The organism is Lentzea sp. NPDC051208, assembly GCF_040682435.1.
Classification (GTDB): Bacteria; Actinomycetota; Actinomycetes; order Mycobacteriales; family Pseudonocardiaceae; genus Lentzea; species Lentzea kristufekii.
In genome coordinates this window covers 228,319-342,245 of the sequence record NZ_JBFBAW010000011.1, presented here as the reverse complement: position 1 = coordinate 342,245, position 113,927 = coordinate 228,319, and the positions used below count along the sequence as shown (strand labels likewise).

The following is a 113,927-nucleotide window of genomic DNA, read 5'->3' as shown; positions in this document are numbered from 1 at the left end:
GCTTGGTTCGTGATCTGTGTCGCGCTCCGTTCCGGTGTTCCCGGCCCGTTCCTCGCTGACATGGAGAAAGTTACACGCACGCCAACGCAGGGTCAAATCGGGGACATCACGGCCGCCCACGATCAGAAACCGCAGGTCAGCAGCCCCGTACAGGACCCATGAACACGCTATCCCAGGCTCGATCCCGGCACACTGTGACCGCGATCACAGTCAGAAACATCGGAGGCCGCCGGTCCCGAGTGGGACCGGCGGCCTCCTACGACCAGAACATGCAGGTCAGAGCTCTACCTCGACGCCAGCGTTGTTCCGCTTGCCGCGGCGGAGCACCAGCCACTTGCCGTGGAGCAGGTCCGACGACGCCGGCTTCCACTCCTCGTCGGTCACCTTCGCGTTGTTCACGTAGGCACCGCCCTCGTTGACCGTCCGCCGCGCGGCACCCCGGCTCTCGGCCAGGCCCGACGCGATCAGCAGGTCGACGATCGTGGGCTCGTCCGCCAGCCGCACCTTGCCCTTGGGCGCCTCGGCCAGCGCCGCTTCCAGCACGGACGCGTCGAGGTCACGCAGCTCGCCCCGGCCGAAGAGCGCCGACGACGCGAGGATGACCTGCTGCGTCGCGCGCTCTCCGTGCACCAGGTCGGTGAACTCCTGCGCGAGACGCTTCTGAGCGGCCCGCTGGTGCGGCGCCTCCGCGGTCTGCTTCTCCAGCTCGTCGAGTTCCTCACGCGTGAGGAACGTGAACAGGCGGAGGTAGTTCAGCACCGTGACGTCGTCGACGTTCACGAAGTACTGGTACCAGGCGAACGGCGACGTCAGCTCCGGGTCGAGCCACACGCTGCCGCCACCGGTGGACTTGCCGAACTTGCGGCCCTCGGCATCGGTGACCAGCGGCGCGGTCAGGGCGTGCACGTGCTTGCCCTCGACCCGGCGGATGAGGTCGACACCGCCGACGATGTTGCCCCACTGGTCCGAGCCGCCGACCTGCAGCGCGGTGCCGTACTTGCGGTGCAGCTCCAGGTAGTCGTTCGACTGCAGCAGCAGGTAGCTGAACTCGGTGTACGACATGCCGTCGCCCTCGAGGCGCCGCTTCACGGTCTCCCGGGACAGCATGACGTTGACCGAGAAGTGCTTGCCGACGTCGCGCAGGAACTCCAGCGCGCTGACCTGGCCGGTCCAGTTGAGGTTGTTCTCGACGATCGCGCCCGTGGGCGAGTCGTCGAAGTCGACGAACCGCTCCAGCTGACCGCGGATGCGATCGGCCCACTCGGCGACGGTGTCCAGCGAGTTCAGCGTGCGCTCACCGGTGTCGCGCGGGTCGCCGATCATGCCCGTGGCGCCACCCGCCATCACGATCGGCCGGTGCCCCGCCCGCTGGAAGCGCCTGAGCATGAGCAGCGGGACCATGTTGCCGGCGTGCAGCGACGGCGCCGTCGGGTCGAAACCGCAATAGAGCGTGAGCGGGCCGGCGTCCAGGTCCTTCCGGAGTGCGTCGAGGTCGGTGGACGTCGCGATCAGGCCGCGCCAGGACAGTTCGTCAAGGATGTGCTCGCTCACGGCTGTCATTGTCGCCTACCTGGTCCAACGGGTTTCGACCTGGTAGGCGGACGGGTATGCGGAGGCCATGACGGACCCACGTGATTCGGAGTTACGCCGGCCTACCGAGCGCATGCCGCGCGTGAACGAACCGGTGGTCGAAGAGGTCGTCGAGCGCGACGACGACTACCGAAGGGTGCGGACGGTGCGAACCGTCTGCGCGGTCATCGACATCGTGTGCTGGACGTTCGCCATCGTGCTGTTGGTGCACATCTTCCTGGTGATCACGGGTGCGAACGCCACCAACGGGTTCTTCCAGTTCGTCGCGGGCTGGGCGGACGGGATCACGCTCGGCCTCGACGGTCTCTTCACACCGGAGAACGCCTCCGCGGCGACGCTCCTCAACGAGGGCCTGGCCGCTCTCTTGTGGCTGATCATCGGTGCGTTGCTGACCAACCTGATCACTCGCGTCGCGCTGCCCTCCGGACACCGGCGCGCCTGGTACCGCAGGACTACGGCCGGCCGCTGACGACGCGGCGCGGCAACTCCACGCCAAGGCTCCCGGCCCAGTCGAGAGCCTTGGCGAGCGAGCGTTCGCCGGTGAGTGTGGCGGCGGCGGGGCGCACGGTGCACCGCCGCCACTGCTCGGTGTTCAGCGTCAGGTGATCGACCTGCGGCAACGACTCGACGTCCACGTCCGCGCGGGACACGTCGAGGACGCGCAGCATCGGCAACTCGGTGCAGTTCGACAGGCGCACCTTCGATCTTGAGGCGGGTCAGCCGCTGGAACGCGGGCACGGTGACGTCTGTCGCGGTGATTTCGAGATGTTCCAGCGGCAGATGGGCCAGGGCTTCGAGCTGCAGACTCCCTCCGCTCAGTTTCAGGTCCTGCAGGTCCGCCATGCTCGCAAGCGGCGCCAGATCAACGTCGCGCAGCTCGTGCAGGCCGAGCTCACGCACCGTCGGGAACTCGTTCACCAGGTAAGCGACCACGTCGACCTCGTAGTCCGTGACGTCGAAGTGACCCTTCATGCCGGACGACTCGGGGCGTTCGGGCGAACGGTGCCACTCGGTCACCGAGTCCGCGAGGAGTTCGAGCGGGTAGCAGCCCAGGGAAGGCTGGATGACCTGGCCGACGCGACCACGCGGGCCGGGAGCGAGGTCGACGCACAGGGTCTCGCCGGACGGATACCGCACGATCGGCACCCAGAGCGGATGGTGGCCGACGAGCCGCACGGCGTCTCGGGGCGCGGTGCACGGGATCGGCTCAGCCCAGTTGCCCGGGTCGTGCGCCAAGAGAGCCTCGTTGTCCAGAAGTTGTTGTCGTACAGTCAGGATCTCGTCCGCGGGCAGCAGCACGTGGTCGCCGAAATCAGTGACACCGCTGCGGTACAGCTCGTGCACCTCGGCCGGCAGCGGCACGCCGAGCTCGGCCTCGACGGCCGCCAACGGGCCGGTCGCCGGCACCTCGGTCCGCTCGTACGGCGGAATGACGTGACGTGGCCGTGGTTCCAACACGACGGTGTAGCTCGGCGGCAGGTAGCCGGTGCCCTGGTCGATGCCGTCGGTCAGGAGCGCTGTGAACGCACCGTCCGGCTCCACTCGCATCTCGACGACCACGTTTCCGTCATCGCCGAGCGCGGCCAACGACTTGAGGTGGTGTACGCGTGTCTGATCGTCTGACGGACCGGCTGAGACACGTGAGTTCGTGTACCCGCTTTCGCACATGGCGCGCAGCGTCAGATAGTCCCACCCCGCCTTGACCTCGGCGACGAGTTCGGCCGCTACTGCGGCCAGCTTCTTCTCCACGTTGTCCCCCCAGGACGTCGAACGGGCCCGTACCTTAGCCCGGTGGCCGAGTACGAGTTCGACGTCGCCCCATCGTTCGCCGAGCAGGACCGCGCCCAGGTCGAGCCGGTCGTCCGGCGCTTGGAGGAGCTCGGCGTCAAGGTCTACTACGACGAGGACCAGGTCGTCGCGCGGTGGGGCCTCGACCTGGTCGAGCACATCGCGGAGACGTTGACGCACAAGGTCCGCTACGTGCTGATGTTCGCTTCACGGCACTACGTCGAACACAACTGGGCACGGCACGAACGCAAGACCGCGCAGGCACGAGCTCTTGGGCAGCAGAACGAGTACCTGCTGCCCATCAAGCTCGACGACACCGAGGTGCCCGGCCTGCTGTCCAGCATCGGTTACCTGGACCTCCGCGTGCACGACACCGAAGTGATCGCGCAGTCCGTCGTGCAGAAGCTCGCCCAGCACCGCGCCGAGTTCACCTCGTCGACCCCGATCACCCCCAAGTCGGTGGCCGCGCTGGTCAGGGAGAAGCCACGCGGCTGGGAATACCTCCTCTACGCAACCGTTGTGGCGCAAGGGCTTGCCGATCTCCAGCAGAAGTACCGCGAGCACTTCCTCCGCTACTCGCCGCGCAACGGCATCGTCGAGCACGGCAACGGCATCGACCTGATCCGCGACCGCAACGTGCTGCTGGGCGAGATCATCAAGGTCGCCGTGGAGTCCGTCTTCACCGCCGGCACCCAGGAGGCCGCGTTCGGCAGGGCCGGCGAGGCGGGCGACGCGGACCGGATCGTGCACCTCGGCGAGTTGTTCGTGCGCACGTTCGACGAGATCCTCGACTGGGCGCGGGGCATCCACGGGACCAGCTACGCGCACGAGCCCGCCCGTGCCGCCGCTCGGGTGCAGGCGCGGTTCGCGGACCGGCAGCTGGAAGCCATGCACGCGGTGGCGCGGGATCTGCGCGAGGTGGCGGACACCCTGGTCGAGCGGTTGACCGCCGGGGAGCGGATCGACATGACGGTGCCGCTGGTGTTCGAGGTGGAGCCGTCGTTGGAGCAGGAGTTCAAGGCGGCGCTGGAGAGGCTGTCACGCTGACGAGCGGCGCTTGCCGCCTCTCTTGTACGTCGACACGGCCGGTGAGTCGATCCAGAACCGCCAAGGCACGTCCATCGCCACGGCCACACCGACGCGCGGACCCGCGTGCACCTTCGTCGCCGGCTCACCCGCATACAACCGCACGGGCGAGTCAGGAGAGGTCAGGTCCACGCCGTTCTGAGAACGATCCAGCCCGAGGACCTTGCACAGCCGTGCGGGTCCTTTGCCCAGTTCGGCCGCGGAACGCGAAGCAGGGCGGCGAGAGAAGGCGATGTCCTCGCCCGAAACGACCTCGGCCGCGCGCAACAGCACCGCGCCCGGTACGCCGTCGGTCAGGGTCACGACGTTGGCGCAGAAGTGCATGCCGTAGACGAAGTAGACGTACAGGAAGCCGGCCGGGCCGAACATGACCTCGTTGCGAGGGGTCTTGCCGCGGTAGCAGTGGGACGCCGGGTCGTCGCCTCCCCGGTACGCCTCCACCTCGACGATGCGCACGCGCACGCCGCCGGCTTCGAGAAAGGACCCGAGGAGGAGCCGGGACGCATCGACCGGGTCGATGGCCAGCTCCTCCCTGGTCAGGAGCCTAGAACTCACGTGCGGAAGCAGCCTTTGCCACGAGTGCGTCGAGCTGTTCGCGGACGCGTACGGGTGCCGTGCCGCCGTGGGCGTCGCGCGACGCGATCGAGCCCTCGACGGTGAGCACCGAGCGGACCTCGGGGGTCAGGGCGGGTGAGATGGCGCGGAACTCGTCGTCGGTCAGGTCTTCCAGGCCTACGCCGCGGGTCTCGGCCGCGCGGACGCACGCGCCGGCTGCCTCGTGGGCCACTCGGAACGGGACGCCTTGGCGCACAAGCCATTCCGCGATGTCCGTGGCCAGCGTGAAGCCGGCCGGAGCCAAGGACGCCATGCGGTCGACGTCGAACTTCAACGTCGCCACCATGCCCGCGAAGGCCGGGAGGAGGAGTTCGAGCTGCTCGACCGAGTCGAACAGGGGCTCCTTGTCCTCCTGCAGGTCGCGGTTGTAGGCCAGGGGCTGGGCCTTCAGCGTGGCCAGGAGGCCCGCCAGGTTGCCGATCAGGCGGCCCGACTTGCCGCGCGCGAGTTCGGCGACGTCCGGGTTCTTCTTCTGCGGCATGATCGAGCTGCCGGTGGACCAGGCGTCGTCGAGCACCGCGAAGCGGAACTCGGCGGTGGTCCAGATGATGATCTCCTCGGCCACGCGGGAGAGGTTCACGCTGATCATGGCCAGCACGAAGGCGATCTCGGCGGCGAAGTCGCGGGAGGCGGTGCCGTCGATCGAGTTCTCGACCGGGGCGTAGAAGCCCAGGTCGGCGGCCACCTTCGCCGGGTCCAGGCCGAGCGAGGAACCGGCCAGCGCGCCCGAGCCGTACGGGGAGAACCCGGCGCGCTTGTCCCAGTCGTGCAGGCGGTCGACGTCGCGCAGCAACGCGTGGGCGTGCGCCAGCAGGTGGTGCGAGAGCAGCACGGGCTGGGCGGACTGCAGGTGCGTGCGGCCCGGCATGACGGCGCCGAAGTGCGTCTCGGACTGCGCGGCCAGGGCGTCGACGACGTCCAGCACACCGGCGGCGACACGGCGGGCGGCGTCACGCAGCCACATGCGGAACAACGTGGCGACCTGGTCGTTGCGGGAACGGCCGGCGCGCAGCTTGCCGCCGAGCTCGGTGCCGGCGCGGTCGATCAGGCCCCGCTCCAGCGCCGTGTGGACGTCCTCGTCCTCCAGCACCGGGGTGAACGCGCCGGACTCGACGTCGGCGAGCAGCTCGTCCAGCGCCTTCTGCATGCCGGCGAGCTCCTCGTCCGACAGCAGACCCGCGGCGTGCAGCACACGGGCGTGCGCGCGCGAGCCCGCGATGTCGTACGGCGCGAGCCGCCAGTCGAAGTGCGTCGACAGCGACAGCCGTGCCATCGCCTCGGCCGGTCCCGACTCGAACCGGCCACCCCACAAAGAACTCATTGCACGCAACTTTCAGCTAGCGAAGTCGTAGAGCGATTCTTCCGAACGGGCCACCAGCCCGACGACGCGCCCCTGGTACAGCGCGACGTCGACCTCGCCGGAACCCGACGGCAAGGCCATCCGCGCGACCCGCACGGCGACCGAGCCCAGGCTGGACCTGACGACGCCGGCGCGGAAGTTGAGCTCGCGGACGGCCTCGGCGACGGAGACGGTCTCGCCGTCCACCGCCACCGGGACACCCGCGTCGAACGTCAGAACGGCGTGGACGGGCTCATTCATCGACGGAACCCGAGGCCAGCGCGGTGATCCGGTCGGCGAGCTCGGATCCGGTCATCGGCTCGCGGGCCACGACCAGGATCGTGTCGTCACCCGCGATCGTGCCGACGACCTCGTGCAACGCCGCGCGGTCCAGCGCGGAGGCAAGGAACTGCGCGGCACCGGGCGGAGTCCGCAGCACCGCGAGGTTGCCGGAGTAGTCCGTCGACACCAGCAGCTCGCCCAGCACGCGGACCAGGCGCGTCGTGCCGCCCTGGACGCCGCGCACGGGACTGCCGTCCTCGGGGATCACGTAGACCGGCGCACCGCCGTCAGGGCCGCGCAGCTTGACCGCGCCGAGCTCGTCGAGGTCGCGCGACAACGTGGCCTGCGTGACGTCGATGCCTTCCGCCGCAAGCAGTTTCGCGAGCTCGGACTGGCTGCGCACGGCACGCTGCGACACCACCTCGACGATGCGGCCCTGACGGGCGGTGCGGGTCATGACGACTGCTCCAGCAACCACACGAGCAACGCCTTCTGCGCGTGCAGCCGGTTCTCCGCTTCCTGCCACACCAGCGACTGCGGGCCGTCGAGCACCTCGTCGGTGATCTCCCAGCCGCGGTGCGCGGGCAGGCAGTGCAGCACCGTCGAGTCGGGCTTGCCCGTCGCCTCCAGCAACGAGGCGTTCACCTGGTACGGGCGGAACGGGCCGACGCGGTCCTTGCCGTCGTTCTCCTGCCCCATCGACGTCCAGGTGTCGGTGACCAGCACGTCCGACCCGTCGACCGACTCGCGCGGGTCGCTGATCAACGCCACCGAACCGCCGGTCTCGGCGGCCCGCTTCTTGGCGTCCTCCAGGAACTGCGGGTTCGGCACGAAGCCGGCGGGTGCGCCGATCCGGACGTGCATACCGGCCGTGGCACCGCCGAGCAGCAGCGAGTGCGCCATGTTGTTGGCGCCGTCGCCCAGGTACGTCAGCGTCAGACCGGCCAGCTTGCCGTAACGGCGGCGGATCGTCTGCAGGTCCGCGAGCACCTGGCACGGGTGGAACTCGTCGGTAAGCGCGTTCACCACGGGAATGCGCGACACGGAGGCCATCGCCTCCATGCGGGCCTGGGCGAACGTCCGCCACACCACGGCGTCCACGTACCCGGACAGGATCCGCGAGGTGTCCTCGATCGTCTCCTCGCGGCCCAGCTGCATCGACCGGCCGTCGATGATCACCGGGTTGCCGCCGAGCTGCGCGATGCCGACCTCGAACGACAGCCGGGTGCGCGTGGAGTTCTTCTCGAAGATCACGGCAACGGACTTGGGGCCAGCCAGCGGCTTCGCGGTGAACCGGTCCGCCTTGTAGGTGTCGGCCAGGTCGAGAACGGCCGCCTGCTCCTCGGTGGAGAGGTCGTCGTCGCGCAGGAAGTGCCTCGGGCTCACGGCGTCTCCTCGAAGAAAGTGGGAAGCGCGGCGACGAAGGCCTGCGCGTCGGACTCTTCCAGCACCAGGGGCGGAGCCAGCCGCAGCACGTCGGGCTGGATCGGGTTGATCAGGTAACCGGCCTTCTGCGCGGCCGCCGCGGCCTTCGCCGAGACCGCCTCGCGCAGCGTGATGCCGAGCAGCAGACCCGCTCCCCGGACTCCGGAGATCGCGGGGTGGTGCAACGCCTCCACACCCGCGGCGATCTCCTTGCCCACGGACGAGGCGTGCTCCAGCAGGCCTTCCGAGGCGATCGTGTCGAGCACCGCGAGCCCGGCGGCGCAGCACACCGGGTTGCCGCCGTACGTCGTGCCGTGGTGACCGGGCTTGAACAGCTCCGCCGCCGCGCCGAAGCCGATCGTGGCGCCCAGCGGCAGGCCGCCGCCGATGCCCTTGGCGAGCGTCATGACGTCGGGCACGATTCCGGCCTGCTGGAACGCGAACCACGTGCCGAGGCGGCCGATGCCGGTCTGCACCTCGTCGAGGATGAACAGCGCGCCGTGCTCGGCGGTGATCCGGCGGGCCTCCTGCAGGTAGCCGGCGGGCGGCACCATGACGCCCTGCTCGCCCTGGATCGGCTCGACGATGAACGCCGCGGTGTCGTCGCCGATCGCGGCCTCGAGCGCTGCCACGTCACCGAACGGGATGTGCGAGACACCGGGCACGAGCGGTGCGAACGGCGCGCGCTTCGCCTCCTGGCCGGTGAGCGTCAGCGCGCCCATCGTGCGGCCGTGGAACCCACCGATCGTGGAGACGATCTTCGTGCGGCCGGTCAGGCGGGCCATTTTGAGCGCGGCCTCGTTGGCCTCGGCGCCGGAGTTGCAGAAGAAGACCTTGCCGGGCTCCCCCGCGAGGTCCAGCAGGCGTTCGGCGAGCTTCAGCGCGGGCTCGTTGACGTACAGGTTGCCGGTGTGGCCGAGCTTCGCGATCTGCGTGGACACCGCCTCGACGATCGCCGGGTGGGCGTGGCCCAGGGCGTTGACGGCGAGGCCGGTCAGCAGGTCGACGTAACGGTTTCCGTCCGCGTCCCAGACGTGCGCGCCCTCACCGCGTTCCAGCTGCAGTGAAGGTGTGCCGTAGTTGTCCATCATGGACTGTTGCCACCGCGAGGTCACTTGCTGTCCCCCAAGACCATCGTTCCGACACCTTCAGTGGTGAAGACTTCCAGCAGCACCGAGTGGGCCAGCCTGCCGTCGATCACGTGCGCCTGCGGGACCCCGCCGCGCACCGCGCGCAGGCAGGCCTCCATCTTCGGCACCATGCCGCTTTCCAGGTCCGGCAAGATCTTCTCCAGCTCGGAGGCCCGGATCTGGTTCAGCAGCGACGACCTGTCCGGCCAGTTCGCGTACAGGCCCTCGACATCGGTCAGCACGACGAGCTTCTCGGCGCCGAGAGCGACCGCGAGAGCGCCGGCTGCCGTGTCCGCGTTGACGTTGTGCGGCACGCCGTGGACGTCCGGGGCGACCGACGACACGACCGGGATGCGGCCCGCGCGCACGATGTCGAGCACCGCGTCCGGGTTGACCTCGGTGATGTCGCCGACGAGGCCGATGTCGACCTCTTCGCCGTCCACGATCGCACCGCGGCGCGTGGCCGTGAACAGGTGCGCGTCCTCACCGGAGATGCCGACGGCGTAAGGGCCGTGCTGGTTGATCAGGCCGACGAGCTCACGCCCCACCTGCCCGACCAGGACCATCCGCACGACGTCCATGGCCTCCGGCGTCGTCACGCGCAGGCCGCCGCGGAACTCGCTGTGGATGCCGAGCCTGTCCAGCATGGACTTGATCTGCGGGCCGCCGCCGTGCACGACGACCGGACGCAGGCCGCACAGTCGCAGGAACACCATGTCCTCGGCGAACGCCTTCTTCAGCTCGTCGTCGACCATGGCGTTGCCGCCGTACTTGACGACCACGAGCGCGCCGCGGAAACGCTCCAGCCACGGCAGCGCCTCGACGAGGACTGCCGCCTTCTCTTGTGCGTTCATGAGGAGTAAGCGCTGTTCTCTTCGACGTAGTCGTGGGACAGGTCGGTGGTGAGCACCGTGGCTTCGGCCTCGCCGACGTTGAGGTCGATGACGATCTCGATGTCGCGGCCGGACAGGTCGGCCTCGCCGCGGTCGCGGTCGCGGGTCCCGTTGCGGTACAACGACACGCCGTTGATCAGGATCTGCAGCACGTCCGGGTCGATCTCGGCGTCCGCGCGGCCGAGCGCCATCGCGATGCGGCCCCAGTTCGGGTCGCTGCCGAACAGTGCGGTCTTCACCAGGTTGTCCTCGGCGACGGTCCGTCCGATGTGGACGGCCTCGGCCTCGGTGGCGGCCTGCTTGACGGTGATGCTGATTTCCTTCGTCACGCCCTCGGCGTCGCCCTGGAGCTGCTTGACCAGGTCCCCCGCGACCTCGGTCAGCAACGCGGTGAAGTCCTCGAACGAGGGCTCGACACCCGAGGCGCCCGAGGCCAGCACCAGCACCGTGTCGTTGGTGGACGTGCCGCCGTCGACGTCGAGCCGGTCGAACGTGCGGCCCGTGGCCAGGCGCAACGCCTTGTCCAGCGAGTCGCCGGAGATCTTGGCGTCGGTGGTGATGACCGACAGCATCGTGGCCATGTTCGGGGCGAGCATGCCCGCGCCCTTCACGAACCCGCCGACCGACCAGCCCTGCTCGGAGGCCTTCCACGACTGCTTGGGGCGGCTGTCCGTGGTCATGACGCCGGTGGCGGCGTTGAGCCCGGCCTCCACCGTGGAGTCCAGTTCCTTCGCGACGTTCTCGACGCCGGTCAGGATCTTGTCCATCGGGAGGCGCTCACCGATCAGGCCGGTGGAGCAGACCGCGACGTCGACGGCCCCCGTGCCGAGCACCTCGGCGACCTTCTCCGCGGTGGCGTGGGTGTCCTGGAAACCTTCGGGGCCGGTGCACGCGTTGGCGCCGCCGGAGTTGAGCACGACCGCGGTGAGGCGCCGGGACTGGATCACCTGCTGCGACCACAGCACCGGTGCGGCCTTCACCTTGTTCGTGGTGAACACACCCGCGGCGGCGTCGGAGGGCCCGTCGTTCACGACGAGCGTCAGGTCGAGAGCGCCGGATTCCTTGATTCCGGCGGCGATCCCGGCGGCCCGGAAGCCCTGGGGTCCGGTGACGCCCTTGTTGCGGTTCACGGAGCGACTCCAACAGTCGAGAGGCCGGTCGTTTCCGGCAGTCCGAGAGCGAGGTTCATGCACTGGACAGCGGCACCGGCGGTGCCCTTGGCCAGGTTGTCGACAGCGGCCACGACCACGAGCCGGTTCAGGTCCTCGTCGACGGTGACTTGCAGCTGGACGGCGTTCGAACCGAGAACGGCGTTCGTCGTCGGCCAGAGACCTTCGGGCAGCAAGTGCACGAACGGCTCGTCCGCGTACGCCTTCTCGTAGGCCTCGCGAACGTTTGCGGTGTCTTTCAGGGAAGCAGTGCAGGTCGCGAGGATGCCGCGGGACATCGGCGCGAGCACCGGCGTGAAGCTGACCTTGATCGGCCGGCCCGCCGCGGCGCTCAGGTTCTGGGTGATCTCGGGCGTGTGCCGGTGGGCGCCGCCGACGCCGTACGCGCTGGCCGACCCCATGACCTCGGAACCGAGCAGGTTCGTCTTCAACGACTTGCCGGCGCCACTGGTGCCCGACACGGCGACGATGACGACCTCGTCCTCGATGAGGTCGACGGCCGGAGCCAGGGCCAGCGAGGACACCGTCGGGTAGCAGCCGGGAACGGCGACGCGGCGTGCGCCGACGAGCGCGTCCCGCCCGTTGGGAAGTTCGGGGAGCCCGTACGGCCAGGTGCCCGCGTGCTCACCGCCGTACCACCGCTTCCAGTCGTCGGCGCTGGTCAGCCGGTGGTCGGCGCCGCAGTCGATCACGAGCGCGTCGTCGCCGAGTTGCTCGGCCAGCGCGGCTGAGTGACCGTGGGGAAGTGCGAGGAACACCACGTCGTGGCCCTTGAGGGTCTCGACTGTGGTGTCTTGTAGTTCCCGGTCGGCGAGCGGCAGGAGGTGCGGCTGGTGCTTGAGCAGCTTGTCGCCGGCGCTGCTGTTGGCCGTCAGCGCGCCGATCTCGATGTCCGGATGGCCGAGTAGCAGGCGGAGCAGCTCGCCACCCGCGTACCCGCTGGCGCCCGCGACCGCGATCCTCACTGTCATACGCATGATTATGCACGGACATGCAAACTCACTCAACAGGAGCATGGCCACCTGGCCACCCGATCGGAGCCACCTGGCGCTGGGGGGCGCTGAACGCGGTCGACGATGATGATCCGCGTGAACGTGAAGGTGCGCGACGGGTTGTGGGCGGCAGGTGCCCTCCTGCTGGCGTTGGTGACGCTGTTCGCGCCGCTCGGCAGGCCCGTGCACTGGTGGCTGGTCGTGGCGTCCGCGGTGTGGGCGGCGGCGCTCGTGCCGATCAGCGCTCGCTGGCCGCGGTGGGCCATCGTGCTCACCGCTCCCCTCAACGGCGTCAACAACCTGCTCGCCATCGCCCCGACGTCGCTGGTGGTCTTCCGCGCGGCGCGGTCGATCCGTTCGCAGGGCCAGCTGTGGGCACTGGTGGGCGTCACGGTGGTGCTGCAGGCGGCGTTCGGCGGCCTGCACGCGTGGCGAGCGGGCGACAGCCTCTTCGAGTACCTGCTCGGCACGATGTTCTCGGTCGTGTTCCTGCTGATCTTCCCCGCCGTGTCCGGTGCGCTGGTCGGGCGGCGCAAGCCGTTGACGCAGGTGCTGATGGAGCGCAACGACTACCTGGAACACGCGCGCGCGTTGACGGCGAGCACCGCTCGTTCGGCCACTCGCGCCCACATCGCCAGCGAGATGCACGACATGCTCAGCCATCGGCTCCGGCAGCTGACCACACACGCGGACGCGCTGGAGCAGTCCGCCGCCGAACACGCGCCCGAGCTGCGCGAGCAGGTCGAACTGATCCGCAAGACGTCCGCGGTCGCGATGGAGGAACTGCGCGAGATCCTCGGCGTGCTGGGCACCTCCTCCGAGCACGACGAGGACGCCGGCACGCGCGCGGACGTCGAACGGCTCGTGGCGGCGTCTTCCGCGGCGGGCCTTTCCGTGTACCTCGACTGGTCAGGCGCTGATCTGGCCGATGCCGACGCACGCCTGCGCAGGGCGGTGCATCGGGTCGTGCGTGAAGCACTCACGAACGTGCACAAGCACGCCCCGTCAGCCCGGACTCGGGTGGCTGTGACCGTCGCCGACCGGGTGCGGGTCGAGGTCGCCAACGGTCCCAGCGCGGCACCCCGGGGGGCCGGCACCCGGCGCGGGCTCATCGGCCTGGAGGAACGCGTCGAGCTGATCGGCGGGTCGTTCCTCGCCGGGGTACCGGCGGGCGGCGGGTTCCGGGTGCTGGCCGACCTGCCGTCGCACCCCGTCGTGCAGGAGGAGACCGGTACGACGGGTGCGGTGGCGGAGGCGCCACCGCCGATCACCGCCGAGGTCCTGACGATGCCGCGCGTGGTCGGCAGCGGCTGCCTGGCCACGCTCTCGCTGGTTCCGGCGCTCGGCACGGCGTTCGTGCTGCTCCTGGTCGCCGTCTTCAGCCGCAGCGAGATCAGCCCGGAGGAGTTCGAGAAGTTCGAGAAGTCGGTCACGCACGAGGAGGACGTCACCGAGAAGTTCGGGTTCGGCGTCCCCTCGGACCACACCGGGTGCTACCGCTACCACGTCGAGGGCTCCGACGACCGCGACTTCGAGGTCTGCTTCGACCGGAACAGTGCGCTCATGACCGCGAAGAGGGAGCTCGCCCGATGAGGTACGTCTGGACGCTGCTCGCGTTCCTGGTCGGCCTGGTGCCGCTGATCGCCCCGCTGGCACCGGTCCCCCATCCCGCGCTGACGGTCGCGACCGCGGTGTGGATCGCCGCGCTGGTGTGGATCGCGCCGGACAGGCCCGAGTGGGCGCTGCTGCTCACCGCGCCGCTCTTCGCGGTGAACAACCTGTGGGCGCAGGCCATCACGACGTTCGTGGTCTTCGCCGCGTGCCGCCGCCTCCCGCCCCTGGGCCGGTTGTGGGCGGTGCTCGGGATCATGACGCTGCTGCAGACCGCCTTCAGCCAGCTGCAGGAGAGCTACCGGAGCATGCCGCTCTGGGAGGCCGTGACCGGCGCGATCGTCGGTTCGGTGTTCTTCGTGCTGTTCCCGGCCGTCTCGGGCATGCTGCTCGGCCGCCGCAGGCCGATGGTCCGGCTGCTGCAGGAACGCAACGAGTACCTCGAACGCGCCCGCGCCCTGACCGCCGCGTCCGCCCGCGCCGAGGAACGCGCGCACATCGCCGGCGAGATGCACGACATGCTCGGCCACCGGCTCAGCCTGATCTCCATCCACGCCGGGGCGCTCGAGCTCACGACCGCCCGCAAGGCCCCCCAGCTGCACGAGCAGGCCGAACTGATCCGCACCACGTCGTCGCTCGCGATGGCCGAACTGCGCGAGATCCTCGGCGTGCTGCGGACGAACCCCGAGCCCGAGTCGCTCGACGAGGACACCGGCACCCGCTCCGACATCGCCGCGCTGGTCGAGGGATCCGGGCTCAGCGCGACGCTCGACTGGTCCGGTGACGACCTGCACGGTGCCGACCAGCGCACCCGCCGCGCGGTGCACCGGGTGGTCCGCGAGGCCCTGACCAACGTCGCCAAGCACGCGCCGTCCGCCCGCACACGGGTGCAGGTCGCGGTCCAGGGAGGCCGGGCCCGCATCCAGGTGGTGAACGGCCCGTCGCCGGCGACGCCCGGCAAGGGCACCCGGCGCGGCCTGATCGGGCTGGAGGAACGCGTCGGGCTGCTCGGCGGGTCGTTCAGCGCGGGTCCGCCGGTCGAGGGCGGTTTCCGGGTGGCGGCGGACGTGCCGCTGAACCCGCCGGCCCAGGCGGACCTGACCGCCGCCGAGGTCGAGGAGGTGCCTCCGCCGCTCGCCGCCGAGGTGCTGACCGTGCCGCGCGTGCTGGGTGGTGGCTGCCTCGGGCTGCTGACGCTGCTGCCGGTCGCGGGCGCACTGATCATGTTGCTGCTCTTCGCGTTGCTCAACCCGACGCAGATGAACGCGCCGTACTTCGACTCGTTGCGGGTGGGTGTCACGTCCGAAGCGGACGTGTTCGAGGAGTTCGGCATCGGGCAGCTCGGCGTGGACGGGTGCTCGCGGTTCCGGACGTCGCACAACCCCGAGCTCTCCTACAAGCTGTGCTTCCGCGACGGCAAGTTGTCCTCGAAGGAGCAGGAGCGCACGTAGGCTGCTGGTCGTGATCCGAGTTCTCATCGCCGACGACGAAACGCTCATGCGGGCCGGCATCCGGCTGATCCTGGAGAACGACCCCGAGATCACCGTGGTCGCCGAGGCCGGTGACGGCAGGCAGGCCGTCGAGCTGACGCTGAAGCACACGATCGACGTCGCGTTGCTCGACATCCGCATGCCGGGCGGGGACGGGCTCAAGGCCGCCGAGCAGATCGCGGCGAGGGCCCACGTCGTCATGCTCACGACGTTCGGCGAGGACTCCTACGTGGCGCAGGCGCTGAAGGTCGGCGCGACCGGGTTCCTGCTCAAGGACACCCCGCCGCAGGAGCTGATCAACGCCGTCCGCAAGGCCGCGCGGGGCGAACCGATCCTGGCCCCGCAGATCACCAAACGCCTGATCGAGAAGCACCTCATCGCACCGGACGACGGCCCGGAGGCGCGCCGCAAGATCGACGCGCTCACCGAGACCGAACGGGGCGTGCTGAAGCTCGTGGGCGAAGGGCTGTCCAACACCGAGATCGGCGAGCAGCTCTTCATGGCGACCGGCACGGTGAAGGCGCACATCAGCCGGATCCTGCCCAAGCTGGAGTGCTCCAACCGCGTGCAGGCCGCCATCGTGGCCCACGAGGCCGGTCTCACCCGGTCGTGATCACCGGGTCGTGAAGCGGTCCAGCGCGCGGATCTTGTTCGTGGCGTCCAGTGCCGCGACCTTGTAGGCCTCGGACAGCGTCGGGTAGTTGAAGACCGTGTCGACCAGGTAGTCGACCGTGCCGCCGCAGCCCATCACGGCCTGACCGATGTGCACGAGGTCCGTGGCGCCGGTGCCGAAGACGTGCACACCGAGGATCTTGCGGTCCACAGTGGACACCAACAGCTTCAGCATGCCGTACGCGTCGCCGACGATCTGGCCGCGCGCGAGCTCGCGGTACCGGGAGATGCCGACCTCGTACGGCACCGCGGACGAGGTCAGCTCGGCCTCGGTGGCGCCGCAGTAGGAGATCTCGGGGATCGTGTAGATGCCGATCGGCTGCAGCGAGGTCAGTTCGTGCACCGGCTCGCCGAACGCGTGGTACGCGGCCAGCCGGCCCTGGTCCATCGACGTCGCGGCCAGCGCCGGGAAGCCGATCACGTCGCCGACGGCGTAGATGTGCTCGACCGGCGTGCGGTAGTGCTCGTCGACGGACAGGCGGCCGCGGTTGTCGGCCTCGATGCCGGCGGCGGCGAGGTTCAGCTTCTCGGTGGTGCCCTGACGGCCCGCCGAGTACATGACGGCGGCGGCCGGGATGCGCTTGCCCGACGCCAGCGTCGTGATGGTGCCGCCCTGCGACACCTCGACGTTGACGACCTTCTCGCCGAAGCGGAAGGTGACGGCCTGGTCGCGCAGGTGGAACTTCAGCGACTCGACGATCTCGGGGTCGCAGAAGTCCAGCATCCGCTCGCGCTGCTCCACGACCGTCACCCGCGTGCCGAGGGCGGCGAACATCGAGGCGTACTCGATGCCGATCACGCCCGCGCCGACGACCACGAGCGACGCCGGGATCTCCTGCAGCGCGAAGACCTCGTCGGAGTCGAGGATCCGCTCCTCGTCGAAGTCCACCACGGAGGGACGGGCCGGTGTCGTGCCGGTCGCGATGACGATGTACTCGCCGGTGATCGTGGTGTGGTCGCCGCGGTGGCTCCCGTCGACGGCGATGGTGTGCTCGTCGAGGAAGCGGCCCCAGCCGTTGAGGAGGTCGATGCCGTTGCGGTGCAGCTGCGCGCGCACGACCTGGACCTCGCGGCCGATCACGTGCTGCGTGCGGGCCATCAGGTCGGTGATCGTGATGTCCTGCTTGACGCGGTAGCTGGCGCCGTACAGCTCGCGCTGGCTCATGCCCGTCAGGAACATGACGGCTTCGCGCAGCGTCTTCGACGGGATGGTGCCCGTGTTCGCGCAGACACCGCCGACCATCTCCTGCTTGTCGATGATCGCAACGCGCTTGCCCAGTTTCGCACCCGCGATCGCCGCCTTCTGGCCACCAGGGCCAGAGCCGATGACGATCAGGTCGTAGTCGTACGGCGTCATGGCCGTCACCCTACTAAGACGGATTCGATTCCACCCCCGAACGAAATATGAACCTTGCGATGAATGGTGACGTGCGTACGTCCATGACAGGACTGCACACCTTCCGTCTTCCCGCGACCGTCACCGGTTCGGGCGACGACATCGAGCTCGGCCGCCGTTACGGCACGCACTTCACCTCGATGTTCATGCGCTGCCACCCCGACCGCGTCACCACGCGGCGGATCGTCGGGGAGGACCGGCTGACCGTGCTCAGCGAACTCCGGTCCGGGACTCTCCACTCCTGAACGGCAGCAGATCCAGCAGGCGGCCGGTGGCCCGGTAGTCCGCGACCCGCTCGGCGAACGGCCGCTGCACGATCCGGTGCACGGCGTCCTTGCCGAGCCGCTCGTAGGCGGGCACCGTGTCGTTGCTCAGGAAGTCCCAGCGCGCCACCCGGTCCGCGTAGTTGAACGCGGGCAGCGGACCGCCGAACAACGGCCGGTACTGCGCGGGCGTCTTCCCGCCGGGAACGGGCATCGGCCCGGCGACCGTGATCGCGTACGTGACCATCTCGCCGGGCGGCAGCAGCCGGGACCGCATCCGGTCGAACTGGTCGGCGATCACCAGGTTCTGCTCGCGCGAGGAGAACTCCATGACGGCCTGCGCCGGATCCGCCCACGCCGCGGTGGTGTCCGCGTCGATGATGCCCGCGTCGCGCAGCTCCTCCACGGCCTTGATGCCACCGTGCAGGTAAGCGGCGTGCATCGCGCCCAAGTCCATGAAGATGTGCTTCTGCATCGACATCAGCATCGACGAGAACCAGCGCAGTTCCGGGATCGTGCCGAGGTCGAGCATGCCGGCGGCGAACGCGGGCGCGCCGATGTTCGCGAAACCCATCCACCGCAACGTGTCCGGGTGCGTCAGGTAGAGCTTCGCGTAGAAGTCGTAGACGGCGAAGATCACGGCGCGGTTCGAGGCCGCGGAGCGCTGCGGGTCCCACTCGGACAGGTTGACGCCCGCCTCCTCGGCGGCGCGCACGATCCAGTACTGCCACAGCAACGCCCTGAACCTCGCCGGCGCGATGCCCTTGGCCCGGTACGCGGTCAGCGCCTGCTCGATCGCGGCACGGTCGGACGGCAGATCGGGGTGCACTCCACCCCGCTGTTCGCCGTTTCCGTTCACCAGCGGCAGATCGAGGTAATCCACCGTGTCCGCTTTGGTAGCACCCATGCTGCCGAGCACGAGCGCCGCCACGACCATGAGCACGCGCATGAACGCGAACTGTATCCGGATCAAGCATCCTTTCCGTTCACTTGAGCACCCGGTCAAGTGATGTTTTGCGCGTTCGTTAGCACTTCCGGTACCGATGGGGCCATAAATCTCAACAGGGCTACTCCTTATGCCTATAACGTTTGGGCGTGACTCTTGAGGTTTCCTTGATCGAGGCGGTTCGAGCAGGACTCGAGGAGCGCGCGGATCCGGTGAAGGCACTGGAGATGCAGGCGTACATGAAGTCGGACATGCCGTTCCTGGGCGTGCGGAAACCGGGACGGGTCGCGCTGCTGAAGTCGCTGCCCCAGTTGCACGACCGGGACGAGTGGCTCGACGCGATCCGGACGTTGTGGCGCGAGGCGACCTGTCGCGAGGAGCGCTACATCGCGTTGTCGCTGAGCGGTGATCGCCGATTCCAGTCCGTTGATCTGCTGCCGTGGTTCGACGAGATGATCGTGACCGGGGCGTGGTGGGACTACGTCGACGAGATCGCGTCGAAACGGATCGGGCCGTTGTTGCGCTCGACGCCCGACGTCGTGCGGCCGTTGATGCTGAAGTGGTCGGTGGACGCCGACCGGTGGCGCCGCCGGACGTCGGTGATCTGCCAGCTCGGGTTCAAGGGCGCGACCGACGCGGAACTGCTGGCGGCGTGCGTCGACGCCAACGTGGACGATCCCGACTTCTTCCTGCGCAAGGGGATCGGCTGGGCGCTGCGGGAGTTCGCGAAGACCGAGCCGGGGTGGGTGCGCTCGTTCGTCGAGGCGCGGCCGGGGCTGTCGCCGCTGTCACGGCGCGAGGCGTTGAAGCACCTCTAGCGCGCGGACGTGGTCGCAGAGCACCCTAGCCGTGCTTCGCACGACCCGAGTAGGTGAGCGGGAAGACGAGCTCGGCGCACGCCGCCGGGACGTCGGAGGCGACCTCGACCTTCATGGCGACCTCGACCGCACCTCCCGCGGGGATCTCCACGATGTCGGTGAGCGGCACGACCGACAACACACCGGACGGGCACCCCGCGACGCGCTGCTGGGTGCCGTCGAGCGGCTGGCCGGGCACCGCAGACAGGCTCTCGACGATGATGACGACGGGGTTGGGGTTGGACAGCCGCACCTTGCGCTCGCCCACGGCACCCGGCGTGAGCTCCACGGGAGCACCGGAGATGTCGTTGATCTCGAACGGCTTGAGCTGCTGCATGCCCGACTCACCGCTGCTCACGGAATACGCCATCGCAGGCGATTGCGGCTCAGGCCACGTGAGGTGCATGGCCGCCACGACCGCCGCGCCGACCATGAGGATCGTCAAGGACACGGCGATCTCAAGGCGCGGACCCAGACTACGCATGGCGCAACTCTCCAGAGTCGTTGCTCCCAGGCGGTGGGTTCGCCTCTAGCTCCCCACCGGACCGGCGACCATACTCGCCCGGTGGTTCATCGCTTCGCCCCTCGGCCCTAGCGGGCCGCGCCGCCAATCTTGGAGAAGCTTCACGTACTGCGCAAGCGTCTGACGGGCGCCGATTTCCCCTTGTAATGAGGGACTTTTGGCACCTTGACAGCTACGCAGGGCTACCACCTGCTGATTTGATCCCAAATCCCGACTTGCGGGACTCAACCGATCGAGCGAACTTTCATGGGCAATTTATCTGCGTGTGACTCGTGGACCAGCTGCCGACCGCGGCTTGGACTCGTACGCGGTCGATCGCGAGAGGCACGTTGTAGGTCAAAGCGGTGGTGGAGAACTCCTTGTTGAAGGATCCGCCACCGCCCTGTTGCCACATTACTGTGTACAAACCGGCGCCCGGCACCGCCTCCCACTTCACGGTGGTCGAGTTGCCGGCCTTCGCGCAGGACGTGATCACCAACGGCTCCACGGTGCCCGCCTTGGCCTGCGCCGTCCCCGTCTTCGACGTCTGCCAGGCCGCCGAGGCGGGCTGCGCCGCGAGCAGGCACAGCACCGCCGCCGCGATCACCGGGCGCTTCATGCCCCGGTCCCGCTCGCGATCGTCACGACGACGGGCACGTCGATCGAGGCGCCCTGGCAGGAGTTCGGCGCGGTCGAAGCCATCGACACGCTGAACGTGATGGCCACCGGGGCGCTGTTCGCGGCCAGCTGCGTGCCGGGGAACCGCTCGGCGAACGAGACGCCGCACGTGCCGGCACCGTTCGGCGCGATCGAGGTGACCGTCACCGGGTACGGGTTGGGGTTCGCCACCGTGACGACCGCGTTGCCCGAGGTGCCGGGGTAGAGCACTCCGGTGGTGACCGCGCCGCCGGTCACCACCGGAGCCAGTGCGGTGCCCGCCTTGGTGGTGGCGCTGCCGGTACCGGAGCTCGTCCAGGCCGCGTAGGCGACGCCGGAACCGAGTGCGGCCGTCGCGACCGCCAGGACGATGACGCCCCGGCGGACGTACCGCCGCCGGACGAGTTCCCTGAAGCTGATCATGGCTTGATCGCCGTTCCCGAGTAGGTGAGGGGGAAGGTGAGGTTCTTGCAGGCATCCGGTGCCGACAAGGCCATCCGGACGGTCAGCGGCACGTCGGCGTAGCCGTTCTTGGCGACGAGGACCGGCGCTTTGAGGGCGTCGACGGTCACGGTCTTCGCCGGGCAGTGCGGGGAGGGCCGCCCGACCGAGGTGTCGAGCCGGGTGACCTTGATGTCCTGGTTGTTGGGGTTGGTGACCCGCACCGGGCGGGTCACCGTCCCACCGGGGACCAACCCCGTCGCCGCGCCGGCGTCCGCGATCGTGAACGCCTTGGCGGGGTTGTCCGCCGCACTGCTGACCGGTGAGAGGACCAGCAGCACGGCGAGCACGATCAGGGCGCGGCGCATGGCTCAGGCAGCCGAGACGAGCGTTGCGGTCAGCGGCAACGAGAAGGTCTGGGACTTGCAGTTGTCGGCGGCGTCGGCGTTCATCGTCGCCTCGAGCGTGAAGGTCGCGGAGCCGTCGGCGCCGATCGTGCCGGGGCTGCTCACGGCCGGGCTGGTGACGGTGCCCGCGGCGCAACCGCCGGCGGTCAGGGCCGAGGTGCCCGCGCTGATCGAGGTGACCGCGACCGCGTAGTCGTTCGGGTTGTCGATCGTCACCTGGAAGCTGACGGTCTTGCCGGGGTACAGGCCACCCGCGCCGTCGACCGGGGTGATCGTGGAGTTGACGCTCGTGGTGGAGCCAACGGAACCGGAGCCGGAACCGGTGCTCGACCACGCGGCGTAGGCGACGCCGCCGCCGACTGCGAGGACTGTGACTGCTGCGATGACCGCGGTGCGCTTGCGCATGTTGTTCTCCTGAGGCGTGGTGCCCGGTGGGACGACACCAAGTTTGGAGAACCTTCAATCACTACACAGCGTGCACAAGACACAAGAACGAGGACCCGGGAGGCACTGTTGGCAACCGGCATGGATCGGTTACGTGCGCACGCGGACTGGAGGTCAGGACCGTCCTTACGCGAAAAGGCCCGGGATTCGCGCAGAATCCCGGGCCTCACGCGGTGTGACTGATCAGGCGCGGAGAGCCGCACCCAGGCGCTCGCCGGCGGCGGCGACGGCGGCGTCGCGGGCCGAAGTCGCCTCCTCCACCGTGAGCGTGCGGTCCGGCGCGCGGAACCGCAGGGAGTACGCGAGCGACTTCTTGCCCTCGCCCACCTGCTCACCCGTGTAGACGTCGAACAGGCGGATGTCCTCGAGCAGGTCGCCCGCGGACGCGCCCAGCACCTCGGACACCGACTGCACCGGCACGGAGGCGTCCACGACCAGGGCCACGTCCAGCAGCACCGGCGGGTAGGCCGACACCACCGGGGCCGGGCGGTGGTCGTCCAGCGGCAGCGCGTCGAGGTCGAGCTCGAACGCCACGGTGCGCTTGGGCAGGCCGAGCGCCTCGATCACCTTCGGGTGCAGCTCGCCGGCGTGGCCGACGGGCCAGTCGCCGACCCGCAGCTCGGCACAACGGCCGGGGTGCCACGGCAGCAGGTCCGACGCCACGACGCGCAGCTGCACGCCGTAGGCCTGAGCGGCGCGACGGGCGGCCTCGACGGCGTCCGACCAGTCGGCGATGCGGCCCTTGCCCCACCAGCCGGCCAGTTCGCGGTGGCCCGTGAGGACACCGGCGACGTGCAGCGGCTGGTTCGGCAGCGCGGCCAGCAGCGAGGCCAGCTCGGCCTCGGTCGGCCGGCGGTCCACGCCCAGCGACGGCACGGGAACCTGCTGGGCGCGCGGCAGCGTCACCTGGGCGATGTTGTAGAGCGCGACGTCCTTCGCACCACGGGCGAGGTTGCGCTGGAGGGTCTCCAGGAGGCCCGGCAGCAGCGTCGTCGCCAGGACGTTCTTGTCCGCCTCCAACGGGTTCAGCACGCCGACCGTGTTGCGCCGGATGTCGTCCGCCGGCAGGCCGAAGGCGTCGAACACCGACGGGTCGATGAACGGGAACGGCTTGACCTCGACGAACCCGTCCTCGGCCAGCGTGCGCCACACCGTGCGGCGACGGCGCTGCTGCTCGGTCAGGCCGCGACCGGCGGGAGCGGGCGGCAGCACCGACGGAATCGTGTCGTAGCCCTCCAGGCGCAGCACCTCCTCCACCAGGTCGGCGGGCTGCACGAGGTCGGACCGCCACGTCGGCGGCACGGCCGTGACGATCGTCTGGCCCTCCTCCGAGGTCGTCACCGAGACCTGGCAGCCGATCTGGCCGAGACGGCGGGCCGTGACGCCCCGCGCGTAGCGGACGCCGGCGATGCGGTCGGGCAGGTCGATGGGCATCGACACCGGCGCGGGCACGGCGGGCGCGCCCACGTCCGTGCGGCCCGGCTTGATCTGGCCCTCGGCGTAGTGGTTGAGCAGCTTCGCGGCCCGCTCCAGCGCGACGGGCGCGAGAGCCGGGTCGACGGTGCGCTCGAAGCGCTTCGCGGCCTCGGACGGCAGCTTGTGCCGGCGGACCGTGCGCGCGATGGACGCCGGGTCCCAGTTCGCGGCCTCGAGCAGGATGTCCGAGGAGGTGTCGCCGACCTCGGTCGACGCACCGCCCATGACACCGGCCAGCGAGATCACGCCGGAGTCGTCGGCGATCACGATGTCGTCGGCGTCGAGCGCGCGGACCTGGTCGTCCAGCGTCGTGAGCTTCTCCCCCGCCAGCGCCCGGCGCACCGTCAGCGCGCCGGACAGGGAGGACGCGTCGAACGCGTGCAGCGGCTGGCCCAGCTCGAGCATCACGTAGTTCGTGACGTCGACCGGCAGCGAGATCGAGCGCATGCCCGCGAGCATCAGGCGGCGGCGCATCCACCACGGCGTCGGCGCCGTCGGGTCGACACCGGTGACGCGGCGCGCGACGAACCGGGAGCAGCCCTGACGGTCCTCGACGTGGACCGGCCACGCCTCGCCCTCGGGCTCGGGGATCTCGACGACGCCGGGGTCGCCGAACGGCACGTCCAGCGCGCACGCGATCTCGCGGGCGAGGCCGCGGACCGAGAACGCGTAGCCGCGGTCCGGGGTCGGCGCGAGCTCGATGACGCTGTCGTTCAGGCCGAGCAGCTCCAGGGCGTCGTCGCCGGGCTGCGCCGTGCCGGTGGGCAGCACGAGGATGCCGGAGTGGTCGTCGCCGATGCCGAGCTCGTCGGAGGCGCAGATCATGCCCTGCGACACGCGGCCGTACGTCTTGCGCTCGGAGATCGCGAAGCCACCGGGCAGCACGGCGCCGGGCAGCGCGACGACGACCGAGTCGCCCTCGACGAAGTTGGTGGCACCGCAGATGATCTGGTTGACCTGCTCAAGGCCGACCTCGACCTTGCAGTAGCGGATGGGCTTCTTGAACTCGGTGAGCTCCTCGATCTCGACGACGCGACCGGCGACGATCGGGCCGGTCACGGGACCGAGCGGGCTCACCTCCTCGACCTCGATGCCGATGCGGGTGAACGCCTCGGCGAGTTCGTCGGGCGTGGGGACTTCGTCGAAACCGAGGTGTTCGACCAGCCAGCTGACCGGGACGCGCATCCGGATCAGGCCTCCGTTCCGAAAGGCTGGGTGAAGCGGACGTCGCCCTCGACCATGTCGCGCATGTCGGGAAGGCCGTTGCGGAACTGCAGGGTGCGTTCCAGGCCCATGCCGAACGCGAAGCCGGAGTAGACATCCGGGTCGACGCCGGTGGCGCGCAGCACGTTGGGGTTGACCATGCCGCAGCCGCCCCACTCGACCCAGCCGGCGCCGCCCTTCTTCTCCGGGAACCAGACGTCGACCTCGGCCGACGGCTCGGTGAACGGGAAGAAGCTCGGGCGCAGGCGGGTCTTCGAGTCCTCGCCGAACATGGCGCGGGCGAACGCGTCGAGCGTGCCCTTGAGGTGGCCCATCGTCAGGCCCTTGTCGATCGCGAGGCCCTCGACCTGGTGGAACACCGGGGTGTGCGTCGCGTCGAGCTCGTCGGTGCGGAACGTGCGGCCGGGGCACACGACGTACACCGGCAGCTCGCGCTCCAGCAGCGTGCGGGCCTGCACGGGAGAGGTGTGCGTGCGCAGGACCAGCTGCGAGTCACCCGGCGCGATGTAGAACGTGTCCTGCATCGAGCGGGCCGGGTGGTCCTTGCCGAAGTTCAGCGCGTCGAAGTTGAACCACTCGGTCTCGAGCTCGGGGCCTTCGGCGATCTCGTAGCCCATGGCCACGAAGACGTCACCGATGCGCTCGGCGAGCGTGGTGATCGGGTGGCGCGCGCCGCGCGGGAAGCGGTCCCAGGGCAGCGTGACGTCGACGGACTCCTCGCGCAGCACCCGCTCGTCGCGCTCGACCTGGAGCACGGCGAAGCGCTCGTCGAACGCGGTCTTGATCGCGGACTGCGCCTCGTTCACCCGCTTGCCGGCCTCGGCCTTGGCCTTGGGGGGCAGGGCGCCGATCTCGCGGCGGGCCAGCAGCACGGGCGACCGGTCACCGAGGTGGCCGGGCTTGACCGCGGCGAGTGCCTCGAGGTCGGCTGCTCCGGCGAACGCCTCGCGCGCCTTCTGCACGGCCGCGTCGAGGTGCTCGGCCGACAGCGCCGCGACCTGCTTCGGGTCGTACGGGTCGTTGGCTCCGGACATGGTTTGTGGACAGCTCCCAGTTTTGATCCACACAGCGGACCTCGGTAATGAACAGGCCGATCCTAGTCGGTGCCGTCTTGACCGCTCGGGCCGCTTCCTCTATCGGCCTGATACCGCGCTCGCCACCGCTGAACGACGGGCGTACCCACCAACAACGCGACCGAGACCGGCACGATCGCGTTCCAGGGCTCCCCCAGCCAGTTGCCCAGCAGCACCACCGCCAGTGCGCAGCACAGGAACAGCGCCGACCTCCACGCCCAGAACCACATCGCGTTCCCCCAGGTGCTCAAAAAAACGGCATGAACCACACGGTCGTCCCTAGGATGGGCGGCATCATGTCGCACACCTTCCGCGTCGACCTGCGCGGCATCATCGACCTGCTCAGCCACCACCTGTACAGCAGCCCGCGCGTCTACGTGCGGGAACTGCTGCAGAACGCCGTCGACGCGATCACGGCACGGCGCGAGCTCGACCCGTCGTGCCCCGCCGACGTCACGATCACCTGCGGTCCGGCGCTGACGATCACCGACACCGGCGTGGGGCTCACCGAGGACGAGGTCCACGAGCTGCTGTCCACGCTCGGCCGCACGTCCAAGAGGGACGACCTGGGGTTCGCCCGCGAGGGGTTCCTCGGCCAGTTCGGCGTCGGCATGCTGTCGTGCTTCCTGGTCGCCTCTTCGGTGACGGTCGTCACGCGGTCCGCCCGCGGCGGTCCGGCCGTGCAGTGGGAGGCGGATTCGTCCGGCAACTACACGGTGTCCGAAGTAGACACCGCGGACGGTGTGCCGGTCGGTACGACGGTGAAGCTCGTTGCCTCGCGAGGCAACGAGCACTGGCTCGAAGCCGACGTCGTGCGGCCGTTGGTGAGCGACTACGGCGATCTGCTGCCGGCCGTCGTGACGCTGGACGGTGCGGTGGTGACCCGTGGCGAACGGCCCTGGGACGACGAGGACGCCGACCTTTCCGAGTACTGCGAGCAGGTCTTCGGGTTCAAACCCTTCGAGGCGATCCCGATCGAGGTCGAGGCGGCGGGACTGACCGGTGTCGCGTTCGTGCTGCCGTCCGGGGTGCACCCCGGCACGCGCCAGACGCACCGGGTGTACCTGAAGCGGATGCTGGTCGGCGACAACGTCGAGGGCCTGCTGCCGGACTGGGCGTACTTCGTGCGGTGCGTGGTCGACGCGTCCGCGATCCGGCCCACGGCGTCGCGCGAGTCGCTCTACCAGGACGAGATGCTGCTGGCGGTGCGCGAGGAGCTGGGCGAGCAGATCCGCGACTGGCTGATCCGGCTGGACGCGATCGAACCGCGCCGGGCCGGTGAGCTGCTGGCCGCGCACCACCTGGGCATCAAGTCGCTGGCGCGTTCGGACGACGAGATGCTGCGGCTGGTCGAGCGGTGGCTGCCGTTCGAGACGACCGAGGGCGCGATCCCGTTGCGGCAGTTCAAGCGCAAGCACGGCGCGATCCTCTACATCCCGGACGTCGACGAGTTCCACCAGCTCGCACCGGTCGCGGCCGCGCAGGGGCTGGGCCTCGTGAACGCCGGCTACGCCTACGACATGGAGCTGCTGAACCGGCTGAGCGCGCTGGACGGCCCCGCCGTCGCACGCCGGGTCGCGCCGTCGGAACTGCTGGCGGCGCTGGCCGATCCGGAGCCGGACATCGAGACGGCACTGCGGCTGCGGCTCTCCGAGGGCGCGGCGGCGCTGGACCGGCACGACTGCGACGCGGTGATCCGCGACTTCGACCCGGTCTCGTTGCCCGCCCTGCTGATCACCAACGCGGAGCAGCAGCGCAAGCTCGACACCGAGCAGACCGCCGAGGAGGTGACGGACCCGTTGTGGGCGGAGCTGCTCGGGCAGCTGACCGCGGGCTCCGGTTCGTCGCGCCCCGAGCAGCTGGTCCTCAACTGCCGCAACCCGCTGGTGCAGCGGCTGGCGCGGCTGACCGACCCCGCGCTGGTGGAACTGACGCTCGAATCTCTGTACGTGCACGCCGTTCTGCAGGCTCGGCGAGCGATGCGACCGAAGGACACGGCGGCGCTGAACCGCTCGTTCCTGGAACTGCTGGACCGCGCCGTTGGGGGCAAGTGAACATGGCCGACTTCACCGCCGAGGACGCGGAGCGCGCGTTCCTGGAGGCGTACAACATGCCCACGGGCATGCCGAAGCACGAGGCGCTGGAACGGGCCGCGCGCATGTCCGACGCGCTCGGGCACCTGCCGCTCGGCGTCTCGTGCCGCACCGCGCTGATCGACTCGGCGTACTACCTGGCGCGCTACGACCTGATGCTCGCGCCGTTCGCGTGGGTGCGGGCCGCCGAGGAGAAGGACCCCGAGGCGTTCAACGAGTACGAGGTGCACTCGCTCAACTGGGCGCACAAGTGGATCGCGACGGGGCTGCGCCGCGACCCGAAGTTCTCGCTCGAACAGCTGCAGGCCGTGATCGGCCAGCTCGCGGACCGCTACGGCAAGCTCGGTTTCTCGGTGCAGCCGGTGCACGGCGCCCGCGCCGAGTACGCCTACCACGTCGGTGACATGGCGGGCCTCGCCGAACACCTCGGGCGCTACCTCGCCACGGAACGCGGGCCGATGGCGGACTGCGAGGCGTGCGTGATCGAGGAGCAGGTCTGGATGCTGGCGCGCCTCGGCCGTCACCAGGAGGCCGCCGCGCACGGCTGGGAGGGCCTGTCGGGCGACTCCGGCTGCGCCACGCAGCCGCAGGGCATCCTGTCCGCGCTGCTGTGGCCGTTGCTGGAGATCGGCGAGCTGGAGAAGGCCGCGCACGCGCACACCACGGCGTACCGGTTGATCAAGGACGACGAGATCACCTCGTACGTGCACGAGCACATCCGGTTCTGCGCGCTGACGGGCAACCTCTCGCGCGGCGAGGACATCCTGCGCCGCTCGCTGCACAAGGTGACGGCCGTGCAGCTGCCGGCCGACGAGATGTCGTTCGCGGAGTGCGCTTCCGTGCTGCTGCAGCGTCTTCCGGCCGACACGGTGTTCGAGGTGCCCGCGGTCGGGTCGCGGACGGCCGCCGAGCTCCTCGACCGGCTGTCGAAGCGGGCTCTGCAGCTCGCGAGGCAGTTCGACGAGCGCAACGGCACGCCGGCGTGGCTCGACCGGATCACGAAGTCGCTGGAGCAGAAGGACTACCCGGCGGTGGAGCTCGCGGTGCCGGCCGCGCCCGTCACCGCCACCGCCGAGGAGTCCGTCGTGTTCGGCGACCCGGTGGAGATCGCCGAGTCGATGGTGACGCTGTACGAGCAGGGCGACTTCGTGAGGGCGCGGCGGATGCTCGACTCGCTGCCCGCGGACATGGACTCGTTGCTGCCGCCCGATCTCGCCGCGCACGCGGGCATCCGCCGGATGACGACCGGGCTCGTGCCGTTCGACCCCGCCGTGTTCGACGAGCTGCTGACGGCGCTGCCCGCCGACCTCGCGCTGCGCTACCAGGCGCGGCTCGCGATGGGCCTTCCGGACGGCAGGGAGCTCGCCGAGCGGTGCCTGGCCGAGGCGACGACGGACTACACGCGGACGGTCGCGGCACTGTCGCTGGCCGAGCTGTACGACGACGCGCACGAGCACGAGCGGGCGAACGAGATGATCGCGCTGGCGTCCTCTTTGGACGTTCCGGAGCTGCGCGGCCGCGTCGCGGTCGAGACGGCCGAGCACAAGGCGCGGCAGCAGGACCTCGAAGGCGCGTACGCGGACGTCCTGGCGGTCATGGCGGGCGACATCCCGCTGAACGCCCGGTTCGAGGGCTACCGGCTGCGGTTGCGGCTGGAGACGTTGCTGCGCAAGGTTCCCGAGGCGGTGGCGACGGCGCGGGAGTTCGTGTCGGCGTTCCCGCTGCCGGAGTCCGCGGAGGCCCGCTGGTACCAGGTCGCGACGATCCAGGAGCTGGACCAGGAGGGGGCCTGCCTGGGTGATCTGCGCGAGGCCGTGGCGATCTCCCGAGTGCACCTCTCCCCCGGTCACACCGCGCACTTCTGCTTCGCGCTGAGCGGCGGCTACGTGCAGACGGACCGGTTCGTCGAGGCCGCCGAGGTCCTGGAGGAGTCGTTGCGGCTGCTGCAGGAAGGTCAGGAGGACCTGCGGCTGCAGGTGGTGTTCCGGCTCGGCCAGGTGTGCCGCAAGCTGGGCGAGCTCCCGGCGGCCGAGCGCTACCTGCGCGAGGCGGCCGACCTGCTGCCGCCCGAGGAGACGGGCCGCCGGGCGTTCCTGCTCGACGCGCTCGCCTCGGTGCAGGGCAGGCTGGACAAGCACGACGAGGCCATCGCGTCCTGGCGCGCCGGTGCCGCGTTGTGGCAGCAGGAGGGCAACCTCTCGGAGGCGATCGGCTCGCTGGTCGAGCTGGCGTCGAACCTGCCCGACGACGAGGTCACCGAGACCCGTGCGGCCGTGAACGACGCCGAGGCGTTGCTGCCGTTGCTGGACGAGCCGGCCGAGGTCACCCGGCGCCAGGCCGAGATCGCCGCGATCCGCGCGTGGGTGCACGGTCAGACCGGTGAGTTCGCGCTGGCGATGAAGCAGTACCGCGACGCCGAGGCGCTGGTGGTGTCGCTGGGCGACGAGGGCTGGCGGGTGTTCGTCGTGCTGAAGGCGGCGCACGTGCTGCTCATCGCCGACGACGCCGCGGGAGCGGAGGCCGAGGCACGCCGGGCGGCATCGCTGCTGCCCGACGACAACCAGGTCTCCACCGTGCTCTCGATGTTGTCGGAAGCATTGCGGCGCCAGAACAAGCCGTCTGGCACCGATCCGCTGGTGCGCGAGCTGACCGCCCGGCTGGACTAGCCGTCGTTCGCTGGGTGTCAGCTCGACATGCTTTTCGTCGAGCTGACACCCAGCGCGGGCGTGGATCGTTCAGAAGTGTGCGCGGTCGCCTTCTCGTAGGCGACCTCGAACGCTTCCTCCGCGGGCACCTGGATGTGCGGCACGACTCCGACGCCCTCCCAGTTGGTGCCGGAGATCGGGTTGATGGCGCGGCCGTTGGGCACCGCGGACTTGAGGTGCGGGCCGACCCGGTAGCGGTCGCCGGGGTGGGCACCGCCCCTGGTGGTCTCGCCGATGAGCGTGGCGCGCTCGTTCTGCTGGAGGTTGTAGCTCAGTTCCTCGCCACCGGAGAACGTGCGGCTGCTCGTGAGGACGTAGACCGGCTTCTTGCCGCCGAACTTCGGGCCCGGCACGTGCGGGAGCGTCCAGAACTGCTGGGTGGAGTCTTCCGGGCGGTTGTAGATGTCGTTGAGGTGCACGGGTTCGTCGAACAGGTAGCTGCAGACGAGGGCGACCGTGTGCGGGTCGCCGCCGACGTTGCCGCGCAGGTCGATGATCAACGCGTCGGTGTGGGCGATGAGGTTCATCGCGGCGGTGACGGCCGGGGTGGCGATCTCGGCGTCGTGCAGCCGGCGGATCTCGAGCAGGCCGACGTTGCCTTCGAGCCGCTCGACCCTGCGGATGCCGAACGCGTCGAGCTCGGCTTCCTTCTTGTACGCCACCGGGTCCCAGGCCGACTCCTGGCCGGTTTCGGGGATTTCCTCGGCGCTGTAGAGCAGGCGGAGGTGCTTGTCGCCGTTGACGCTTTGCAGGTCCGCGGTCACTCTCGCCGCGAACTCCTCATCGTCCACATCGGAGTAGGCACCCTCGGCGAGGCGGGCGCGAATGACCTTCGCGATCTCTTCGGCCGTGTCCGGGAAGACGTAGTAGGAGGCGAGCTGGGAGCACAGGATTTCGATCTCGGGTTCGCGCACCGGGCGCACAGTAGCCGCGCGCCCGTCGCCCGTCAGCTCAATTCCGGCGCTGGTCCCGTGCGGAGGCGTAGAGGCACACCGCGGCGGCCGTGGCGAGGTTGAGGCTCTCGGCGGCGCCGTACAGCGGCACCTTCAGCGAGGTGTCCAGCTTCGCGATGACGGCGTCGGGCAGGCCGTGCGCCTCGCTGCCGAAGACCCACGCCGTGGGCTGCTCCAGCTCGCCGTTCGCCGACGCCTCGACCAGGTCCTGCTTCGCGTAGCCGTCGGCGGCCACGAGCCTCAGACCGGCCTGGCGGCACGCGGCGAAGACCTCGTCCGCGTCCCGGGAACGAGCGATCGGCAGGTGGAAGAGCGAGCCGGTGGAGGCGCGCACGCACTTGCCGTTGTGCGGGTCGACCGTGTCGCCCGCGAAGATCACCGCGTCCGCTCCGGCCGCGTCGGCCACCCGCGTGACGGTGCCCGCGTTGCCGGGGTCGGAGACGCCGTGCAGCACGGCGACGAGCCGTGGGGTGCCCTGCAGGGCGGCTTCGAGCGGCTGCGGGACCGCGTCGCACACGGCGACGATGCCTTGGGGCGTCACGGTTTCCGACAGCGACTCGGCGGCCTTGTCGGTGACCTCGCTGATCCGGATGCCTCGCTCGGAGGCGCTCTGGAGCAGTTCGGTGTTGCGTTCCGCGGCCGTCGCCGTGACGAAGAGTTCGTGCACCTCGCCGCCCTGCCAGGCGAGTGCCTCGCGCACGGCCTGGGCGCCCTCGACGAGGAAACGGCCTGCCTTGTCACGGCCCTGGCGGCGGGTCAGGTGGCGAGCAGCAACGACCCGAGGAGTCCGTTCGGTGAACGGACCTGCCTCGGGTCGGTTGTGTCCGTGCGGGTGCTGGCTCAGGCCTGGTCCCCGGCAGGAGCGTTCACGTCGGCCGGGAGCGCCTTGCGGGCGATCTCGACGAGCGCCGTGAAGGCGGTGGCGTCGTGGACGGCGAGGTCCGCGAGGATCTTGCGGTCGACCTCGACACCGCCCAGGCGCAGGCCCTGGATGAGGCGGTTGTAGGTCATGCCGTTCGCACGGGAGGCAGCGTTGATGCGCTGGATCCACAGCTTGCGGAAGTCGCCCTTGCGCGCACGGCGGTCGCGGTACGCGTAGTTGAGCGAGTGGAGCACCTGCTCCTTGGCCTTGCGGTACAGCCGCGAGCGCTGGCCGCGGTAACCGCTGGCCAGCTCGAGAACGGTACGACGCTTCTTCTGGGCGTTTACAGCCCGCTTGACGCGTGCCACGGGTACATCCTGTCGATCTCATGGGGAACCGGCGTCGGGGGCCGGTTCCCGAATTAGCTGGGGGTGTCGAAGCGGGTCAGAGACCGAGCAGCTTCTTGATGCGCGGGGCGTCGTGGTCCGACACGACCGCGGTGCCGCTCATGCGACGCGTCACCTTGCTGGACTTCTTCTCCAGGATGTGGCGCTTGCCGGCCTTCTCCCGGAGGATCTTGCCGCTGCCCGTGACCTTGAAGCGCTTCGAGGTCCCGCTGTGAGTCTTGTTCTTCGGCATTTCCGTCCTCGTCTCGTGCTACCCACCGGGTCGGGGGCGGGCGTGCGTCCTACGCCTCTTCCGAAGCGGTGTCGTCCGCCTCGGGCGCGTCGTCGTCGTGCTTGACCACGCGCGGCTTGATGTTCTTGTGCGGCGCCAACACCATGATCATGTTGCGGCCGTCCTGCTTGGGGTTCGACTCGACGAAGCCCAGCTCCGCGACGTCCTCCGCCAGCTTCTGCAGAAGCCTGTAACCCAGTTCGGGGCGCGACTGCTCGCGACCGCGGAACATGATGGTCACCTTGACCTTGTTCCCGTGCGACAGGAAGCGGGCCACGTGGCCCTTCTTCGTCAGGTAGTCGTGCGGGTCGATCTTCGGGCGGAGCTTCTGCTCCTTGATGACCGTCAGCTGCTGGTTCCGACGCGACTCGCGAGCCTTCTGCGCGGTCTCGTACTTGAACTTGCCGTAGTCCATGAGCTTGCAGACCGGCGGGCGAGCCTGAGCGGCGACCTCGACGAGGTCGAGATCCGCTTCTTGCGCGAGTCGGAGCGCGTCCTCGATGCGAACGATCCCGACCTGCTCACCATTAGGCCCGACCAGACGAACTTCCGGCACCCGGATGCGGTCGTTGATGCGCGGCTCGGTGCTGACGGGTGCACCGCGGTTCGAGGGACTTGTCATTCACGTCCTTTGAGACTCGGTTGCGCCAAAAACAAGAGCCCCGTCACCGTCTCCCGGTGAAGGGGCCCGCTTCCGACCGATCGCACCTCAGGACTACGAGCACTCGTGTGCCAGTAACCTGGAGGACCGGACCCGGCCACCTCAAGAAGCGGTGAACGCGGGTGGGAGCGGGGCTCCACTTGCCGCTCTCGCACTAACGAGAGCTGGTCGCGTCCGAAATACTAGCAGACGCTCTTGTCAACCCCCGAATCGCGGGCCTGTGACGTAGGCCCCGCACGGCGGCTTGCTTGAATGGGGCGTGACCGATCCGCTTGAAGACAGCATCCGTGACCTGGGCGATGTCCCCAGCATCGAGGTGATCAGCCGGGCCGCGGTGATGCTGCTGTCCGCCGCCGCGGAGCGCCTGGGCCTCGCCGACCCGGACCCCGACAACTCCCCGCGCCGCGACCTCGACGAGGCCCGTCGCCTGATCACCGGCCTGGCCGGCCTGGTGACGGCGACCTCCGAGTACCTCGGCCCGCACGCCGCTCCGCTGAAGGACGGCCTGCAGTCGGTGCAGCGCGCGTTCCGCGAGGCCTCGGCCGTGCCGGACGAGCCCGGCCAGGGCCCCGGCGAGAAGTTCACCGGTCCCGTCTACTGATCAGCCCGCACCACGACCGGCTCCCACGGCTCCGCCCTGACCTGGAAGACCGCACTGGACCGTTGTCCGGTGGCGGCCCGGAAGGTGATGGCGGAGCCGTTGTGGAGCGGCCCGAGTTCGAGGTGCTCGGCGGGCGGTTCGTCGTACTGCGAAAGCCCGAGCACCCGTGACCCCGGCACGACCGACACGGTGAGCTGCTGGATGACGGCGGGCCCGCCGAAGTAGCTGAGCCGGAACTCGTCCGGCGCGCCGGGCGTGATCGCGAACGTGGGCATGCCCCGCTTGCTGCGCTCGACCGCGATGAGTTCGGTGATCTCGTTGATCTGCGCCGTCGCCTGCTGCGCGGTGAACTGGGCCTCGTCCGCCAGCATCCGGGACGCCGCGGCCTCCTCGGCGGCCTTCCCCACAGCCTCCTCGGCCTTCACCGCAGCCTTCTTGGCCTCCTCGGCGGCGTTCTTGGCCTGAAACGCACTGGCCGTGGCCTGCTCGACGGCCTTGCGCGCGGCCTGCGCCTCCTCCTGAGCCCTGCTCGCGGCGTTCTGCGCCTCTTGCGCGGCCGTCTGCGCGTGCTTGGCCTCACGCGCCTGCCACAGGGCGACGGCCATGGCGCACATCGCCACCACAGCGGCGATCACTGAGATCGCGATCATGCCTTCACCCCCACCGAGGCCAGCTGACGTCGCGCCAACTCGTCGATCACGTCCGTGTCCCCCGTCCGCCACGCCACGGCGGGGTCACCGTCGAACTTGCTCAACTGCCTGGGGCTGAGGCTTGTGAGCGCTCTCAGGGCCAGCAGGTCAGGCTTGTCGCGCAGCCGCGCGGTGTCGGCCGCCTTGCGCGCGTACCTCAGGCGGACCGGCAGCCAGGTGATGAGCAGGAACAGGACCGGAATGACCACGATGGCGGTGGCGAGCCAGAAAGCGCTGTCCTGCACCACGCTGATCTGCGCGTTGCCCGCGTTCGTCAGGGTTTCACCGGCCTTGGTGCCGTTGCCCAGCGCGCCGGCCAGGTCCTGGCCCACGAAGGGCACGCCCCTGGCTTTGGCTGCCGCGTTGGTGAAGACGTCGCGGATGTCGCCGCCCGCGTTGACCAGGCCGTCCCCTGGGGCCCTGAGTTCCAGGACCCAGTCGTGGACGGTGTTGGCCACCCAGATCCAGAGCCCGACCCAGCCGACAGCGAGGAGGTCGGCCACCAACTGACGCGTGAACCTCGCCGGTCTGTCCGCGTACCACTTCATGGTGCGGATCGTGCCATGAAGTGGTACGCGGGCGAGTAAACGTGGTGATGATCCGCTCACTCGTCAGCGGAGTTGCTCGAGCAACTCCTCAGAGGAAACGCCCGGCTGCAACTGGTGCTCGAAGCTGTACTCGTCGTCACAGAACACCATGTCGAGAGCGGCGGGCACGAACGCGCGAAACCACGCCGCGTACTCCGCGACAAGTTCCGGAGCTCCGTCCAGGTAGAGACATTGCCCGGCCACGTCGACGTTGGCGTCGAGCACGGCACCATCGCGCAGGTACTCCCAGACCAGGCCGCGAGTGGGGTGCGGGGCGTCCGCGGGGTCACCGGAGAAGGTGACCACCGCGTCGGACCAGTCCTGTCGCAATCGTCCGAGCACCTCGGCCAGATCAGCGTGGTACTCCTCGTCCGCAACGATCGCCAGGTATGACATCGCGCGATCTTAATCCCTTCTCACCACACGGCCTGGAACGTTGTGCTTGCTCATCATCCCTTGGAAGTAGGGCACAGCGTCTGCGTGGTTGGTGATCACCATGAGTGAGGTGAGCGGGTTGTCCGGGTCGTTGATCACCGCGCTGTACCGCCGGAACTCGTCGTCCGTCTTGGCATCGATCTTGTTCCTGATGAAGTCAGGCATCTTGGATCCGGGAATGAACGGACTCCGGTCGGGCTTGGCGACGTGCTTGGCGTCGAGCGCGGTTCCGCTCGCCTGGTCAAGACCGTCGGCCCACACCTTCTCGCCACCTCCGTGGATGTGGTATTCGGTGCTTCCGGTGTGCTTGATCTGGTAGGCCTGAGCAGCGCCGCTACCCGCAGGGCCACGGGTGGCCAGGTTGTCGTAGTACTCCTCGGCGCCATTGTCGTCGCCTCCGGTACCGCAAGTCAGATCTTGGTTATGAACGAGGACATCAGCAGCGGCAGCCTTTCCAGCACCGCCCGCACCCACGTAGTACGTGTGCAGCCCGTCAACCGTGAGGTTGTAGACCAACCGCCCACTCGAGAGCGGCCGAGTTCCGGTGACCGTCGCAGACCGGTTGTCCGCGGTGAGGAACTGGTACCCAGGCAGGATGTCCTGGGCCTCGCGCCACCCGAGCCCCTGCACCCAGAACGGGTGCTCAGCGCTCACCGAGATCTTGCCGGTCCCGGTCTCCGAAGCGATGTCGAACTGGTGCACCAACGCGTCCGTCAGGTACTCACGGACATCGGTGACCTCCTTGGCGGCGGTCTCACCAGTGGTCGGATCCGTGGCCAGCACGACATCGCCGACCTTCAGGTCACGGATCAGCTTGCGCGTCCCGTCCGCCATCAACACCGGGGTGTCGCCGGTGAAGCTGTTCTTGGCCGTCGGGATGGGACATGCCGCGCCTGCCGAGTTGCGCCCTTGAGCGCCCGAGTCCTTGGCCTTGTCGTTGCCCCGCTTCTTGTTGGCCCCGAACAGCCCGATCACATCGCCAAGACCGGGCACCTGGCTGTTGGCGAAGTCCGAGACCACCTGCTCGCCCACGGACTGCACCACGGACACGCCGGGTTTGATGATCGTGGCCTTGATCGTGTCCCAGACCTTGTTGACGTCCTGGACGTTCTCGGCCACCGCCGACACGAGCCGGGCCGGCATGTTCGCCGAGGAGGACACGAGGTCCTTCATGGCGATCTTCGGCTTCAGAGCGGCCTGGAGGATCGGCATCGCGTTGTTCTTGACGGCGTGGGCGATCGCGGCCTTGGCGCGGGCCGTCACCGCCCTCATCGCCGCTAGTCGGGCCGCTGCGGCTGCCGCGGCCGCCGCGGCCTTTCTGGCCGCTGTCTGTGCTGCCTCGCGAGCCGCTGTCTTGGCCATGTCGCCCGCGTTGCGGCGGGCGGCGCCTGCCAGGTCGTCGCCGTACTTGCGGCCCGCGCCCACCACGTCGTCGCCGTACTTCCGGCCCGCGCCGACGACGTCGTCGCCGTACTTGCGGCCGGCGCCGATGATGTCGTCGCCGTACTTCACCAGGTATTTGGCGCCCTTGGCGAGTTTGCCGAACGGGACGAAGTTCGAGGCTGCCCACAGGAAGTTGCCCAGGCTCGGCTCGCGGATGAAGTTCGCGATGTCGTTGTAGCCGGAGACTTCCTTGACGACCTCGAGGCCGACCTTGGCGACGGACTTGACGCCGTTCCAGACCGCGCCCCAGTTCGGCCAGTGGCCGTCGGGGTCGATCATGTCCAGCGGGCGGCCCGCGCCGTAGGTGTAGCGGTTGAACAGCACGGACGCGCCGGACGAGGCGGAGACCGTGTCGCGTGAGGCGAAGGCACCGGTGTTCGGCTGGTACCAGCGGGCACCCATGTTGACCTGACCGGAGTCAGGGTCGGTCCAGTCGCCCTGGTAGCCGACGGAGCGCTTCGCGCCCGCCGAGGCGACCTGCTTGCCGAACGGGTCGTAGGCGGTCGAGTCCTGCATGCCCGCCTGGGCCGGGTCGAAGCCGCCCACGAGGTCGCCGTGCTTGTCCGTCACGGCGACGCGCTTGTCCGTGCCCTGCTGCAGCGACAGCAGCTCGCCCGACGCGCCGCGGCCGAAGGTCGAGTCGCCGTCGGACACCGGGTCGATGTCGGTGCCGGCGTACTTGAACTGCTTGGTGTTGCGGGAGACCACGCGGTCGAAGCCGTCGTAGGCGTACTGCGTCTGGCCCACGGCGATCATCCGGTCGAAGGCGTCGAAGGAGAACTTCTCCTCGAAGCCGGACGACGTGCGCGACAGCATCGCACCGGACGGCGAGTACTTGTAGGTGTAGTCGCTGTCGGACTTCAGCCTGTTGCGCTCGTCGAAGGCGGCGGTCTTGGCGCCGGCCTTCGTGCGGTTGCCGGAGGCGTCCCACGCGTAGTCGGTCGTGACGCCGCCGACGGTCCACGACTTCAGGCGGTTCGCGTGGTCGTAGGTGTAGGTGTTGTCGCCCGCACCTGCGAGACCCGACGTCACCTTCCGCGTCAGGCGGTCGTTGTTGTCGTACTCGTAGGCCAGCGACGAGACGGTGGCGCCGGAAGTGCCGTCCTTCACCACGTCGGACTTCATCCTGCCGAGCGCGTCGTAGTCGACGTCCCGGCTGCGGCTGGTCCCGTACTGGATCTTCGAGACCTGGCCGGCCGCGTTGTAGCTGAACACCTGGCCGGTGCCGGTGATGCTGTCGGTCGCGGTGTGCAGGCGGCCCTTGTCGTAGGTGAAGCGGGCGGTGCCGGAGACGTCCGTCCTGGTCTTCATCCTGCCGAGCTCGTCGTACTCGAACGACGAGTCACCCGACGGGCCGTTCGCGGTGAGCAGTCCGCTGCGGTCGTTGTAGGTGAAGACGTTCTTGCCACCGGGGGCGTTGGACTCGGTCAGCCTGCCGACCGGGTCGTAGGCCTGGACCCGCTCGGCCGAGGCCACCCCGGTGCCGGAACCGGTCTCGCGCGTGACGCGGTTGAGGAAGTCGTACTGCCGTTCCCTCGTGACTCCGCCGGGCGCCACCATCTTCGCGACGTTGCCCGCCGCGTCGTAGGTGCTCGTCCACGTCCGGTCGGCCGTGTTCGGATGAGCCTCGGTCGACGGTTCGACGACCGACTCCGGCAGCGACCACGAGTTGTAGGTGGTGACGAACTTGTTCCCGCGGCCGTCGGTGTAGCGGGTCCGCTGGCCGGCGGCGTCGTACCCGAACGAGGTCGTGATGCTCTCGGTGTCCGAGATCGGTTCGACCTGCTGGGTCATCCTGCCGAGCGCGTCGTAGGTGTAGCGCGCGGTCTTGCCCATCGCGTCGGTCGCGGTCTCGACGTTGCCCGCCGCGTCGTGCGTGAAGGACGTGCGGCGCTGGATCGCTCCGGCGCCGTCGAGGCTGAACTGGTTCTTCATCCGGCCGGCCGAGTCGTAGCTCACGAAGCTGGTGCGCCCCATGGCGTCCCGCTGCCAGACCTGACGGCCGGAGCCGTCGTACCCGAACCTCGTCGTCACGTTCGCCGGGTCGGTGGACGTGATCCGCTGACCGAGCGCGTCGTAGGTGAAGCTGGTGACGTCGTTGTTCGGCGCGGTGGCCTTCACCAGCTCACCGGCGTCGTTGTACTCGAACGACGTGGTGAACGCGGCGGCGACGGGCTTGCGCTCCAGCACCGACGACGTCACCTGACGGCCCAGGTCGTCGTAGGTCGACTCGGTGCGCGCACCCGTCGGGTCCGTCGCCGAGAGCTGCTCGCCCTTGTGCGTGTAGGTGTACTTCCACACACCGCCGACCTCGGCCGGCGCATCCGCCTTCGGGTCCTGCCGCTCGACCATGCGGCCGAGCTGGTCGTAGCGGAACCGGGTGACGGCGCCACGGGGGCTGGTCGTCTCGACGGCGTTGCCCGCGGCGTCGTACCTGGTCGACGTGGCGGCCTTGATCGGCGTGGTCGTGCCCGGTGCCACGTAGTCCGGCAGCTCCACCCGCAGCGGGCGGCCGTTCTTGTCGTAGAACCGCTTGGTGATCTGGCCGTTCTCGTTCTTCGAATGGACCTCGTTGCCGAAGGTGTTGAACCCGACCACGTTCTCCGGCCTGGCGTCGACCGGTGCCGCGCCGCCGGTCTCCACGGCCACGGTGGGCTGCTTGACCCGGACCTGGCGTTCCTGCTCGTCGTAGGAGAACTCGGTGGTGAAGCCGCGCGGGTCGGTCTCCGACACCATCAGGCCCCGGCGGTCGTAGGCGCGCGTCGTGCTCAGCGACTGCTGGCCGAACTTGATCCCCTCGGTGATCAGGTTGCCGACGCTGTCGTAGGTGTAGTCGACGACCTCGCTCGTGGCCGCGTTCACGCCGGTGTTGGAGGACTGGCCCGACTTGACGATCTGCTTGACGAGACCGTTCGCGTCGTAGGTGTAGAGAGTCGTGCGCCCCAGCCCGTTCGGATCGGCGACGATCTGCTCGACCTGGTTGTTGGTGTTGTACTTGTACGTCGTGACGCGGTCGCCCGCGCCCTTGCGGGTCAGGACGTTGCCCGCGGCGTCGTAGGTGTTCTCCTCCAGCAACTTCGCCGACTTCGTGCCGTCGGCGTTGCGCACCTCGGCACGCGACCGGAACAGCAGGCCGTTCTGGTAGTAGTCGTACATCGTCTTGCGGCCCATGGCATCCGTCTGCCACACGAGCCGTCCACCCAGGTCGTAGGTGTACGCCTCCATCACGAGCATCTGCCCGTTGTCCGCGGTCTCGCCGGTGCCGATGCCACCGCTGATCGGCTTGCCGTGGAAGCCGCGCATGCGGACCTCGGCGAGCTTGTTGCGGGCCGTGTAGGCGTATTCGACCTTGGTGCCCAGCGGGTCCACAACGGACGTTCGGTTGCCGAAGACGTCGTAGGCGTACGAGGTCGTCGCGCCTTCGGCGTCGGTGACCGAGCTCTGCCGGCCGCGGTCGTCGTAGCCGTAGGCGATCGTCCTGGTCTCGTCACCACCGGTCAGGTCGGCGATGTCGATCCGCTCGGGCAGGCCGTCGGCGTTGAACGTCGTCCTGGTGTGCCTGGTGTGCTTGGCCCCGGTCACCGCGTTCGTGACGGCGGCGTCGGTCACCTCGACGGGCTTGTTCCGCCCGTCGTAGACGAACTTCGTCTCCAGACCGGCCGGGTACTCGTCCGAGATCTGCTTCTCGCTGATCTTGCGGCCGATCAGGTCGTACCTGTACTCGGTGGTGATGCCGTTGGCACCTTCCGCACGCGGCGGTTCGGTGACGGAGAGCAGGTCGCCGTTCGGGTAGTACCGGTAGCAGGTGGTCTTGCCCCGGCCGTCCGTCGTGGTCTTCAGAAGTCCGAGCGGTGCGTTGTTGCTGATGCAGTCAGTGCCTTGGCTCAGCTCGGTGTAGGTGTGCGTGACGGCCGAGCCGTCGGGCATCGTCTGCTTGAGCAGGTCGCCGCGCGCGTTGTACTCCGACGCCGTCCGGTACGTGTTGTCGGTCGCGCTCGCCGAACGCGCGTCACGGGCGGTGAGCTGCTTGTCGATGCGCGGGTCGGTGTCGTTCACCTTGCCGGCGGCCGGCGGGTGGTAGGTGAAGTACTCCGTGTCGCACTGCAACGACGTCCGGCAGGTCTTGCGCGACACCACGTTGCCGCGTTCGTCGTGCTTGAGCTCGACCTGGTGGCCGTTCTCGTCGGTGATGACGTGCTGGAAGCCGCTCTCGTCGTAGTCGTAGGAGCGGACACCGAGGCCCTGGACGGGACCGCCGACCCAGTTGGGGTTGTTGCCCGTCTTGCCACCGCAGTAGGTCGGGCTGCCGTCGGGGTTCGGCGTCGTGGCGGCGGTGCACGGCGCCGCCGCCGTCGGTGTGGTCGGCACGACGGACGGATCAGGTCTGTCCTCGTGCCGCACGCCGATGCCCAGCGGGGCGACGAACCTGATGATCCGGCCCTTGACCGGGTCGTAGTCGAAGAAGTGCGACCTCTTGCCGGGGTCGTTCACCTCGATCGAGCGGACCAGGTTCTTGATCGAACGGCCCGCCGCGTCCTTCTCCTCGGTCCCGGAGACCTGCGGCAGACCCAGCTTCCAGGTGCCGCCGTTCTCGTCGGTGTACTCCGAGATGCGGTCGTTGGTCGTGTCGTAGGTGAGTTCCGCGGCAACGCGGCCGCTCGGCATGACGACCTTGGTCAACTGGTCCGAGTGCTCACGCGCGGCGTAGTGCTGCTTGATCGCGGCCTCGCCCAGCGGGTGCTGGTAGAGCGCGACCTCGTCGATCTGGCCGTTGAAGAACTTCTTGCCCTCGTTCGGCCACCAGCCGTGCGGCGCCCAGTCGGCGGGACCGACGGCGTGCGCGGCACCGATCTGGCCGAAGTTCAGCCTGCTGTCGTCGATCTCGGCACCGGTGATCTCGCCGACCTTGTTGCCGTCGAGGTACATCGTGGTGACCGCGAGCGAACCGGTGAGCACGACGTGGTGCCACTGGTCGTTGTTGACCGCGGCGGCGCTGGTGATCGGCGAGACCCTGCCGTGCCAGAACTGGCCGCGCAGCTTGCCGTCCTTGTCCACGTACAGAACCGGGACGGCGCCTTCGGGGTTCTCGTCGAACGGCTTGTGCTGGAAGCCCATCAACGGGCCACCGGTCGTGGTCTTGAACCACAGCTCGATGGACAGGTCGCGGCTCTTCTTGATCGCGCCGTCGGGGAGCTTGACCAGCGAACTGGTGCCGTTGAACCCGGTCGCCCTGTCGGGGCTGCCGGCGAGCGGGCCGGCGTGGTCGCGCGTGGTGTTCCTGTGCTCGCCCCAGTCCTTCGTCAGGTTGGTCGCGACCTGGCTGACCGCCGCGTTGCCGGCCGGCTCACCGAGCCGCCAGTAGGAGTCCGGCTTCGAGTCCACCACCGCGGACCGGTAGTGCGAACCCTGGGAGTACTCGTACTGCGTGCACGCGCCGGTCGGGTCGCAGACCTTCTTCAGCTGGTCGCCGAAGTACTCGTAGGTCCACTTGATCGGCACGCCACCGGTGGTCGGCGCGTCGGTCCGGACCTCCTTGACGTGGTTGCCCGAGAAGGTGAACCACAGCGTCCGGTTGCTGGTGCGGTTGATCGCGCGCTTGAGCAGCCCGGTGGTGCCGTAGTCGAACTCGACGAGCCTGGCGGCGTTGTCGTAGATCGACGCGATCTTGCCGTCGGAGCGGAACGTGTAGGTGGTGTTGGACTTGTCCACCAGCACGTAGTTCAACGTGGCGGCGTCCTGGTAGAAGGTCGCGAACCGGCCGGGCGGCGGGTCGAAGCTGCCGTCCTCGTTGTTCTTGCCGAACCGCACCGCCTGGCCGTCGGGGTAGGTCACCACGACGTTGCCGGTGCCGTCGCCGTCCGGCACGACGCGCATGTCGTAGCGCGTCGACCACCCGGCGCCGAACGCCAGGTCCTTGCGCGGGTCGAGGCTGTTGTAGGTGCGGGAGACCGTGAGCTCGGGGCCCGTGACACCGATGGCCGAGTCGACCGCGGCGGTGCTGTAGTTGCCGATCTGCGGGTCGAAGTCGAGGTCGCCGGCACTGTAGGGCGCGCCGCCCAGGTGCGAGGTGATGTCGGGCTGCGGCACCGCGGTCAGCAGCGCGCTGAATTCCAGCTTCTCGCTGCGCGTGCCCGCCGGGTCGATCGCGAAGGCCCGCCAGTAATAGGTTTCACTCCACTGCAACCATCCCTTCGGGACGGTCCAGGTGCGCGACTTCGACCTCGGCGACATTCGGCAGCCGACGTTGATCTCGCCGGTGACGTCGTTCTTCTGGCAGACCTCGAACTCGTAGTCGATCGTCGTGTTCGGCGGGGCGTCCACGTCCACCGCGTCGGCCCACAGCTGCGGTGTGAGCACCGGCGAGGAGTGGCCGGCCGGCGGGTACTGCGCCTTGACGATCGGCGGCAGTTCGAACACCGTCAACGACAGGCGGGCAGGGGGGATCTGCTCGTCGGTGAAGAAGGTGTTGTTGTGCACCATGCTGAAGTCGAGCAGGTAGTCGCCCGGCTCCAGCTGGAACACCCTGGCGTCCAGCGTGACGCTCTGACCCGGCCGGACGACGACGTCAGGCGCCAGTTCGGCCGCCACTCGGGCGTCCTTCGGCTGCCCCGTCGCGCTGAACGCGCGGTAGGAGAGCTTGTAACCCCCACCCGCGGTCCAGTCCTGGCCGCTCTTGTTCGTCACCGTGATCTTGACGGCGGGCTTCGGGTCCGCCCCGCTGTCACTGGTGCGGTGCACCGGCGGCTCCGGCACGCCGCGATCGATGCGGTAGCCCGCGTCGTACTGCGTGCTCGTGACGAACAGACGCGGCGAATTGGCCGTGCCCGCACCGGCGAACAGCTTCCAGCCGGCGAGGGCCTTGACTGCCAGACCGTTGTTGGCCTGTCCCTTCGCCCAGCCCTGCACCAGGTTCCGGCCGCCCTCACCGAGGTCGATGGCCTCCGGCCTCGGCGGACAGGCCGAGTGCGACTGGCCGAGACCGACGTGGCCGTAGGCGAACGAGGCGCCGCCCAGCGCGCCGCCGGTGGCCAGCACCGCCTTCGTACCGCTGCCCCACGTCTGGTTCACCGGGTGCACGCTGATGGGCTGCGGCCGGCACGACGGCGCGTCGTAGTTCGACAGGTAGAGCTGGGCACCGAACACGCGGTGGTTGGTGATGTTGCTGGTGTTGAACTGCAGGTAGGTGGTGTAGCCGTCGCCGGACTTCAGCGTGGAGCCGGTCAGCGAGTCGTTTGAACCGTTGGTCGAGATCGCGGGGGCGGCGTTCAGACCGCTCACCGTCGGGTCGACGGCGATCGGGAACCGCCGGGCGCCGTCGCGCACCCAGCCCGCGTCCGCCGTCATCTTCAGCGCCTGGCCGCCGTTGTGCGGGACCAGCTCGTAGGTGACGGCCGTCGACACCGCACCGGCGGCGTCGGTCATGTCGCCGACGGGGACTCTGGCCTTGACGTTGCCGGCGTTGTCGCTCAGCACGACGGCGCCGTCTACGACCTTGGCCTGCAAACCTCTGAGCTGCAACGGGAACAGCCAGGTGGTCGCCGCGTCGCGGGACGTCAGCACGAGCGTTTCCTTGACACCGCCCGAAGCGACGTCGAGTCGCAGGTCGGTGTGGGCCGCGACACCGGGGTAGGTGATCCTGCTGCCCTCGACGCGTGCCTTCGCCGCGCTCGTGCCCGCGAAGCCGAAGGACATCTCGTGGTCGCCGGACAGGCGCATGCGCACGAACGGCGATTCCGAGGCGGTGGCGTTGAAGCGGGTGTCCACGGAGTCCGCCGCGTTCCGGAAACCGTCGCCGTCGGGAACGATCGTGGTGTCGATCGGCGCCCACGAACCGTCGGGGCGCTGGAAGTTCAGCGGCGACTGCGAGTACTCGGTGGTCTGGGTGCCGTCGGAGTTGCGGTAGGTGCGGGAGTTCGCGTCTCGTTTGCCCGCGTCCTCCTTGCTGGTCTGGGTGTTGAAGCCCTTGAACCCGTTCGGCGCGTCGACCTGCTCCGCCTTGTTCGGCGGAGGCGTGGGTGCCGCCGGGAAGTTCGGCTGCGGGTGCTTGGCGAGCTCGGACTTCGGCATCGCGCGGTTCGCCGCACCGGTGCCCTCTGTCTCATGAGGCTGATCCGCCGCGGAGCCCCACTTCTGGTCAGGTGCGAGCTCGCTCGGATCGAGCGCGCCCCCTGCGGCCCACTGCGGGATCAGCTGCAACGCCGAAGGGCCCACGGTGCCCACCATCAGCACCATGATCAGGCCTGCGACGGCCGCGATCCTGCCTTTTCTAGAGCGCGGAAAAAGCATGCGCGCACGCCAAAAACGGCCGCTGGCCATGGACCTACCCCCAGGAAACCTCTACGACAACAGCGCGTGTGAAATCGCTGTCAACCCCAGATGCCGACAGCTGAGCATCGTCAGGTCGCCGAGCCGGTGTCAAGGGCCAGAAGGCTTTCCGACACGTCAGGACGAGGCAGGGAGAGCTGTGACGAGTTGGGGCTGGTGATCTGCCGACCTGCTGGGCTACGGTCCGAACCGCAGACTGTGGCGCAGGAACGACGCCTACCAGCCGTCGACTGTCCACATTGACTCGGCTCTGGGGGAGTTAATGTCAACGCGTTCTACTCGCGCGCGCAGATCCGGCCTGGGTGCGGCTCTGGCCGGCGCGGTGGGCCTGTCCCTGATCGTGGTGCCAGGCGTCGACGTCGCGTCCGCCGCCTCGACGCTCAACTGCAACTCCGCGGTCAACGTCGTCGGTGTCACCCAGCAGGGCACCGTCTTCCGCTACCCCCACCAGGAGCCTGAGAACGGCAACTTCGTCTGGGGCGCGAAGCAGGACATCCCCAGCAGCGGCTGGCAGATCGGCCGCGCGCTCGCCGGCCCCGACGGCATCGTCTACCACCTCGTCGGCGACAACCAGGGTGCCGCCTCCGGTGACCTGCGCCGGCTCCGGATCATCGACACGCCGACGGGCCCCGGCTGGGCGACGATGCCCGGCGGCGGGCAGTACCGCTCCGTGGGCAACGGCTGGGCCCGCTACAGCCAGCCCGAGCACCGCAACAAGGTGACGGTCGACGAGAAGGGCCGGCTGTTCGAGATCAACGCGGACGGCAAGCTGAAGATGTTCGTCTGGGAGGGCGGTGACGACGGCGGCTGGACCGCGGAGACGGGCGGCGGCAAGGTCCTCGACACCGGCTGGGACCAGTACAACCTGATCGTCGCGGCCGGAGACGGCGTGCTGTACGCCCGCAAGCCGGACGGCCAGCTGTTCCGCTACCGCTACGACGCCGTGGCCGACCGGTTCCTGCAGTACGGGCTGTACGTCGGGGCCGGCTGGAACATGTTCAACCGCGTCTTCTCCCCCGGTGGCGACGTCCTCTACGGCACGTGGCCCGGCCAGAACGGCCAGGGCCAGCTGCTCTGGTACCGCTACCTCGAGGACAGCAACACCTGGGCCCCCGGTGACCCGAACACGAACCTCGGCAAGATCGTCGGCACCGGCTGGTTCAACGAACTCGACGTCGTCGCCTACCCCAGCGACTGCAGGCTCCTCGGCTACCCGGCCACGCCACGGCCTGCGATCCAGGCGAACTTCACCGCTCCGCTCACGCTGGTCGAGGGCACGACCGCGGAGAAGCTGGCGAACTACTTCTTCGTCAACGGACAGGGCACCCTCTACCACGGCAAGCAGCGCCACTCGGGCGACCTGCTGCTGGTCGACCACCAGCCGTTGAACGGCTACACCAAGTACACCGGTCAGCCCGCGGCGGCTCTGAACACGGCCACCGCGGTGGGTGCGACCCTCGCCAACACGCTCGAGGTCCAGGCGCACAGCCACGAGGACGCCGAGACGCGCGGCAAGACCCAGGTGACCCCGAACGGCTACTTCCCCGCGGACGGCCCGGTGCTGAGGCACCGGGGTCACCTCGCGGGAGACTCCGTGCTGGCCAAGGGAAGCGACGGCCTGCAGTCGTCGTTCGGCGTCGGCGCCGAAGGACAGCTCTGGTACCGCAAGCAGATCGCCGCGGACGGCCGCTTCACGGCGTGGCGCTCGCTCGGTGGCTCGGGTCTCACCCCCGACTTCACCGTGGTGCCCAACGGCAACTCGTTCGACGTGGTCGCACGGCACACCGACAACTCCGTCCGCGTCGCCCGCGTGACCGGCACGACGCTCGGCACGTGGACGAACCTCGGCGGTACCGACGTCAAGGGCAAGCCCGCCGCCGTGCTGCACCACGACGGCACGGTCCGGGTGCTGGTGCGCAAGAACGACAACAAGATCTACACGCAGAAGCAGAACTCGGCGGGCTTCCCCGGCACGTGGACGGTCGTCGGCGGCCTGGTCGCCGCCGGCTCTCCCACAGCCGTCGTCACCGTGAACAACACCGTCGAGGTGGCGGCACGCGGCAACGACAACCTCATCTACACCACGGGCACGAGCCAGGACACCACCGGCTTCCGCGCCTGGGAGGTCCGCGACTTCCAGGAGGCCGCGACCGACCCGGCCATGGTCCTCTGGAGCGACAACAGCCTGATGGTCGCGTGGCGCGACCCGATGGGCGAGGTCTACGCCTACCGCGGCACGTTCGGCCCGGCTCTCGCGCAGCGTTCGGCGACGGCGAGCACGGCCGGCACGGCGCCGGCCTACACCGGCGGCAAGACGAAGTCCTGACCTCCTCCCAGACCGTCCTCGGTGGAGTCGCCTCCACTGAGGACGGTCCTTTCCATGCCCAACCACAGATCCGGGGAAATGCTGTGAGAGCAAGAGGAATCGCGGTGACGGCAGTCATCGCCGCAAGTCTTGTCACGCCCGCGCTCGCCACGTCGGCGATCGCGGCGGGCACGCTGTCCTGCCAGACGGCCGCGCCGGTCTTCGTGCGGCACGCCGACACCGGCCTGGAGCTCAGGGCGCACCAGGAACCCGAGAACGGCAATCCCGTCTGGAACGCCAACCGCGGCATCGGGTTCTCGTGGGACGGGCAGATGCGCACCGGTCCCGGCGGGCGCACCTACGAGTTCACGCCGGATGGCATCGTCAACAAGTTCGTCTGGAACGGCAACGGCTGGGAGAAGAACGGGACCGCGGACCCGATCGCCACCGGCTGGCTCGGCTGGGGTGACGCCGCCTCCAAGACGCGGCTCGCGATCGACGCCCGCGGTGACTTCTACGGATTCCCGTCCGACAACGCCCTGCACTGGTGGCGTTTCGACGAGAACACCCGCATCTGGACCGAACGGATCATCGACACCGGCTGGGGCGACAAGTACGACATGATCTTCGCCGACGGCGTGGGCGGCCTGTTCGCCCGTTCGACCGCCGGCGCGCTCTACCGCTACCAGTACGACGCCGACAGCCAGCGCTGGCTCGAGTACGAGCGCAAGGTCGGCGACGCCGGCTGGGGCCAGTTCTCCGACGTGGCCTCCGTCGGTGGCGGCGTCTTCTACGCGTTGAAGGCCGACACCGGCCACCTGCGCTGGTACCGCTACCTCGGCGACGGCGCCTGGGCCACAGACGCCGGCAAGTTCATCTCCGACGGCTGGTCCTCCGCCTGGCAGATCGAGGGCGCGCCGGACGCGTGCCAGATCCTCGGCGGCAGCCCCACGCCCCCTGCCACGCCGACGCTGACCCCGAACTTCACGGCGCCCCTCGCGGCGTACCAGGGTGACGACAACCTGGCGAACTACTTCCTCGTCGACGGGGGCAAGTTGCTGCACGGCAGGCAGCGGCACACCGGCGACATCCTGCTGGTGGACCACACGCCCCTTTTCGGCCACGAACAGTTCACCGGCGAGGTGGGCTTCGGCGTCTACGGGGACGGCAGGCTGGAGGTCCAGGCCAACAGCACCGCCGACGCCGGAATTCGCGGTCGCACGCAGACGGGCAAGAACCTGAACCAGTGGTCGGCCTCCTTCTCCAGCCTCTCGGGCAAGTTCGTCAGCAGCCCCGTGATGGTGAAGGACAAGGACGGCCTGCTCGTCTCGTTCGGGGTCGACGCCTCCGGTGGCCTCTGGTACAGCAAGCAGCTCGTGCTGTGGGGCGCGCCGGCGAAGGGCACGTTCGGCGCGTGGCGTTCGCTCGGCGGCTCCGGCCTGACCGCGGACTTCTCCGCACTGCGCAACGGAAACGCGATCGAGATCGTCGGCCGGTACGCGGACGGTTCCGTGCGGGCGAGCAAGTTCGACGGCACGGCACTCGCGGCCGCGCGCAGCACCGGCGTGACCGACGTGGTCGGCAAGCCCGCCGCCGTCGTGCACGCGGACGGCAAGGTGCAGGTGGTGGTCCGGCGGACCGACAACAGGATCCACACCCAGCGGGAAGGCACCTCCGGCTTCCCCGGCACGTGGCAGCAGGTGGGTTCCCTGGTCGCCGCCGGCGCGCCCGCGGCGGTGCTGGCAGGCACCGGCAGCCTGGAGCTGAGCGCCCGCGACGCCAACGGGTTCGTGCACACCACCGGGCAGTCGACCGCCTCACTGCCGTTCCGCGCCTGGGAGATCCGCGACACCCACGAGGCGGGCACCGACCCCACGATGATCAAGACGAACAACGGGGACGTCCTGCTCACGTGGCGCGACCCGAAGGGTGAGATCTACACCTACCTCGGCTCGTTCGGCACGACGCCCTCGGCGCGGACCGCTGTCAGCGACTCCGCGGTGCTCTACTCGGGCGGCAAGACCCGGCGCTGAACGACCGGCAGCACGACGACGGCCCCGCGGATCGCTCCGCGGGGCCGTTGTCGTTCTGCGAGACGGTCAGTCGACGACGGCCAGCGCGTCGATCTCCACCAGCAGCCCGGCGGGCAGCCCGACGTAGACGGTGGTGCGGGCGGGCGCCGGGTCGGTGACGAACTCGCCGTAGACCTCGTTCAGCTCGGCGAAGTGCGCGGTGTCGGTGAGGTAGACGCGGATCATCACGACGTCGTCGATCGACGCGCCACCGGCGGCGAGGACGGCGTGCAGGTTCGCGAACGTCTGGCGCGTCTGCTCGGCGACGGTGGTGCCGACGATCTCGCCCGACTTCGGGTCGAACGCGACCTGTCCGGCCACCTGCAGGATGTTGCCCTTGCGCACTCCCTGCGAGAAGCGGGCCACCGGCTGCGGAGCGTCAGCGGTCTTGATCTCTACCTTGGACAACGGAATTCCCCTTTACCTTGGAACATAACCGCATTCGACTGATGCAGCTTCGGCGGTGGCGAGCAGGTCTGGCAGGTGTGACAGCAGGCCCTCGTAGTCGAGGAGCACCTTCGGCACCGACATCGACACGGCCGCGAGCACCTCGCCCCGCGCTCCCTTGATCGGGGCCGCGATGCAGTGGATGAAGTCCTCGTGCTCGGAGTTGTCGACGGCGTAACCGCGGGCGCGCACGCGGTCCAGCTCGGCCAGGTACGCGGCCGGGCTGAGGATGGTGTTCTCGGTCAGGCGCGGGAACTCCATGCCGGACACCACCTTCTGCAGCGCCGGCGCGGGCAGGTCGGCCAGCAGGATCTTCGCCACGGCCGTGCAGTGCAACGGCGCGCGGCGGCCGATGCGCGAGTACATGCGCATCTGGTGCCTGGACTCGTACTTGTCGATGTAGATCACCTCACCGTCCTCGTAGGACGCGAGGTGGACGGTGTGGCCGAGACGGGAGTTGAGGTCCCGCAACGCGGGTTCGGCGGCGCGGCGGACGTCGCGTTCCTCCAGTGCCCGGTTGGCGAGGTCGAACAGCGCCGTGCCCAGGCGGTAGTGGTGCACGCCGTCGCGCTGCACGAAGCGGTGCGACTCGAGCGTGCGCAGCAAGCGCAGCGTCGTGGATTTGTGGACGCCGATCACGCCGGACAGCTCGTCCAGCGTCTTCGGGCCCGTGGCGAGCTGGCTCACCAGGGTGAGCGCTCTGTCGAGACTCTGGCTCATCACACCTCCAAGCGGGCGGACGCCCAGGTCTGCGGGTCGGCGTGCAGCAGCGGTACCGTCACGTCGTCCGGCAAAGGATCTCCGACGTCCTCGGCGGTGAGCAAAGCGGACGCCGCCTGCAGGTGCCCGGCGCGCAACCGCACCGACGGGGACTCGCCCGCTAGGGTGGCCGCGAGGAAGCCCGCCGCGAACGCGTCACCCGCGCCGACCGGTTCCACGACGTCGACCTCCAGCGCGGGCTCGAAGTACGACGAACCGCCTTCCAGCAGTGTCGCGCCGTCGGCGCCCTGCTTGACCACGAGCGACGCCGGGCCGGGCAGCAGCCGCCGCAACCGGGCGGGATCCCCCGTGCCCCACACCAGTTCCGCCTCGTCGGAGCCCGCCAGCACGACGTCCGCCATGTCGGCGAGCTCGCGCAGCACGCGCGGGTCGCGGCCGGTCCACAGCGCGGGCCGCCAGTTCAGGTCGAACGAGATCAGGAACCCGTGCCGCGGCCGGCGCAGCAGCTCGCGCATCATCGCGAGGCACGAGTCGGACAGGGCGGCCGTGATGCCGCTGAGGTGCACCAGCTTCACCTCGCCGAGGCCGAGCCGGTCGATCATCTCCAGCCCCATGCCCGAGGCCGCCGAACCGCGCCGGTAGTAGCGCACCGGGCTGCCGTGCGGCGAGGCCTCCTTGACGTAGAGGCCGGTCGGGCGCGCCGGATCGACCCGGACGCGCGAGACGTCGACGCCGAAGCCGCCCACCGCGTCGAGCACCGCCAGCCCGAACGAGTCGTCGCCGACCGCGCTGACCCACGACGACCGGACGCCGAGGCGCGTCAGGTGCACGGCGACGTTGGACTCGGCGCCACCGACGGCCCTGTGCCAGGTTCGGACCAGGTGCACGGGACCGGGTTCAGCCGGAACCATCATCACCATGGTCTCGCCGAGACACACGACACCGCCGACGTGATCGAACCGCATGCGCGCTCCAGAGGGTGTTCGTTGACGGCGGCGAGACCGAATGCTACACAACTCAGCATCACATCGCGCAATGGGAGTTGCAAAATATGCAACATCTGATGGAGATGGACCTCGCGGCCGTCGCGGACATCAGGTCGGAACAGGTCAGCTGGCGCTTCAAGGGCCTGCCGTCGAGCACGTTCGGCTCGACCATCGGCGAGGTCGCCGACCAGCGCCTCGACCTGTTCGGCGACGAGTTCGTCGGGCCGCTCGTCGTGCTTGACGCCGACGCGCTGGCGCACAACCTGACCACGATGGCGAAGTGGTGCGACAGCCACGGCGTCAAGCTGGCGCCGCACGGCAAGACGACGATGGCTCCACAGCTGTTCCAGCGGCAGATGGAGCACGGCGTGTGGGCCCTGACCGCGGCCAACGCGTCGCAGCTGCGGGTCTACCGGGCGTTCGGGGTGAACCGGATCCTGCTGGCCAACCAGCTCCTCGACCCGGCCGCGCTGCGCTGGCTGGTCCGCGAACTCGACCGGGATCCCGGCTTCGAGTTCAGCTGCTGGGCCGACTCCGAGGCCGGGGTCGCGCTGATGAGCGAGACGCTGCAGGAGCTCCAGCCGTCCCGGCCGGTCGACGTGCTGGTCGAGCTCGGCGCCCCCGGCGGCCGGACGGGTGCGCGTGACCTGGAGACGGCACTGGCCGTGGCGCGGGCGGTGGACCAGAGCCCGGTGCTGCGACTGGTGGGCGCCGGCGGCTACGAGGGCGCGCTCGCGCACGACGCGTCCGAGTCGTCGCAGGCCGTCGTGGACCGCTACCTGACCGACCTGCGCACGCTCGTGCTGCGCCTGGCCGACGGCGGGCTGCTCGACGAGCTTGACTCGGTGATCGTCACCGCGGGTGGCAGCGCGTACTTCGACCAGGTGGCGGCGACGCTGTCGCAGCCGTGGCCGATGCCGGTGACCCCGGTGCTGCGCAGCGGTGCGTACATCACGCACGACGACGGCTTCTACCGCGGGATCTCGCCGTTCGCGCGGATCGACGGCGTGGAGCCGTTCCGTTCCGCGCTGCGGGCCTGGGCCCAGGTGACGTCACGGCCGCAGCGCGACCTGGCGCTGCTGACGATCGGCAAGCGCGACGCGTCGTTCGACGAGGGCCTGCCGGAACCGCAGCTCATCCGCCGCGGCGACGGCGCGATCGCCCCGCTGGCGGGGGCGATGGTCACCGCGCTGAACGACCAGCACGCGTTCCTGCGGCTCGGCCCCGAGGCCACCGTCCGCGTCGGCGACTGGATCGGCCTCGGTCTGTCGCACCCCTGCACGGTGTTCGACAAGTGGCAGCTGATCCCGGTCGTGCAGGGCACGACCGTGGTCGACCTGATCCGCACCTACTTCTAGAAGGAGTGCACCGATGGACGACGTCGTCCTGCGCGGCCCGCTGATCGCCGACGGCACGGGCGCACCCGCCTACCAGGCGGATGTGGGGATCAAGGACGGCGTCATCTCGTCCATCGGGACAGGGGTGAGCGCCACGCGGTCGATCGACGCGGACGGGCTGGTGCTCGCGCCGGGGTTCATCGACATGCACTCGCACTCGGACCTGCGGGTCCTCGCCGAACCCGGCCACCTGGCGAAGGTCTCGCAGGGCGTCACGACCGAGGTGCTCGGCCAGGACGGCCTGTCCTACGCGCCGGTGGACGACGAGGTGCTCGCGACGCTGCGCGGCCAGCTCGCCGGGTGGAACGACGACCCGCCGGGCTTCGACTGGAACTGGCGCTCGGTCGGCGAGTACCTCGACCGGCTCGACCGGGGCATCGCGGTGAACGCCGCGTACCTGGTGCCGCAGGGAACCCTGCGGATGCTCGTCGTCGGCTGGGACGACCGGCGGCCGACCGAGTCCGAAATGGACGCCATGAAATCCGTTCTCGCGCGGTCGCTCGCCGAGGGCGCGATGGGCATGTCGTCCGGGCTCACCTACACGCCGGGCATGTACGCGGACACGTCCGAGCTCGTGCAGCTCTGCGAGGTCGTCGGGCAGCACAACGGCTTCTACAGCCCGCACCACCGCAGCTACGGCGCCGGCGCGCTGGAGGCCTACGCCGAGATGGTGGACGTCTCGAAGCGGTCGGGCTGCGCGCTGCACCTCGCGCACGCGACGATGAACTTCCCGGTCAACAAGGGCAAGGCACCGGAACTGCTGGCGTTGCTCGACGACGCCATGGCGGACGGCGCCGACATCTCGCTCGACACCTACCCGTACCTGCCAGGGGCGACGTACCTGAGTGCGCTGCTGCCCTCGTGGGCCACGGAAGGCGGGCCGGAGAGGGCGCTGGCGAGGTTGTCCGATGTGGACATCCGCGAACGCATCCGGTCCGAGATCGAGGAGATCGGTTCGGACGGCTGCCACGGCGTGCCGGTCGACTGGGACTCCATCGAGATCAACGGCGTCCGCAACGACCGCAACGCGCACCTCGTCGGCGCCAGCGTCCACGCCTCCGCGCTGCGACTCGGGCGCGCACCGGCCGACCTGTACTTCGACGTGTTGATCGACGAGCGGATGGGTACGTCCTGCCTCATGCACGTGGGCCACGAGGAGAACGTGCAGGCGATCATGAAGCATCCGGCGCACACCGGCGGCAGCGACGGGCTGCTGGTCGGCGACCGGCCACATCCGCGCGCGTGGGGCACGTTCCCCCGGTACTTCGCGCGCTACGTCCGCGAACTGGGCGTGCTGAGCCTGGAGGAGTGCGTCGAGCACCTCACCGGCCGCGCGGCCAAGCGTTTGCGGCTCACCGACCGAGGTCTGGTCCGCGAGGGCTACGCGGCCGACCTGGTGCTGTTCGACCCTTCGACGATCGCCGACACGGCGACGTTCGACGAGCCGCGACAGCAGGCTGCCGGCATCCCGTACGTGTTCTGCAACGGGGTGACGGTGATCGACGACGGAACCGCCACCGGCTCATTGCCAGGCCATTCACTCAGGAGCCGCCCGTGATCGACTGGTTGCAACACTCAACAGGGGGCTTGCTCACCCTCGCCGTGGTCAGCATCGCGGTGCTGCTGCTACTGATCATCAAGTTCAAGGTCGAGCCGTTCATCGCGCTGATCGTCGTCGCGCTGCTGGTCGCCCTCTTGGCGGGCGTGCCGGTGGAGCAACTGGTCGGGTCGGCGCAGAAGGCCTCGGACTCGTTGCTGGAGAAGGGCTTCGGCTCGATCCTCGGGCACATCGCCGCGATCATCGGGCTCGGCACGCTGCTGGGCGCGATCCTCGAGGCGTCCGGCGGCGCGCAGGTCCTGATGGACAAGCTGATGAACGCGTTCGGCGAGAAGAGGGCACCGGTCGCGATCGGCCTCGCCGGTCTGATCTTCGGTGTGCCGGTCTTCTTCGACATCGGCATCTTCGTGCTCGCGCCGCTCGTCTACGTGGCGGCCAAGCGCAGCGGCAAGTCGATCGTGTTGTTCAGCATGCCTTTGCTGGCAGGCCTTTCGGTCATGCACGCGTTCATGCCACCGCACCCGGGACCAGTGGCGGCGGCCGGTCTCCTGGGCGTGTCGCTCGGCTGGATCATCATCATGGGTCTCGCGGTGGCGCTCCCGTCGTGGTTCGTCGGTGGTGTCCTGTACTCGTACTGGATCGGCAAGCGCATCAACGTGCCGGTGCCGGAGGAGATGCTGGCAGCGGCCGAGTTGGCCCGCGAGGACAACGGTGATCGCGAACCGCCGTCGCTCGGCCTGGTGCTCTCGATCATCGGCCTGCCGCTGGTGCTGATCCTCGCCGGCACGTTCGGCTCGATCCTGCTGACCAAGGGCACGCGGCTGTACTCGGTGGCGACGTTCTTCGGCACGCCTGCGGTGGCGCTGACGATCTCGGTGCTGCTCGCGTTCTGGCTGCTGGGTTTCCGGCGCGGCATGACGCGGGAGAAGGTCGCGGAACTGTCCGCCGCCTCGCTGAAGCCGGTCGCGATGATCCTGCTCGTGGTCGGTGCCGGTGGCTTCTTCGGCGCCGTGCTGGCCGCGACGGGCATCGGCAAGACGCTGGCGACCGAGCTGTCCGGCATCGGCCTGCCGGTGATCGCGCTGGCGTACGTGATCAGCTGCGTCATCCGCATCGCGCAGGGGTCGGCGACGGTCGCGATCGTGACGACCGCGGGCATCGTGGCACCGGTGCTGGCGGACCTGAACTACTCGCAGCCGCAGCTCGCGCTGGTCGTGATGGCCATCGCGTCCGGTTCGATCATCGCCTCGCACGTCAACGACGGCGGGTTCTGGATCGTGTCGCGGTACTTCGGGCTGTCGGTGAAGGAGACGCTGCAGTCGTGGACGGTCCTCGAGACCATCCTCTCGGTGGTCGGTTTCGTGGTCGCCGCGGTGCTCAGCCTGGTCGTCTGATCGGACACAACTCAACATTCCCCAACGCTTGACAACACCCCGCCCGCGTCTGAGGATCGGCGCAATGTTCATTTGTGTTTGATGTGGACGGGGCCCGCATGAGCAACACGGAGGTCGTGCACCTGCACGACGACACCTCCAGCGTCGTCATCACCCTCGCGGGCGCGAGCCTGCCGGTCGTGACGCACTGGGGGCGAACGCTCGGAGACGTCGACCAGGCCGCGCTGCGCGGCCTGGTCGACGTCGTTTCGTGGACCAACCCGAACAACGCGCCGGACGTGCCGGTCCCGCTCGCACTGCTGCCCGACGCCGGCGCCGGGTACGTCGGCCGTCCCGGACTGCGCGGCCACCGCGGCGGCGAGCACTTCGCGCCCGCGCTGGCGGTGACGTCGTTCTCCGGCGAGGACGGCTCGATCTTCCGCTACGTCGCGTCGGACGAGGCGGCGGGACTGACCGTGACCGGCACCCTGGAGCTGCTGCCGTCCGGCATGCTCCGGTTGCGGCACGTCGTCCGCAACGACGGTGAGACGCCGTATTCGCTGGAGGGCCTGGAAACCGCGCTTCCCATCCCCGCGCACGCCACCGAACTGCTCGACTTCACCGGACGCTGGAGCCGCGAGCGCTCGCCGCAGCGACAGGCGTTGCAGTACGGGTCGTGGGTGCGCGAGAGCCGGCGGGGCCGCACCGGGCACGACGCGACCATCGGGTTGCTGGCCGGCACGCCGGGGTTCTCGTTCCGCGACGGCGAGGTGTGGGCGCTGCACGTGGCGTGGAGCGGCAACCACGTGACGTACGCGGAGAACCTGGTCGACGGCTCACCCGTCCTGGGCGGTGGCGAACTGCTGCTGCCGGGCGAGATCACGCTCGCGCCGGGCGAGGAGTACGAGTCGCCGTGGCTCTACGCGGCCTACTCGTCCACCGGCATCGACGGCATCAGCGCCGCGTTCCACGAGCAGCTGCGGGAGCGTGCACTGCGGCCCCGCCCGGTCGTGCTCAACACGTGGGAGGCCGTCTACTTCGACCACGACCTCGCGCGGCTGACCTCGCTCGCGGACACCGCCGCCGCGATGGGCGTCGAGCGGTTCGTGCTGGACGACGGCTGGTTCCGGCACCGCCGCGACGACTCCGCCGGCCTCGGTGACTGGTACGTCGACGAGACGGTGTGGCCGGACGGGCTGACGCCGTTGATCAAGCACGTCCGCGCGCTCGGCATGGAGTTCGGGCTGTGGTTCGAGCCCGAGATGATCAACACCGACTCCGACCTCTACCGCGCTCACCCGGACTGGGTGCTCGGACCGCGTCCCGGCGTGCTGCCGCCGCCGTCGCGCAACCAGCAGGTGCTGAACATCGCGCACCCCGAGGCGTACGCGCACATCCTCGACCGCGTCTCGTCGGTGTTGTCGGACAACGACATCGCGTTCGTGAAGTGGGACCACAACCGCGACCTGATCGGTTCGCGCGTGCACGACCAGACGGCCGCGTTCTACCGGCTCCTCGACGAACTGCGGCTCCGGCACCCGCAAGTGGAGATCGAGAGCTGCTCGTCCGGCGGCGGGCGGATCGACCTCGGCGTGCTCTCGCGCACCGACCGGGTGTGGACGTCGGACTGCAACGACGCCCTGGAGCGCCAGCTGATCCAGCGCTGGACCGGCGTGTTCCTGCCGCCGGAGCTGATGGGCGCGCACGTCGGCCCCACGAAGTCGCACACGACCGGACGCGTGCACGACCTGTCGTTCCGCGTGGCCACGGCGATGTTCGGGCACTTCGGGATCGAGTGGGACATCAACTCGGCCACGGCCGAGGAACGCGACGGGCTGCGGGCCGCGATCGAGTACTACAAGGACGTGCGGTCGTTGGTGCACACCGGTGTCACCGTGCACTCCGACCACCCGGACCCCTCGGCGTGGGTGCACGGAGTCGTCGCCCCCGACCGGTCCGAGGCCCTGTTCGGGTACGTGCAGCTCGCGACCTCGGTGCAGAACAAGCCGCGGCGGGTGCGGCTGCCCGGACTCGACCCGTCGCGGACGTACCGGCTGTCGTTCGACGCCCCTGCCGGGCGGCCCAGGCTGACCCAGCGGCTGACCCCGGACTGGGAGCCGGTGGAGCTGCCCGGTTCCGTGCTGGCGGAGGTCGGCGTCCAGCTGCCGGTGCTCGAACCGGAACAGGCACTTCTGTTGCGCCTCAAGTAGGAAGAAGGTCCCGGCGGAGTGCCTCCCGCCGGGACCTTCCTCTCCCCTCTTACCGGCCGGCGCGACTTCCGTCGGCCTTGGTGGCCCACCACTTCCCGCCAACGCCCTGCCCGTTGGCCTCACCGCAGACCTGGTCCCCTGCGAACAGGTACTGCGGCCACCCCGCGATGGTGAGCTGTTTCTTCCCGTCCCGCTCGATCGTCCCCACGAGCGAGGCGTCCACGCCCTGCACCTGGAAGCCCTCGCTGACGAAGGCGGGCGGCCACTGCACCGCGCAGTCGCCGGAGCAGTTGCTCGCCGGCGGTTCCGCGGTGTCGTCGTCGAACCGGTAGAGCGTCATGCCGTCGGAGTCGGTGGCGACGACGCCGAGGTCCCCGACGGTCGCGCTGGTGAGCGCGATCGCCTTGTTCTGCTGGGCTTTCTTGCCGTCGGTGGCGGTGGCGGACCACTTCGGCACCGTGACGCCCTTGGCCTCACCGGGCTTGCCGTCGTTCTTGAACGTGTACTGCGGCCAGTTCGCGACGGTCAGCTGCTTCTTCCCGTCCGTGCGGGTCACCGTGCCGAGCAGCTTCGGGTCGACGCCCTTCACCCGCGGTGTGTCGCCCTCGACGATGACCGGCGGCCAGTTCTCCGCGCAGCCACCGTCGCAAGTGGACACGGGTGGCTGGGCCGTGTCGTCGTCGAACCGGTAGAGCGTGAGGCCCGCGTTGTTGGTCAGCACCGCGCCGAGCCCCGCGACGACACCCGTCCGGGCCGCGAGCTGGGTGCGGGCGCCGTCCGTGCCGGTGGCGAACCACTTGCCCTGCAGACCCTGGCCCTTGGTCTCACCGGGCTTGGTGTCCTTGGCGAACCGGTACTGCGGCATGCCGCCGACGGTGATCTGGCGGCTGCCGTCCTTGCGGACGAGGGAACCGACCAGGCCCTGCTCGACGCCGTCCACCGAGAAGTTCTCGCCGGGCACCGTGGCAGGAGGCCAGGCCGCCGCGCACTCACCGTCGCAAGTGGACTCACCCGGCTTGTCGCCGTCGAACCGGTACAGGGTGAAGCCCTTGTCGTCGGTGACGACCGGGCCGAGGTCCACGATCTCCGCGGTCTTCAACGCCACCGCGCCCTCTTGCTGCTGCTGTGCCACCGGCTTGCTCTCCGGCGTACCCGCGCAGGCGGTCAGCGAGATCAACCCCAGCGCGACGACCGCAACGCTCTTGCGGATCATCCTGAACCTCCTGGCTAGTGCTCCGACGCCCATCACACGCAGAGCGGGCCAGAACGGTTCAAAGTGATTTTCAGAACATCGCGCGCTTCAGCGCGGGCACGGCGCTCGCGGTCCTGAGCACGGTCTTGAAGATCGTCCGCGCGACCGGGCCACCGTCGGCGAACTGGCGTGCGGCCCGGAGCGAGTCGCGCACGGCCGCGAAGCCGTAGTCGTACATCGCCTTCTCGTACCTGGCGATGGCGTCGCCACCTTCGGCGATGCACCGCGCGAGCAGTTGCGCGTCCCTGAGCGCGATGTTCGCCCCGATGCCCCTCATCGGCGTCATCGCGTGGACGGCGTCGCCGAGCAACGTGACGTTCGTCGGCTGCCAGCGGTCGATCGGCCTGGACGACCGGATGCGCCACTCGCTGATGGTCTCGGCGGGCGAGGCCTCGACGATCCTGGTCAGCTCGGGACTCCACCGCGCGATCCTGGCGAGCACCTCGCGTTGCAGGTCCTGTCCATCGTGGACGGTCAGGTCCGCGGCCGCGTAGGCCCACATCAGGTAGGGACGCACGTTGTCGAACAACAGATCGTCGTCGTCGGTGACGCCGAGCCCGTCGTGCGCGGCCAGGAACATGCCGGCCCGGGACGTCGGGACGATCGTGTTGGCCCTGTCGACCAGCTCCCGCGGCACCCAGTCGTTGTCGTCGAGGAACAGCTTCCCCGCGATCGCCGTGACGCCGATCTTCTCCGTGCCCGCGTGCGGCAGGTACTGCGCGCGCACCCGCGAGCGGATGCCGTCCGCGCCGACCAGCACGTCGCAGGACTCGGCCGTGCCGTCCTCGAAGTGCAGCTTGATGTCGTCGCCCTGCTCGTAGCGCTCGAACCGCTTGCCGAACCGGACGTCCAGCCCGTCGAGCAACACCTGCCGGAGCGTGATCCGGCTGGCCGAGTAGTGCTTCTCCTCGTCCGGGTCGAGCACCAGCAGGGGCTTGAGCTGTTCGGTCAGGAACCCGAACCCGTTTCCGCCGGTCCCCGCACTCCGTTCGAACCGCTCCCAGCTCGCCGCGGGCAAGCACTCCCTCAACGCAGCGGCACCGTGCGGGTTGATGTGCACCCGGTACCCCTGCAGGCGATCCGTGCGCGAGAGGTCGCGCTCGTACACCGCCACGTCCACGCCGGCCCTGCGCAACCCGTGCGCCAGGCACAGCCCGCCGATTCCCCCACCGATCACTGCGATTCTCATGTCGCCGAGTTTCAACCGCCTGGTTGATTAAGTCAACCCGTTGGTTGAAAACTGCCCGTCGGCTACCGTGTCGCCGTGGATCAACGCCGTTCTCCCCGCGCCTCGGAACGCAAGCGCGACCCGGAACGCACGCGGTCCCTGCTCCTGGAAGCGGCCGCGGCGGAGTTCGGCGCGAAGGGGTACGCGGCCACGCGCACGACGGACATCGCGGCGCGGGCAGGCGTGAACAAGCAGCTGATCTCGTACTACTTCGGCGGCAAGGAAGGCATCTACAAGGAGCTCGCCACGAGCTGGCACTCCTCCGCCGAACTCGCGAGCCAGCAGCAACCGCTGGACGAGGTGGCTGCGGGGTTCGTCATGACCACGCTCACCGACCACAGCCGCATGTGGGCGTGGGCGAACCTGGCGGGTGACAGCCCTCCGACCGACGGGGAGTTCCTGCGGGGTCAGGTGGAACAGATGCGGGCTCGTCAGGCCGCCGGCGAACTGCCCGCGGGCCTGGACCCCGCGTTCCTGCTGCTGGCCCTGATGGCGGCGGCCTCAGCACCGTTGACGCTGCGGCAGACGGCGGGCCAGATCACCGGCGAGGACCCGGCCACGCCCGAGTTCGCCGCGAAGTACGCGGAGCAGCTGGCGTTGCTGGTGCGGCACCTGTCCGGCCGCGCCTGATCAGGACTCGCGGCTCGCGGCCTTCGCCTCGAGGACCTGCCTCAGGCCCTTGAAGCCGCCGCGCATCATCAAGTCGTGGTTGCCGCGGAAGAACGGCTTGGCGATCAGCACCAGGCGTCGCAGCAACGGCTTGTTGACCACGACCTCCTGGTCGAACACGAGGTCGGTGCCGCCGTCGCGGCCGATGATCTCCCAGCTCGCATAGCCTTCGAGATCACCGGACAGCGTCGCCCGCAGCAAGCCGGCCTGCTGGTTGCGGATGCTGTGCTTGACCTGCACGACCAGGTCGAACGGCAGGAACGACCGGCAGCGGAGCTCGCCGGTCTCGTCGTCGATCTTCGTGGCTCTCCGGACCTCGTGCCACCACAGCGGGTAGTTCGCGATGTCGGACAGCACCTCGTACACATCAGCCGGGGACGCGTCGACGTGCCACACGCTGCGGAAGCGATAGCGGTTCAGTGACACGGCCGCCATCATCCCGGATAGCTCGTCCGAGTGACAGCTCCTGGACACATCTCACAGCGAACCGGGAATTCCTCACCGGCTGTACTGCGGCTCTAGTGAGACTCCACTGTCTCACCAGGCCGGCCTAGTTCACTTGTCGACTAGATGAGGAAGCCGTTCCAGGGCCCGCAACCAACCGACAGCCGCGACGCGGCGGAGTGCCTGCTCCGACGAGTCGAGCACCTCAACGAGGCTGAAGGGGTACGCCGTGGGCTCGCCGCGCGACGCCTGAATGGCGCGCTCGCGGTGGGCCAGCGCATCGAGTGGGATCATCACCCTGCTGCTGACACCTCCTCATTTTCGAGCACCTGCAGCAAGAACTGCCCCGTGTAGCTCTTCTCGACCTGAGAGACCTGCTCGGGCGTGCCCTCTGCTACGACCATACCGCCGCCGGAGCCCCCTTCGGGACCCATGTCGACGATCCAGTCGGACGTCTTGATGACGTCGAGGTTGTGCTCGATGACGATGACGGTGTTCCCCTTGTCCACCAGGCCGTTGATCACGCCCAGCAGCTTGCGGATGTCCTCGAAGTGCAGGCCCGTCGTGGGCTCGTCGAGGATGTAGACCGTCTTGCCCGTCGAGCGCTTCTGCAGCTCCGACGCGAGCTTCACGCGCTGCGCCTCACCACCGGACAGCGTCGGCGCCGGCTGACCCAGCCGCACGTAGCCGAGACCCACGTCGACCAGCGTGCGCAGGTGGCGGTAGATGGCGTTGATCGGCTCGAAGAACGTGGCCGCTTCCTCGATCGGCATGTCGAGGACTTCGGAGATCGTCTTGCCCTTGTAGTGCACTTCCAGCGTCTCGCGGTTGTACCGCGCGCCCTTGCAGACCTCGCAGGGGACGTAGACGTCCGGGAGGAAGTTCATCTCGATCTTGATCGTGCCGTCGCCCGCGCACGCCTCGCAGCGGCCGCCCTTGACGTTGAACGAGAAGCGGCCCGGCTGGTAGCCGCGGACCTTCGCCTCCGTGGTCGCCGCGAACAGCTTGCGGACGTGGTCGAACACGCCGGTGTAGGTGGCCGGGTTCGACCGCGGGGTGCGGCCGATCGGCGACTGGTCGACGCGCACCAGCTTGTCGACCTCGTTCAGGCCGTTGATGCGGGTGTGGCGGCCCGGCACCTGGCGCGCGCCGTTGAGCTTGTTCGCGAGCACCGTGGCCAGGATGTCGTTGACCAGCGTCGACTTGCCGGAACCGGACACGCCCGTGACCGAGGTGAGGGTGCCGAGCGGGAACGACACGTCGATGCCGCGCAGGTTGTGCTCGCGCGCGCCGACGACCGTGAGCTGGCGCTTCTTGTCGATCTTGCGGCGCTGGGCCGGCATCGGGATCGACTTGCGGCCCGACAGGTAGGCGCCGGTCATCGACTCCTTGTTCGTCAGCAGCTTCTTGTACGGGCCGCTGTGCACGACCTTGCCGCCGTGCTCGCCGGCGCCGGGGCCGATGTCGACGACCCAGTCCGACGCGCGGATCGTGTCCTCGTCGTGCTCGACGACGATGAGCGTGTTGCCCAGGTTGCGCAGCCTCGTCAGCGTCTCGATCAGGCGGTGGTTGTCGCGCTGGTGCAGGCCGATCGACGGCTCGTCCAGCACGTACAGCACGCCGACCAGGCCCGAACCGATCTGGGTGGCGAGCCGGATGCGCTGCGCCTCGCCGCCGGACAGCGTGCCGGACGCGCGGTCGAGCGAGAGGTAGTCGAGGCCGACGTCGAGCAGGAAGTGCAGGCGGGCCTGGATCTCCTTGAGCACCGCGCCCGCGATCATCGACTCGCGCTTGCCGAGCTTGAGGCCGTCGAGGAAGTCGGAGCACTCCGACACGCTCATCGCGCAGACCTCGGCGATGGACCTGTCGCCCTTCTTGCCGTGGTGCAGCGTGACGGCGAGGATCTCCGGCTTGAGGCGGGTGCCCGAACACGCGGGGCACGGGACCTCGCGCATGTAGCCCTCGTACTTCTCCCGCATGTACTCGGACTCGGTCTGCTCCTGGCGCCGTTCGAGGAACGGGATGACGCCCTCGTAGTTGGCGTAATAGGAGCGCTCACGGCCGTAGCGGTTCTTGTAGCGGACGTGCACCTGCTCGTCGATGCCGTGCAGGATCGCCTTCTGCACCTTGGCGGGCAGGTGCCGCCACTGCGTGTCCATGCGGTAGCCGATGGTCTCGCCGAGCGACTGCAGCAGCCGGAGGAAGTACTCCGCGGTCTGCCCGCCCGCCCACGGCGCGATCGCACCGTCTTCGAGGCTCAGCTCGTCGTCCGGGACCACGAGCTCCGGGTCGACCTCCTTGCGCACACCGATGCCGGTGCAGACCACGCACGCGCCGTACGGCGAGTTGAAGGAGAACGACCGCGGCTCCAGGTCCTCGATCGCGAGCGGGTGGCCGTTGGGGCACGCCAGGTTCTCGGAGAAGCCCCTGATCCGCTTCGGGTCGGTCTCCGCGAGGTCGACGAACTCCAGCTCGACCAGGCCGTCCGCGAGCCGCAGCGCCGTCTCCACCGAGTCGGTGAGGCGCTGCTTGGACGAGGCCTTGACCGACAGCCGGTCGATGACGACCGCGATGTGGTGCTTCTCCTGCTTCTTGAGCTTGGGCACCTCGGCCAGCGCGTAGACGACACCGTCGACCTTCGCGCGCGAGTAGCCCTGCGTCTGCAGGTTCTGGAACAGGTCGAGGTACTCGCCCTTGCGGCCGCGGATGACCGGCGCGAGCACCTGGAACTTGGTGCCCTGCTCCATCGCGAGCACCTGGTCGACGATCTCCTGCGGCGTCTGCTTGCCGATCGCCTCGCCGCACTGCGGGCAGTGCGGCTTGCCGGCGCGGGCGTAGAGCAGGCGCAGGTAGTCGTAGACCTCGGTGATCGTGCCCACCGTCGAGCGCGGGTTGCGGCTCGTGGACTTCTGGTCGATCGAGACCGCGGGCGAGAGGCCCTCGATGAAGTCGACGTCGGGCTTGTCCATCTGCCCGAGGAACTGGCGCGCGTAGGCCGAGAGCGACTCGACGTAGCGGCGCTGCCCCTCGGCGAAGATCGTGTCGAAAGCCAGGCTCGACTTGCCGGAGCCGGACAGCCCCGTGAAGACGATCAGGCTGTCCCGCGGCAGGTCGATATCCACGCCGCGCAGGTTGTGCTCGCGGGCGCCGCGAACAACAAGACGGTCTGCCACTGGGGTCCCTTCGGCTGCGATTGGCGGGTCACTCACGCCACACTCTTCCGAACAAGCGTTCGAAGAGTACTAGCATCGGTTCGGCGGCTGCGACCGACCCGCCGACCATGCTAGGGCGGACCCCTGACAAAAACGGTTCCGAGGGCTATCGCATTCCCCTGAGCTGGCTTTACTCATAGTCTGGTCACTTCGATCAGGAGCCTCAACGTCGGGGAGAGGCAGCACATGACCTACACGCCGTCCACGCAGCACACGTCCGTACCTGCACCGCGAGGGGTGCCAGACCGGCACATCACCGCGGTGCGCGAGGCGACGGACGTGCTGTACGAGGTCGTCGAGGAGCTGGACGAGGCCGCGGTGCGCGGCCAGAGCCTGCTGCCCGGCTGGACCCGCGGACACGTCATCACCCACCTCGCGCGCAACGCCGACGCGCTGGTGAACCTGCTCACGTGGGCGAGGACCGGGGTCGAGCACCAGGCCTACACCTCCCGCACGGACCGCGACGCCGACATCGAGGAGGGTTCCCACCGGCTGCTGCAGGTGCTCAAGGCCGACCTCGACTCCGCGTGCCAGCGGTTCGACGTCGCGTGCCGCGAGTTCCCCGCGCACGCGTGGCGTTCGGAGGTGACGGCGCCCAAGGGCCAGCCGATCCCGGCGTCCGTCGTGCCGTTGTACCGCCTGCGCGAGATCTGGATCCACCTCATCGACCTGAACGCCGGTGTCGGGTTCGGCGACCTGCCCGCCGACTTCGTGGAGGAGTTCCTCGACGACGCGGTGAGGCAGTTCGAGGGCAGGGTCGACCCCTTCGGCGTCGAGGTGACCCTGCCCGACGGCAGTCAGCGCAGCTGGACGCTCAACGGCCCGGCGAGCCGCACCTCCGTCAGCGGGTCGGCGAGCGCCGTCCTGGGCTGGCTGACCGGCAGGACCGACGGCTCGGACCTGCGCGGGGAGCTGCCGGACCTGCCCGACTGGATCTGAGTGAGCAGCTTGTAGGCGGGGCGTTCGACGAACTTCGTCATCGCCCAGCCGAGCACCAGCGCCGAGGTGACGAAGCCGGCGAGCAGCCACCAGGACCGCAGCCCAGCGGCGTGCATGCGGTCCATCACCACGGTGCCGATCTGCTGGTGCACGAGGTAGACCCCGTACGAGATGCCCGCGAGCCACGTGACGGGCCGCGTGATCGGGTCGAAGAACACCCAGTCGGGGCCGGCGGCCGCCGCGCACACCATGAGCAGCAGCACGGCGAAGCCGAGCGTCGACCCGTACTCGGTCGTGTGCACCGCCTGCGCGACCAGCGTGGCCGTCAGGAGCGCGACGAGGTGCGGCGTCCTGAGCCTGTCCTTGTGCCACAGCCAGATCGCGATGCCCGCCGCGAACAACTGCGCCCGGTGCAGCGCGAAGCCGTTGTAGACCACGAACAGCGTGTGCGAGTGGTCCAGCAACGGCCTGAGCAGCAGCGGCACGACGATGAGCGCCCACAGGAAGATCCGGAGCCGCGTGCCTCTCAGGAACTTCACGAGCACGGCACCGGCGACGAACGCCGCGAGCTGCACCGGCACGGTCCAGTAGGCGAAGTCGACGATGTCGACGTCCGGCATCCACTGGTTGATCAGCAACAGGTTGTAGACGACGTCTCTGCCGTCGAGCTGACTCCACCCCTCCGGCGCGATCCACCTCTGCACCGAATACGTGAGCAGCACCGCCGCCATGTACGCGGGCAGCAGTCTGGCGAGTCTTCTCCACAGGAACCGTCCTGGCTTGCCGCTGTCGAGCGACACGCAGGCGAAGAACGCCGAGACGACCATCAACGTGCTGGCGCCCATCGACATCGGGAAGGTGAACGGCAACGGCCCGAGGTCGGGATGGCTGCTGACGCTCGTGAGCGTGGCGTGGTGGAGCAACACGCACCCGATGGCGACGACGCGGAGGACGTCCCAGCTGACCCTGCGGGCCGTCCGGGGCTTCTGTCGTTGCTCTGGAATCACGAGAGGCGGGGACCTGTTCGTTGGTGCTTTCGGGGTAAGCGGCGACTGGGTGTTGACCTTTACTTACCCTATGAGTGCAACCTGTATGCAACCTGAAGGTGTGCGCTGCACCGCCCCGACCGACTACCGTCTGCCACCGTGGACGTACACGAGAACTACACCGGTCACGTCGATCCAGAGGGTCCCGCGGCCCGCCGCACCCTGGACGCGCTGACCATCACGAAGATCTCCGTCGGTCCGATGGACAACAACGCCTACCTGCTGGTTTGCCGGTCCACGAACGAAGCGTTGCTCATCGACGCGGCGAACGACCACGAGCGCCTGTCGGACCTCCTGGACTCCCACCCGGACCGCCCGCGGCTGCGCACGATCGTGACGACGCACCAGCACGCCGATCACTGGCAGGCACTCGAAACCCTCGCCGCCGCCCACGGCGCGACCACCGTCGCCCACGAACTCGACGCCCCCGTGCTCCCCGTCGCACCGGACGTCCTCGTGGAGCACGGCGACACCATCGACGTGGGAGAAGTCCCGCTGTCGATCATCCACCTGCGCGGCCACACCCCGGGCTCCATCGCGGTCGTGTACGACGACCCGGACGGGCACCCGCACCTCTTCACCGGAGATTCACTCTTTCCGGGGGGTGTGGGGAAGACCACGTCCGCCGACAACTTCGCGTCCCTGATCAACGACGTCGAGGACCGGCTGTTCGCGGTGCTGCCCGACGACACGTGGTTCTACCCCGGTCACGGCGACGACTCGACGCTCGGCAAGGAGCGTCCCGGCCTGCCGGAGTGGCGTTCGCGCGGCTGGTAGAGGCCCCCGAGCAGGGCCGAGGCGGCGAGCACGACCCACACGGAGATGTAGTGCTGCTCCGGGAAACTGGGTCGTGCTCTTCTCGTAGGCGAACCACGGCTGGATCAGCTGCCAGAACGCCAGCGCGAAACCGATCAGCAACGGCCCGAGCGCAGCCGCTGCCAGTGCCTCGTGAGCCACACGCCGACGATCACCGCCAGCGCCACCGGGCCCCAGAGCCACACCGGCTCGCGGCGAACGTTCCGCACGGCGCGCAAGCCGGCGCGGCGGACGGCTCGCCCGTGGTGGTTCCGGCGTCAGCCGACCACGTCGAGCAGGTCCAGATACCCGGTGGTCGTGCGCCACAGGGCGTCGGAGTACGGCGTGAGCTTGCCGGGACTCCAGCGGTGGTCGGTGTAGTCCTGGTTCACGCGCCGCAACGCCCTCAGGCTCACCTCGAACTCGTCCTCGACGCGCTTGCGCAGTTCCTCCGGCGACGGCGCGGCCTGGCGCACCAGCTCCCCCGTGCCGTCGCTGACGGCCACGAGCGCTTCCTCGTTGATGCCGTCCGCCGCGCTCCAGACCAGCGCGGGCCGTTCGATGCGGTGGTTCCACACCGGAGCGTCCTTGGACCGCCACCGCGCCTCGAACGGGTTGCGCGACAACCGCGTCGAGTTCGCCCAGTGCTCGGCCCCGGCCGGTTCGCTCAGCCACGGCACCTCGTCGACCGGCAGGTCCGTGACCAGCGCGACCTCGATGGCGTCGACATCTCGGGGAACGTCGAGCAGCTCGCCGAAGACCCACACCTCGACCACCTGGAACCGGAAGAACGAAGCCGGCAGGTCGCCGCACTTCTCGGCGAGTTCGGTCAGGTGGTGCACAGCGCGGGTCCACTTCACGGGGTGGATCATGCCTGACCGGGTGGCCGAGGCCCTGGCACGGCTGGCTTCGGTGGAACCCACGCTGTGTGCGTTCCACGAGGTCTTCCGCACTCCCTCTCTTGAGGTGGACCCTTCGCTGCCGTTCGCGGGCATGCCCATCGCGGTGAAGCGAGGCGAACGCCGAAGCCACCGGGAAGCGTTGGTGGCCATGGGTTGCGTGCCCATCGGACTGACCACCACGCCCGATGGCAGCACCCCGTGGCAGACGTGGGGCCGCAATTCTCGCGGCCTCACACGCAACCCGTGGAACCTGGACCGCACGCCGGGTGGTTCGTCAGCGGGTTCGGCCGTCGCGGTGGCGTCCGGCGTCGTGCCGCTGGCAACGGGTGTGGACGGCGCGGGCTCGATCCGCATCCCGGCCGCGTGGTGCGGCGTCCTCGGCCTGAAGACGACGTCGGCCGACCGTGCCGCGGTCGGCGTCTTCACCCGCGACCCATCCCTGCTCTCGACCTACCTCGGCATCACCGAGGTCGGCTCGCCCACCGCGGTCTGGTCCGCGGACCTGGGATTCGCCGAGGTCGACGACGAACAGGCGGCGATCGCCTGGCAGGCGGCGACCGCCCTGCGGCCACGCCCCGTCTCGTTGTCCCTGCGGGACCCCGCCCCCGACTGGTTCGCGGGGCGCTGCGGCCCGAATCCGGCTTTGGACGCGGTGTTCGAGACCGCCGACCTGCTGCTCACCCCGACCACGCCCGGCCCGCCGCACGGTCACGACGGCCCGGGGTCGCGCATCAACACGGCGCTGACGTGGGCGTTCAACCTCAGCGGGCACCCGGCGATCAGCATCCCGGCCGGGTTCGACTCGTGCGGCCTGCCGGTCGGGCTGCAGGCCGTGGCGCGGCACGGCCGGGAGGCTGACCTGGTCGCCGCCGCCCGCGCCGTTCTGCAGACTCACCCGATCGAGTGCTTTGGCCCCAATCCACCTCGCTGATCACGGTCCGTGCGGTGTCCTCGTCACCCGAAGGGAGGTCACTGATGGGGCGAAGAATCGGCGGTGCCGGAGGCGGATCGGATCCGGGAGCGGGCAAGGCCGGAGCGGTGGTGGCGGCCGGGGTGCTGGCGGTGTCGCTCACCGCCGGCGGCGGACTGTCGCTCGGGGGCGGCGCGTCCACGACCGTGGCCGACTCGGCCGGGGTGAACCTCTCCAGGGCGAAGTCCGAGGGCCGGAAGTCCGCGCGCAACGGTGACGCGGACGGCGCGTGGCGTCAGCTGAACATGCGCACGCTCAAGCGCACGACCAAACCCGCGCTGGAGTGCGTGTCGCATTCGTTCGGTCAGGTGCGGGACCACCTCGTCCGCAACCCGTGCAAGTCGCTCGACCGGACGCTCTTCGCGGTCGGTGACGACCGGGGCAACGTCGCGGTGGTGTCGGTGGCGTGGGTCGGGTTCCACAACCGGCGCGACGCGGGAGAGTTCAAGAAGCTGATCGACGTGCACGGCACCGGCGACATCAGTCCGCTCGCCACCCCTCTGCTCGGCCTGGCGGACATCCGCTTCACCGGGCTGAACTACCGCTCCCGGCCGGACGGCACCACGGTCGTGATCGCGGAGACCGAGTCCGCGTCCGGCCAGGTGAGCCGCGCGACGCTGGACGCCATGGCGGACGTGGCGAGCTGGCTGCCGCGCTAGACCGCCCAGGCTCGGGCACGATGTCGAGAACCGGCGAAGGGCTGCGACACAGGGCCATGGACACACGTGTTGACGACTACATCGCCGGGCTGCCGGACTGGCAGCAGGACATCTGCCGCGAGGTGCGCGGGCTCGTGCACGAGGCCGACCCGGACGTCGAGGAGACGATCAAGTTCACGAACCGGCCGTACTTCGTGCTGGACGGCAACGTGTGCGCGTTGCTCGGCACCAAAGACCACGTGAACGTGATGCTCTACGACAAGGCGATCGTGCCGGACCCGCACAGCATCATCACGAGCGGCCACGGCAACAAGACCGCGCGCATGATCTCCGTGTACCGCGACCAGCCGATCAACGGCCCGGCGCTCGTCGAGATGTTCCGCCACATCATCGCCGACAACCGTCGGCGCAAGGGTGCCGGACCGCGTCGGTAGCCTCATGCCGCATGGAGGTCGAGATCTACACCGACGGTGCGTGCAGCCCCAATCCTGGGCCGGGTGGCTGGGGTGCCGTGCTGCGTTACGGCGCGCACGAGAAGGACATGTACGGCGGTGACATCGGCCCGACGACGAACAACCGCATGGAACTGATGGCGCCCATCATGGCGTTGGAGAGCCTCACGCGTCCGTCCACCGTGAACCTGTACACGGACAGCACTTATGTCCGGAACGGCATCACGTCGTGGGTGCACGGCTGGAAGACGAACGGCTGGCTCACCAAGGCCCGCGAGCCGGTCAAGAACTCCGACCTGTGGCGCCGCCTGGAGGAAGCGGCCGACCCCCACGAGGTCGAGTGGCACTGGGTCAAGGGCCACGCGGGTCACCCGGAGAACGAGCGCGCCGACCGCCTTGCCGTGCGCGGCGTCGAAGAGGTGACGGGACGCGAGGTCAAGCAGCCCCAGGCGAAGCCGAAGAAGGCCGCGAAGCCCAAGCAGCCGCGCGAACTGAGCGGCGAACCGTGCGGCGCGCCCACGAAGAAGGGCACTCCCTGCCCGATCACGGCGGGCTCGAACGGCCTGTGCCACGTCCACGACCCGGCGTTGCAGTGCGGTGCACTCACGAAGAAGGGCACGCCCTGCACCATCGCGACCGGTGGTGGCCGGTGCGACCACCACCAGAACGCGCTCGAACTGTTCGGGTGAGCGAACCGGCGTAGCGTCGCCGTCGTGCTCCCCGAATCAGCCCGGTCGGTGCTGGAGTCCAAGGCGCTCGGCCACCTCGTGACGCTCGGCCCGGACGGCTCTCCGCAGGTCACCATCGTCTGGGTGGGGCTCGACGGCGACGAGATCGTCTCGGGCCACCTGGCACAGCACCAGAAGGTGCGCAACATCCGCAACGACGGCCGTGTGGTGCTCTCCGTCGAGACGCCCACCATCAACGACCACGGCCTGCAGGAGTACCTCGTCGTCTACGGCACGGCGCGCATCACCGAGGGCGGGGCGCCGGAACTGCTCCAGCGCCTCGCGCACACCTACCTCGGCCCGGAGGTGAAGTTCCCGCCGATGGACAACCCGCCGCCAGGGTTCGTCACACGCATCAAGGTCGACCGTGTGGCGGGCGTCGGCCCGTGGGCCTCATAGCGGCGCGTAGCGGTGTTGGCCTGGGCCGTTCGTGCCAGCGCTGTCATCAGCGGTGAGCGGTCTCGGCGTGTCCCGCGAACGACATTGCCTTGGCTGGATCCGTTGTCACGCACTGTTTCGGTCAGCGCGCGGCCAACCGGCGATGCGGTGAGCAGCGCACACTCGCGACGCGAAGGTTCGCCGCGGCCGTGCCACGACGCTGGCCGCGGCACGGCCGAACAGCCGCATCCGTCTCCCTGCTCCGGCCGGAGCACAGGTCCGTGGCCTCCCGCCGGCTGTCGGCGCGCCGACAAGACCCAGCACGCTCATGCAGGGGTACCCCCGAATCGGGGCCCCCTGCGTTTCGGCGTACTCACGGGGTCTGACAGCGCCTCGTCGTCCAGCAGGCTCACAGCAGCACCTTCGCCAGGCGCGCCATGCCTTCCCCGATCTCCCGCACCGTGTTGGTCGTGAACGACAGCCGCAACGTCGCGTGGTCCGGCGTCGTCGCGAAGAAGGCCGCACCGGGCACGAAAGCGACGTCGTGCAGCAGAGCGTCCTTCAGCAGCACGGCGCTGTCCACGTCGCCCGGCAGCCGCAGCCACACGAACATGCCGCCGTCCGGGTCGCTCCACGTCGTGCCGGTGGGCGTGGTGGTGGGCAGTGCGGCGAGCATCGCGGTGCGGCGGGCTCCGTACTCGGCGCACAGGCGGGCGACGTGGGCGTCGAGGTCGTTGTCCGCCAGGTACACCGCGGCGGCGGCCTGGTCCACTGTGGACGTGTGGAGGTCGGCTGCCTGCTTCACGATCGTCAGGGTGCGCAGCAGGTCGGCGGGGGCCCTCAGCCAGCCGAGGCGCATGCCGGGGGCGCCGATCTTCGAGAAGCTGCCCAGGTAGAGGGTTCTGTCGCTGATCGAGGCTAGCGGGGGCACGGCGGAGCCGCGGTAGCGGAGTTCGCCGTACGGGTCGTCCTCCACGATCCACAGGTCATGAGCCGCGGCGATCTCCGCGATCTCCACGCGGCGCGCCGCGGAGAGGGTGCGGCCGGTCGGGTTCGCGAACGTGGGCACCAGGTAGAGCAGGTCCGGCTTCTCGGTGGCGACGACGGACCGCAGCGACGAGGGCACCAGGCCGTCGGCGTCGCTCGCGACGGGCACGATTCGGGCGCCGGTCATCCGGAAGCACTGCAGCGCCGCCAGGTACGTCGGTTCCTCGACCGCCACGACGGCGCCCGGCCCGAGCATCGCGGTGGCCACCAGTGCGAGCGCCTGCTGGGAGCCGGTGGTGATCAGGACGTCCGAAGTGGGCAGTCCGCGGGCGGTCAGGCGCGCCGAGACCAGGTCGCGCAGCGCCGCGTTCCCTTCCGTGGGGGCGTATTGCAGGACGGAGCGGTCCCGCAGTGCCAGGTCGTAGGCGGCGCGCACACCGTCCAGGTCGAACAGTTCGGGGGCGGGAAGCCCGCCGGCGAACGAGATGACCTCGGGGCGGGAGGTCAGCGCGAGCAGGTCGCGCACCGGGGAACTGGCCACGGAGAGGGTGCGGTGCATGCGCTTCACGTCAATCGGCGGCCCGTGGGTCCGGACGTCCATTTTCTGCCGGTGGCGATCCGGCTCGCGGACCGGGTGGCGGTTATATGCCTATCCAGCTATATTGCTGGCATGGCATCTACATTCGCCGTGCTGGCGGATCCGAGTCGAAGGGAGATCCTCGACCTGCTGCGGGAACGCGAGCGGCCGGTCGGAGACCTCGTCGACCGGCTGACACTCACCCAGCCGACCGTCTCGAAGCACCTCAAAGTGTTGCGCGAGGCCGGTCTCGTCGAGGTGCGCACCGACGCCCAGAAGCGCTGGTACCGGGTCTCGCCGGGGCCGCTGGCGGAGATCGACGCCTGGCTCGCGCCGTACCGGCGGATGTGGGAGAAGAGCCTCGACGCACTGGAGCGCCGGCTCGACGAGATCGAAGGGGACTGACCGTGGACGCCGAACTGCGGATGATCGAGGGCAAGCCCGTGCTGCGCTTCGAGCGCACCCTGCGGCACTCGCCGGAGAAGGTCTGGCGGGTCGTCACCGATCCGGCCGAGATGAAGCACTGGTTCCCGGCCGAGGTCGAGCTCGACGGCGCGAAGATGCGCTTCACGTTCCCGGACGAGGCACCGGTGGACTCCGACGGCGGTGAGGGCGAGCTGCTGGAGTCCGACCCGCCGAAGGTCTTCGCCTTCCGCTGGCTCGACGACGTGCTGCGCTTCGAGATCCTGCCGCGTGAGGACGGCTGCCTGCTGGTCTTCACGGCGGTCGTCACGAACAGGCTGGCGGTGGGCCGCGACGCCCCCGGCTGGGCCACCTGCCTCGACGCCCTGGCCGCTCGCGCCGACGGCGAGGAGTTCGAGCCGCCCGCGGAGTGGCTGTCGCGCATCGAGCACTACGTCCGGCACTTCGGCCTCGACGAGGGCACCGACGAACCGGAAGGTGTGCGCTTCGAACGCGATCTGGTGTGGACGCCGCTGGACGACGTCTGGAAGATCCTCACCGAGGACACCGGGGGCGGCGTGCCGACGCGCGCCGCGCATCCCGGGATCACGCCGGGCGAGGTCACGAGGTCCGAGGCACCGCGCCTGCTGGAGTACGAGTGGCTGCGGGACGGCGAACCGAAGGGCAAGGTACGCTGGGAGTTCGAGCACGTGCCGTTGCAGGGCACCACGGTCACGCTCGTCCAGGAGAACGCCCACGGCCCCGAAGCACTCGCGGCCTGGCACGTGCACCTGGAACTGTTCTTCGCGGCCACCCAGGGCGAGATCCGCTGCCCGTGGCCCGCGGACCGGGAGGAGGAGCTGACCCGGCGCTACGCCGGGCGCTGACCGGACATCACGAGCGCGGCCGTTCCCGAAACGGGGGTCCGGCCGCGCCGAGGACGTCAGTCGTGCTGCACGCGGTCGACGAGGCAGACCCAGTCCGGCGCACTCCGCCGGACCAGCCGTCTCGGTGTCCTCAACTCGTGTTCCAGCACCGCGCGCCGCCGATCGCCCGGATTCGGTGCGAGTTCCTCGAGCCGGTCGAGGTCGGCCGCGGTGAGACGGACGTCGGTCACCTTGGAGGCGTCGTACCTCGCGATCGTCCACCAGCAGGTGTCCGCGGCACGCTCGCAGCCGAGTCTCCGGTACGTCTCCTCGGCGGCGAGCAGGTCGCGCAGGGCCGCGGCCTTCTCCCTGGTGGCGAACAGGAGGTCGGCTCGCACCTGCCGGGACTTGGCCACCACCTCGGGGAAGTCCGCGGTGGCGATGACGGCCGTGACCAACTCCTTGCCCTCGTTGTACTTCTTGTCGGCGAGGCACAGGCGCGCCTGCAACACGGCGAGCCAGTGGTAGGGCTCCGTTCCCGGCGTCAGCACCGTCTCGGCTGCCTGAGCCCGTCGCACCGCTGACGCGAGCTCGTCGGGACACCCCGTCGACTCGTGCCGCAGCAGTTGCAGTTCCGCGTGCAGCGAGGCGCACACCCCGAGCTCCTCGCTGGTCGGACCGCCGATCGAGCGGAACAGGTCCTTCGCGATCATCAACAGGTGCTCGCCCTTGCCGAGGTAGTACGCGCGGTCGTACCCGACCGCCTCGGCGGCGAGGTGCAGGAAAACCCTTGCCTCGGCCCGCTTCCCCCGCGCGGCCGTCTTGAGGTCGCGGACCTTCTCCGCGATCTGCGTCCCGTCCTGGGCCATCAGGGTCGCCTCGCTGAAACGGTGCTCCCGCAGCAGATGCCACGCGTGCCCCGCGACGAGCACCTTCGCCTTCAGCTCCTCCTCTCCCCTGAGCTGCGGCCCGGACGCCAGCGTCCGCAGGCACACCTCGGACAGGCGCCGGACCAGCCGGACGTCACCGCGAGCCTTGGCCACGGCCGCGACCGACTCGAACCCCCTGACCAGTTCGAAGTCACCGGAGCCGCGCTCCACCAGCTCGCGCGCCAACAGGTACGCCTTCTCCGACGACAGCGGCTCGGCCTGCAGACCGCTCAACGCCGCACGGGTGCGGTACACCTCGTCGCTGTCCTGCACAGCGGGAGACGCACGGCCGCAGTCGCCCTCCTCGAGCGCTTTGAGACTCCGCACCAGTTCCTCCTCCCCGTCGCGAGTGCCCGGATCGAACCGATGGACCACGAGCTGTTGCAGCAAGGCCGGCAGCGAGTTCACCTCGATCCCCGGCGGCACGACCACCACCACCGGGCACCTGTCCGCCCCGACGTGGTGGTAGAGCTTCTGGCGGATCAGCCCCAGCTCGTACCGGACGCCCAGGCGTTCCATGAAGTCGTTGGACAGCAACGCTTCCAGGTACGACTCCGACACGACGACCACGACGATCCGGTCCCGGACCGCGTTCTCCATCCAGGCCTGGATGGACATCGGATGAGTGGAGCTGAGATCGGCGTCCCAGAGCACGTCGAAACCATGCCCCCGCAACACTTCGACGAGAGGGGCCGCGATCCGTCCTCCGTCGCTGCAGCTGTAGCTAGTGAATATGCCCATTTCGGCAACCTCCCCCGTCTCGCGCGCAGGGGGTGAGGGGAAGGATGGGATTTCTGGTGCTGCTGCACATCGTGCGCCTCCTGGGGACTGGGTCGACGAACAGATCCGGGCTGGATCAGTGCGGCGAGGGCCAATCACCTGAAGGGGACCTGGATGGCGGAACTCATCAGGGGTCGAACGTCATACGCTGACGGACGGCGACATTGCCTCGCCTCATGGGACTTGGGGTCGGTATTGGTTGCCATCGGGCAGGTGGCTGTTCCAGCAGCCACCCGCCCGGCCACATCGGTCAAACGCCTCCCAGCTCTTCCAGTCGCCGGTCGATCACGTTGGGGGTCTCGCTCGCGGGCAGGGCGAACATCTCCAGCTGGTAGAAGTAGTTCAGGTACTCCTTCAGCTCCGGCCCCGCGGTGAGCAGGTTGTCCTTGTACGGCTGCTCGATCAGCAACGCGAAGTCGTCCTCGTTCTCGGAGAAGTCGAGGAGCGAGAACGAACTCTTCATCGCCGGGTGGATGCCCTTGGCGAACGGCAGGATCTGGATCGTCACGTGCGGCAACGCGGCGAGTTCCTTGATCTTCACGAGCTGGCGGCGCAACACGTCCTCGCTGCCGATGACCCGGTGCAGCACCGCCTCGTCGAGGATGATGAAGATCTCGGGCCCGCCGGGTTCCAGCACCGACTGGCGGTGCAGGCGGATCTCGACGCCCCGCGCGATGCTGTCCTCGTTGGGGGCGCTGGCGGCGACCAGGACGCGCGCGTAGTCCGAGATCTGCAGCAGCCCGGGAACGACGTTCAGCTGGCACTGCCGAAACCGGATGGCGGACGTCTCCAGTTCCAGGAACCTCGCGAACTGCTCGCTGAAGAAGCCCTTGTACTTGTCCATCCAGGCGGAACGCGAGCGCTTGATCGCCCTGGCCATGCCGACGAGCTGGTCGACTCGCTCCTTGTCCGTCACCCCGTAGTGGAACAGCAGGGCCTGGACGTCGGTGACCGAGACCTTGTTCTCACCCTTCTCGACCCTGATCAGCTTGGACACCGACCAGTCGAGGGCCTCCGCGACGGCCTGCTGGGTGAGTTCTAGCTCGTCCCGCATCTGCCTGAGCTCGTCAAGCAGGCGTTTCTGCAGAACAACGGGACTGTTCACGGTGGTAACACGTCTCCCCTCATTCTGCTAGGTAGCAGAATGGTAGCGCGCTTTCAGCGCATGCTCGTACTGCTGTCAGCCATTTGGCAGAAAGCAGAAGGAGAAATATCAAAAAAGTGCGCCTACCGCAGCAGGCGCACCGCGAAGTGATCAAGAATTGACCACACGATCGGGCGATTGACTCAGGTCCGGATTGCTGTTGAGACGAACGCAAGCCAGCTTGTGAGAGACACTTCGAGTCGTCGGCCGGCGTCCTTGGAGTCCCTGATCCACACGGTCGTACCGGTGCTCGCGCACTCCAAGCACTCGTTGCCGCCAGTGCCGCTGTACGAGCTACGGATCCACCTGAGCTCTGAAGCCATTCACCGCTCCCATCGCACGGGTCCCCGACCGAACCCACCCACCTCGGCCCGGCTCACCCGCGCGCACCCCGGGAGAGCGGCGGAGGGAACGCCTCCAACCCGACGAGGCCACAACTCAGGGTAAATCAACTTGGACGGCCCTCAACACCGCCAGAGGTACGCCGTAGCAAGGGAAAGAGGACATATTAAGGACACGCGCACGCGAAAACCGTTGACATCACTTGGAATCAGAGCTTGGCGAACCGGGACGGGTCAGCTCGAAGTGCGATCAGGGTCGGAGCCATGACCGACAGCCAGACAGTTCGGGAAGGCGAACTGCGGGGGCGCAAGGCCTCGCAGCGAGCGGCACTCGGCGCGAAGATGTCCATGCCCGCCTGGAAGACCGCGATCGAACGCACGGGCATCACGACAGGCACCAAGGTGCTCGACCTGGCGTGCGGCAGCGGCGAGTTCTGCGCCGCCGCAACGAAAGCAGGCGGCGAGGCGATCGGCATCGACATCTCTCCGGCGATGATCGCGCTGGCACGGCAGGCGAGCACGGCCGAGTTCCACGAACTCCCGCTGGGGGGCGGTTGCCTTGGCAGGACGGCACGTTCGACGTCGTGACGGCGTTCAACGCGCTGTTCTTCGCGCAGGACCCCGACGAGGCGTTCGCCGAGGCGGTCAGGGTCAGCAGGGACTACGTGGTCGTGTGCCAGTGGCACCCGGAGCTCACGATCGACATTCCCCAGGTGCATCCCGACGAGGCCACGACGCTGCGCAGCTTCTTGAGCGTGGGCAGCCACCAGCGCATCAGCGAGGGCGAGGAAGAAGTCGCAGAAAAAATCAGGGCGGCGGTGGAACCGTTCCGAACCCAGGACGGCGGCTATCGCTTTTCGAACAAGTACCTGATGTCGGTCTTCCGCAAAGATCAGGCGGCGAGCACGTCGTAACCCGCCGAGGTCAGCGCCGCGGGGCCGGGACGTGCGCTGATCAGGCCCGCGGTCGTCAGGCGCAGCCCGGCGAACTGGTCGGCGCAGCACAGGCCGTCGACGAGCAGAGCACTTCCGGCGATCTCGCAACGGCCGTCGGCGACTGCTCTGAGAACGGCTCGATCGCGGTGTGTGAGCGATGATTCGGTCATGTTCTTCTCCTAGCGGTGAATCCTCTACTTACTGATACGTCGAAGGGGATGGCTTCGGTTCGACATCATCGTCGGAGAATTCCGCGCGGACTCCGAGAAGACGGACGGCACGGCCGTGTTCGAAGCGGTCCAGCACGACCAGAGCGGCCGCCGCGAGCTCGTCGGCGGAGGACGTCGGCGCAGGCAGCTTCATCAGCCGCACCTTCGTGAAGAACGGCACGAACCGCACCTTCACGCCCACGCGCACGACAGGACGCCCTTCGGCGACCACGTCCGCAGCGACCTGATGGGCCAGCGCCACGACCTCACGGCGGATGTCCTCCAGCGAGGCCAGGTCCTGCTGGAAGGTCTTCTCGTGAGACCGGGACTTGACCACCCACGGCGTCGCGCTCACGACCGTGTCCCCCGCGCCCTGGGCGACGGTCCGGTAGTACGGGCCCATCCGCGGGCCGAACCGGGCGGCCAGTGCGTCCACCGGTGCCGTCGCCAGATCAGTCACGGTCGCGAGGCCGAGTTCGGCCAGCTTGCGCTCGGTCTTCGCGCCGATCCCCCACAGCGCGGACGTCGGCCGGTGCCCCATCACCTCGGCCCAGTTCTCCCGCGTGAGCCGGAAGACGCCGGCGGGCTTGCCGAACTCGGTGGCGATCTTGGCCCGCAGCTTGTTGTCGCCGATGCCCACCGAGCAGTGCAGGCCGGTCTTGTCCAGCACCGCCGCCTGCACCGACCGCGCGAGCGCCACGGGGTCGTCCACCGAGGCACCGACGAACGCCTCGTCCCACCCCAGCACCTCGACGACCACGGGGAACGAGCGCAGCACTGCCATCACGTCCGCCGACGCGGCCTCGTACAGCGCGTGGTCGACCGGCAGGTAGACGGCGTCGGGCAGCTTCTTGAACGCGGTCCGCAGCGGCAGTCCCGAGCGCACGCCGAACTCGCGCGCCTCGTAGGACGCGGTGGCCACGACCGCGCGTTCGGTCGGGTCGCCGTTGCCGCCCACCACCACGGGCCTGCCGCGCAACGACGGATCGCGCAGCACCTCGACCGCCGCGATGAACTGGTCGAGGTCCACGTGCAGGACCCAGTCCGCCATGCTGGACAGTATGAAACGGTCGGCCGGAATCCTGCTCTTCAGAAGGCGCGAGCAGCTGGAGGTGCTCCTCGGGCACATGGGTGGCCCGTTCTGGGCCCGCAAGGACGCCGGCGCGTGGTCCGTGCCGAAGGGCGAGTACACCGGGGACGAGACGCCCGAGGCGGCCGCGCGCAGGGAGTTCGAGGAGGAACTCGGGCTGCCGGTGCCGGAGGGCGAGCTGATCGCGCTCGGCGAGGCCAAGGGCTCAGGCAAGGTCATCACGGTCTGGGCGCTCGAAGGCGACCTGGACCCCGAGACGGTCACGCCGGGTACGTTCGAGATGGAGTGGCCGCCGAAGTCGGGTCAGAAGAAAACGTTCCCCGAGGTCGACCGCGTCCAGTGGTTCAGCGTGGAGGAGGCGAGCGCGAAGATCGTCTCCGCGCAACGCCCCTTCCTCGAACGACTCACGGCCAGATAGACGCGACCCAGTTCTCGTTGTCGATGAACGGGTTGCGGTTGCGCTGGTAGCTGCTGAAGATCAGCTCGTTGCGCCGCCGCTCGGACGCGTCCACGGGATCCTGCTGGTGCCACTGCTTCAGGACGGACAGCTTGCCCATCAACGGCTGTGAGCCGTTGGACGTCGAGTTGTTGAGTTCCAGGTTCAGCTGGTCGCCGCTTTCGTAACGCACGGCCATGTAGAAGAGCATCCGCGCGACATCACCCTTCACGGCGTCGCGCGGCTCCCACGAGTCGGTGTCATAGCGGTTGCCTGGTGCTTCCGGATGGGTGAGGTTGCCGCCGTTGTCGAAGTCCAGGTTGCCGCGGACCCCGTTCACCGTGACGTCCTCGGGTCGCAGGTGGTGCAGGTCGGTGCCAGGTGCGGTGTTGGTGTCGAAGGGACCGTGGGACTGAGGCCAGACGTGCTCGCGGTTCCAGTGGTTCTGGTCACCGCCGTTGGCCGACTTCGAGCGGGAGACGCCGCTGTACAGCAGGATCACGTTCGCCGAGTTGTTCGGGTCCTGGTCGGTGGCCTTCAACGCCTCCCAGACCTCGGTGTAGCTCAGCCTGGTGTGGTTGCGGATGATCGAGTTCAACGCCGACTTCAACGCCGCACCCTGCTTGTCGCAGGCCGTCGCGTAGTAGGCGATGCAGTTCGAAGGCGGAGCGCTGGTGGTCGGCGGAGTGGTCGTGCTGGTCGTCGGCGTCGTGCCGGCGAACGCGAACGCCGTGGGCGAGGTCAGCCCGGCGTGCGAGAAGTACGCGCTCAGGGAGCCCGTCACGTCGATCTGCTTGCCGAGCAGCGACGGGTTCGTGCGCAGGCCCCAGGACGCGCGGAACGCCGACGGAATCTGCACGTAGACCATGTTCGAGGTGCTGGTCGTTGACGCGGAGTCGGCCAGCGCCAGCGCGTAGTCGTTCGGATAACCCGAACGTATGACGGTCGTCGTGGCCGTGGGTTGACCGACGACATAACCGCGGACAGTCGCCGACGACCCGTTCTGGGTCGCGATCGCCTGCGCGACGGTGAGCGGGCCTGCTGCGACAGCGGCGGTCGACCCGTACAGGCCGACCGCCGCCAGCAAACCGACGACTAAAGCGAGCGGACTCCACCGCGCCATGTGCACTCCCCGACCGTGTGGATGTTTTGCACACGATCGGTGTACATGGTCAACGAATGGTTAACGAGGGGTCACGGCACCAGGATGACCTTGCCCGTGGTTCGCCCGGACTCGACGAGCTCGTGGGCCTTCGCGGCCTCCGCCAGCGGCACGACGTGGTCGATCTGCACCTTGAGCTGCGGCAACGCGGCCAGGTCGGCGCCGGACGCGATGACGCTCAGGAACAGCTCGAACCGGATCCCGAGCTCGGAAGCTCGGTCAACGTCAAAACCCGGGTTGCCGGGAACGACGGACACGAGCACGCCACCGGGCTTGATCACCTTCGCGGACCGCTCGGCGTACTCGCCGCCGATCGCGTCCAGCACGACGTCGACCGGCTCGATCTCGGTGAAGTCCTGGTGGCGGTAGTCGACGACCTCGTCCACGCCGAGCGAGCGCAGGAAGTCGTGCTTGGCCGCCGACGCAGTGCCGATCACGTACGCGCCGCGCGCCTTGGCGATCTGCACCGCGACGTGCCCGACACCTCCGGCGGCGGCGTGGATCAGCACCCGCTGACCGGCGGACACACCAGCCCGGCCGACGAGCGTCTGCCACGCCGTCAGCGCCACCATCGGCACCGCGCCCGCCTGCTCCACGCTCAGCCACGACGGCCGCTTCGCCAGGTTGGAGGCCTTCACCACGGCGTATTCGGCGTAGCCGCCGCCGTCGCCGGGGAAGTCGAGCATCCCGTGGACCTCGTCACCGGCCGCGAACCCCTCACCGGCCTGCTCGACGGTGCCGGCGACGTCCCAGCCCAGCGTGAACGGCGGTTCGCCGAGCGCCGGGAACCCGCCGCCGCGGATGTAGGTGTCGACCGGGTTCACACCCGCCGCACCCACCTTGACCAGCACCTCACCCGGGCCGGCGACCGGTACCGGCGCCTGCGTGACCTCCAGGACGGACGCGTCGCCGACGGTGTTCTGCGTGATGACTCGCACGATGATCCCCTTCGATGTTCTTGACGGGCACCATCTTGCAGTTAGCGCCCACTTCTAGAAAGTAGGCACTTCAAAGTGACTAGCTCTCCCTCAGATACAGGTCGCGGAGCAGCGCGATCTCGGCGAGGTGGTGGATCACCTCGCGGTTGATGTGCAGCACCAGCGTCGCCATGGGCTCCGCCGCGAACGGTCCTTCCGCCGGACCGACGGCCTTCGACAGATCGGCCGTGCGCGCGCCGGCCATCCACGCCTCGTACGCGTCGTCCAGCTGCTTCAGCGCCTCGTCGGCACTCTGAGCGAACTGCCAGGTCGTGTAGTCGGCCGGCGGGCCACCGAAGTGCGAGGCCGAGCGCATGTTGAGCACGCCCACGATGATGTGCGCCATCCGCCACGCGATCGTGGTGACCGGCGGCGGTTCGGGCGTCGGGTACTGCCAGTCGATCACGTTGTTCTCGCGGACGTTCCACGCGCCGGGCACCGGCTCCCAGAAGTACTCCTCGTCGGTCAGCCCTTCGAGCCGCGGCCGCGCCTGCACGGTCCAGTGGAACTCGAGCTGGTCCGTCAACTGCTTGTTCCAGTCCATGCCCCGACGGTAAAACCGTTTGCGGACAACCACCGCCCTGGAAACACTCCGGCCGTGGAGATTCGCACCTCGCGCCCCGAAGACGTGGACCAGGTCGAGAAGCTCGTCGTCTCGCGCATGGATCCCAGCGACGGCGTCGACGCCCGTCTGCTGATGACCGATCCGGACGCGGGATGCGACTGGGTCGGGGTGGCCGACGACGACGGCCGGATCGTCTCGACCGTCACCTTGATGGACGAGACGGTGACGCTCGCCGGCGTGGACATCCCGGCGGGTCAGATCGAACAGGTCGCCACCGACACCGAGTACGAGGGCAGAGGCCTGGTGCGGCAGCTCATGGGCTGGGCGCACGAGAGGTCGGCCGAGCGCGGTCACCTGCTCCAGTTCGTGATGGGCGTCCCGTACTTCTACCGCCAGTTCGGCTACACCTACTCGATTCCGATCAAGCAGACCCGCACGCTCGTCCACAAGCCCGAAGCCGTTGCGGGACACACGATCCGGCGCGCGACCGAGGCCGACATCCCGGTGCTGGACCAGCTCCAGGACCAAGCCCAGCAGGGCGTGGACCTGCGCGTGGGCCACAGCACGCCGTGCTGGCGCTGGTTGCTCGACCGCACCGGCTCGACCACCTGGATCGTCGAGCGCGACGGCACCCCGGTCGCGACGGGCCGCAGCACGCCGGAGGAAGAGGGCGACGTCGTGCTCGGCGAGGTCGCGGGCATCGACGACGACGCCGTGCAGGCGTTGGTGGCACTGGTGAATCCAGCCGAGGTCGGGGAACGGCATCCCGCGCTGGAGGACCACCTGGGAGCCAGGCGAGCGGACCTCGACCAGTACATGGTGCGCATCCCGGGCATCCCGGAACTGCTCGAACACCTCCGGCCGGTCTTCGCGCGGCGCCTGCGGGGCCACGAGCCCGACGAGGTGGTGCTCGGCTTCTACCGCACGCACGTCCGCTTCCGCTGGGACGGCGAGGAGATCGGCCCGTACGAGTGGGGCGGCACGCTGCTCGGTCCCGGTTCGCAGGGCGGCGCGGGCATCGCCCCGGACCTGCTGGCGCCGTTGCTGTTCGGCCCGCACGGCATGGACGGCCTGCGCCGCCGGTTCTCCGACGTCTACCCCGGCCCGAAGGAGGACCTGATGACCAGGCTCTTTCCGCCGGTCACGAGCGATCTGCTGACCTTCTACCTGCCGTAGGTCAGAATAAACCGAGCGCTCGGTCTATTATTGAGCGCATGACGACTGTGCAGGAGACCGCGGCGGTCCGGTACGGCATCTGGGTCGCGTGCCCGGCCGTCGGCGCCGCCGCGGCGTGGGGGCTCACGCTGGCAGCCGGGTGGATCACCACGCTGAGGTGGTTCCCCGCCCAAGGCGTGTTCGAGCTGGTCACGGACATACCGCAGCCGTGGCGGACGATCGGGGGGCTCGCCGTCGGCGCGGTCGCGGGCTTCGTGTTCGCGTTGTTCTGGGCGAGCGAGATGATGACGGTCGAGGTCTCGCACGCGCGGATCACGCTGCGCAAGGACGACAAGACGTTCGACTTCGGCCGTGACGAGGTCGAGTCGGCGTTCGCGGACGGCAAGCACCTCGTGCTGCTCTCCCCGAGCGGCATCGAACTGGCCCGCGAGAAGTCCGACCTGAGCGCGGCGAAGCTCGAACGTGCCTTCACCGAGCAGGGCTACCGGTGGCGCGCCGCGGACCCGTTCGCGGGCGAGTTCCGGATGTGGGTCGAGCACGCGCCCGAGCTGTCGGCGGAGGTGAACGCGCTGTTCACGGCCCGCCGGAAGGCCATCGCGAAGTACGAGCACGAGGAGGCCGCAGAATTGGCCCGGGAGATCCGCAAACGCGGCGTCTCCGTGCGGGACGAGAAGAAGAGGCAGTACTACAGGTGCGAACGGTAGACCCGGTCAAGCACGCGGAGAAGAAGCGGCACATCACCGACACCGCCGCGGGGTTGTTCGCCCAGAAGGGTTTCGAACGCACGACCGTCGCGGAGATCTGCAAGGCCGCGGACATCAGCACCGGCAGCCTCTTCCACTACTTCCCCACCAAACGGGCGATCTTCCGCGAGATCTTCGTGCAGGACGCCGAGGACAACGCGGCGATGTTCGCCAGAGCCCGCGAGCTGCGCCCGTGGGACGGCGTCCTGCTGATGGTCGATCATCTGTGCGCACCCGCGCTGGACCGGTCCGTGGCCGGGCTGGTGCTGGAGGTCGTGACGCAGGCCAGCCGCGACGCGGAGCTGTGGGAGCTGGCCGGCCGCAACGAGCAGGGCGTGCGCGACGAGCTGGCCGCCCTGCTGCGACAGGCGCACGACGCGGGCCAGATCGCCCTCCCGGTGAGCGCGCTGACGGCCGCGAGCTGGGTCCAGGGTCTGGTCGACGGCCTGTTCGGCAGGCTGATCGACCCCGACTTCGACGCGAACGAACAGGTGAGCACCCTCCGGTTGATCCTTTCCCGATTCGTGGGTGCTCAAGCACCATGAGGGCATGGCTTATGACGTCGCTGCGGTCCGCGCCCACTTCCCCGCGTTGCGCGAGGGGGCCGCGCACTTCGACGGTCCCGGCGGCGCGCAGGTGCCCGACGTCGTGGCCGACGCGGTCAGGAACACCCTGACCTCGGCCGTCTCCAACCGGGGCAGCGTCACGGCCGCCGAGCGCCGGGCCGAGGAGATCGTGCGGACCGCACGGCGCACGATGGCGGAGTTCCTCAACGCCGGCAGCATCGTGTTCGGGCGCAGCATGACCCAGCTGACCTACGACTTCGCCCGCACGCTGTCGAAGAACTGGCGGCCGGGCGACGAGATCATCGTGACGAGGATCGACCACGACGCGAACATCAGGCCGTGGGTGCAGGCCGCCGAGGCCGCGCGGGCCACGGTGCGCTGGGCGCCGTTCGACCGCACGACCGGTGAGCTGCCCGTCGAGGCGGTGACGAAGCTGCTGTCCGACCGCACCCGCGTCGTCGCGATCACGGCGGCGTCGAACCTGCTCGGCACGCGTCCCGACGTCGCGGAGATCGCGCGGGCGGCGCACGAGGCGGCGGCGTTCGTCTACGTGGACGGCGTGCACTACACACCGCACGTGCCGGTCGACGTCGAGGCGTTGGACGCCGACTTCTTCGTGTGCTCGCCGTACAAGTTCCTCGGCCCGCACCTCGGCGTGCTGGCGGCGGCACCGGAACTGCTGGAGACGTTGCGGCCGGACAAGCTGCTGCCGTCGACCAACGCCGTGCCGGAACGGTTCGAGCTGGGCACGCTGCCCTACGAGCTGCTCGCCGGGACGACCGCGGCCGTGGAGTTCATGCGGTCGCTGGAAGGCCTGGAGGAGTACGAGCTCGATCTCCGCCAGCGGCTGGAGACCGGGCTGCAGGAACTCGGCGTGCGCATCTACAGCAAGGCCTCGTCCCGCACGCCGACCGTGCTGTTCTCCGTCGACGGGCTGGACCCGGCCGAGGTCTACCGCCGGCTCGGGGCCGAGGGCGTGAACGCGCCCGCCGGCCACTTCTACGCGCTCGAGTGCTCGCGGTGGCTCGGCCTGGGCGACAAGGGCGCGGTGCGGGCCGGCATCGGGCCGTACACCGACGAGTCCGATGTGGATCGTCTGCTCCAGGCCGTGGCCCGGCTCAGATGAACAGGACCAGCGCGGCGTAGGCGGCGGCGGCGAGCACGCTGATGTTGAGCTTGCGCGTCACGCGTTCGCCGGGGTGCTCGGCGATCAGCGACCGGGCGCGCGCCCACATCAGCTTCTCGCCCGCCTTCTCGTCCGGCAGGTGCGGTGTCGTGAGAACGTCGCCGTGCGGGCCGAACGCGAGCATGAGCTGAGGGCCGGACCGCCGCACGCCGTGCAGTTGCGCCCACGGCACGCGGTAGGTGAAGACGCCGGTGTAGAGCACGACCGAGTTGTGGTCGAGACGCAGCATCGGCTGGAACCGCGTCACCGCCGACAGCACGCACTGCACGCCGATCAGCCCGAGCACGATCAGCTCCGGGTAGTACTTCAGCGCGATCAACGCGCCGGCGGCGCCGAGCAGCAGCGCCACGCCCTCGATCCGCCGCCGGTCGCCCGGCCAGATCGCGTGCGGCAGGTCGACCGGCGTGCCCGCGGTGACCGGCACACCCGGCAGGTGTGCACTGTGGACGGTGTGGCGGGGGCGGACGCGGTTCAGCGTGCTCGTCGCCACGACCTCACCCTCGACCAGCAACGCCACCTGGCCGCCGTGGTGCCACTCCCCCGCGACGAGGACCTCGGCCGGGTCGAGCCGCGGCGGCGGGTCCTCCTCGCCGCGCCACACCCGGCCGAACTGCTCGGTGTCGTGGTAGAGCGGCTCCTCCAGCCCGAGGTCCGCGAGCGTGGTGACCGTGGCGATGTCCTCCTCGCCGTACCGCAGCAGGATCCTGCGCGGCCCGAGCGGACGCGCCTGCACCCGGATCGCCTTCACCGGGCCCGACCACAACGCGCGGCGGCGGCGTTCCCGCGCGGCCAGCAGGATCGCGAAGAACACGGCGGCGCCCCCGATGGTCAGCCACCACGTGACGTCCTCGGGCTCGTTCTCCATCCGCACCCACGTGCCGTCCGCGAGCACCGGCACCTCGTCGCCGACCTGGTAGGACTCCGGCGCGAGCGGCTGGAACGCGGCGCGCTGCCGGTCCGGCAGCTCCACCCACACCTCGTAGGCGTCCTTGATCTCGACGACCTCGGCGTCGACGCGGCTGGCGTTCGCGATGTGCTGCTCGATCGCGTCGTTGGTGAGGCCGTACTGCACGAAGGTCAGGAACCCGAACACGACCAGCAGCACGGCGACCACGCGCAGAACTCCGCGTGGCGGCGGGAAGTCCGGCAGGGAGACGATCGTCGTGCCGGCCGCGTCGTGCTGATCCGCACGCGCCCTGACCGTCCACACCGCGACCAGCGCACACGCACCGGCGTGCAGCCCGAACGCCAGGTTCGCCACCGCACTGCCGTCGAGCACGATGTCCAGCGTGCCGAACAGGACGCCCATCGCGCAGCCCGTGAGCACGCGGTTGAACAACAACAGCAACGGCGTAGCCAGCAACGGCACCACCGAGAGGGAGAACAGCGGGTCTGGCAGACACGGCTGCGCGGCCGTGCACGGCGCCACGTTCGCGCTCACGGCGAAGTAAAAGGCGACGATCCACCCACCGACGAGCCCGACCTTGGTCACCCACCACGGAACCGCGGCTGCTTGCCAGCGCTGGACGTCCACGGGACCGATCATGGCACGTCCATTGCTCCGAACGGCGCGGTTCCCCCGCAACGAAGTGGGTATCCGCACCTCAACCAACACGGAGGTGAACACATGCTGGCCATCATCGCCGCAGTCTCGTTCGGCCTCGCCCTGATCCTGGACCTGGCGAAAGCAGCGCTCGGTGAAGTGATCACGGTCAACACCCTGGTCGTGCTCGGACTGTTGCTGCTCGCGTTGCACCTCGCCGGTGTCGGCACCGGCACTCGTTCCTTTGGATGGCGCCGTGCCCGCAGGTAAGACCGTCAAGAGCCCCGCCAGGTTGCCGAAGGGCGCCTGGTGGGGCGTTCTCAAGCGGACTGTCAAAGAGTTCAACGACGACAACCTCACGGACTGGGCGGCCGCGCTCACCTATTACGCGGTGCTGTCGTTGTTCCCCGGCATCATCGTCCTGACGTCCGTGCTCGCGCTGCTGGGCGACTCGACGACGCAGGAGCTGATGAAGTACGTCGACCAGGTCGCGCCCGGTCAGGCCGGCGACGTGGTCAAGTCGTCCATCGAGGAACTGCAGAAGAGCCAGAACGCCGCCAGTCTGCTGGGCATCGTCGCTCTGCTGACCGCGCTCTGGACCGCGTCGGGCTACCTCGGTGCGTTCATACGCGCCTGCAACGCCGTCTACGACGTCGAAGAGGGCCGGCCGATCTGGAAGACCGTGCCGCTGCGACTCGCGCTGACGCTGGGCTCGGTGGTGCTGGTGTCGCTCACGCTCGGCGCGCTCGTGCTCACCGGTGGCGTCGCGGACGCGGTCGGCAACGCGATCGGGCTCGGCGACACCGTGGTCACGGTCTGGGACATCGCGAAGTGGCCGGTCATCCTGCTGCTCGTGAGCCTGGCGTTCGCGATCCTGTACTGGGCGGCGCCGAACGTGCGGCAGCCCGGCTTCCGCTGGGTCAGCCCCGGCAGCCTGCTCGCGATCGTGCTGTGGGCGCTCGCGACCGTCGGTTTCGCGATCTACGTGGCGAACTTCGCGTCCTACAACAAGACCTACGGCTCGCTCGGTGGCGTGATCGTCTTCCTGGTGTGGCTGTGGATCTCGAACATCGCCGTGCTGCTCGGCGCCGAGTTCGACGCGGAGCTGGAGCGCGGCAGGAGGCTCGCGCAGGGCGAGAAGGACCCCTCACCCGAGCCGCGTGATCTCCCCGGGTAGCTCGGCCTCGACGGCGGTCCACACGCCGTCGGGCCCGGCCTCGATGCGCTCGCTGGTGTCACCGGGAACCAGCACCCACAGCTGGTCCTTCTTGGACAGCCACACGACGCCGATGCCGTCCGCCCGCGAGCTCGTCGCGTACTCGTAGGACTTGCGGAACACGTCGCCGCCGTTGCGGTCGGTCACCCGCACCTCGGACGAGCTCTCGGCGTGCGCGACGAACTTGCCGCTCGGCGACTGCTTGGGCGCGCCGGGTCTCGCGAACCGGTCCTCACCGTCGCCGCCGCAGGCGGTGAGGACCAGGAGCAGGGCGACGAGCGCCGCCAGGGCCCTCATGACGGTTCGCTGCGGGAATTGCCGTGCTTCATACCGCCAAAGGTAGCTAGCGTGATCTTCCGCGCGGGGTGTTCTGGCAGAGTTTTACGACTCTGTGCCCCGACCGGGATCTCGCGTCGAGGTGTCGCGAGGCATGGGCACGCGGAACAGGCAGCCGACGCACGGCATTCCGGAGGGCTGGGTGAGCAGTTCGGCCTCGCCCCGGTGGATGAGTTCGCCGCAGTACGCGGTCAACGCCACCTGTGTGTCGTCGTCGGGCACCGGTACGAGGTGACACGTGCGTTGTGTCTCTCCTACGACACCCGCACGCTTGCGGACCAGCAACACAGGCATGCTCATGTCTTCACCTCGACGTCGTCCACCACACACACGACGGCGTGCGTGGTGGCGTAGAACCTCAGCCGGTAAGGGCCCGAGTTCTTCTCTGCCGCTGCCGCGCAGAACAGTTCGGAGCCGACCTCGTCCGCGCGCGGCGCTCGCTCTGCCAGGTCGATCACCCCTGGATCGTGCGGGCTGCCCGGCGAAATGGGGAGGGTTCCATACGATTTGCGGGTGTCGTATGCGGAACCCGCATACGACGGCTACCGCAGCTGGGCCGTGAGTTCGGCGACCGCCGGCGTGGTGGCCCACGGTCCTAGTCTGGCCAGCTCGTGCACGATCAGCTGCGACCCCGTCGCACGGGCCAGGTCCAGCGCCACGAACCCGAGTTCGACGGCCCGCTCCACGTCACCACCGGCGGCGTGCGCGTAGGCGAGGGTGGCCGTGTGCACGCCCTGTTCCCACTGGCACGCGCTGCCCCACCGCGGCATGAGCTGCGTGTAGACGTCGATGGCGCGGCGGTGGTCGGCCAGGTCGACGAGGCTCGCGGCGCGTTGCAGCTGGACGTGCAGGTCGGTGAAGCAGTAGCCGATCGAGTACTCGTCGGACTGCGGCGGACGCACCTCCAGCACCAACGCCTGCGCGAGGTCGAACCGCGCCAGGCACGCGTCCTGGCCCGCCCGTGCGAGACCGCGCGCCTCCTGCCGCAACGCCATCGCGCGCACGACCGGGCTCACACCGGTCTCGCGCTGGGCGGCGCGCGCCAGGCCGATGACGCGGTCGTCGTCGCCGTCCGCCTCCGCGAGCTGGCTCAGCCGCACGTAGCAGTACGCGACGACGTCCCTGTCGTCCGCGGCCTGCCCCTGCTCCAGCGCCCGCGACGTCCACGCGGTCGCGTTGCGCATGTCGCCGGCCTCTTCGTGGAGCCAGCCGTAGAACTCCGCGTACATCGCGCCCGTGCCGAGCAACCGCCCGCGGACTTCACCACGCGCGTTGCGGCGCAACGCGTCGATGACGTCGTACATGCTGCGGACGGCGGGCATGAGAGCGCCGGTCGCACGCCAGTTGTGCGCGTCGTTGACGATCCGGCGCAGCACGAGCAGCTGGCTCACCGCGTCGTCGTCGTTGTCCGCGTTGAAGACAGCGGAGGCGCACAACGTCATGAGCGCCTTGCCCTCCATGCCGACGACCAGGTCACCCGACCGCATCGGCACCGTGCGGTCGGTCAGCCCGAGCAGGTGGGCGGGAACGCCGAGCAGCCGTTGCAACGTGCGCAGGACGCGCAGGTCGTAGGCGATGTTGCTGCCGGACTCGAGCCGCGAGATCGCCGACTGGGAGAACCCGGCCAGCGTGCCCAGCTCGTCCTGGCGCAGACCGTGGGCCTTGCGCGCGATCGCGATCACGGCTCCCGGCGACTCCGCGGCGACCGCGTCCCGCACGGCCTGCGACTCCCAGGTGGACGGCGGCAGCATCGGCAGCGGCCCGTCCGGGACGACGACACCGTTCACAGCGGGGTCGACCAACCTCAACGCCTCCCACAGCCGGGTCCGCCATCATGCCGCTCGCGGCGAAATCGCTCCACCTCGTCTCGGCGGGACGAAACCGACTATCCTGCGCGCGTGATCAAGGACTTCGGTGCCGGTGTCGGTCTGCTGCTGCGTGGGTTCAGCCTGGTGTTCAGCTCACCCAAGCGCGTGCTGGTCGGCGCGTTGCCCGCGGTCATCACGGCCGCGCTCATGATCACCGGCTGGGTGTTCCTGTTCACGAACATCGACTCGATCGCCGGCTGGCTGACGGGCTTCGCGGACTCCTGGAGCGACACCTGGAAGAGCGTCGTCGAGGTCGCCGTCGGAATTTCGGTGATCGCGGCCGGGCTGGGCTTGAGCGTACTGCTGTTCACCGCGATCACGATCATGATCGGCGGCCCGTTCTACGAGTACATCTCCGAAGAGGTCGAGGACGAGCTCGGCGGTGTGCCGGAGGCGGAGCAGATCGGCTGGTGGCGCGGGTTCGTGGTGGGGCTGCGCAGCACGCTCCTGCTCGTCGGCACGTCGATCCTGTTCGCGATCCCGCTGTTCCTCTGCGGGTTCATCCCCGTGATCGGGCAGACGGTCGTACCCGTGCTGGCCGTGTGCATCAACGGCTACCTGCTCGGCATCGAGCTCACCGGCATCCCGTTCACGCGCCGCGGCCGGACGTTCAAGCAGCGCAGGCAGATCCTCGCGACGCGGCGCGGGCTGGTGCTCGGGCTCGCCGTGCCGACCTACCTGCTGTGCCTGATCCCGCTCGCCGCGCTGGTCGTCATCCCGGCGGCGATGGCAGGCGGCACGGTGTTGTCGCACCGCCTGCTCAACGGCAACCGCGCTACCGCGTGAACGGCAGCCAGGCCTGCTGGGCCAGGCCGTTGCGCGCGTTGACCTGCACGCCCGCGTAGGAGATCGACCACAGCTGGTCGCCGATCACGATCGTGCGCCGCTGGCCGCCGACGTGGTCCTGACTGGACGGCTCGACGATCTTCCCGCCTTCACGCAACTGGTTGCCGTCGACGCGCAGCACCAGCGAGGAGACCTCGTAGTGCGTCTTGTACGACGCCACGGGGATCACCAGGGTGCCGTCCTGCGGCCAGAAGAGGAACGCGTGCGGGTCGAACTGGGCCTCGGAGTTGGTGTCCGGCAGGTGGTACTGCGCGACGCGTTGCGGTGAAGCAGGATTGGCCACGTCGAACAGCGACACCTGGGTGCCCGTCGTGCGGCCCTGGTCGGTGGCCTCCTGGCCGACGCCGATGAGCTTGCCGTCCCCCGCCGGGTGCAGGTAGGCGGAGAACCCGTTGATCTTCAGCTCGCCCATCACCCTGGGCTGCCGGGGATCGCTCAGGTCGAGGGTGTAGAGCGGATCGGTCTGCCGGAACGTGACGACGTAGCCCATCTTGCCGATGAACCGCACGCTGTAGATCCGCTCGCCCTTGCCCAGCCCGCCCGCCTGGCCGAGCTTCGTGAGCTGGTTGCCGTCGCGGCGAAGCGTGGTGACGAAGCTCTCCGACGGCGGTGGGGCGGGTTGCTGCCGCGGCCGGAGGTCCGTCGGCATCCGCCGGCAGCACCGGGTCTCGGTGCCCGTGGTGGTGGCCACGCGCAGCACGCCCTCGTGCTCGGACAGCGAGTACTGGTTGAGCAGCGTGCCGTTGACGTCACCGGACGCGACGTGCTTCGGCGGTCCGGGCGCGCTGATGTCGAACTGGTGGATCGCCGTCGTGATCGGGCGCTGAACCGGTGGCTTGGAGGGGAGTTCGGGCAGCAGCCGGTGGTCGTCGGCGATGTAGAGGCTGCGGTCGGTGCCGTAGACGGTGTCGCCGTCGGCCACGATCGAGACCGGTTGACCGGTGCCGAGCTTGCCGGAGAGCTCGAACGTCAGCACGGTCAGCATCGACGTCCCCGAGTGCGCGACGGGGTGGCTGACGTTCGCGCAGTCGACCAGGGTTCCGCTGGACTTGGCGCCGCTCTCGTCGAGCTCGTAGCGCGGCAGCCACGACGTGATGGGCTCGCTCTGCAGGATGTCCCTGTTGCGGCGCAACGACCCTGCTTCGTTCGTCGTCTGGTCCGGGTACACCCACGGCATGCGCGGCTGCGAGCGGACGACGACGCGGGCGGTGCCGCCGATCTGGCGGGCGTCGAGGTAGAAGCCGTCGGTCTTGAGGCTGCTGATCTCCTTGAGCCCCTTGAGGTCCACGAGGACCAGCTCGGTGCCGTGCTGGGGAACGAACGACGGGCGGCCCGGCGGCAGCGTCGGTTCCATCATCGGCACGGGGTTGTCGGTGACCACCAGCGCGCGGTCGCCGGAGACCAGCAACTGGCTCGCGCGGCGCTCACCGAGGTCGACGGTGCCGGTCACGGCCCTGCTCGCGACGTCGATCACGCGCAACTTGCCGTCGGCGATGGAGAAGACGCGTTTTCCGTCCGTCTTCACGATGTCCGGCTCGTCGACGCCCTGCTCGTGCACGTTCGTCGTCGAGTGGCCCTGCTGCTGCGCGGGCGGCGTGGCGGCCGTGGGCGCGTCCGGCGTGCTCTTCTGCACGGCCCCCGCGTTGTTGTCCGTCGCCATGCCCTCGGCGTACATGATGGGGCCGCCCCCGAGGCCGTACGCGCTGACGTACGGGGACATGGCACGGCGCAGTTCGGCCACCGCGTTGTCGCACGAGTCGAACGCGACGAGACGCACCGGCCCGTGGTCCACGATCGGTAGTGGCGCGAGAGTGTCGTCCCGCACCGCGGAGCTCACGCACACTCCGGCGACGGCCAGCACGGCGGCACCGGCCAACAGCTTCTTGCCGTTCATGTCATCAGGACGTAAGCGAGGCCGGGAAAGGTTGCCGACCTTCCCCGCCTTTCTCCACGGCCGGGCCTGGACCGGGTACGGCCGGTCCGCGTAGGCCATTCGGCCGTGCGCGCACGCGCGTGATTGGATCGACCGCGAACACCCCCGTTCCGGAAGGAAGTTGTAATGGCCCCCACGAAGCCTGAGGTCGACCCGCACGACGGCCCGGCGCCCGCCGACCTGCTGATCGAGGACATCACCGTCGGCGACGGTCCGGAGGCCACGGCCGGTCAGTTCGTCTCCGTGCACTACGTCGGTGTGTCGCACTCGTCCGGTGAGCAGTTCGACGCGTCCTGGGACCGCGGCGAGGCGTTCCAGTTCCCGCTCGGTGGCGGCCGTGTCATCGCCGGCTGGGACAAGGGCGTCCAGGGCATGAAGGTCGGTGGCCGCCGCAAGCTGGTCATCCCGCCGCACCTGGGCTACGGCGACCGCGGCGCCGGTGGCGTGATCAAGCCCGGCGAGACGCTGATCTTCGTCGTCGACCTGCTGGGCGTGAACTAGCTCGTTCCCAGCGGCGTTCCACTGGTCCGTTCGGTGGAACGCCGCTGGTCTTCGCGGCCGATTTGGCCCCGGGGCGGAACTGGACCGGATCGGGCTGCGTCATCCTTTGAGTCCGCCGCCGCCTCAGGAGGGAAACACCGGTGCCCGAGGACATCGCCGGATCCGAGCAGATGCTCGCGAACTGGAACCAGAAGATCCAGGAACGCGCCGCGCGCTATCAGGAGATGGCGACGCGCGTGCAGGGGATGTCGGTCTCCGAGCGGTCCTCGGACGGTTCCATCGAGATCCTGGTCGGGTCCAACGGGATCCTGCAGAACCTGGTGATCGGGGAGTCCGCCTCCGGCAAGCGCATGTCCGAGGTGAGCGGCGAGATCATGAAGCTGCTGCAGCGCGCGCAGTCCCGGATTCCCGAGCTGCTGCAGGAAGCCATGGCCGAGACCATCGGCACGCAGGACGAGACGGCCACCGTGTTGTTCAACGAGGCCAAGAAGAACTTCCCCGCGCCGCCCGCCGAGGAGCCGGCGCGCACGCCGTACGACCGCAACGAGATCAACTTCCGGGTCGAGGAGGACGCACCGCCGCCGTCGCGGCCGGCGCCTCCGCCACCTCCCCCGCGCCGCCGCCGGCCGTCGGATGACGACGACGACTTCGGCGGCGAGTCCGTGCTCTCCTGATCTTCCTGTCCGTTGCTCGAACTTGAGGGGGTTCGATGACCGCCGGTGGTTTCAACGTCACCTCGGACGTGCTGGAAGCGCACGCCAAGGCCCTGGAGGGTCTGCAGGGGCGCTTGCAGGGAGCAGTGGACGCGGCGAACACCGTGTCGATGCCGACTGACGCGTACGGGATCATCTGCCAGCCGTTCCGGATGCTGCTCGACCCCGTCGAGCAGTGGGGCCTGGACGCGCTGAAGGGCGCGGCGGAGGCCATGGACGCCACCGCCAAGAAGGTCACCGCGACCGCCAAGCACTACCAGGAGGTCGAGGACCAGATCACGCAGGCGCTGAAGGGCGGCGCCTGATGTCATCGCCGAACCCGTTGGTGGCGAAGGCTCCAGCCGAGCCGTCCGGGTTCTTCAACGCCGGCACCGGTGACAACGGCTGGGCGACCGGTTTCCACATCGCCGACTCGGCGGTGGACGCGTACAAGGGCATCTCCGAGGGCAACTGGATCGAGGGCGGCCTCGGCGTCGTCGGCCTGGTCGCCGACGCCGCCTCGATGGCGATCGACCCGTTCGGCACGCTGCTGTCGTCCGCGGCCTCGTTCCTCATGGAACACATGCAGCCTCTGAAGGAGGCACTGGACTGGCTGGCGGGCGACCCGCCGGTGATCCAGTCGTACTCGACGACGTGGGGCAACGTCTCACAGGAACTCGGCAAGATCGCGGGTGACTACAAGGCCGCCGTCGACGGCACCGGCGAGTGGACGGGTGCCGCGGCCGACGCCTACCGCAAGTCCGCGGCCGAGCAGCTGGACGCGTTGTCCGGCGCGGCTTCCGCCGCCGGTTCGGTCGGCACCGTCGTCGGCGTGATGGGCATGGTCGTCGGCTTCGTCCGCGAGATGGTGCGCGACCTGATCGCCGACCTGGTCGCGAAGCTGATCACGTGGGTGCTCGAGGCCGTGTTCACGCTGGGCTTCGGCACGCCGGTGATCGTGGCGCAGGCCGTCACCGCGATCTCCAAGTGGGCCACCCGCATCGGTGAGCTCATCCAGAAGCTCATCAAGACCATCAAGAAGGTCTCGCCGCTGCTGGGCAAGCTGGTGGAGATCTTCACGAAGATCATGAAGGTCGTCGGCAAGCTGGTCGGCAAGGTCACCGGCCTGGACGTGATCTCGACGAAGTCCATCAAGCCCGGTGGCCTGTTCCACCGCACCGACGCCCCGGACCTCCCGTCCGGCGGCCGCGGCACGCCCTCGTCCCCCGACGGCTCTCCTTCGTCCACTCCGGACAGTTCGCCTTCTTCGAACTCGCCGTCCTCTCCGGACGGTTCGCCGTCGTCGCCGTCCTCTCCGGACAGTTCGCCCTCCACGCCTTCTTCCCCCTCCTCGCCGTCGTCGCCTTCTCCCTCCTCGACGCCGGACGCGCCTTCGCGGGCTCCGGACAGCTCGTCGCCGTCGTCCGCGTCACCTCCTTCCGCACCTTCGCCGTCCCGCACGCCCGACAGCCCGTCGGCGCCGGACACCCCGTCCCCGTCGCGCACCCCGGACGGCTCCGCTCCCGACTCGCCCTCACCGTCGCGGACGCCCGACAACGCCGCCGCGCCGTCGGCCCCGCGCACGCCGGACGGTTCCCCGTCCGCGCCGTCGAGCCCCAGCGCACCGCCGCACGGTTCCCCGTCCACGCCATCGGGTCCCAGCGCACCGCCGCACGCCGCGTCCCCCTCCTCCACGCCGGACGCTCCGCCCCGCAACACGGGCCAGACCGTCCAGTCGTCCGTGGCACCGCCCGAGGCCCCGCCGCGGGCGGACGTCCCGCAGGCCCCGTCCGCACCACGCACCCCCGACAGCTCCCCCTCGGCCCCGTCCCAGGCGGGCCCGACGGGCGGCGGCGCCCCGAACGCGGGCGGCAACGCCCCGTCGTCCCCGGCGGCAGGCCGTCCCCCGGCCGGCGGCCAGGGCTGGACCGGCACCCCGGGCAGCCGCGGCGACCTGGGCTCGGGCGCCCCGGCCCCGCGCACCCCCGACGCGTCGACGTCGGCAGCCCGCGCGGACGCCCCGGCCCGCCCGCCGATGCCCTCGACCCCGTCGTCACCGTCGATGCCGTCGTCGCCTTCGATGCCCCACGCGCCGTCGTCACCGTCGATGCCTTCGAGCGGCGCCCCGTCAAGCGGCATGCCGCACGCACCATCCGCAGGCGCCCCGCACGCCCCGTCGACCGGCGCCCCGAACGCGGGCCGCCCCGACGCGACTCCGCCGAGCCGCGCCACCTCACCCTCGGCGGCGCCACCATCCACACCGGCCTACACCCCGTCCGCTGCGGCTCCGCACGCTCCCTCGGCAGGGACCCCGAACGCACCGCACTCCCCGTCGGCACCTCCAGCACGCCCGGAAGCCCCACAGGGCCGCCCGACCGGCCCGTCCAGTCCCCACGGCGGCCCCAACGCGCCGTCACGCCCCGACGCACCGCACGGCCCAAGCACGCCGTCGTCTCGTCCGGACGCACCGCAGGGCCGCCCGACCGGCCCGTCCGGCCCCCACGGCGGTCCCAATGCACCGCATAGCCCGAATGCACCGCACGGCGGCCCCAACGCGCCGTCGCGCCCCGACGCACCACACGGCCCGAACACGCCGTCCCGTCCGGACGCACCACACGGTGGCCCCTCGCGCCCCGACGCTCCCCACAGCGGCACCACAGCGCCGTCGTCGCGACCTGACGCGCCACACGCACCGTCGCGTCCCGACGCACCGAACGCGCCGCACAGCCCGAACGCCCCTCACAACGGCCCGAACACCCCGCACGGCCCCACCACCCCGTCACGCCCGGACGCGCCCCACAGCGGCCCCAACTCGCCGTCGCGCCCGGACGGCAGCGGCCCCGGCAACCGTCTGGACGGCAACCGCACGGACGGCAACCGTCCTGACGGCTCACGCCCAGACGGCTCGCGTCCGCACAGCCCGGACACCCCCCGCTCCCGCGGCGCCGACACGGCGGCACCCCCGCACCGCCCCGACGCCGACGCCCCGCACAAGCCGGACGCACCCGGCCACGGCCCGGACGCCGACAAGCCCCGCGACAACACCCCGGACAAGCCGCACGACAGCGACCCGAACAACCCCGACGGCCGCGACCCGGACGCCCCGCCCGCAGACCGCCCGAGCCCGGCGGAAGCGCACGCCCGGCACGCGGAAAGCACCCCGGCCGGTGTCTCCCACCACGGCGGCGACCGCGACATGGGCGACCTGCCGCACCGCGTGCCCAACGACCCGCGCTACTTCACCGCGGACGTCCACATCACCCCGGACGGCAGGGCCCGCATCGGCGGTCACGACTACACGCCCGCCGAGTACGCGGACATGCTGCGCCGCTCCGGCTACGACGGCAGCAGGCCCGTCCGCCTGATCGGCTGCGACGCCGGCAGCAACGACTTCGCGCAGCAACTCTCGCGGCACCTCGACGCCCCGGTCCTCGCCCCCACCAAGCCGGCCTGGACCGACAGCCACGGCCGCGTCTTCACCAGCGACCCCGAGATCCGGCCCGACGGCACCCGCCAGCCCAAGATCCCGCCCAACGGGGAATGGGAAACCCACCTCCCCGACGGCTCCAGGTCCAGGACCGGCGACGACGGCTTCGCTCCCGGTACACACGACAAGGACAAGGACGTCGACCCGTCCGACGCGCGCGACCGCATGGCGCAGCGCGACATCCCCGACACGCCGGTCCACATCGAGAACCGGAACCCTCCTGCCCTGATGGAGGAGAAGCTCAGGGACAAGGACTACCGCGACAAGTACTACGACGGCCCGGACAAGAACGGCGACTACAGCCGCAAGAACGCCAACCAGACCGACGCCAACGGCGAGGACGTGCCGAAGCTGGTGGAGAACCCGAAGGGCTCCGGCAACTTCGAGGCGTCCACCGACGCCTACACGCCCGCGAAGTTCCGCGACGACATGCCCGAGGTCGAGCACTCGGCCACTCCGGAGCAGAAGGCCGCGGCGAAGGACATCATCGAACGCCGCGAGGCGTCGCTCGAGCGCACCAGGACCGCCGAGGGCGAGTACCAGAAGGAGATCGCGGGCGGGCGCGACGCCGACCAGGCCACCATCGACGAACGTCGTGCGGCGCACCACGAACGCACGGAGGTCGGCGAAGAACTCGGCGAGCACGCCGCAGCCGACGCGATGCGCGACAGGTTCCCCGCGGAGGACTTCGACGTCACGCCGAGGCACGATCCCGACGTGAAGGGCTCCGGCCGCTTCGACCAGGTCTACGAGGTCACCGACAAGAAAACGGGCGAGACCCGGATGGTCGTGGTGGAGGCCAAGGGCCCCAACGCCGACCTCGGGACGCGCAAGGGTCTCGACGGGCAGAACTACGAACAGGGCCATCCCAAGTACGTCGAAAGCGTCATCCAGCACATGGCCCTGCACGGCACCGATACCGAAAAGGCTCTCGCCAAGGAGCTCAGGAGGGCCCTGGCCAGCGGCCAGCTCGACTTCACGGTGGTCAAAGCGAGGGTCAACGGCAGCGGTCCGGCAGCCGAGTACGGTGGCTACAACGAGAAGCACTTCGACATGTCGCTGTGAACGAGAGGACGGTCCGGACTCGTGGTCACCATCGCCCGGCATCAGATCGATGTCGCGAAGGCGGAAGCGCAGGCGGAGTACTACGCGGATCCCCTCGACGACCGGCTCGTGGGGATCGACCGCAACCCGCACGTCGTCTTCTCGTTCCTGCACCGCGACTCCAGGAGCGAAGCGGCCTGCCGCACCGCGGGGGATCCGCTCGCGGCCGCCGCCCCGACGTGGAACGCCGTGGCGCTGTCCATGCAGGCCGGCGGCGCGATCTTCGCGCTGACCGGTCAGACCGAGGGTGAGGTGACCTTCCGGATCGAGGACCGGGACATCACCATCCCCGCGACCGGCCCGAAGTCCTCGGCCAACGCCGGCGAGTGGAACAGCGCGATGGCGCTGGCCATGGTCTGCCGCGACCGGCCGCGCATCGATCTTCTCGCCGGGTTCCCCATCGGCGTGCTGCGCGACTCCGGCGGCCAGGCCGACGAGTTCCAGTACGAGTGGACCAAGACCCTCCAGCTCTACTGGCGCTCAGAAGAAGGCCTGATCGACACCCTGCTGGGCGCGATGCGGGGTGCGGACCCGGAGGCCGACACCATCGCGGGCGCGGAGATGGTCGCGAAGGTCTTCTACCCGCCCATGGAGCTCTTCTACCTGCTCACCCAGCGCGAGGACGTCAGGTTCAACGACTCGCTCGCCAAGGCCCTCGAACTCCACAACAGCTACTGGACCGCGACCTCGGAACGCGCGAACGATCCCGAGGGGTTCGTCGCCTGGCGGGTGCTCGCCATCGCCTGCCTCGCCAAGGACGCCGGTGTCGAGATCACCGTCGAGTCCGACTACCTCCCCAAGAACCTCCTCGACGGAACCTGGGTCGGCGAAAAGCAACTCTGACGCACTCGCCGTCATCGTCCATGGAGTCGTAGGTGCAAGTCGTCGCTCGTCACGACGTCGACCGGCAATGGGCGGACCAGCAGGCCGCCGGACTGGCGAAGAAGACGCCGGTGTTCATCGCCCTGGTCGCGAAGAACCCTCGCGCGCTGAACAGCGTGACCAACCGCACGCTGATGGAGACCCAGTACCGCACGGCCGCGGATCCGGCGGCGACGTTGCTGCCGGTCTGGGAGAGCGTCGTGCTCGCGATGCAGGCGAGTTCCGCCGTCTTCGTCACCGGGCTCGCGGGCGGCGCCGAGGCGCGGTTCCGGTTGCGGGACGAGAACTGGTGCATCCCCGGCACTGGCCCGACCATCGACACCGACGCCGGCAACTGGCTGAGGGCGTTGTGGCCGGCCATGATCTGCCGCGAGAAGCGGCGCGTCGACGTGCTGGCCTCGGTGCCCGAGGAACTGCTGCGCGGCTCCGGGGCCGGCTTCGACGACTACATCTACGACTGGGTCAAAGCACTGCGGATCTACTGGCGGGGCGAGGACGGTCTCGTCGACGCGCTGCTCGCCGCTATGCGGGGCACCGAACCCGGCGCGTTGCGGGTGGCGGCCCCGGAACTGGTGCTGGAGCTGCTGTACCCGCCGATCGAGCTGTTCTACCACTTCACCCAGCGGGACGAGGCGAAGTTCAACGACTCCCTGGTCCGCGCGCTCGAACTGCACCGGCGGTTCTGGACGAAGGACGAGGACCGGCGGAGCGACCCGAACGGCTTTGTCTCGTTCCCGCTGCTGGCCATCGCGGCACTGGCCGAGGACGCCGGTCTGACGATCGACGTCGAGTCGGAGTACCTGCCGACGACCTTGCTCCACGGCGACCGGGTCGGCGAGTTCCCCACATGACGAACCCCGGGCCCTCCCAGGCCGAGCGCTACGACGCGGCCGGCCGGATCCTCGGCTGGGTCGGCGGAAAGCTGCTCGAGGACATCGGTCCGGACTGGGCGCGCGTCGACCTCAAGGTGTCGATGGCGGCCGGCGTGGACGACTACCAGTACGCGACGTTGAACCAGGACGGGTCGGTGCGGGAGCGCGCGCTTCCCGCCGACCAGTTGCGCCGGCCGTTCTCCGATCTCCGGGAAGTGCTGTGGGAGCCGGAGGAAGGCACCTGGTTCTCCGTCCGCTTCACCATCGACCCTCCCGGCAACACCCAGACCGAGTACAACTTCGAGGTCGATCCGGTGTGGGACCCGCCGATACCACCGGACGTGTGGGCGAAGGACCTGGAGATCTTCCCGCGCGCGGAGGCCTGGCGGCCGCGCTGGCTGCGCCGGGAGCTCGAACCGGGCCTCGAACTGGCACCGGTGGAGCCGGGCGGCCAGCCCCAGCACGTCATGTACGCGCGGCACGTCGGACAACAGGTCAAGCAGACGGCGCCGGCCGGGTGGACCTACGCCCAGGTGCACTTCCGCGAGATCGGCGACCACGTGGAGACCACCGCGCTCGTGCGCGACCTCACCGGCCGGATGTTCCAGTGGGCACCGCCGCGGGCCGTGGCCGAACGGTTCCGGGAGGTCCGCCAGTCGATGGCGGGACCGCGGACCACCTGGTGCACCGCACGGCTCGACGTCGAGCACACCGGCCGCGAGAACCTCCAGTTCAACCGCACGGAAGAACCGCACTGGACCACTCCGCCACCTCCCGAGGCCTACCAGGAGGAACTGCGCCGGGCGGGTTCGGCCGACGTCCTGCCGGACTGGCTGCGCGCCAGGCTGGACCCGCACTCCGGGGCCGGGACCGACTGAGACATCGACTGGAACCACGGGGCCCGACACCCACTCAGAGTGGTGTGAACGGCGTGGGGTGTGTGACCCGCCCGCGCGCATCGCGGTGGCCCGATAAGATCAGCGGGCTTTCACGGGGAGAGGGGCGAGGACCACATGAGCCAGCCGGCTACACCGCTGAGCGAGCAGGACCAGCAGCAGTTGGTGCGGCAGATCGGCCGTGCCATGCTGCCGGCCGTACCGCAGGGCTGGCAGCGCATCCGGGCCGAGTACCGCGCGGCGGGCAGGCACATCGAGGTCGACCTGGCGTTCGCCGGGCCCGATGGCCAGCTGCGACCGGTGCGGCCACCGATGGACGTCGTGCAGATGTTCGGGCACCTGCGCGGGGGCATGTACCACCCCGAGCGCGGCACGTGGCTGAGCGCGACGTACGAGATCGAGGCGCCCGCGGCGTTCACGGTGGACTTCAACGCCGAGGACGAGCCGCGCTGGCGCAACGCGCCGCCGCCGATCGGTTTCCGCGACGAACTGCAGACGTTCCCGCGGCCGGACCGGCAGATCCCGGACTGGTGGCGCCAGCGCGTCGGCCTGCCGCCGCTGCCGGCGCCCGAGCCGGAACCCCAGCAGCCGCCGCAGCCGCCGCAGGAGTACCAGGTCCCGGCGGCCCAGCCGCAGGCCGGTCCTGGTGAGCTGCGCACGGCACGCGTGTACGACGGCAAGAACGACGACGGTCGCATCGTGGTGAACCGTCCGCCGGTCGACCCGCAACTGCTCGACGGCCTGCTGAACTACCTCGAGTCGGCGCCGGTCGTGCTGGCCGCGCGCAGCTACGACCTCGACGAGTTCTCGCAGAACGGCGAGCAGGACGTGCCGCTCAACTTCCGCACCGACGGCACGTGGATCTGGGCCGGCGCCGTGCCGCACTACCTGCGCAAGTACGGGCTGCCGCCGGAGCCGGAGCTGGTGGCGCACGCGGTGGCGCGCGGATTCCAGGTCGCCGAGGTGAACGAGCAGACGCAGGACCGGGCGGTCTCGATCATCACGGGTCAGAGCTAGTGGCGCGATTCGGAACGTTGGCGAGGTGATCCGCGCTCAGCAGGGCGCCTCGCGGCGTCTGACCGCGAATTCCCCCGGCAACCTTCCGAGCCACACCACTAGTCGAGGGTTCGCAGGTACGCCTCTCCCCGCGGGGAGAGGCGATACCCCACTTCGAGGGACTCGGTGAGCCCCTCGGCCTTGAGCTTGCGGACGTCCGCCTTGAACCGCAGCTTCGCGCGGTCGGCCGAGGCGGCCAGGTCCGCGGCCCGCACACCGGGGTTGGCCGCGATCAGCCGCAGCAACGCGACAGCGTCCGCCTTCAGCTCCAGTCCGTCCACATCGGACGACGAACGCAGCTCGATGCGCGGGTCCTCACCCAGGAAACGCAGGCGGATCCGGTAAAGCGAGCCCTTACGTCCCTCCACTGAGGACTTCAGCGCGGTCACGGTCGGGAACCCGGCCGCCACCGCCTCCGCCCGCGACACCCGCGACACGACGTCCACCGCGTCGATCGCCAGGACGCCCCGCGACGTCCGCAGCGTCCCGCCGGCGCGCACGGTCGGTCTTGTCCACCGCCGGAACTGCAGCGTGATCTCGCCGGACCGGATCCGCTCCCAGTCAGCCACTCGGATCAGCACCGGACGAGGGTCTCAGGTTGCCGGCCCCGGCGACAGCCGAGACGATCTCAGACCATGCAACGCTGGTGGCTCTTCACGGTGCGCGGAGTGTTCGCTGTCCTGTTCGGGCTGGCCGCCCTCGTCTGGCCCGGCCTCACCCTGCTGGCGCTGATCATCCTGTGGGGCGCCTACGCGCTCTTCGACGGCGCGATGATGCTGTACCTGACGCTGACCCACAAGGAGTGGCCCGCACGCTGGGCGCTCGGCCTCATCGGCGTGCTCGGCCTGGTCACGGGCTTGATCGCGTTGTTCTGGCCGGGCATCACCGCGACGGCGCTGCTGCTGCTCATCGCGGTGTGGGCGCTCGTCGCCGGCGTGCTGCAGATCGTCGACGCCATCCGCCTGCGCAAGGTGATGACGAACGAGTGGTTCTACGTCGTCACCGGCGCGCTGACGGTGCTGCTCGGCATCATCCTGCTGGTGAACCCGGCCGCGGGCGCGCTGGCGTTCGTGATCACCATCGGCGTGTTCGCGATCCTGTGGGGTGTGGTGCTGGTGCTGTTCAGCCTGCGGTTGAAGCAGCTCGACGGCGGTCTCGCACCACGCGTACCGCAAGCGTGACCAGCACGGCGACCCCGACGAACACGTAGAGGTTGCCGATCACCTGCTGCCACCACGGCCAGTCCCGCTCGACGTCGTTGTCGCGCGGGAACAGCCAGTGCGGCCCGACGGCGAACACCGCCACGATCGCCCACGACGCCCAGTGACGGCACAGCGCGGGCCGCGAGAGCAGCACGAGCGCGGGCGCGATCCACACCCAGTGGTGGCCCCACGACACCGGCGAGATCAGCAGGCCGCCGATCGCCACGACGAAGAACGCCTCGATCTCCCCGAGCTGCGAGGCCAGCCACCACACCGTCGCCACGACCAGCAGCGCCAGCACGAGCCACACGCCGACCTGGGCGCCGTTCTCCAGGCCGAAGCGCGCGAGCGTGCCGCGAATGGCCTGGTTCGACGCGTAGGTGAGGCGACCGACGCGGCCTGGGTCGAGCAGCGCGTGCGTCCAGTACTCCTTCGCGTCGCCGAACGAGACGAGGAATCCGACCAGCACGAAGAGGAAGAACGACCCGATGGACACGAACACGGGCTTCCACTGCCGGCGCGCCACGAAGAACAAGGCGAAGAACGCCGGCGTCAGCTTGATCGCGGCGGCCAGCCCGATCAGCGCGCCCCGAGGCCACCAGCGGGTGCGTTCGAGCAGGCAGTCGGCCATCACGAGCAGGCCCAGCAGCAGGTTGATCTGCCCGAACCACAGCGTCTCGCGCAGCGGGTCGAAGATCGACGACATCGCGGCCGCGCCCAGCCCCCACTTCACCGCGTCTGGACCCCAGCCGACCACTCGTCCCGCGGCGATCAGGCACAGTGCCGTGAGCATCGCGAGGTTCGTCACCGCCACCGCGAAGATCGCGACGCCGAGCGGCACGAGCGCCAGCAGGCTGAACAGCACGGCGGCGATCGGCGGGTACGTGAACGGCAGGTCCGGCCCGCCGAGCGGTGTGGCGAAGCCCTCGACGTAGAGGGGGATGTCCTTGAGGAACGCCGCGCCGCCGTTGCGGTAGACGCGCAGGTCGAGCGACCACCCCGGCGGGCGGAGCATGACGTAGGTGACTGTGGCGACCATGACGGCGGACCACGCCACCACGACCCGCTTGGCGGTGCGGTCGAGCTGCATCGGGGAATGGTATCGATGTGCCACATGAGGCCCACGTCACCGGTCCGGACCGGGAATTCTAACGTAGCGTCGTCGCGTGAACGCACAACGTCGATCGTTCCTGCTTAGGCCGTTCGAAGGGCGCACAGATGCGCACGCACGGGCTATTCTGTGCGCATGAGTCCAGCCTTGGAGACGGTGCTGGCCAAGGCCGGCCTGCAGGTGAGCCCCGACGAGTTCCTGGCCCTCGTGGCCGACGCGGCACGAAGGCTCGCCCCGCCGCACCCAGAACCGGCCACCTACTTCACGCCGGACCAGCAGGCGGCGCTGACCGACGTGGGCCTGGACCTCTCGCCCGCCGGTCCTGCCGACGCCAAGCCACGCACCCGCACGGTCGTGGCCCACGCGGTGCTGCGCGACTCGGCGCTGACCGTGAACGAGGCCGCGCGCCAGCTCCAGGTCGACACCAGCCGCATCCGGCACCGCCTCGGCGTCGGCAGGCTCGTGGGCTGGAAGGACAGGGGCAGCTGGCGCCTGCCCGCGTGGCAGTTCGCGGGCACCGGCGTGCTGCCGGGCCTCGAAACCGTCCTGGCGGGCATCCCGCAGGACCAACCGGCACTCGTCGTCGCCGCGTTCATGACCACCCTCCAGGAGGACCTGCCAGTGGACGGCAAGCCCGCGACCCCGCGCGACTGGCTCCTGGCCGGAGGGGACCCGCGCCGAGTCGCCACCCTGGCCTCCACGCTCGGCACACCTGCCTGAGCGTTCCCGAACACCCGACAGGACCCGAATGTCACGGCTTCCGCAGCCGCCTGCCCCTGCCGTGCTCCAAGCGCACCTGCGCCGCACCGAGGACGTGGTGGCGGTGCACCGGGCGACCCGCCTGGTCCGCGTCTTCACCGCGAAGGGCTCCCACCCCCAGCGCTGGAACACGTTCCGCTACACGGGCCCACTCCCCCACGCACGCTTCGACGCGCAACAACCGGCAGACGACGGCAGCCCGGTCCAGGACCACGAGAACGGCGTCCTGTACTTCGGCCTGTCCGTCCGCACGTCGATCGCCGAGGTCTTCCAGGCCACGTCGATCGTCGACCGCCGCACCCGCTCGCCGTTCCTGGTGGTGCTCCGTCCTCGTCGCACCTTGAGGCTGCTGGACCTCGGCGGGCTGTGGCCCACGCGTGTCGGCGCCTCGCAGGAGATCTCGACGGGGCCGAAGCTGGTGACGCAGGCGTGGTCGCGTGCGATCCGGGCGGCCTACCCGGAGTTGGATGGGCTTTGGTACCGGTCGTCGATGGACTCCGGCGATCCGGCGATCTGCCTGTGGGACCCGCCTGGGGCTTCCGGACTGCCCGCGGCGCCGGACGTGTTGCTGCCGCTGGACCATCCTGGGCTGGACCTGCCGTTGGCGCGTGTGTGCGAGGAGCTGAACTACACGCTGCTGGGCTGATCGCTTGCCTGATCGCGAGTTATCCACAGGCAGGCAGGTCGCTGACCTGCGACGATCTGTTCTGGACTAGCCTGTGGATAGAGCGGGAACCAGATCGGAGGTTCGCGCGTTGCGACAGGAGGAAGCGCGCGGGGGAGCCTGGCAGAGCGGTCGACCGGCACTGCTGTAATCGGCGAACCGATGCGGTTGTAACCAGCGAACCGGCTGCGGTGCTTCGTGACCCGGCGAACCGGTGCGGTGCTTCAACTCCGGCTACGCGATCTGGACCCACGCGGTCGCAGGCGACGTGCTGTTCGACCTGGAATTCTGCTTCGGGTGCTTCTGGGTGGGCGTGCGGGAGACGGGGAACCGGCAGCACCTCGTGGCGTTCGACGCCGATTCCCCGCCCGCGCAGGAACTTCTGGCCCAGTTCAAGGCCTTCAGGCCTTGAGGTAGCGGCCCCACCACTCCAGCACCGCGTCGAAGCGCTGCTTGCGGTGCCGCGGCTGCCCGGACCGGGTCAGCTCGTGCCCCTCGCCGGGGAAGATGAGCATCTCCGTCTCGACGCCGCGCCGCTTCAACGCCACGAACATGCGCTGCGCCTGCTCCAGCGGGCAGCGCCAGTCGTGCTCGGAGTGGACGACGGCGAACGGCAGGTTGATTTTCTCGGCGTAGGTCAGCGGTGACATCGCGCGCTGCGCCTCGGGATCGGTGCCGCAGTAGGCGTCGGCGAAGAAGTAGCCGATGTCCGAGGAGCCGCCGAACGAGTCCCAGGCGTTCACGGCCCGCTCGCTCCAGGCCGCCTTGAAGCGCTCGCCGTGGTGTGCGGACAGCCACGACGTCATGAAGCCGCCGTAGGAGCCGCCCATCACGCCGACGCGTTCGGCATCGCAGTCCTCACGGGCGAGCGCCACGTCCAAAAGGGACAGGACGTCGTCCACGTCGACCGTGCCGAACTTGCCGACCACCGCCTGGCCGTGGGCCTGGCCGTAGCCCGCCGAGCCGCGCGGGTTCGGCAGCACGACGGCGTAGCCCGCGGTGGCGTAGACCTGGGCCTCGTCGAAGAAACCCCAGCTGTGGTACATGAACGGGCCGCCGTGCACGGCCATGACGACCGGGTGCGGGCCGTCGCCTTCGGGCAGCACGAGCCAGCCGTGCACCGGGTAGCCGTCGGAGGCGGAGCCGGAAAGCTCCACGACCCGGCGCGCGGAGACCGACGAGAACGCCGTGCGCACACCGGTTCCGACGAACTCGACCTGGCCGGGGCTGTCCGGAGTGGACACGACCGCGACCACAGTGGACCCGTCGGTTGCGAACGACCGGACAGCGGCCGAGGAACCCGTCAGCACCTCGCCGGGGCCGCCGTCGAACGGAATGCGCTGCAACTCCAAGGCGCCTCGGTTGCGCACGACCAGGAGCACGCCGGACGAGTCGGCCACGGGCTGGCCCGAAAGCCGTTCCACGTCGACGGTTTCGACGTCGGTGAGCCGGACGGGAGCGGAACCGTCCACCGGCGACTTCCACAGGCCGTGGTTGCGCGCCACGGCGTCGATCCCGGTGAACTCGGTGCCCAGCCAGTAGAGCGCCCCGTTGGCGACGAACGGCATCGAGACCTCACCGGCGCCGCGCACCAGCAGCGAGATCTCGCCGCCGGCGGCGGGGACCGTGTACAGGTCGGAGTGCAGGGTCTCGGAGACGCCCAGGTCGCGCGGGGCGACGAAGACCAGCGTCGCGTCGTCGAGCCAGGCCGGGTCGGAGACGTCGTGCGCGCCGTCGGTGACCTCGGAGACGGCACCGTCCAGGTCGACGACGTGCAGGCGCGGGCGGCGGTCGATGAGGAAGCCGACGTCGTCGACGCGGTAGTCCAGGCGCGTGATGCGGCGGGGCGGCTCGGACTCGGGGCCGTCGTCGGTGGTGCCGTAGCGGCCGGCTTCGGGCACGCGGGCCACGAAGGCGAGTCGCGACGAGTCCGGCGACCACACCGGGGCGCCGGCGCCCAGCGGCAGATCGGTCAGCCGGCGCGGCTCGCCGCCGTCCACCGGAACGACGTAGAGCTGCGGCTTCGACTTTCCGCTGACGCGCAAGAACGCGACCAGCCTGCCGTCGGGAGAAATGCGCTGCGCATTGTCACGATCACCGTGCGTCCACGGTGTTGTCGTGCCGTCCGGGAACACCCGGTGCAGGCCGCCCCGGTAGGTGTTCTTGTCGAGGTCGGGCGTGGTGATGCTGACCAGCACCAGGTCTCCGGACACGGCGACGGTGCCGGGCGTGGTGAGCAGCTGCAGGTCTTCTGGGCGCACGGCGTGGACGCTAACAGAACTTGTTAGCAACGCTCAGAGTTATTTGTTGACCGATCACAAAAATTGACTCAGCGCATAGATTCCCGCGTATGACGCGCATCGTGTTCTCTGGGGGCAGGGTCTTCACCGGCCGGGCATCGGAGCCCGGCGACGTGGTGGTCGAGAACGACCGCATCGTCGACGTGGGCATCGGGCTCGACGGCGACACCAAGGTCGACGCGACCGGCCACACGATCCTGCCGGGACTGTTCGACTGCCACGTGCACCTCATGTTCAGCGGCGCCGACCTGGTGCGGTCGCTGAACACGCCGTTCTCGCTGCCGTTCTACGAGGCGATCGGCAACATGAAAGCGACGCTGCAGTGCGGCATCACGACGGTCCGCGACGCACTCGGGGCCGACCTCGGTGTCGCGGAGGCGGTCCGGCGGGGCCTGGTCCAGGGCCCGCGCATGCAGATCGCGGTCAACATGGTCTCGCAGACCGGCGGCCACAACGACGACTGGATGCAGTGCGGCGCCCACATCTCCCCGCCGCTGCACCCCGGCCTGCCGGACACCGTCGCCGACGGTCCCGAGGAGCTGCGCAAGGTCATCCGGACGCTGGTCCGCCACGGTGCCGACATCATCAAGATCGCGTCGAGCGGCGGCGTGATGTCACCGCGCAGCAACCCCAGGCACGCGCACTTCCGCGACGAGGAGATCGCGATGATCGTGCAGGAGGCCAACGCCGCGGGCATCGCGGTGATGTCGCACGCCATGAGCGGCGACGGCATCCTCACGGCGGTGCGCAACGGCGTGCGGTCCATCGAGCACGGCGTGTTCCTCACCGACGAGGGCGTCGAGGAGATGCTCAAGAACGGCACGTGGCTCGTGCCGACGCTGATGGCCCCGCGCATGGTGCTCGACCAGGCAGCCGCCGGCATGGCGATCTCGGACGTCATCCTCGACAAGGCCAACGCCGTTGTCTCGCAACACTTCCAGGCGTTCCAGAAGGCGCACCAGGCGGGCGTGAAGATCGCGATGGGCACCGACTCCGGCGTCGGCCCGCACGGCGACAACCTCAACGAGCTGACGTTGATGGTCGAGTACGGCATGTCCCCGGCCGAGGCGCTCCACGCGACCACCACGTCCGCCGCGGAGCTCATGCGCCTCGGGAACGAACTCGGCGAGCTCGCCCCGGGCAAGCTCGCCGATCTCGTACTCGTGGAGGGTGACGCCGAACAGCACGTGAAGGCCGGAACTTTGAAGCAGGCCATCCGCGCCGTCTACCAGAACGGCGTCTCCCAGAGCGGTGCGGTCCAGAACGTTGCCGGGTGAAATCGCGGTCAGACGGGTGCATCGTGGTGCCGCGAGGCGCCCTGCTGAGCGTGAATCCACCCGCCAACGGGCTGGGTCGCGCCGCTAGCTAGTGGTTGGCGTCGGCGCCGATGTGCTTCGCGGAGTCCGGGTCGCGACGCACCTTCAGCAGGCTGGCGATCGTCGTGATCGCCAGCACGCCGATGATCACCGACAGGGAGACCTCGATGCCGATCGTCGGCACGTGGAAGGGCTCGCCGCCGTTGAGGAACGGCAGGGTGTTGGTGTGCAGGGCTTCCAGGATCAGCTTGATGCCGATGAAGCCGAGGATCACCGACAGGCCGATCGACAGGTAGACGAGCTTCGCGAGCAGGCCGCCGAGCAGGAAGTACAGCTGGCGCAGGCCCATCAGCGCGAACGCGTTGGCCGTGAACACCAGGAACGGCTCCTTGGTGAGGCCGAAGATCGCGGGGATCGAGTCGAGCGCGAAGAGCAGGTCGGTGGAGCCGATCGCGACCATCACGATGAACATCGGGGTCACGAAGCGCTTGCCGTCGATCTTGATGAACGACTTGGAGCCGTGGAAGTCGTTGGTCACCGGGAAAACCTTGCGCACCATGCGCAGCATCAGGTTCTCCTTGTACTCCTCTTCCTCGTCGTGGTTCTCCCGCGCCAGCTGCCAGCCGGTGTAGATGAGGAACGCGCCGAAGATGAAGAAGACCCAGCTGAACTTGGCGATGAGCGCCGCGCCGGCCGCGATGAAGATGCCGCGCATGACGAGGGCGAGCAGGATGCCGATCAGCAGCACCTTGTGCTGGTGGATCGCGGGCACCTTGAACGTCGTCATGATGATCAAGAAGATGAAGAGGTTGTCGACGCTCAGCGAGTACTCGGTGATGTACCCGGCGAAGAACTCCGTCGCGTACTGACCACCTGAGAAGTACCAGATGCCGAGGCCGAAGACTGCGGCCATCGCCACGTAGAAGATCACCCAGCGGGCGGCTTCACCGATCGTCACCTCATGGGGCTTTCGATCGACGATCACCAGGTCCACGGCCAGCAGAACGAGCAGACCACCGATCGTCGCGATCCACATCCATGCGGGGACGTTCACAACCCAACCTCCGGGATTCTCAGCGCATGCCAGATAAACCCGGAGGTCTCCTCCGCCGCCGAGATGATCTCTCGAACGACCAACGGCACCGGGAGCTCCATGCCGAGCTCCGTACTGACGACACCGCTGCTTAGGGAGTACTCCCCTCCATGCTGCGTCAATATTGTGCTCTACGAAGAGCGGTTAGCGCCACACAGGGTGAGCAGACCCACGCAACCAGGTGCGATGGGAATACGCAGCGTGTCGTTCGGGTTGAACCGACCACTACCTGAAGCCCTGCTGAAGATCCACTGATGCTGAGACCGCGGGCGGATCCCGACAGGACGTTCTCAGCAAAACTCGCATATCGTCAGCGACGTGTCCCGCCTCTCCCGCCTTCGCGGCAGGTGGACGATCCCCGCATTGATCGTAGTACTCGCCCTCGTCGCAGGTGGCGTGTACTTCACTCGATCCGGAGACGACCCCGTAGCCGTTTCCTTCAAAGAAGCGAACATCGACGCACCTGAGAGCGCTGACAGCGCCCAGACGGTGACGATCGAGACGCGCCTCTACCTCCCCCAGCAGACGCCCGCGCCCGCGATCATGCTCGCGCACGGCTTCGGCGGCAGTTTGCGCAGCGTGCACACGCAGGCGGAGGAGTTCGCGCGACGCGGCTTCGTCGTTCTGACGTGGTCCG

General features: G+C 69.3%; 106 protein-coding genes and 5 pseudogenes (1 of these 111 running past the window's edge). 51 read left to right on the top strand and 60 right to left on the bottom strand.

The features are described 5' to 3' along the window. Positions 1-276 precede the first annotated feature (276 nt). The gene (gene tyrS, locus AB0M48_RS27410) at positions 277-1,551 is read right to left on the bottom strand and encodes a tyrosine--tRNA ligase (RefSeq protein ID WP_363847140.1); all 1,275 of its coding nucleotides are present in this window, start codon (positions 1,549-1,551) and stop codon (positions 277-279) included. A 112-nt stretch (positions 1,552-1,663) separates the two neighbouring features. Between tyrS and AB0M48_RS27405 the strand changes: the two genes are divergently transcribed. Then, a complete protein-coding gene (locus tag AB0M48_RS27405) occupies positions 1,664-2,059 on the top strand; it encodes a hypothetical protein (RefSeq protein ID WP_363847138.1) in 396 nt (131 codons plus the stop codon). Here the strand turns inward: AB0M48_RS27405 and AB0M48_RS27400 are convergent. Next, positions 2,043-2,258: a hypothetical protein gene (locus AB0M48_RS27400; protein WP_363847137.1), complete on the bottom strand. Its 216-nt coding sequence runs from the start codon at positions 2,256-2,258 to the stop codon at positions 2,043-2,045. The genes AB0M48_RS27405 and AB0M48_RS27400 overlap by 17 nt on opposite strands. Positions 2,259-2,652: 394 nt before the next feature. After that, positions 2,653-3,138: pseudogene (locus AB0M48_RS27395) on the bottom strand (SMI1/KNR4 family protein); the annotation flags it as partial. A 243-nt stretch (positions 3,139-3,381) separates the two neighbouring features. Between AB0M48_RS27395 and AB0M48_RS27390 the strand changes: the two are divergent. Then, positions 3,382-4,425, top strand: a complete 1,044-nt coding sequence (locus AB0M48_RS27390; protein ID WP_363847135.1) for a TIR domain-containing protein — start codon at positions 3,382-3,384, stop codon at positions 4,423-4,425. On the opposite strand, the gene AB0M48_RS27385 is transcribed toward AB0M48_RS27390, so the two are convergent. The 9 genes and pseudogenes from AB0M48_RS27385 to argC all read right to left on the bottom strand — a co-directional run bounded on the left by AB0M48_RS27385 (position 4,417) and on the right by argC (position 12,288). Then, complete coding sequence (locus tag AB0M48_RS27385) at positions 4,417-5,019, bottom strand: DNA-3-methyladenine glycosylase (RefSeq protein ID WP_363847133.1); 603 nt, start codon at positions 5,017-5,019, stop codon at positions 4,417-4,419. The two genes, AB0M48_RS27390 and AB0M48_RS27385, sit on opposite strands and share 9 nt — an antisense overlap. Next, entirely contained in the window at positions 5,009-6,400 is a 1,392-nt protein-coding gene (argH, locus tag AB0M48_RS27380; RefSeq protein ID WP_363847131.1) for an argininosuccinate lyase, read from the bottom strand. The genes AB0M48_RS27385 and argH overlap by 11 nt, the downstream gene beginning before the upstream one ends. A gap of 165 nt (positions 6,401-6,565) precedes the next feature. Then, positions 6,566-6,658, bottom strand: a pseudogene (locus AB0M48_RS27375) (argininosuccinate synthase); the annotation flags it as partial. 13 nt (positions 6,659-6,671) lie between these two features. Further along, positions 6,672-7,157 (bottom strand): arginine repressor, encoded by a 486-nt coding sequence (locus tag AB0M48_RS27370; protein WP_319981950.1) that lies wholly within the window; start codon positions 7,155-7,157, stop codon positions 6,672-6,674. Next, positions 7,154-8,086: an ornithine carbamoyltransferase gene (gene argF, locus AB0M48_RS27365; RefSeq protein ID WP_363847129.1), complete on the bottom strand. Its 933-nt coding sequence runs from the start codon at positions 8,084-8,086 to the stop codon at positions 7,154-7,156. The genes AB0M48_RS27370 and argF overlap by 4 nt, the downstream gene beginning before the upstream one ends. Next, positions 8,083-9,216: an acetylornithine transaminase gene (locus AB0M48_RS27360; RefSeq protein ID WP_363847162.1), complete on the bottom strand. Its 1,134-nt coding sequence runs from the start codon at positions 9,214-9,216 to the stop codon at positions 8,083-8,085. Before AB0M48_RS27360 ends, argF begins: the two co-directional genes overlap by 4 nt. A gap of 20 nt (positions 9,217-9,236) precedes the next feature. Then, complete coding sequence (argB, locus tag AB0M48_RS27355; protein WP_363847127.1) at positions 9,237-10,109, bottom strand: acetylglutamate kinase; 873 nt, start codon at positions 10,107-10,109, stop codon at positions 9,237-9,239. Further along, complete coding sequence (gene argJ, locus AB0M48_RS27350) at positions 10,106-11,278, bottom strand: bifunctional glutamate N-acetyltransferase/amino-acid acetyltransferase ArgJ (protein ID WP_363847125.1); 1,173 nt, start codon at positions 11,276-11,278, stop codon at positions 10,106-10,108. Before argJ ends, argB begins: the two co-directional genes overlap by 4 nt. After that, positions 11,275-12,288, bottom strand: a complete 1,014-nt coding sequence (gene argC, locus AB0M48_RS27345) for an N-acetyl-gamma-glutamyl-phosphate reductase (RefSeq protein ID WP_363847123.1) — start codon at positions 12,286-12,288, stop codon at positions 11,275-11,277. The genes argJ and argC overlap by 4 nt, the downstream gene beginning before the upstream one ends. A gap of 117 nt (positions 12,289-12,405) precedes the next feature. Here argC and AB0M48_RS27340 point away from each other — a divergent pair, with 117 nt between their 5' ends. The 3 genes from AB0M48_RS27340 to AB0M48_RS27330 are packed head-to-tail and all read left to right on the top strand — an operon-like array spanning position 12,406 to position 16,023. After that, on the top strand, positions 12,406-13,902 hold the full coding sequence (locus tag AB0M48_RS27340) for a histidine kinase (protein WP_363847121.1): 1,497 nt from the start codon (positions 12,406-12,408) through the stop codon (positions 13,900-13,902). Next, on the top strand, positions 13,899-15,371 hold the full coding sequence (locus AB0M48_RS27335; protein ID WP_363847119.1) for a histidine kinase: 1,473 nt from the start codon (positions 13,899-13,901) through the stop codon (positions 15,369-15,371). The genes AB0M48_RS27340 and AB0M48_RS27335 overlap by 4 nt, the downstream gene beginning before the upstream one ends. Positions 15,372-15,381: 10 nt before the next feature. Next, positions 15,382-16,023, top strand: coding sequence for a response regulator transcription factor (locus tag AB0M48_RS27330; RefSeq protein ID WP_363847117.1), 642 nt, complete (start codon positions 15,382-15,384; stop codon positions 16,021-16,023). Here the strand turns inward: AB0M48_RS27330 and sthA are convergent, their stop codons facing one another. Then, positions 16,024-17,439, bottom strand: a complete 1,416-nt coding sequence (gene sthA, locus AB0M48_RS27325; RefSeq protein WP_363847115.1) for a Si-specific NAD(P)(+) transhydrogenase — start codon at positions 17,437-17,439, stop codon at positions 16,024-16,026. Positions 17,440-17,522: 83 nt separating this feature from the next. On the opposite strand from sthA, the gene AB0M48_RS27320 reads away from it, so the two are divergent. After that, positions 17,523-17,723, top strand: coding sequence for a hypothetical protein (locus tag AB0M48_RS27320; protein ID WP_363847113.1), 201 nt, complete (start codon positions 17,523-17,525; stop codon positions 17,721-17,723). On the opposite strand, the gene AB0M48_RS27315 is transcribed toward AB0M48_RS27320, so the two are convergent. Then, the gene (locus AB0M48_RS27315) at positions 17,689-18,690 is read right to left on the bottom strand and encodes a hypothetical protein (RefSeq protein ID WP_363847111.1); all 1,002 of its coding nucleotides are present in this window, start codon (positions 18,688-18,690) and stop codon (positions 17,689-17,691) included. The genes AB0M48_RS27320 and AB0M48_RS27315 overlap by 35 nt on opposite strands. A 146-nt stretch (positions 18,691-18,836) precedes the next feature. Here AB0M48_RS27315 and AB0M48_RS27310 point away from each other — a divergent pair, with 146 nt between their 5' ends. Beyond that, a complete protein-coding gene (locus AB0M48_RS27310; protein WP_363847109.1) occupies positions 18,837-19,505 on the top strand; it encodes a DNA alkylation repair protein in 669 nt (222 codons plus the stop codon). 25 nt (positions 19,506-19,530) lie between these two features. Here the strand turns inward: AB0M48_RS27310 and AB0M48_RS27305 are convergent, their stop codons facing one another. The 8 genes from AB0M48_RS27305 to AB0M48_RS27270 all read right to left on the bottom strand — a co-directional run bounded on the left by AB0M48_RS27305 (position 19,531) and on the right by AB0M48_RS27270 (position 26,019). Beyond that, a complete protein-coding gene (locus tag AB0M48_RS27305) occupies positions 19,531-20,028 on the bottom strand; it encodes a hypothetical protein (protein WP_363847107.1) in 498 nt (165 codons plus the stop codon). 283 nt (positions 20,029-20,311) lie between these two features. Next, positions 20,312-20,665 carry a hypothetical protein gene (locus AB0M48_RS27300; RefSeq protein WP_363847105.1) on the bottom strand — a complete coding sequence of 118 codons (354 nt, stop codon included), beginning with the start codon at positions 20,663-20,665 and terminating at the stop codon, positions 20,312-20,314. Then, complete coding sequence (locus tag AB0M48_RS27295) at positions 20,662-21,126, bottom strand: hypothetical protein (RefSeq protein ID WP_363847103.1); 465 nt, start codon at positions 21,124-21,126, stop codon at positions 20,662-20,664. The genes AB0M48_RS27300 and AB0M48_RS27295 overlap by 4 nt, the downstream gene beginning before the upstream one ends. Further along, positions 21,123-21,512 carry a hypothetical protein gene (locus AB0M48_RS27290; RefSeq protein WP_363847101.1) on the bottom strand — a complete coding sequence of 130 codons (390 nt, stop codon included), beginning with the start codon at positions 21,510-21,512 and terminating at the stop codon, positions 21,123-21,125. Before AB0M48_RS27290 ends, AB0M48_RS27295 begins: the two co-directional genes overlap by 4 nt. 3 nt (positions 21,513-21,515) lie before the next feature. Next, the gene (locus tag AB0M48_RS27285; RefSeq protein ID WP_363847099.1) at positions 21,516-21,956 is read right to left on the bottom strand and encodes a hypothetical protein; all 441 of its coding nucleotides are present in this window, start codon (positions 21,954-21,956) and stop codon (positions 21,516-21,518) included. A 222-nt stretch (positions 21,957-22,178) separates the two neighbouring features. Further along, entirely contained in the window at positions 22,179-24,656 is a 2,478-nt protein-coding gene (gene pheT / locus AB0M48_RS27280) for a phenylalanine--tRNA ligase subunit beta (RefSeq protein ID WP_363847097.1), read from the bottom strand. Positions 24,657-24,661: 5 nt separating this feature from the next. Next, positions 24,662-25,729 carry a phenylalanine--tRNA ligase subunit alpha gene (pheS, locus tag AB0M48_RS27275; RefSeq protein ID WP_363847095.1) on the bottom strand — a complete coding sequence of 356 codons (1,068 nt, stop codon included), beginning with the start codon at positions 25,727-25,729 and terminating at the stop codon, positions 24,662-24,664. 62 nt (positions 25,730-25,791) lie between these two features. After that, a complete protein-coding gene (locus tag AB0M48_RS27270) occupies positions 25,792-26,019 on the bottom strand; it encodes a hypothetical protein (RefSeq protein WP_363847093.1) in 228 nt (75 codons plus the stop codon). 9 nt (positions 26,020-26,028) lie between these two features. Here AB0M48_RS27270 and AB0M48_RS27265 point away from each other — a divergent pair, with 9 nt between their 5' ends. After that, positions 26,029-27,822, top strand: coding sequence for an HSP90 family protein (locus tag AB0M48_RS27265; RefSeq protein WP_363847091.1), 1,794 nt, complete (start codon positions 26,029-26,031; stop codon positions 27,820-27,822). Between the two features lie 2 nt (positions 27,823-27,824). After that, positions 27,825-30,527, top strand: a complete 2,703-nt coding sequence (locus AB0M48_RS27260) for a hypothetical protein (RefSeq protein ID WP_363847089.1) — start codon at positions 27,825-27,827, stop codon at positions 30,525-30,527. Positions 30,528-30,544: 17 nt separating this feature from the next. On the opposite strand, the gene AB0M48_RS27255 is transcribed toward AB0M48_RS27260, so the two are convergent. From AB0M48_RS27255 to infC, 5 genes are all read right to left on the bottom strand, one after another. After that, positions 30,545-31,480 (bottom strand): S41 family peptidase, encoded by a 936-nt coding sequence (locus tag AB0M48_RS27255; RefSeq protein WP_363847087.1) that lies wholly within the window; start codon positions 31,478-31,480, stop codon positions 30,545-30,547. A 37-nt stretch (positions 31,481-31,517) separates the two neighbouring features. Further along, positions 31,518-32,279: an RNA methyltransferase gene (locus AB0M48_RS27250; protein WP_363847160.1), complete on the bottom strand. Its 762-nt coding sequence runs from the start codon at positions 32,277-32,279 to the stop codon at positions 31,518-31,520. A gap of 80 nt (positions 32,280-32,359) precedes the next feature. Further along, positions 32,360-32,749: a 50S ribosomal protein L20 gene (rplT, locus tag AB0M48_RS27245; protein WP_090067920.1), complete on the bottom strand. Its 390-nt coding sequence runs from the start codon at positions 32,747-32,749 to the stop codon at positions 32,360-32,362. Positions 32,750-32,825: 76 nt separating this feature from the next. Further along, positions 32,826-33,020: a 50S ribosomal protein L35 gene (gene rpmI, locus AB0M48_RS27240; protein WP_258948200.1), complete on the bottom strand. Its 195-nt coding sequence runs from the start codon at positions 33,018-33,020 to the stop codon at positions 32,826-32,828. A 49-nt stretch (positions 33,021-33,069) separates the two neighbouring features. Continuing rightward, positions 33,070-33,681 carry a translation initiation factor IF-3 gene (infC, locus tag AB0M48_RS27235; RefSeq protein ID WP_319981973.1) on the bottom strand — a complete coding sequence of 204 codons (612 nt, stop codon included), beginning with the start codon at positions 33,679-33,681 and terminating at the stop codon, positions 33,070-33,072. Positions 33,682-33,979: 298 nt separating this feature from the next. On the opposite strand from infC, the gene AB0M48_RS27230 reads away from it, so the two are divergent. Beyond that, positions 33,980-34,321 carry a DUF1844 domain-containing protein gene (locus AB0M48_RS27230; RefSeq protein ID WP_090067916.1) on the top strand — a complete coding sequence of 114 codons (342 nt, stop codon included), beginning with the start codon at positions 33,980-33,982 and terminating at the stop codon, positions 34,319-34,321. Here the strand turns inward: AB0M48_RS27230 and AB0M48_RS27225 are convergent. The 4 genes from AB0M48_RS27225 to AB0M48_RS27210 form a co-directional block, all read right to left on the bottom strand. Continuing rightward, on the bottom strand, positions 34,315-34,971 hold the full coding sequence (locus AB0M48_RS27225; protein WP_363847084.1) for a hypothetical protein: 657 nt from the start codon (positions 34,969-34,971) through the stop codon (positions 34,315-34,317). The genes AB0M48_RS27230 and AB0M48_RS27225 overlap by 7 nt on opposite strands. Continuing rightward, a complete protein-coding gene (locus AB0M48_RS27220) occupies positions 34,968-35,558 on the bottom strand; it encodes a hypothetical protein (protein WP_363847082.1) in 591 nt (196 codons plus the stop codon). The genes AB0M48_RS27225 and AB0M48_RS27220 overlap by 4 nt, the downstream gene beginning before the upstream one ends. Before the next feature lie 63 nt (positions 35,559-35,621). Continuing rightward, complete coding sequence (locus AB0M48_RS27215; protein ID WP_363847080.1) at positions 35,622-35,993, bottom strand: hypothetical protein; 372 nt, start codon at positions 35,991-35,993, stop codon at positions 35,622-35,624. Positions 35,994-36,002: 9 nt separating this feature from the next. Beyond that, a complete protein-coding gene (locus tag AB0M48_RS27210; RefSeq protein WP_363847078.1) occupies positions 36,003-45,761 on the bottom strand; it encodes a LamG-like jellyroll fold domain-containing protein in 9,759 nt (3,252 codons plus the stop codon). A 301-nt stretch (positions 45,762-46,062) separates the two neighbouring features. On the opposite strand from AB0M48_RS27210, the gene AB0M48_RS27205 reads away from it, so the two are divergent. Next, positions 46,063-48,126 carry a tachylectin-related carbohydrate-binding protein gene (locus AB0M48_RS27205; protein ID WP_363847076.1) on the top strand — a complete coding sequence of 688 codons (2,064 nt, stop codon included), beginning with the start codon at positions 46,063-46,065 and terminating at the stop codon, positions 48,124-48,126. Positions 48,127-48,230: 104 nt separating this feature from the next. Next, complete coding sequence (locus AB0M48_RS27200; RefSeq protein WP_363847074.1) at positions 48,231-50,138, top strand: tachylectin-related carbohydrate-binding protein; 1,908 nt, start codon at positions 48,231-48,233, stop codon at positions 50,136-50,138. 66 nt (positions 50,139-50,204) lie between these two features. Here the strand turns inward: AB0M48_RS27200 and AB0M48_RS27195 are convergent, their stop codons facing one another. From AB0M48_RS27195 to AB0M48_RS27185, 3 genes are read right to left on the bottom strand one after another with little or no spacing between them, the layout of a single operon-like run. After that, positions 50,205-50,585, bottom strand: a complete 381-nt coding sequence (locus AB0M48_RS27195) for a Rid family detoxifying hydrolase (protein WP_030481733.1) — start codon at positions 50,583-50,585, stop codon at positions 50,205-50,207. A gap of 12 nt (positions 50,586-50,597) precedes the next feature. After that, entirely contained in the window at positions 50,598-51,344 is a 747-nt protein-coding gene (locus tag AB0M48_RS27190) for an IclR family transcriptional regulator (protein WP_363847072.1), read from the bottom strand. After that, positions 51,344-52,309, bottom strand: coding sequence for a sugar kinase (locus AB0M48_RS27185; protein ID WP_363847070.1), 966 nt, complete (start codon positions 52,307-52,309; stop codon positions 51,344-51,346). The genes AB0M48_RS27190 and AB0M48_RS27185 overlap by 1 nt, the downstream gene beginning before the upstream one ends. Positions 52,310-52,395: 86 nt before the next feature. Here AB0M48_RS27185 and AB0M48_RS27180 point away from each other — a divergent pair, with 86 nt between their 5' ends. The 4 genes from AB0M48_RS27180 (at position 52,396) to AB0M48_RS27165 (ending at position 58,868) form a co-directional block, all read left to right on the top strand. Next, the gene (locus AB0M48_RS27180) at positions 52,396-53,688 is read left to right on the top strand and encodes an amino acid deaminase (protein ID WP_363847068.1); all 1,293 of its coding nucleotides are present in this window, start codon (positions 52,396-52,398) and stop codon (positions 53,686-53,688) included. A gap of 13 nt (positions 53,689-53,701) precedes the next feature. Next, on the top strand, positions 53,702-55,285 hold the full coding sequence (locus AB0M48_RS27175; RefSeq protein WP_363847066.1) for a D-aminoacylase: 1,584 nt from the start codon (positions 53,702-53,704) through the stop codon (positions 55,283-55,285). Next, positions 55,282-56,679: a gluconate:H+ symporter gene (locus AB0M48_RS27170; protein WP_363847064.1), complete on the top strand. Its 1,398-nt coding sequence runs from the start codon at positions 55,282-55,284 to the stop codon at positions 56,677-56,679. The genes AB0M48_RS27175 and AB0M48_RS27170 overlap by 4 nt, the downstream gene beginning before the upstream one ends. A 98-nt stretch (positions 56,680-56,777) precedes the next feature. Continuing rightward, positions 56,778-58,868: an alpha-galactosidase gene (locus AB0M48_RS27165; protein ID WP_363847062.1), complete on the top strand. Its 2,091-nt coding sequence runs from the start codon at positions 56,778-56,780 to the stop codon at positions 58,866-58,868. Between the two features lie 49 nt (positions 58,869-58,917). On the opposite strand, the gene AB0M48_RS27160 is transcribed toward AB0M48_RS27165, so the two are convergent. Both AB0M48_RS27160 and AB0M48_RS27155 read right to left on the bottom strand, forming a co-directional pair. Continuing rightward, the gene (locus AB0M48_RS27160; RefSeq protein WP_363847060.1) at positions 58,918-60,081 is read right to left on the bottom strand and encodes a hypothetical protein; all 1,164 of its coding nucleotides are present in this window, start codon (positions 60,079-60,081) and stop codon (positions 58,918-58,920) included. 70 nt (positions 60,082-60,151) lie between these two features. After that, entirely contained in the window at positions 60,152-61,309 is a 1,158-nt protein-coding gene (locus tag AB0M48_RS27155; protein WP_363847058.1) for an NAD(P)/FAD-dependent oxidoreductase, read from the bottom strand. Between the two features lie 75 nt (positions 61,310-61,384). Between AB0M48_RS27155 and AB0M48_RS27150 the strand changes: the two genes are divergently transcribed. Further along, the gene (locus tag AB0M48_RS27150; protein ID WP_363847056.1) at positions 61,385-61,978 is read left to right on the top strand and encodes a TetR family transcriptional regulator; all 594 of its coding nucleotides are present in this window, start codon (positions 61,385-61,387) and stop codon (positions 61,976-61,978) included. Here AB0M48_RS27150 and AB0M48_RS27145 read toward each other — a convergent pair whose 3' ends face one another. The 3 genes from AB0M48_RS27145 to uvrA all read right to left on the bottom strand — a co-directional run bounded on the left by AB0M48_RS27145 (position 61,979) and on the right by uvrA (position 65,634). Continuing rightward, a complete protein-coding gene (locus AB0M48_RS27145; RefSeq protein ID WP_363847054.1) occupies positions 61,979-62,443 on the bottom strand; it encodes an SRPBCC family protein in 465 nt (154 codons plus the stop codon). Between the two features lie 129 nt (positions 62,444-62,572). Further along, entirely contained in the window at positions 62,573-62,755 is a 183-nt protein-coding gene (locus AB0M48_RS27140; protein WP_363847052.1) for a hypothetical protein, read from the bottom strand. After that, positions 62,755-65,634: an excinuclease ABC subunit UvrA gene (uvrA, locus tag AB0M48_RS27135; RefSeq protein ID WP_363847050.1), complete on the bottom strand. Its 2,880-nt coding sequence runs from the start codon at positions 65,632-65,634 to the stop codon at positions 62,755-62,757. Before uvrA ends, AB0M48_RS27140 begins: the two co-directional genes overlap by 1 nt. A gap of 225 nt (positions 65,635-65,859) precedes the next feature. Here uvrA and AB0M48_RS27130 point away from each other — a divergent pair, with 225 nt between their 5' ends. Then, the gene (locus AB0M48_RS27130; RefSeq protein WP_363847048.1) at positions 65,860-66,612 is read left to right on the top strand and encodes a maleylpyruvate isomerase family mycothiol-dependent enzyme; all 753 of its coding nucleotides are present in this window, start codon (positions 65,860-65,862) and stop codon (positions 66,610-66,612) included. A 47-nt stretch (positions 66,613-66,659) separates the two neighbouring features. On the opposite strand, the pseudogene AB0M48_RS27125 reads toward AB0M48_RS27130, so the two are convergent. Further along, a pseudogene (locus AB0M48_RS27125) lies at positions 66,660-67,619 on the bottom strand (acyltransferase); the annotation flags it as partial. A gap of 138 nt (positions 67,620-67,757) precedes the next feature. On the opposite strand from AB0M48_RS27125, the gene AB0M48_RS27120 reads away from it, so the two are divergent. Further along, complete coding sequence (locus tag AB0M48_RS27120) at positions 67,758-68,435, top strand: MBL fold metallo-hydrolase (protein WP_363847046.1); 678 nt, start codon at positions 67,758-67,760, stop codon at positions 68,433-68,435. Positions 68,436-68,731: 296 nt separating this feature from the next. Here the strand turns inward: AB0M48_RS27120 and AB0M48_RS27115 are convergent, their stop codons facing one another. Further along, positions 68,732-69,313, bottom strand: coding sequence for a hypothetical protein (locus AB0M48_RS27115; RefSeq protein WP_363847044.1), 582 nt, complete (start codon positions 69,311-69,313; stop codon positions 68,732-68,734). 10 nt (positions 69,314-69,323) lie between these two features. On the opposite strand from AB0M48_RS27115, the pseudogene AB0M48_RS27110 reads away from it, so the two are divergent. The 6 genes and pseudogenes from AB0M48_RS27110 to AB0M48_RS27085 all read left to right on the top strand — a co-directional run. Beyond that, positions 69,324-69,749, top strand: a pseudogene (locus AB0M48_RS27110) (amidase family protein); the annotation flags it as partial. 258 nt (positions 69,750-70,007) lie between these two features. After that, on the top strand, positions 70,008-70,286 hold the full coding sequence (locus AB0M48_RS27105) for an amidase family protein (RefSeq protein WP_363847158.1): 279 nt from the start codon (positions 70,008-70,010) through the stop codon (positions 70,284-70,286). 44 nt (positions 70,287-70,330) lie between these two features. Continuing rightward, positions 70,331-70,984, top strand: coding sequence for a hypothetical protein (locus AB0M48_RS27100; RefSeq protein WP_363847042.1), 654 nt, complete (start codon positions 70,331-70,333; stop codon positions 70,982-70,984). A 56-nt stretch (positions 70,985-71,040) separates the two neighbouring features. Next, positions 71,041-71,418, top strand: a complete 378-nt coding sequence (locus AB0M48_RS27095; protein ID WP_363847040.1) for a DUF1801 domain-containing protein — start codon at positions 71,041-71,043, stop codon at positions 71,416-71,418. A gap of 11 nt (positions 71,419-71,429) precedes the next feature. Continuing rightward, a pseudogene (gene rnhA, locus AB0M48_RS27090) lies at positions 71,430-71,858 on the top strand (ribonuclease HI); the annotation flags it as partial. A 291-nt stretch (positions 71,859-72,149) separates the two neighbouring features. Then, on the top strand, positions 72,150-72,563 hold the full coding sequence (locus AB0M48_RS27085; RefSeq protein ID WP_363847038.1) for a PPOX class F420-dependent oxidoreductase: 414 nt from the start codon (positions 72,150-72,152) through the stop codon (positions 72,561-72,563). 388 nt (positions 72,564-72,951) lie between these two features. On the opposite strand, the gene AB0M48_RS27080 is transcribed toward AB0M48_RS27085, so the two are convergent. Then, positions 72,952-74,088: a PLP-dependent aminotransferase family protein gene (locus tag AB0M48_RS27080; protein WP_363847036.1), complete on the bottom strand. Its 1,137-nt coding sequence runs from the start codon at positions 74,086-74,088 to the stop codon at positions 72,952-72,954. Positions 74,089-74,199: 111 nt separating this feature from the next. Here AB0M48_RS27080 and AB0M48_RS27075 point away from each other — a divergent pair, with 111 nt between their 5' ends. Both AB0M48_RS27075 and AB0M48_RS27070 read left to right on the top strand, forming a co-directional pair. Further along, the gene (locus tag AB0M48_RS27075) at positions 74,200-74,511 is read left to right on the top strand and encodes a metalloregulator ArsR/SmtB family transcription factor (RefSeq protein ID WP_089923684.1); all 312 of its coding nucleotides are present in this window, start codon (positions 74,200-74,202) and stop codon (positions 74,509-74,511) included. 2 nt (positions 74,512-74,513) lie between these two features. Further along, the gene (locus tag AB0M48_RS27070; RefSeq protein ID WP_363847033.1) at positions 74,514-75,395 is read left to right on the top strand and encodes an SRPBCC domain-containing protein; all 882 of its coding nucleotides are present in this window, start codon (positions 74,514-74,516) and stop codon (positions 75,393-75,395) included. 56 nt (positions 75,396-75,451) lie between these two features. Here the strand turns inward: AB0M48_RS27070 and AB0M48_RS27065 are convergent, their stop codons facing one another. The 3 genes from AB0M48_RS27065 to AB0M48_RS27055 form a co-directional block, all read right to left on the bottom strand. Continuing rightward, a complete protein-coding gene (locus AB0M48_RS27065; RefSeq protein ID WP_363847031.1) occupies positions 75,452-76,921 on the bottom strand; it encodes a hypothetical protein in 1,470 nt (489 codons plus the stop codon). A gap of 412 nt (positions 76,922-77,333) precedes the next feature. Beyond that, a complete protein-coding gene (locus AB0M48_RS27060; protein WP_363847029.1) occupies positions 77,334-78,188 on the bottom strand; it encodes a helix-turn-helix transcriptional regulator in 855 nt (284 codons plus the stop codon). A 182-nt stretch (positions 78,189-78,370) separates the two neighbouring features. Beyond that, positions 78,371-78,550 (bottom strand): DUF397 domain-containing protein, encoded by a 180-nt coding sequence (locus AB0M48_RS27055; protein WP_363847027.1) that lies wholly within the window; start codon positions 78,548-78,550, stop codon positions 78,371-78,373. Positions 78,551-78,832: 282 nt separating this feature from the next. Between AB0M48_RS27055 and AB0M48_RS27050 the strand changes: the two genes are divergently transcribed. Together AB0M48_RS27050 and AB0M48_RS27045 are read left to right on the top strand one after the other, a co-directional pair. Continuing rightward, complete coding sequence (locus tag AB0M48_RS27050; RefSeq protein WP_363847025.1) at positions 78,833-79,156, top strand: methyltransferase domain-containing protein; 324 nt, start codon at positions 78,833-78,835, stop codon at positions 79,154-79,156. Then, on the top strand, positions 79,153-79,482 hold the full coding sequence (locus AB0M48_RS27045) for a hypothetical protein (RefSeq protein WP_363847023.1): 330 nt from the start codon (positions 79,153-79,155) through the stop codon (positions 79,480-79,482). The genes AB0M48_RS27050 and AB0M48_RS27045 overlap by 4 nt, the downstream gene beginning before the upstream one ends. Here the strand turns inward: AB0M48_RS27045 and AB0M48_RS27040 are convergent. Both AB0M48_RS27040 and AB0M48_RS27035 read right to left on the bottom strand, forming a co-directional pair. Continuing rightward, entirely contained in the window at positions 79,461-79,673 is a 213-nt protein-coding gene (locus AB0M48_RS27040) for a hypothetical protein (RefSeq protein ID WP_363847021.1), read from the bottom strand. The genes AB0M48_RS27045 and AB0M48_RS27040 overlap by 22 nt on opposite strands. A gap of 28 nt (positions 79,674-79,701) precedes the next feature. After that, positions 79,702-80,763 (bottom strand): DNA polymerase IV, encoded by a 1,062-nt coding sequence (locus AB0M48_RS27035; protein ID WP_363847019.1) that lies wholly within the window; start codon positions 80,761-80,763, stop codon positions 79,702-79,704. A 10-nt stretch (positions 80,764-80,773) separates the two neighbouring features. Here AB0M48_RS27035 and AB0M48_RS27030 point away from each other — a divergent pair, with 10 nt between their 5' ends. Beyond that, on the top strand, positions 80,774-81,220 hold the full coding sequence (locus AB0M48_RS27030) for an NUDIX domain-containing protein (protein WP_363847017.1): 447 nt from the start codon (positions 80,774-80,776) through the stop codon (positions 81,218-81,220). Here the strand turns inward: AB0M48_RS27030 and AB0M48_RS27025 are convergent. The 3 genes from AB0M48_RS27025 to AB0M48_RS27015 form a co-directional block, all read right to left on the bottom strand. Beyond that, entirely contained in the window at positions 81,207-82,361 is a 1,155-nt protein-coding gene (locus AB0M48_RS27025) for an endonuclease (RefSeq protein WP_363847015.1), read from the bottom strand. The genes AB0M48_RS27030 and AB0M48_RS27025 overlap by 14 nt on opposite strands. Before the next feature lie 71 nt (positions 82,362-82,432). Next, a complete protein-coding gene (locus AB0M48_RS27020) occupies positions 82,433-83,338 on the bottom strand; it encodes an NADP-dependent oxidoreductase (RefSeq protein WP_363847013.1) in 906 nt (301 codons plus the stop codon). Between the two features lie 79 nt (positions 83,339-83,417). Then, complete coding sequence (locus AB0M48_RS27015) at positions 83,418-83,921, bottom strand: DinB family protein (RefSeq protein WP_363847011.1); 504 nt, start codon at positions 83,919-83,921, stop codon at positions 83,418-83,420. A 54-nt stretch (positions 83,922-83,975) separates the two neighbouring features. Between AB0M48_RS27015 and AB0M48_RS27010 the strand changes: the two genes are divergently transcribed. From AB0M48_RS27010 to AB0M48_RS26995, 4 genes are read left to right on the top strand one after another with little or no spacing between them, the layout of a single operon-like run. Continuing rightward, on the top strand, positions 83,976-85,118 hold the full coding sequence (locus tag AB0M48_RS27010; protein ID WP_363847009.1) for a GNAT family N-acetyltransferase: 1,143 nt from the start codon (positions 83,976-83,978) through the stop codon (positions 85,116-85,118). A 38-nt stretch (positions 85,119-85,156) separates the two neighbouring features. After that, the gene (locus AB0M48_RS27005; RefSeq protein WP_363847007.1) at positions 85,157-85,822 is read left to right on the top strand and encodes a hypothetical protein; all 666 of its coding nucleotides are present in this window, start codon (positions 85,157-85,159) and stop codon (positions 85,820-85,822) included. After that, complete coding sequence (locus tag AB0M48_RS27000) at positions 85,810-86,406, top strand: TetR/AcrR family transcriptional regulator (protein ID WP_363847005.1); 597 nt, start codon at positions 85,810-85,812, stop codon at positions 86,404-86,406. The genes AB0M48_RS27005 and AB0M48_RS27000 overlap by 13 nt, the downstream gene beginning before the upstream one ends. A gap of 4 nt (positions 86,407-86,410) precedes the next feature. Further along, positions 86,411-87,553, top strand: coding sequence for a cysteine desulfurase-like protein (locus AB0M48_RS26995; RefSeq protein ID WP_363847003.1), 1,143 nt, complete (start codon positions 86,411-86,413; stop codon positions 87,551-87,553). On the opposite strand, the gene AB0M48_RS26990 is transcribed toward AB0M48_RS26995, so the two are convergent. Next, on the bottom strand, positions 87,546-89,159 hold the full coding sequence (locus AB0M48_RS26990) for a hypothetical protein (RefSeq protein ID WP_363847001.1): 1,614 nt from the start codon (positions 89,157-89,159) through the stop codon (positions 87,546-87,548). The two genes, AB0M48_RS26995 and AB0M48_RS26990, sit on opposite strands and share 8 nt — an antisense overlap. Before the next feature lie 81 nt (positions 89,160-89,240). On the opposite strand from AB0M48_RS26990, the gene AB0M48_RS26985 reads away from it, so the two are divergent. After that, positions 89,241-89,426, top strand: coding sequence for a hypothetical protein (locus AB0M48_RS26985; protein WP_030476799.1), 186 nt, complete (start codon positions 89,241-89,243; stop codon positions 89,424-89,426). Beyond that, positions 89,413-90,333: a YihY/virulence factor BrkB family protein gene (locus tag AB0M48_RS26980; RefSeq protein WP_363846999.1), complete on the top strand. Its 921-nt coding sequence runs from the start codon at positions 89,413-89,415 to the stop codon at positions 90,331-90,333. The genes AB0M48_RS26985 and AB0M48_RS26980 overlap by 14 nt, the downstream gene beginning before the upstream one ends. On the opposite strand, the gene AB0M48_RS26975 is transcribed toward AB0M48_RS26980, so the two are convergent. The 4 genes from AB0M48_RS26975 to AB0M48_RS26960 form a co-directional block, all read right to left on the bottom strand. Beyond that, positions 90,304-90,669, bottom strand: coding sequence for a hypothetical protein (locus AB0M48_RS26975; RefSeq protein WP_363846997.1), 366 nt, complete (start codon positions 90,667-90,669; stop codon positions 90,304-90,306). The two genes, AB0M48_RS26980 and AB0M48_RS26975, sit on opposite strands and share 30 nt — an antisense overlap. 84 nt (positions 90,670-90,753) lie before the next feature. Next, positions 90,754-91,008, bottom strand: coding sequence for a hypothetical protein (locus AB0M48_RS26970; RefSeq protein WP_363846995.1), 255 nt, complete (start codon positions 91,006-91,008; stop codon positions 90,754-90,756). Further along, entirely contained in the window at positions 91,005-91,166 is a 162-nt protein-coding gene (locus AB0M48_RS26965) for a hypothetical protein (RefSeq protein ID WP_363846993.1), read from the bottom strand. Before AB0M48_RS26965 ends, AB0M48_RS26970 begins: the two co-directional genes overlap by 4 nt. A gap of 84 nt (positions 91,167-91,250) precedes the next feature. Beyond that, positions 91,251-92,510 carry a helix-turn-helix transcriptional regulator gene (locus tag AB0M48_RS26960; RefSeq protein WP_363846991.1) on the bottom strand — a complete coding sequence of 420 codons (1,260 nt, stop codon included), beginning with the start codon at positions 92,508-92,510 and terminating at the stop codon, positions 91,251-91,253. Between the two features lie 96 nt (positions 92,511-92,606). Between AB0M48_RS26960 and AB0M48_RS26955 the strand changes: the two genes are divergently transcribed. Then, on the top strand, positions 92,607-93,362 hold the full coding sequence (locus tag AB0M48_RS26955; RefSeq protein WP_363846989.1) for an EI24 domain-containing protein: 756 nt from the start codon (positions 92,607-92,609) through the stop codon (positions 93,360-93,362). On the opposite strand, the gene AB0M48_RS26950 is transcribed toward AB0M48_RS26955, so the two are convergent. Next, positions 93,352-95,316: a beta-propeller domain-containing protein gene (locus tag AB0M48_RS26950; protein WP_363846987.1), complete on the bottom strand. Its 1,965-nt coding sequence runs from the start codon at positions 95,314-95,316 to the stop codon at positions 93,352-93,354. The two genes, AB0M48_RS26955 and AB0M48_RS26950, sit on opposite strands and share 11 nt — an antisense overlap. A gap of 165 nt (positions 95,317-95,481) precedes the next feature. On the opposite strand from AB0M48_RS26950, the gene AB0M48_RS26945 reads away from it, so the two are divergent. From AB0M48_RS26945 to AB0M48_RS26910, 8 genes are all read left to right on the top strand, one after another. Further along, positions 95,482-95,856, top strand: a complete 375-nt coding sequence (locus tag AB0M48_RS26945; protein ID WP_363846985.1) for an FKBP-type peptidyl-prolyl cis-trans isomerase — start codon at positions 95,482-95,484, stop codon at positions 95,854-95,856. 140 nt (positions 95,857-95,996) lie between these two features. Further along, on the top strand, positions 95,997-96,530 hold the full coding sequence (locus AB0M48_RS26940) for a YbaB/EbfC family nucleoid-associated protein (protein ID WP_363846983.1): 534 nt from the start codon (positions 95,997-95,999) through the stop codon (positions 96,528-96,530). A 35-nt stretch (positions 96,531-96,565) separates the two neighbouring features. After that, positions 96,566-96,874 carry a type VII secretion target gene (locus tag AB0M48_RS26935; RefSeq protein ID WP_363846981.1) on the top strand — a complete coding sequence of 103 codons (309 nt, stop codon included), beginning with the start codon at positions 96,566-96,568 and terminating at the stop codon, positions 96,872-96,874. Then, positions 96,874-101,100, top strand: coding sequence for a hypothetical protein (locus AB0M48_RS26930; RefSeq protein WP_363846979.1), 4,227 nt, complete (start codon positions 96,874-96,876; stop codon positions 101,098-101,100). Before AB0M48_RS26935 ends, AB0M48_RS26930 begins: the two co-directional genes overlap by 1 nt. A gap of 21 nt (positions 101,101-101,121) precedes the next feature. Then, positions 101,122-101,982, top strand: a complete 861-nt coding sequence (locus AB0M48_RS26925; protein WP_363846977.1) for an immunity 49 family protein — start codon at positions 101,122-101,124, stop codon at positions 101,980-101,982. Positions 101,983-102,014: 32 nt separating this feature from the next. Beyond that, positions 102,015-102,872: an immunity 49 family protein gene (locus AB0M48_RS26920; RefSeq protein WP_363846975.1), complete on the top strand. Its 858-nt coding sequence runs from the start codon at positions 102,015-102,017 to the stop codon at positions 102,870-102,872. Then, on the top strand, positions 102,869-103,771 hold the full coding sequence (locus AB0M48_RS26915) for a hypothetical protein (protein WP_363846973.1): 903 nt from the start codon (positions 102,869-102,871) through the stop codon (positions 103,769-103,771). The genes AB0M48_RS26920 and AB0M48_RS26915 overlap by 4 nt, the downstream gene beginning before the upstream one ends. Positions 103,772-103,906: 135 nt before the next feature. Beyond that, positions 103,907-104,806, top strand: a complete 900-nt coding sequence (locus AB0M48_RS26910) for a hypothetical protein (RefSeq protein ID WP_363846971.1) — start codon at positions 103,907-103,909, stop codon at positions 104,804-104,806. 98 nt (positions 104,807-104,904) lie between these two features. Here the strand turns inward: AB0M48_RS26910 and AB0M48_RS26905 are convergent, their stop codons facing one another. Further along, positions 104,905-105,426: a hypothetical protein gene (locus tag AB0M48_RS26905; protein WP_363846969.1), complete on the bottom strand. Its 522-nt coding sequence runs from the start codon at positions 105,424-105,426 to the stop codon at positions 104,905-104,907. A 54-nt stretch (positions 105,427-105,480) separates the two neighbouring features. Here AB0M48_RS26905 and AB0M48_RS26900 point away from each other — a divergent pair, with 54 nt between their 5' ends. Beyond that, positions 105,481-106,026, top strand: coding sequence for an HdeD family acid-resistance protein (locus tag AB0M48_RS26900; protein WP_363846967.1), 546 nt, complete (start codon positions 105,481-105,483; stop codon positions 106,024-106,026). On the opposite strand, the gene AB0M48_RS26895 is transcribed toward AB0M48_RS26900, so the two are convergent. Continuing rightward, positions 105,968-107,137: a glycosyltransferase 87 family protein gene (locus AB0M48_RS26895; RefSeq protein WP_363846964.1), complete on the bottom strand. Its 1,170-nt coding sequence runs from the start codon at positions 107,135-107,137 to the stop codon at positions 105,968-105,970. The genes AB0M48_RS26900 and AB0M48_RS26895 overlap by 59 nt on opposite strands. A gap of 156 nt (positions 107,138-107,293) precedes the next feature. Between AB0M48_RS26895 and AB0M48_RS26890 the strand changes: the two genes are divergently transcribed. The 3 genes from AB0M48_RS26890 to AB0M48_RS26880 all read left to right on the top strand — a co-directional run bounded on the left by AB0M48_RS26890 (position 107,294) and on the right by AB0M48_RS26880 (position 108,993). Beyond that, positions 107,294-107,878 carry a DNA-binding protein gene (locus AB0M48_RS26890; protein WP_363846962.1) on the top strand — a complete coding sequence of 195 codons (585 nt, stop codon included), beginning with the start codon at positions 107,294-107,296 and terminating at the stop codon, positions 107,876-107,878. A gap of 28 nt (positions 107,879-107,906) precedes the next feature. Next, entirely contained in the window at positions 107,907-108,563 is a 657-nt protein-coding gene (locus AB0M48_RS26885) for an RES family NAD+ phosphorylase (RefSeq protein WP_030466547.1), read from the top strand. Between the two features lie 286 nt (positions 108,564-108,849). Continuing rightward, positions 108,850-108,993 (top strand): hypothetical protein, encoded by a 144-nt coding sequence (locus AB0M48_RS26880; RefSeq protein ID WP_363846959.1) that lies wholly within the window; start codon positions 108,850-108,852, stop codon positions 108,991-108,993. Here the strand turns inward: AB0M48_RS26880 and AB0M48_RS26875 are convergent. Next, positions 108,983-110,842 carry a S9 family peptidase gene (locus AB0M48_RS26875; protein ID WP_363846957.1) on the bottom strand — a complete coding sequence of 620 codons (1,860 nt, stop codon included), beginning with the start codon at positions 110,840-110,842 and terminating at the stop codon, positions 108,983-108,985. The two genes, AB0M48_RS26880 and AB0M48_RS26875, sit on opposite strands and share 11 nt — an antisense overlap. Positions 110,843-110,931: 89 nt before the next feature. Here AB0M48_RS26875 and AB0M48_RS26870 point away from each other — a divergent pair, with 89 nt between their 5' ends. Next, on the top strand, positions 110,932-112,158 hold the full coding sequence (locus tag AB0M48_RS26870; protein ID WP_363846955.1) for an amidohydrolase family protein: 1,227 nt from the start codon (positions 110,932-110,934) through the stop codon (positions 112,156-112,158). Positions 112,159-112,246: 88 nt separating this feature from the next. Here AB0M48_RS26870 and AB0M48_RS26865 read toward each other — a convergent pair whose 3' ends face one another. Further along, positions 112,247-113,251 (bottom strand): TerC family protein, encoded by a 1,005-nt coding sequence (locus tag AB0M48_RS26865; protein WP_266041775.1) that lies wholly within the window; start codon positions 113,249-113,251, stop codon positions 112,247-112,249. A gap of 357 nt (positions 113,252-113,608) precedes the next feature. On the opposite strand from AB0M48_RS26865, the gene AB0M48_RS26860 reads away from it, so the two are divergent. Continuing rightward, positions 113,609-113,927, top strand: partial view of an alpha/beta fold hydrolase gene (locus AB0M48_RS26860; protein WP_363846953.1) — the beginning only. It continues 2,528 nt past the right edge of the window; 319 of the gene's 2,847 nt are visible here — the first part of the coding sequence; it begins with the start codon at positions 113,609-113,611; its stop codon lies beyond the right edge, outside the window.

Coding starts and splice junctions, on each gene's coding strand:
- AB0M48_RS27165 (WP_363847062.1), top strand. CDS start 56,778: ATGAGCAACACGGAGGTCGTGCACCTGCACGACGACACCTCCAGCGTC.
- AB0M48_RS27075 (WP_089923684.1), top strand. CDS start 74,200: ATGGCATCTACATTCGCCGTGCTGGCGGATCCGAGTCGAAGGGAGATC.
- AB0M48_RS27055 (WP_363847027.1), bottom strand. CDS start 78,550: ATGGCTTCAGAGCTCAGGTGGATCCGTAGCTCGTACAGCGGCACTGGC.
- AB0M48_RS27035 (WP_363847019.1), bottom strand. CDS start 80,763: ATGGCGGACTGGGTCCTGCACGTGGACCTCGACCAGTTCATCGCGGCG.
- AB0M48_RS26930 (WP_363846979.1), top strand. CDS start 96,874: ATGTCATCGCCGAACCCGTTGGTGGCGAAGGCTCCAGCCGAGCCGTCC.
- AB0M48_RS26910 (WP_363846971.1), top strand. CDS start 103,907: ATGAGCCAGCCGGCTACACCGCTGAGCGAGCAGGACCAGCAGCAGTTG.
- AB0M48_RS27225 (WP_363847084.1), bottom strand. CDS start 34,971: ATGATCGCGATCTCAGTGATCGCCGCTGTGGTGGCGATGTGCGCCATG.
- AB0M48_RS27065 (WP_363847031.1), bottom strand. CDS start 76,921: ATGTCCATCCAGGCCTGGATGGAGAACGCGGTCCGGGACCGGATCGTC.
- rpmI (WP_258948200.1), bottom strand. CDS start 33,020: ATGCCGAAGAACAAGACTCACAGCGGGACCTCGAAGCGCTTCAAGGTC.
- AB0M48_RS27180 (WP_363847068.1), top strand. CDS start 52,396: ATGCAACATCTGATGGAGATGGACCTCGCGGCCGTCGCGGACATCAGG.
- AB0M48_RS27050 (WP_363847025.1), top strand. CDS start 78,833: ATGACCGACAGCCAGACAGTTCGGGAAGGCGAACTGCGGGGGCGCAAG.
- AB0M48_RS26915 (WP_363846973.1), top strand. CDS start 102,869: ATGACGAACCCCGGGCCCTCCCAGGCCGAGCGCTACGACGCGGCCGGC.
- AB0M48_RS26890 (WP_363846962.1), top strand. CDS start 107,294: ATGAGTCCAGCCTTGGAGACGGTGCTGGCCAAGGCCGGCCTGCAGGTG.
- AB0M48_RS27265 (WP_363847091.1), top strand. CDS start 26,029: ATGAACCACACGGTCGTCCCTAGGATGGGCGGCATCATGTCGCACACC.
- AB0M48_RS26945 (WP_363846985.1), top strand. CDS start 95,482: ATGGCCCCCACGAAGCCTGAGGTCGACCCGCACGACGGCCCGGCGCCC.
- AB0M48_RS27360 (WP_363847162.1), bottom strand. CDS start 9,216: ATGATGGACAACTACGGCACACCTTCACTGCAGCTGGAACGCGGTGAG.
- AB0M48_RS26970 (WP_363846995.1), bottom strand. CDS start 91,008: ATGAGCATGCCTGTGTTGCTGGTCCGCAAGCGTGCGGGTGTCGTAGGA.
- AB0M48_RS26935 (WP_363846981.1), top strand. CDS start 96,566: ATGACCGCCGGTGGTTTCAACGTCACCTCGGACGTGCTGGAAGCGCAC.
- AB0M48_RS27080 (WP_363847036.1), bottom strand. CDS start 74,088: ATGCACCGCACCCTCTCCGTGGCCAGTTCCCCGGTGCGCGACCTGCTC.
- AB0M48_RS26990 (WP_363847001.1), bottom strand. CDS start 89,159: ATGATCGGTCCCGTGGACGTCCAGCGCTGGCAAGCAGCCGCGGTTCCG.
- AB0M48_RS27100 (WP_363847042.1), top strand. CDS start 70,331: ATGGGGCGAAGAATCGGCGGTGCCGGAGGCGGATCGGATCCGGGAGCG.
- argB (WP_363847127.1), bottom strand. CDS start 10,109: ATGAACGCACAAGAGAAGGCGGCAGTCCTCGTCGAGGCGCTGCCGTGG.
- AB0M48_RS27285 (WP_363847099.1), bottom strand. CDS start 21,956: ATGCGCAAGCGCACCGCGGTCATCGCAGCAGTCACAGTCCTCGCAGTC.
- AB0M48_RS27130 (WP_363847048.1), top strand. CDS start 65,860: ATGACCTACACGCCGTCCACGCAGCACACGTCCGTACCTGCACCGCGA.
- AB0M48_RS27160 (WP_363847060.1), bottom strand. CDS start 60,081: ATGATCCGCAAGAGCGTTGCGGTCGTCGCGCTGGGGTTGATCTCGCTG.
- AB0M48_RS27300 (WP_363847105.1), bottom strand. CDS start 20,665: ATGAAGCGCCCGGTGATCGCGGCGGCGGTGCTGTGCCTGCTCGCGGCG.
- AB0M48_RS26995 (WP_363847003.1), top strand. CDS start 86,411: ATGGCTTATGACGTCGCTGCGGTCCGCGCCCACTTCCCCGCGTTGCGC.
- AB0M48_RS27140 (WP_363847052.1), bottom strand. CDS start 62,755: ATGATCCCACTCGATGCGCTGGCCCACCGCGAGCGCGCCATTCAGGCG.
- AB0M48_RS27400 (WP_363847137.1), bottom strand. CDS start 2,258: ATGCTGCGCGTCCTCGACGTGTCCCGCGCGGACGTGGACGTCGAGTCG.
- AB0M48_RS27030 (WP_363847017.1), top strand. CDS start 80,774: ATGAAACGGTCGGCCGGAATCCTGCTCTTCAGAAGGCGCGAGCAGCTG.
- argH (WP_363847131.1), bottom strand. CDS start 6,400: ATGAGTTCTTTGTGGGGTGGCCGGTTCGAGTCGGGACCGGCCGAGGCG.
- AB0M48_RS27185 (WP_363847070.1), bottom strand. CDS start 52,309: ATGCGGTTCGATCACGTCGGCGGTGTCGTGTGTCTCGGCGAGACCATG.
- AB0M48_RS27040 (WP_363847021.1), bottom strand. CDS start 79,673: ATGACCGAATCATCGCTCACACACCGCGATCGAGCCGTTCTCAGAGCA.
- AB0M48_RS27290 (WP_363847101.1), bottom strand. CDS start 21,512: ATGCGCCGCGCCCTGATCGTGCTCGCCGTGCTGCTGGTCCTCTCACCG.
- AB0M48_RS27335 (WP_363847119.1), top strand. CDS start 13,899: ATGAGGTACGTCTGGACGCTGCTCGCGTTCCTGGTCGGCCTGGTGCCG.
- AB0M48_RS27205 (WP_363847076.1), top strand. CDS start 46,063: ATGTCAACGCGTTCTACTCGCGCGCGCAGATCCGGCCTGGGTGCGGCT.
- AB0M48_RS27260 (WP_363847089.1), top strand. CDS start 27,825: ATGGCCGACTTCACCGCCGAGGACGCGGAGCGCGCGTTCCTGGAGGCG.
- AB0M48_RS26870 (WP_363846955.1), top strand. CDS start 110,932: ATGACGCGCATCGTGTTCTCTGGGGGCAGGGTCTTCACCGGCCGGGCA.
- AB0M48_RS27220 (WP_363847082.1), bottom strand. CDS start 35,558: ATGAAGTGGTACGCGGACAGACCGGCGAGGTTCACGCGTCAGTTGGTG.
- infC (WP_319981973.1), bottom strand. CDS start 33,681: ATGACAAGTCCCTCGAACCGCGGTGCACCCGTCAGCACCGAGCCGCGC.
- AB0M48_RS27215 (WP_363847080.1), bottom strand. CDS start 35,993: ATGTCATACCTGGCGATCGTTGCGGACGAGGAGTACCACGCTGATCTG.
- AB0M48_RS27295 (WP_363847103.1), bottom strand. CDS start 21,126: ATGATCAGCTTCAGGGAACTCGTCCGGCGGCGGTACGTCCGCCGGGGC.
- AB0M48_RS27305 (WP_363847107.1), bottom strand. CDS start 20,028: ATGCGTAGTCTGGGTCCGCGCCTTGAGATCGCCGTGTCCTTGACGATC.
- AB0M48_RS26985 (WP_030476799.1), top strand. CDS start 89,241: ATGCTGGCCATCATCGCCGCAGTCTCGTTCGGCCTCGCCCTGATCCTG.
- AB0M48_RS27315 (WP_363847111.1), bottom strand. CDS start 18,690: ATGCGCGTGCTCATGGTCGTGGCGGCGCTCGTGCTCGGCAGCATGGGT.
- AB0M48_RS27210 (WP_363847078.1), bottom strand. CDS start 45,761: ATGCTTTTTCCGCGCTCTAGAAAAGGCAGGATCGCGGCCGTCGCAGGC.
- AB0M48_RS26950 (WP_363846987.1), bottom strand. CDS start 95,316: ATGAACGGCAAGAAGCTGTTGGCCGGTGCCGCCGTGCTGGCCGTCGCC.
- AB0M48_RS27405 (WP_363847138.1), top strand. CDS start 1,664: ATGCCGCGCGTGAACGAACCGGTGGTCGAAGAGGTCGTCGAGCGCGAC.
- AB0M48_RS27005 (WP_363847007.1), top strand. CDS start 85,157: ATGACGACTGTGCAGGAGACCGCGGCGGTCCGGTACGGCATCTGGGTC.
- AB0M48_RS26895 (WP_363846964.1), bottom strand. CDS start 107,137: ATGCAGCTCGACCGCACCGCCAAGCGGGTCGTGGTGGCGTGGTCCGCC.
- AB0M48_RS27320 (WP_363847113.1), top strand. CDS start 17,523: ATGACAGGACTGCACACCTTCCGTCTTCCCGCGACCGTCACCGGTTCG.
- AB0M48_RS26900 (WP_363846967.1), top strand. CDS start 105,481: ATGCAACGCTGGTGGCTCTTCACGGTGCGCGGAGTGTTCGCTGTCCTG.
- AB0M48_RS27175 (WP_363847066.1), top strand. CDS start 53,702: ATGGACGACGTCGTCCTGCGCGGCCCGCTGATCGCCGACGGCACGGGC.
- sthA (WP_363847115.1), bottom strand. CDS start 17,439: ATGACGCCGTACGACTACGACCTGATCGTCATCGGCTCTGGCCCTGGT.
- AB0M48_RS26975 (WP_363846997.1), bottom strand. CDS start 90,669: ATGAGGGCCCTGGCGGCGCTCGTCGCCCTGCTCCTGGTCCTCACCGCC.
- pheT (WP_363847097.1), bottom strand. CDS start 24,656: ATGCGCGTCCCGGTCAGCTGGCTGGTCGAACACCTCGGTTTCGACGAA.
- AB0M48_RS27025 (WP_363847015.1), bottom strand. CDS start 82,361: ATGGCGCGGTGGAGTCCGCTCGCTTTAGTCGTCGGTTTGCTGGCGGCG.
- AB0M48_RS27370 (WP_319981950.1), bottom strand. CDS start 7,157: ATGACCCGCACCGCCCGTCAGGGCCGCATCGTCGAGGTGGTGTCGCAG.
- AB0M48_RS27095 (WP_363847040.1), top strand. CDS start 71,041: ATGGACACACGTGTTGACGACTACATCGCCGGGCTGCCGGACTGGCAG.
- pheS (WP_363847095.1), bottom strand. CDS start 25,729: ATGTCCGGAGCCAACGACCCGTACGACCCGAAGCAGGTCGCGGCGCTG.
- AB0M48_RS26885 (WP_030466547.1), top strand. CDS start 107,907: ATGTCACGGCTTCCGCAGCCGCCTGCCCCTGCCGTGCTCCAAGCGCAC.
- AB0M48_RS27015 (WP_363847011.1), bottom strand. CDS start 83,921: ATGGACTGGAACAAGCAGTTGACGGACCAGCTCGAGTTCCACTGGACC.
- AB0M48_RS27190 (WP_363847072.1), bottom strand. CDS start 51,344: ATGAGCCAGAGTCTCGACAGAGCGCTCACCCTGGTGAGCCAGCTCGCC.
- AB0M48_RS27155 (WP_363847058.1), bottom strand. CDS start 61,309: ATGAGAATCGCAGTGATCGGTGGGGGAATCGGCGGGCTGTGCCTGGCG.
- argC (WP_363847123.1), bottom strand. CDS start 12,288: ATGACAGTGAGGATCGCGGTCGCGGGCGCCAGCGGGTACGCGGGTGGC.